The 110,806-nt window shown below is 65.3% G+C and carries 106 protein-coding genes, 3 tRNA genes, 1 other RNA gene, 1 pseudogene and 1 riboswitch (1 of these 112 running past the window's edge); of the genes and pseudogenes, 58 read left to right on the top strand and 53 right to left on the bottom strand.

The genetic code is table 11. From position 1 onward, the window contains the following. Positions 1–80: 80 nt before the first annotated feature. The gene (locus tag QOL62_RS01350; protein WP_283404891.1) at positions 81–869 is read left to right on the top strand and encodes a metallophosphoesterase; all 789 of its coding nucleotides are present in this window, start codon (positions 81–83) and stop codon (positions 867–869) included. Between the two features lie 11 nt (positions 870–880). Here QOL62_RS01350 and rnpB read toward each other — a convergent pair. The 4 genes from rnpB to QOL62_RS01330 all read right to left on the bottom strand — a co-directional run bounded on the left by rnpB (position 881) and on the right by QOL62_RS01330 (position 3,152). Next, an RNA gene (rnpB, locus tag QOL62_RS01345) (RNase P RNA component class A) lies at positions 881–1,336 on the bottom strand. Positions 1,337–1,345: 9 nt separating this feature from the next. Then, positions 1,346–2,050 carry an N-acetylmuramoyl-L-alanine amidase gene (locus QOL62_RS01340; RefSeq protein ID WP_283404890.1) on the bottom strand — a complete coding sequence of 235 codons (705 nt, stop codon included), beginning with the start codon at positions 2,048–2,050 and terminating at the stop codon, positions 1,346–1,348. A gap of 25 nt (positions 2,051–2,075) precedes the next feature. Further along, complete coding sequence (locus QOL62_RS01335; RefSeq protein WP_103728412.1) at positions 2,076–2,717, bottom strand: histidine phosphotransferase family protein; 642 nt, start codon at positions 2,715–2,717, stop codon at positions 2,076–2,078. Between the two features lie 42 nt (positions 2,718–2,759). Continuing rightward, on the bottom strand, positions 2,760–3,152 hold the full coding sequence (locus tag QOL62_RS01330; protein WP_103728411.1) for a M67 family metallopeptidase: 393 nt from the start codon (positions 3,150–3,152) through the stop codon (positions 2,760–2,762). 18 nt (positions 3,153–3,170) lie between these two features. Between QOL62_RS01330 and QOL62_RS01325 the strand changes: the two genes are divergently transcribed. From QOL62_RS01325 to mtgA, 3 genes are all read left to right on the top strand, one after another. Further along, positions 3,171–4,112, top strand: a complete 942-nt coding sequence (locus tag QOL62_RS01325) for an RluA family pseudouridine synthase (RefSeq protein ID WP_283404889.1) — start codon at positions 3,171–3,173, stop codon at positions 4,110–4,112. Between the two features lie 89 nt (positions 4,113–4,201). After that, entirely contained in the window at positions 4,202–5,113 is a 912-nt protein-coding gene (gene rpoH, locus QOL62_RS01320) for an RNA polymerase sigma factor RpoH (RefSeq protein WP_103728409.1), read from the top strand. Positions 5,114–5,306: 193 nt separating this feature from the next. Beyond that, a complete protein-coding gene (mtgA, locus tag QOL62_RS01315) occupies positions 5,307–5,972 on the top strand; it encodes a monofunctional biosynthetic peptidoglycan transglycosylase (RefSeq protein ID WP_103728408.1) in 666 nt (221 codons plus the stop codon). Between the two features lie 8 nt (positions 5,973–5,980). On the opposite strand, the gene QOL62_RS01310 is transcribed toward mtgA, so the two are convergent. Both QOL62_RS01310 and QOL62_RS01305 read right to left on the bottom strand, forming a co-directional pair. Next, positions 5,981–6,589 carry a carboxymuconolactone decarboxylase family protein gene (locus tag QOL62_RS01310; protein ID WP_283404888.1) on the bottom strand — a complete coding sequence of 203 codons (609 nt, stop codon included), beginning with the start codon at positions 6,587–6,589 and terminating at the stop codon, positions 5,981–5,983. 153 nt (positions 6,590–6,742) lie between these two features. Further along, entirely contained in the window at positions 6,743–9,280 is a 2,538-nt protein-coding gene (locus QOL62_RS01305) for a TonB-dependent receptor (RefSeq protein WP_283404887.1), read from the bottom strand. Between the two features lie 351 nt (positions 9,281–9,631). Here QOL62_RS01305 and QOL62_RS01300 point away from each other — a divergent pair, with 351 nt between their 5' ends. After that, positions 9,632–10,579: a cation diffusion facilitator family transporter gene (locus QOL62_RS01300; protein WP_283404886.1), complete on the top strand. Its 948-nt coding sequence runs from the start codon at positions 9,632–9,634 to the stop codon at positions 10,577–10,579. Here the strand turns inward: QOL62_RS01300 and QOL62_RS01295 are convergent. The 4 genes from QOL62_RS01295 to QOL62_RS01280 all read right to left on the bottom strand — a co-directional run bounded on the left by QOL62_RS01295 (position 10,576) and on the right by QOL62_RS01280 (position 14,221). Continuing rightward, positions 10,576–11,430 carry a VOC family protein gene (locus QOL62_RS01295; protein ID WP_103728404.1) on the bottom strand — a complete coding sequence of 285 codons (855 nt, stop codon included), beginning with the start codon at positions 11,428–11,430 and terminating at the stop codon, positions 10,576–10,578. The genes QOL62_RS01300 and QOL62_RS01295 overlap by 4 nt on opposite strands. A 171-nt stretch (positions 11,431–11,601) precedes the next feature. Then, a complete protein-coding gene (gene clpX, locus QOL62_RS01290) occupies positions 11,602–12,864 on the bottom strand; it encodes an ATP-dependent Clp protease ATP-binding subunit ClpX (RefSeq protein ID WP_283404885.1) in 1,263 nt (420 codons plus the stop codon). A gap of 121 nt (positions 12,865–12,985) precedes the next feature. Then, complete coding sequence (clpP, locus tag QOL62_RS01285; protein ID WP_103728402.1) at positions 12,986–13,651, bottom strand: ATP-dependent Clp endopeptidase proteolytic subunit ClpP; 666 nt, start codon at positions 13,649–13,651, stop codon at positions 12,986–12,988. 177 nt (positions 13,652–13,828) lie between these two features. After that, positions 13,829–14,221, bottom strand: a complete 393-nt coding sequence (locus QOL62_RS01280; protein ID WP_103728401.1) for a hypothetical protein — start codon at positions 14,219–14,221, stop codon at positions 13,829–13,831. Positions 14,222–14,339: 118 nt separating this feature from the next. On the opposite strand from QOL62_RS01280, the gene QOL62_RS01275 reads away from it, so the two are divergent. Together QOL62_RS01275 and QOL62_RS01270 are read left to right on the top strand one after the other, a co-directional pair. Further along, positions 14,340–14,993, top strand: a complete 654-nt coding sequence (locus tag QOL62_RS01275; RefSeq protein WP_283404884.1) for a 5'-methylthioadenosine/S-adenosylhomocysteine nucleosidase — start codon at positions 14,340–14,342, stop codon at positions 14,991–14,993. A 93-nt stretch (positions 14,994–15,086) separates the two neighbouring features. Beyond that, entirely contained in the window at positions 15,087–15,785 is a 699-nt protein-coding gene (locus QOL62_RS01270; RefSeq protein WP_233203793.1) for a hypothetical protein, read from the top strand. Positions 15,786–15,863: 78 nt separating this feature from the next. Here the strand turns inward: QOL62_RS01270 and tig are convergent, their stop codons facing one another. Both tig and QOL62_RS01260 read right to left on the bottom strand, forming a co-directional pair. Then, positions 15,864–17,414 carry a trigger factor gene (tig, locus tag QOL62_RS01265; RefSeq protein WP_283404883.1) on the bottom strand — a complete coding sequence of 517 codons (1,551 nt, stop codon included), beginning with the start codon at positions 17,412–17,414 and terminating at the stop codon, positions 15,864–15,866. Between the two features lie 75 nt (positions 17,415–17,489). Then, positions 17,490–17,574: transfer RNA gene (locus QOL62_RS01260), tRNA-Leu, on the bottom strand. A gap of 147 nt (positions 17,575–17,721) precedes the next feature. Between QOL62_RS01260 and QOL62_RS01255 the strand changes: the two genes are divergently transcribed. Further along, positions 17,722–17,886 (top strand): hypothetical protein, encoded by a 165-nt coding sequence (locus QOL62_RS01255; protein WP_199183773.1) that lies wholly within the window; start codon positions 17,722–17,724, stop codon positions 17,884–17,886. Between the two features lie 64 nt (positions 17,887–17,950). Here the strand turns inward: QOL62_RS01255 and sppA are convergent, their stop codons facing one another. Beyond that, positions 17,951–19,849 carry a signal peptide peptidase SppA gene (gene sppA, locus QOL62_RS01250; RefSeq protein ID WP_283404882.1) on the bottom strand — a complete coding sequence of 633 codons (1,899 nt, stop codon included), beginning with the start codon at positions 19,847–19,849 and terminating at the stop codon, positions 17,951–17,953. A 192-nt stretch (positions 19,850–20,041) separates the two neighbouring features. Between sppA and QOL62_RS01245 the strand changes: the two genes are divergently transcribed. Both QOL62_RS01245 and QOL62_RS01240 read left to right on the top strand, forming a co-directional pair. Beyond that, positions 20,042–21,022, top strand: coding sequence for an aspartate carbamoyltransferase catalytic subunit (locus QOL62_RS01245; protein ID WP_103728397.1), 981 nt, complete (start codon positions 20,042–20,044; stop codon positions 21,020–21,022). Beyond that, positions 21,019–22,269: a dihydroorotase gene (locus QOL62_RS01240; RefSeq protein WP_283404881.1), complete on the top strand. Its 1,251-nt coding sequence runs from the start codon at positions 21,019–21,021 to the stop codon at positions 22,267–22,269. Before QOL62_RS01245 ends, QOL62_RS01240 begins: the two co-directional genes overlap by 4 nt. 74 nt (positions 22,270–22,343) lie before the next feature. On the opposite strand, the gene QOL62_RS01235 is transcribed toward QOL62_RS01240, so the two are convergent. Both QOL62_RS01235 and QOL62_RS01230 read right to left on the bottom strand, forming a co-directional pair. Continuing rightward, entirely contained in the window at positions 22,344–23,696 is a 1,353-nt protein-coding gene (locus QOL62_RS01235; protein ID WP_283404880.1) for an SPOR domain-containing protein, read from the bottom strand. A gap of 28 nt (positions 23,697–23,724) precedes the next feature. Next, the gene (locus QOL62_RS01230) at positions 23,725–24,444 is read right to left on the bottom strand and encodes a ParA family protein (protein WP_283404879.1); all 720 of its coding nucleotides are present in this window, start codon (positions 24,442–24,444) and stop codon (positions 23,725–23,727) included. Between the two features lie 267 nt (positions 24,445–24,711). Between QOL62_RS01230 and QOL62_RS01225 the strand changes: the two genes are divergently transcribed. The 5 genes from QOL62_RS01225 to QOL62_RS01205 all read left to right on the top strand — a co-directional run bounded on the left by QOL62_RS01225 (position 24,712) and on the right by QOL62_RS01205 (position 29,001). Then, positions 24,712–25,689, top strand: a complete 978-nt coding sequence (locus QOL62_RS01225) for an SPOR domain-containing protein (protein ID WP_346770647.1) — start codon at positions 24,712–24,714, stop codon at positions 25,687–25,689. Continuing rightward, positions 25,638–26,954 carry a DUF418 domain-containing protein gene (locus QOL62_RS01220; protein WP_283404878.1) on the top strand — a complete coding sequence of 439 codons (1,317 nt, stop codon included), beginning with the start codon at positions 25,638–25,640 and terminating at the stop codon, positions 26,952–26,954. Before QOL62_RS01225 ends, QOL62_RS01220 begins: the two co-directional genes overlap by 52 nt. Before the next feature lie 64 nt (positions 26,955–27,018). Continuing rightward, entirely contained in the window at positions 27,019–27,213 is a 195-nt protein-coding gene (locus QOL62_RS01215; RefSeq protein WP_283404877.1) for a (2Fe-2S)-binding protein, read from the top strand. A gap of 72 nt (positions 27,214–27,285) precedes the next feature. After that, the gene (gene bfr, locus QOL62_RS01210; RefSeq protein ID WP_103728393.1) at positions 27,286–27,765 is read left to right on the top strand and encodes a bacterioferritin; all 480 of its coding nucleotides are present in this window, start codon (positions 27,286–27,288) and stop codon (positions 27,763–27,765) included. Positions 27,766–27,846: 81 nt separating this feature from the next. Further along, positions 27,847–29,001, top strand: a complete 1,155-nt coding sequence (locus QOL62_RS01205; RefSeq protein WP_103728392.1) for an AI-2E family transporter — start codon at positions 27,847–27,849, stop codon at positions 28,999–29,001. Between the two features lie 91 nt (positions 29,002–29,092). Here QOL62_RS01205 and der read toward each other — a convergent pair whose 3' ends face one another. Beyond that, complete coding sequence (gene der, locus QOL62_RS01200; RefSeq protein ID WP_103728619.1) at positions 29,093–30,472, bottom strand: ribosome biogenesis GTPase Der; 1,380 nt, start codon at positions 30,470–30,472, stop codon at positions 29,093–29,095. A gap of 193 nt (positions 30,473–30,665) precedes the next feature. On the opposite strand from der, the gene QOL62_RS01195 reads away from it, so the two are divergent. After that, positions 30,666–31,328: a CHAP domain-containing protein gene (locus QOL62_RS01195; protein WP_283404876.1), complete on the top strand. Its 663-nt coding sequence runs from the start codon at positions 30,666–30,668 to the stop codon at positions 31,326–31,328. Between the two features lie 61 nt (positions 31,329–31,389). Here the strand turns inward: QOL62_RS01195 and QOL62_RS01190 are convergent, their stop codons facing one another. Beyond that, positions 31,390–31,692 (bottom strand): DUF3297 family protein, encoded by a 303-nt coding sequence (locus tag QOL62_RS01190; protein WP_103728390.1) that lies wholly within the window; start codon positions 31,690–31,692, stop codon positions 31,390–31,392. Between the two features lie 77 nt (positions 31,693–31,769). On the opposite strand from QOL62_RS01190, the gene QOL62_RS01185 reads away from it, so the two are divergent. The 6 genes from QOL62_RS01185 (at position 31,770) to QOL62_RS01160 (ending at position 37,774) form a co-directional block, all read left to right on the top strand. Further along, a tRNA-Val gene (locus QOL62_RS01185) sits at positions 31,770–31,844 on the top strand. A gap of 194 nt (positions 31,845–32,038) precedes the next feature. Then, on the top strand, positions 32,039–33,469 hold the full coding sequence (locus QOL62_RS01180; RefSeq protein ID WP_283404875.1) for a hypothetical protein: 1,431 nt from the start codon (positions 32,039–32,041) through the stop codon (positions 33,467–33,469). A 65-nt stretch (positions 33,470–33,534) separates the two neighbouring features. Beyond that, entirely contained in the window at positions 33,535–34,815 is a 1,281-nt protein-coding gene (serS, locus tag QOL62_RS01175) for a serine--tRNA ligase (protein WP_283404874.1), read from the top strand. Positions 34,816–34,860: 45 nt separating this feature from the next. After that, the gene (gene surE / locus QOL62_RS01170) at positions 34,861–35,640 is read left to right on the top strand and encodes a 5'/3'-nucleotidase SurE (protein WP_103728388.1); all 780 of its coding nucleotides are present in this window, start codon (positions 34,861–34,863) and stop codon (positions 35,638–35,640) included. After that, the gene (locus tag QOL62_RS01165; RefSeq protein WP_283404873.1) at positions 35,637–36,731 is read left to right on the top strand and encodes a LysM peptidoglycan-binding domain-containing M23 family metallopeptidase; all 1,095 of its coding nucleotides are present in this window, start codon (positions 35,637–35,639) and stop codon (positions 36,729–36,731) included. Before surE ends, QOL62_RS01165 begins: the two co-directional genes overlap by 4 nt. A gap of 5 nt (positions 36,732–36,736) precedes the next feature. Further along, positions 36,737–37,774 (top strand): potassium channel family protein, encoded by a 1,038-nt coding sequence (locus QOL62_RS01160; RefSeq protein WP_283404872.1) that lies wholly within the window; start codon positions 36,737–36,739, stop codon positions 37,772–37,774. 3 nt (positions 37,775–37,777) lie between these two features. On the opposite strand, the gene QOL62_RS01155 is transcribed toward QOL62_RS01160, so the two are convergent. After that, a complete protein-coding gene (locus tag QOL62_RS01155) occupies positions 37,778–38,170 on the bottom strand; it encodes a DUF1761 domain-containing protein (RefSeq protein WP_103728385.1) in 393 nt (130 codons plus the stop codon). Between the two features lie 141 nt (positions 38,171–38,311). Between QOL62_RS01155 and rimO the strand changes: the two genes are divergently transcribed. The 3 genes from rimO (at position 38,312) to QOL62_RS01140 (ending at position 41,450) form a co-directional block, all read left to right on the top strand. After that, positions 38,312–39,691: a 30S ribosomal protein S12 methylthiotransferase RimO gene (gene rimO, locus QOL62_RS01150; RefSeq protein WP_283404871.1), complete on the top strand. Its 1,380-nt coding sequence runs from the start codon at positions 38,312–38,314 to the stop codon at positions 39,689–39,691. A 424-nt stretch (positions 39,692–40,115) separates the two neighbouring features. Continuing rightward, on the top strand, positions 40,116–40,877 hold the full coding sequence (locus QOL62_RS01145) for a competence/damage-inducible protein A (RefSeq protein WP_103728383.1): 762 nt from the start codon (positions 40,116–40,118) through the stop codon (positions 40,875–40,877). A 30-nt stretch (positions 40,878–40,907) separates the two neighbouring features. After that, positions 40,908–41,450 carry a hypothetical protein gene (locus QOL62_RS01140; protein WP_283404870.1) on the top strand — a complete coding sequence of 181 codons (543 nt, stop codon included), beginning with the start codon at positions 40,908–40,910 and terminating at the stop codon, positions 41,448–41,450. 1 nt (position 41,451) lies between these two features. Here QOL62_RS01140 and QOL62_RS01135 read toward each other — a convergent pair whose 3' ends face one another. The 7 genes from QOL62_RS01135 to QOL62_RS01105 all read right to left on the bottom strand — a co-directional run bounded on the left by QOL62_RS01135 (position 41,452) and on the right by QOL62_RS01105 (position 46,641). Next, positions 41,452–42,300: a TauD/TfdA dioxygenase family protein gene (locus tag QOL62_RS01135; protein ID WP_283404869.1), complete on the bottom strand. Its 849-nt coding sequence runs from the start codon at positions 42,298–42,300 to the stop codon at positions 41,452–41,454. 174 nt (positions 42,301–42,474) lie between these two features. Then, positions 42,475–43,176 (bottom strand): 50S ribosomal protein L1, encoded by a 702-nt coding sequence (gene rplA, locus QOL62_RS01130; RefSeq protein ID WP_103728380.1) that lies wholly within the window; start codon positions 43,174–43,176, stop codon positions 42,475–42,477. Positions 43,177–43,180: 4 nt separating this feature from the next. After that, positions 43,181–43,612, bottom strand: coding sequence for a 50S ribosomal protein L11 (gene rplK / locus QOL62_RS01125; protein WP_103728379.1), 432 nt, complete (start codon positions 43,610–43,612; stop codon positions 43,181–43,183). A 298-nt stretch (positions 43,613–43,910) separates the two neighbouring features. Next, positions 43,911–44,447 (bottom strand): transcription termination/antitermination protein NusG, encoded by a 537-nt coding sequence (gene nusG / locus QOL62_RS01120; protein WP_103728378.1) that lies wholly within the window; start codon positions 44,445–44,447, stop codon positions 43,911–43,913. Between the two features lie 28 nt (positions 44,448–44,475). Beyond that, a complete protein-coding gene (gene secE, locus QOL62_RS01115; RefSeq protein ID WP_103728377.1) occupies positions 44,476–44,670 on the bottom strand; it encodes a preprotein translocase subunit SecE in 195 nt (64 codons plus the stop codon). A 126-nt stretch (positions 44,671–44,796) separates the two neighbouring features. Next, positions 44,797–46,323 carry a hypothetical protein gene (locus tag QOL62_RS01110; RefSeq protein ID WP_283404868.1) on the bottom strand — a complete coding sequence of 509 codons (1,527 nt, stop codon included), beginning with the start codon at positions 46,321–46,323 and terminating at the stop codon, positions 44,797–44,799. A gap of 242 nt (positions 46,324–46,565) precedes the next feature. After that, positions 46,566–46,641 (bottom strand) — tRNA-Trp (locus QOL62_RS01105). A gap of 161 nt (positions 46,642–46,802) precedes the next feature. On the opposite strand from QOL62_RS01105, the gene aat reads away from it, so the two are divergent. Beyond that, on the top strand, positions 46,803–47,579 hold the full coding sequence (aat, locus tag QOL62_RS01100) for a leucyl/phenylalanyl-tRNA--protein transferase (protein ID WP_346770656.1): 777 nt from the start codon (positions 46,803–46,805) through the stop codon (positions 47,577–47,579). 35 nt (positions 47,580–47,614) lie between these two features. On the opposite strand, the pseudogene QOL62_RS01095 reads toward aat, so the two are convergent. From QOL62_RS01095 to QOL62_RS01080, 4 genes and pseudogenes are all read right to left on the bottom strand, one after another. Further along, a pseudogene (locus tag QOL62_RS01095) lies at positions 47,615–47,797 on the bottom strand (DUF2155 domain-containing protein); the annotation flags it as partial. Positions 47,798–48,039: 242 nt separating this feature from the next. After that, a complete protein-coding gene (locus tag QOL62_RS01090; protein WP_283404866.1) occupies positions 48,040–48,447 on the bottom strand; it encodes an NADH:ubiquinone oxidoreductase subunit NDUFA12 in 408 nt (135 codons plus the stop codon). A gap of 89 nt (positions 48,448–48,536) precedes the next feature. Further along, positions 48,537–49,028: a DUF192 domain-containing protein gene (locus QOL62_RS01085; RefSeq protein ID WP_103728374.1), complete on the bottom strand. Its 492-nt coding sequence runs from the start codon at positions 49,026–49,028 to the stop codon at positions 48,537–48,539. Then, on the bottom strand, positions 49,029–49,601 hold the full coding sequence (locus tag QOL62_RS01080) for a regulatory protein RecX (protein ID WP_283404865.1): 573 nt from the start codon (positions 49,599–49,601) through the stop codon (positions 49,029–49,031). It abuts the gene before it with no gap. Between the two features lie 150 nt (positions 49,602–49,751). On the opposite strand from QOL62_RS01080, the gene QOL62_RS01075 reads away from it, so the two are divergent. The 3 genes from QOL62_RS01075 to QOL62_RS01065 all read left to right on the top strand — a co-directional run bounded on the left by QOL62_RS01075 (position 49,752) and on the right by QOL62_RS01065 (position 52,651). Further along, positions 49,752–51,512, top strand: a complete 1,761-nt coding sequence (locus QOL62_RS01075; protein WP_283404864.1) for a fatty acyl-AMP ligase — start codon at positions 49,752–49,754, stop codon at positions 51,510–51,512. A gap of 82 nt (positions 51,513–51,594) precedes the next feature. Then, entirely contained in the window at positions 51,595–52,149 is a 555-nt protein-coding gene (locus QOL62_RS01070) for a hypothetical protein (RefSeq protein ID WP_283404863.1), read from the top strand. A gap of 13 nt (positions 52,150–52,162) precedes the next feature. After that, positions 52,163–52,651: a DUF421 domain-containing protein gene (locus QOL62_RS01065; RefSeq protein WP_283404862.1), complete on the top strand. Its 489-nt coding sequence runs from the start codon at positions 52,163–52,165 to the stop codon at positions 52,649–52,651. Here the strand turns inward: QOL62_RS01065 and QOL62_RS01060 are convergent. The 6 genes from QOL62_RS01060 to QOL62_RS01035 form a co-directional block, all read right to left on the bottom strand. Further along, a complete protein-coding gene (locus QOL62_RS01060) occupies positions 52,621–53,871 on the bottom strand; it encodes an MFS transporter (RefSeq protein ID WP_283404861.1) in 1,251 nt (416 codons plus the stop codon). The two genes, QOL62_RS01065 and QOL62_RS01060, sit on opposite strands and share 31 nt — an antisense overlap. A 79-nt stretch (positions 53,872–53,950) precedes the next feature. Continuing rightward, positions 53,951–54,403 (bottom strand): DUF2721 domain-containing protein, encoded by a 453-nt coding sequence (locus QOL62_RS01055; protein ID WP_233203787.1) that lies wholly within the window; start codon positions 54,401–54,403, stop codon positions 53,951–53,953. A 6-nt stretch (positions 54,404–54,409) separates the two neighbouring features. After that, positions 54,410–55,246, bottom strand: coding sequence for a class I mannose-6-phosphate isomerase (locus QOL62_RS01050; protein ID WP_283405109.1), 837 nt, complete (start codon positions 55,244–55,246; stop codon positions 54,410–54,412). Positions 55,247–55,257: 11 nt separating this feature from the next. Further along, a complete protein-coding gene (locus tag QOL62_RS01045) occupies positions 55,258–56,313 on the bottom strand; it encodes a mannose-1-phosphate guanylyltransferase (protein ID WP_283404860.1) in 1,056 nt (351 codons plus the stop codon). An 87-nt stretch (positions 56,314–56,400) separates the two neighbouring features. After that, positions 56,401–57,090: a TonB family protein gene (locus QOL62_RS01040; protein WP_283404859.1), complete on the bottom strand. Its 690-nt coding sequence runs from the start codon at positions 57,088–57,090 to the stop codon at positions 56,401–56,403. A 238-nt stretch (positions 57,091–57,328) separates the two neighbouring features. Further along, complete coding sequence (locus tag QOL62_RS01035) at positions 57,329–58,726, bottom strand: helix-turn-helix domain-containing protein (RefSeq protein ID WP_283404858.1); 1,398 nt, start codon at positions 58,724–58,726, stop codon at positions 57,329–57,331. Positions 58,727–58,896: 170 nt separating this feature from the next. On the opposite strand from QOL62_RS01035, the gene QOL62_RS01030 reads away from it, so the two are divergent. The 3 genes from QOL62_RS01030 (at position 58,897) to QOL62_RS01020 (ending at position 63,072) form a co-directional block, all read left to right on the top strand. After that, complete coding sequence (locus QOL62_RS01030; RefSeq protein ID WP_283404857.1) at positions 58,897–60,489, top strand: isocitrate lyase; 1,593 nt, start codon at positions 58,897–58,899, stop codon at positions 60,487–60,489. Between the two features lie 78 nt (positions 60,490–60,567). Next, positions 60,568–60,738, top strand: a complete 171-nt coding sequence (locus tag QOL62_RS01025; RefSeq protein WP_199183772.1) for a hypothetical protein — start codon at positions 60,568–60,570, stop codon at positions 60,736–60,738. 225 nt (positions 60,739–60,963) lie between these two features. Then, the gene (locus tag QOL62_RS01020; RefSeq protein ID WP_283404856.1) at positions 60,964–63,072 is read left to right on the top strand and encodes a putative bifunctional diguanylate cyclase/phosphodiesterase; all 2,109 of its coding nucleotides are present in this window, start codon (positions 60,964–60,966) and stop codon (positions 63,070–63,072) included. Positions 63,073–63,076: 4 nt separating this feature from the next. Here QOL62_RS01020 and QOL62_RS01015 read toward each other — a convergent pair whose 3' ends face one another. Next, positions 63,077–63,733 (bottom strand): TetR/AcrR family transcriptional regulator, encoded by a 657-nt coding sequence (locus QOL62_RS01015; RefSeq protein WP_283404855.1) that lies wholly within the window; start codon positions 63,731–63,733, stop codon positions 63,077–63,079. 145 nt (positions 63,734–63,878) lie between these two features. Here QOL62_RS01015 and QOL62_RS01010 point away from each other — a divergent pair, with 145 nt between their 5' ends. Together QOL62_RS01010 and QOL62_RS01005 are read left to right on the top strand one after the other, a co-directional pair. After that, positions 63,879–64,205 (top strand): 2Fe-2S iron-sulfur cluster-binding protein, encoded by a 327-nt coding sequence (locus QOL62_RS01010; RefSeq protein WP_103728362.1) that lies wholly within the window; start codon positions 63,879–63,881, stop codon positions 64,203–64,205. Between the two features lie 14 nt (positions 64,206–64,219). Beyond that, positions 64,220–65,479 (top strand): cytochrome P450, encoded by a 1,260-nt coding sequence (locus QOL62_RS01005; RefSeq protein WP_283404854.1) that lies wholly within the window; start codon positions 64,220–64,222, stop codon positions 65,477–65,479. Between the two features lie 189 nt (positions 65,480–65,668). Here QOL62_RS01005 and QOL62_RS01000 read toward each other — a convergent pair whose 3' ends face one another. Further along, a complete protein-coding gene (locus QOL62_RS01000; protein WP_283404853.1) occupies positions 65,669–66,034 on the bottom strand; it encodes a hypothetical protein in 366 nt (121 codons plus the stop codon). On the opposite strand from QOL62_RS01000, the gene QOL62_RS00995 reads away from it, so the two are divergent. After that, complete coding sequence (locus QOL62_RS00995) at positions 66,027–67,337, top strand: MATE family efflux transporter (RefSeq protein WP_283404852.1); 1,311 nt, start codon at positions 66,027–66,029, stop codon at positions 67,335–67,337. The two genes, QOL62_RS01000 and QOL62_RS00995, sit on opposite strands and share 8 nt — an antisense overlap. On the opposite strand, the gene QOL62_RS00990 is transcribed toward QOL62_RS00995, so the two are convergent. The 4 genes from QOL62_RS00990 to QOL62_RS00975 form a co-directional block, all read right to left on the bottom strand. Continuing rightward, on the bottom strand, positions 67,324–67,929 hold the full coding sequence (locus QOL62_RS00990) for a DUF938 domain-containing protein (protein WP_283404851.1): 606 nt from the start codon (positions 67,927–67,929) through the stop codon (positions 67,324–67,326). The genes QOL62_RS00995 and QOL62_RS00990 overlap by 14 nt on opposite strands. Positions 67,930–68,029: 100 nt before the next feature. Continuing rightward, complete coding sequence (locus QOL62_RS00985; protein ID WP_103728359.1) at positions 68,030–69,586, bottom strand: DHA2 family efflux MFS transporter permease subunit; 1,557 nt, start codon at positions 69,584–69,586, stop codon at positions 68,030–68,032. Then, the gene (locus QOL62_RS00980; protein WP_103728358.1) at positions 69,586–70,737 is read right to left on the bottom strand and encodes an HlyD family efflux transporter periplasmic adaptor subunit; all 1,152 of its coding nucleotides are present in this window, start codon (positions 70,735–70,737) and stop codon (positions 69,586–69,588) included. The genes QOL62_RS00985 and QOL62_RS00980 overlap by 1 nt, the downstream gene beginning before the upstream one ends. After that, the gene (locus QOL62_RS00975; protein ID WP_283404850.1) at positions 70,730–72,184 is read right to left on the bottom strand and encodes an efflux transporter outer membrane subunit; all 1,455 of its coding nucleotides are present in this window, start codon (positions 72,182–72,184) and stop codon (positions 70,730–70,732) included. Before QOL62_RS00975 ends, QOL62_RS00980 begins: the two co-directional genes overlap by 8 nt. 65 nt (positions 72,185–72,249) lie before the next feature. Between QOL62_RS00975 and QOL62_RS00970 the strand changes: the two genes are divergently transcribed. The 3 genes from QOL62_RS00970 to QOL62_RS00960 all read left to right on the top strand — a co-directional run bounded on the left by QOL62_RS00970 (position 72,250) and on the right by QOL62_RS00960 (position 74,682). Next, positions 72,250–72,867 (top strand): TetR/AcrR family transcriptional regulator, encoded by a 618-nt coding sequence (locus QOL62_RS00970; protein WP_283404849.1) that lies wholly within the window; start codon positions 72,250–72,252, stop codon positions 72,865–72,867. A gap of 99 nt (positions 72,868–72,966) precedes the next feature. After that, positions 72,967–73,482 carry a nitroreductase/quinone reductase family protein gene (locus tag QOL62_RS00965; protein WP_103728355.1) on the top strand — a complete coding sequence of 172 codons (516 nt, stop codon included), beginning with the start codon at positions 72,967–72,969 and terminating at the stop codon, positions 73,480–73,482. Between the two features lie 36 nt (positions 73,483–73,518). Beyond that, positions 73,519–74,682 carry an FAS1-like dehydratase domain-containing protein gene (locus QOL62_RS00960; RefSeq protein ID WP_283404848.1) on the top strand — a complete coding sequence of 388 codons (1,164 nt, stop codon included), beginning with the start codon at positions 73,519–73,521 and terminating at the stop codon, positions 74,680–74,682. On the opposite strand, the gene QOL62_RS00955 is transcribed toward QOL62_RS00960, so the two are convergent. After that, complete coding sequence (locus QOL62_RS00955; RefSeq protein WP_283405108.1) at positions 74,679–75,515, bottom strand: PhzF family phenazine biosynthesis protein; 837 nt, start codon at positions 75,513–75,515, stop codon at positions 74,679–74,681. The two genes, QOL62_RS00960 and QOL62_RS00955, sit on opposite strands and share 4 nt — an antisense overlap. Before the next feature lie 156 nt (positions 75,516–75,671). Between QOL62_RS00955 and QOL62_RS00950 the strand changes: the two genes are divergently transcribed. From QOL62_RS00950 to QOL62_RS00925, 6 genes are all read left to right on the top strand, one after another. Beyond that, positions 75,672–76,088: a glycine zipper 2TM domain-containing protein gene (locus tag QOL62_RS00950; protein WP_283404847.1), complete on the top strand. Its 417-nt coding sequence runs from the start codon at positions 75,672–75,674 to the stop codon at positions 76,086–76,088. 190 nt (positions 76,089–76,278) lie between these two features. After that, on the top strand, positions 76,279–76,605 hold the full coding sequence (locus tag QOL62_RS00945) for a glycine zipper 2TM domain-containing protein (RefSeq protein WP_103728352.1): 327 nt from the start codon (positions 76,279–76,281) through the stop codon (positions 76,603–76,605). 272 nt (positions 76,606–76,877) lie between these two features. After that, complete coding sequence (locus tag QOL62_RS00940) at positions 76,878–77,645, top strand: SDR family oxidoreductase (RefSeq protein WP_283404846.1); 768 nt, start codon at positions 76,878–76,880, stop codon at positions 77,643–77,645. Positions 77,646–77,723: 78 nt separating this feature from the next. Further along, positions 77,724–78,971: a class I SAM-dependent methyltransferase gene (locus tag QOL62_RS00935; protein WP_283404845.1), complete on the top strand. Its 1,248-nt coding sequence runs from the start codon at positions 77,724–77,726 to the stop codon at positions 78,969–78,971. A gap of 80 nt (positions 78,972–79,051) precedes the next feature. After that, positions 79,052–80,269 (top strand): argininosuccinate synthase, encoded by a 1,218-nt coding sequence (locus tag QOL62_RS00930; protein WP_103728351.1) that lies wholly within the window; start codon positions 79,052–79,054, stop codon positions 80,267–80,269. A 152-nt stretch (positions 80,270–80,421) separates the two neighbouring features. Then, positions 80,422–80,853, top strand: coding sequence for a septal ring lytic transglycosylase RlpA family protein (locus QOL62_RS00925; RefSeq protein ID WP_103728350.1), 432 nt, complete (start codon positions 80,422–80,424; stop codon positions 80,851–80,853). Between the two features lie 20 nt (positions 80,854–80,873). Here the strand turns inward: QOL62_RS00925 and QOL62_RS00920 are convergent, their stop codons facing one another. The 4 genes from QOL62_RS00920 to uvrA form a co-directional block, all read right to left on the bottom strand. Beyond that, positions 80,874–82,055 carry a hypothetical protein gene (locus QOL62_RS00920; RefSeq protein WP_283404844.1) on the bottom strand — a complete coding sequence of 394 codons (1,182 nt, stop codon included), beginning with the start codon at positions 82,053–82,055 and terminating at the stop codon, positions 80,874–80,876. Positions 82,056–82,394: 339 nt separating this feature from the next. Further along, positions 82,395–82,583 carry a hypothetical protein gene (locus tag QOL62_RS00915; RefSeq protein WP_283404843.1) on the bottom strand — a complete coding sequence of 63 codons (189 nt, stop codon included), beginning with the start codon at positions 82,581–82,583 and terminating at the stop codon, positions 82,395–82,397. After that, positions 82,558–83,130 (bottom strand): hypothetical protein, encoded by a 573-nt coding sequence (locus tag QOL62_RS00910; protein WP_283404842.1) that lies wholly within the window; start codon positions 83,128–83,130, stop codon positions 82,558–82,560. Before QOL62_RS00910 ends, QOL62_RS00915 begins: the two co-directional genes overlap by 26 nt. Continuing rightward, entirely contained in the window at positions 83,127–86,030 is a 2,904-nt protein-coding gene (gene uvrA / locus QOL62_RS00905) for an excinuclease ABC subunit UvrA (protein WP_103728346.1), read from the bottom strand. Before uvrA ends, QOL62_RS00910 begins: the two co-directional genes overlap by 4 nt. Positions 86,031–86,288: 258 nt before the next feature. Between uvrA and QOL62_RS00900 the strand changes: the two genes are divergently transcribed. Both QOL62_RS00900 and QOL62_RS00895 read left to right on the top strand, forming a co-directional pair. Next, positions 86,289–86,714, top strand: a complete 426-nt coding sequence (locus QOL62_RS00900; protein WP_283404841.1) for a hypothetical protein — start codon at positions 86,289–86,291, stop codon at positions 86,712–86,714. A gap of 180 nt (positions 86,715–86,894) precedes the next feature. Then, positions 86,895–87,224, top strand: coding sequence for a hypothetical protein (locus QOL62_RS00895; protein WP_283404840.1), 330 nt, complete (start codon positions 86,895–86,897; stop codon positions 87,222–87,224). 25 nt (positions 87,225–87,249) lie between these two features. On the opposite strand, the gene QOL62_RS00890 is transcribed toward QOL62_RS00895, so the two are convergent. After that, positions 87,250–88,797 carry an ABC1 kinase family protein gene (locus tag QOL62_RS00890; RefSeq protein ID WP_283405107.1) on the bottom strand — a complete coding sequence of 516 codons (1,548 nt, stop codon included), beginning with the start codon at positions 88,795–88,797 and terminating at the stop codon, positions 87,250–87,252. A gap of 127 nt (positions 88,798–88,924) precedes the next feature. Here QOL62_RS00890 and QOL62_RS00885 point away from each other — a divergent pair, with 127 nt between their 5' ends. Both QOL62_RS00885 and QOL62_RS00880 read left to right on the top strand, forming a co-directional pair. Next, positions 88,925–89,497, top strand: a complete 573-nt coding sequence (locus tag QOL62_RS00885; RefSeq protein WP_283404839.1) for a septal ring lytic transglycosylase RlpA family protein — start codon at positions 88,925–88,927, stop codon at positions 89,495–89,497. Between the two features lie 48 nt (positions 89,498–89,545). Next, complete coding sequence (locus tag QOL62_RS00880) at positions 89,546–89,704, top strand: hypothetical protein (protein WP_199183771.1); 159 nt, start codon at positions 89,546–89,548, stop codon at positions 89,702–89,704. Between the two features lie 3 nt (positions 89,705–89,707). Here QOL62_RS00880 and QOL62_RS00875 read toward each other — a convergent pair whose 3' ends face one another. Genes QOL62_RS00875 through QOL62_RS00860 form a run of 4 tightly spaced genes read right to left on the bottom strand, consistent with a single transcriptional unit; the run spans position 89,708 to position 94,153 of the window. Next, positions 89,708–90,454, bottom strand: a complete 747-nt coding sequence (locus QOL62_RS00875; protein WP_103728343.1) for an ABC transporter ATP-binding protein — start codon at positions 90,452–90,454, stop codon at positions 89,708–89,710. Next, positions 90,451–91,416: a FecCD family ABC transporter permease gene (locus QOL62_RS00870; protein ID WP_283404838.1), complete on the bottom strand. Its 966-nt coding sequence runs from the start codon at positions 91,414–91,416 to the stop codon at positions 90,451–90,453. The genes QOL62_RS00875 and QOL62_RS00870 overlap by 4 nt, the downstream gene beginning before the upstream one ends. Further along, the gene (locus tag QOL62_RS00865; RefSeq protein ID WP_283404837.1) at positions 91,413–92,318 is read right to left on the bottom strand and encodes an ABC transporter substrate-binding protein; all 906 of its coding nucleotides are present in this window, start codon (positions 92,316–92,318) and stop codon (positions 91,413–91,415) included. Before QOL62_RS00865 ends, QOL62_RS00870 begins: the two co-directional genes overlap by 4 nt. Next, the gene (locus QOL62_RS00860; RefSeq protein WP_283404836.1) at positions 92,318–94,153 is read right to left on the bottom strand and encodes a TonB-dependent receptor domain-containing protein; all 1,836 of its coding nucleotides are present in this window, start codon (positions 94,151–94,153) and stop codon (positions 92,318–92,320) included. The genes QOL62_RS00865 and QOL62_RS00860 overlap by 1 nt, the downstream gene beginning before the upstream one ends. Before the next feature lie 108 nt (positions 94,154–94,261). Beyond that, positions 94,262–94,439: riboswitch (cobalamin riboswitch) on the bottom strand. Between the two features lie 201 nt (positions 94,440–94,640). Here QOL62_RS00860 and QOL62_RS00855 point away from each other — a divergent pair. From QOL62_RS00855 to QOL62_RS00810, 10 genes are all read left to right on the top strand, one after another. After that, positions 94,641–95,852, top strand: coding sequence for a cell wall hydrolase (locus QOL62_RS00855; RefSeq protein WP_283404835.1), 1,212 nt, complete (start codon positions 94,641–94,643; stop codon positions 95,850–95,852). A gap of 942 nt (positions 95,853–96,794) precedes the next feature. After that, positions 96,795–97,136 carry a hypothetical protein gene (locus tag QOL62_RS00850; RefSeq protein WP_283404834.1) on the top strand — a complete coding sequence of 114 codons (342 nt, stop codon included), beginning with the start codon at positions 96,795–96,797 and terminating at the stop codon, positions 97,134–97,136. Between the two features lie 354 nt (positions 97,137–97,490). After that, on the top strand, positions 97,491–98,453 hold the full coding sequence (gene mdh, locus QOL62_RS00845) for a malate dehydrogenase (RefSeq protein ID WP_103728336.1): 963 nt from the start codon (positions 97,491–97,493) through the stop codon (positions 98,451–98,453). A gap of 127 nt (positions 98,454–98,580) precedes the next feature. Continuing rightward, positions 98,581–99,471, top strand: a complete 891-nt coding sequence (gene sucD, locus QOL62_RS00840) for a succinate--CoA ligase subunit alpha (RefSeq protein WP_103728335.1) — start codon at positions 98,581–98,583, stop codon at positions 99,469–99,471. Between the two features lie 188 nt (positions 99,472–99,659). Continuing rightward, positions 99,660–102,509, top strand: a complete 2,850-nt coding sequence (locus QOL62_RS00835) for a 2-oxoglutarate dehydrogenase E1 component (protein WP_283404833.1) — start codon at positions 99,660–99,662, stop codon at positions 102,507–102,509. A gap of 8 nt (positions 102,510–102,517) precedes the next feature. After that, complete coding sequence (gene odhB, locus QOL62_RS00830) at positions 102,518–103,744, top strand: 2-oxoglutarate dehydrogenase complex dihydrolipoyllysine-residue succinyltransferase (RefSeq protein ID WP_103728333.1); 1,227 nt, start codon at positions 102,518–102,520, stop codon at positions 103,742–103,744. 115 nt (positions 103,745–103,859) lie between these two features. Then, entirely contained in the window at positions 103,860–105,257 is a 1,398-nt protein-coding gene (gene lpdA / locus QOL62_RS00825; RefSeq protein ID WP_103728332.1) for a dihydrolipoyl dehydrogenase, read from the top strand. 154 nt (positions 105,258–105,411) lie between these two features. After that, positions 105,412–106,881, top strand: coding sequence for a DUF4403 family protein (locus QOL62_RS00820; protein WP_283404832.1), 1,470 nt, complete (start codon positions 105,412–105,414; stop codon positions 106,879–106,881). A 114-nt stretch (positions 106,882–106,995) separates the two neighbouring features. Further along, on the top strand, positions 106,996–107,421 hold the full coding sequence (locus tag QOL62_RS00815; protein WP_283404831.1) for a hypothetical protein: 426 nt from the start codon (positions 106,996–106,998) through the stop codon (positions 107,419–107,421). A 20-nt stretch (positions 107,422–107,441) separates the two neighbouring features. Further along, entirely contained in the window at positions 107,442–108,185 is a 744-nt protein-coding gene (locus tag QOL62_RS00810) for a TorF family putative porin (protein ID WP_283404830.1), read from the top strand. 71 nt (positions 108,186–108,256) lie between these two features. Here the strand turns inward: QOL62_RS00810 and QOL62_RS00805 are convergent, their stop codons facing one another. Together QOL62_RS00805 and QOL62_RS00800 are read right to left on the bottom strand one after the other, a co-directional pair. Beyond that, a complete protein-coding gene (locus tag QOL62_RS00805) occupies positions 108,257–109,972 on the bottom strand; it encodes a dipeptidyl-peptidase 3 family protein (protein ID WP_283404829.1) in 1,716 nt (571 codons plus the stop codon). 113 nt (positions 109,973–110,085) lie between these two features. Next, a protein-coding gene (locus QOL62_RS00800) for a cytochrome P450 (protein WP_283404828.1) crosses the window boundary here: on the bottom strand, positions 110,086–110,806 show its 3' portion. It continues 581 nt past the right edge of the window; 721 of the gene's 1,302 nt are visible here — the last part of the coding sequence; its start codon lies off the right edge, out of view; its stop codon occupies positions 110,086–110,088.

Genomic DNA, 110,806 nt, shown 5'->3' with positions numbered 1-110,806 from the left:
GGCCGCCCCGCGGCAGCGATCTCCGTATTCGCAACGGGTTGTGCCCGATTTCTGCGACGGCTATACTCCATGGCAATACAATGCTGAACACCATACGCAAGATTCTGGGCCGGGCTGATAATCGCCAAGTTCCTTCGACGCCCCCGGGCGAACGGGTTTACGCCGTCGGAGACATCCACGGCCGCGCCGATCTTTTCGAGCAGTTGATAACGGCTATCGAGCGGGACGATGCCGAGCGCGGCCCTGCGCAGACCACAGTCGTGCTTCTCGGGGACCTGATCGATCGCGGCCAAGACAGCGCTGCCGTCGTCCGCCGGGCAAGGAACTGGGGCGCCCGCCGCCGGGTCGAATACATCCAGGGCAACCACGAAGAGATGCTTCTCGTCTCCCGGGAGGACGTGGAGGCCCTGCGCAGCTTCCTCAAGTTTGGCGGCACGGAAACGATACTGTCCTATGGTGTCGACAAAGACGTGCTGCGCGAGGCGGACTGGGAGGAGGCGCAGCGGCTGATGAACGCCGCCATTCCGCAGGAAGACATCGATTTCCTCGCGGGTTTCAAGCAACTGGTCTGCATCGGAGACTATGTCTTCGTCCATGCTGGCGTACGGCCCGATACCCCGCTTGACCAGCAGCGTGGCCGGGACTGCCGCTGGATTCGCGAACCGTTCCTCAGCCATCGCGGAGACTTCGGCGGCTTCGTCGTGCATGGCCACACCATCACCCCGCAGCCGGACATCTGCAGCAACCGCATTGGCATCGATACCGGCGCCTTCCTGCACGGAACGCTGACCGCCATTGGCCTCGAAGGGACCGACCGCTGGTTCCTCACCGCGAGCGAAGTGGAAGAGGCCCGCAGCAAAGCGGCCTGAGCTTTCGTGATTGCGCCGGGGAGCCTGTAAGCCGGGTTCTGTACCTGGCGTGGTCTCCCCATGAAGGCCGAAGCCCGAGGGACCTTACGCCGCGGCGGCAGCCATTCCTCTAGGCGATGCATCGCTGCATCGCTCAAGCGACCAACCCGGGCTGCCTGGGTCCGAAACGAACCCGCCGATCCCCCGCTTTCGCGACGCCGGCGCGCAGCCCCTATTCGGTCTTGCTCCGAGTGGGGTTTGCCAAGCCGCTTTCCGTTACCGGAAGCGCGGTGCGCTCTTACCGCACCCTTTCACCCTTACCTGCTTCCCTGAGGAAGCATCGGCGGTCTGCTCTCTGTGGCACTTTCCCTAGGCTTCGGAAGGCCTGGAAGCCTTCCTCGCCCGGCGGGCGTTACCCGCCACCCTTGTTTCGTGGAGCCCGGACTTTCCTCGCGGTCTTGCGACCCCGCGGCTGCCCGGCTCCCCGACGCGGGCGGTCACCTAGCACGGCCGGTGTCGCGCTCCAACAGAAGTTCGAAGAGGATGCCGCCGATTTCCCCATCGATCTGCCCGTCGACGATCGCCGGCCGCCACCGCCGCTGGAACGCGGTGACCGCCGCACGGCCATCGGTGATGTCGTAGCCGAAGCGCTCCAGCGCGAGGTAGAAGGCGCCGGGGTTGTCATAGAACAGGTTCATCCGGGCCCTCGGCGTACCCAGCGCCAGCCGCAGTTCCGCAAGCCTGTCCCAGTCGAAGAGCTCACCCGGATCCTGCTTGCGGGAGGGCGCGATGTCCGAGTGGCCGACGACGTTCGCCCGGGGAATGTCGTGGCGCTTCATGATGCTTGCCAGCAAGGGCAGGAGCGCGGCCATCTGCGCCTCGGGAAAAGGCCGATAGCCCCAATCGTGCCCCGGATTGACAAGTTCGATCCCCACACTCGCCGAATTGATGTCGGTTTCGCCGCGCCAGTAGGAGCGCCCCGCATGCCAGGCCCGCTTGTCCTCGGGGACGAGCGCGGTGACGCAGCCCTCCTCATCGATCATGTAGTGGGCCGAGACTTCCGCGGCCGGGTCACACATGCGCGAAAGCGCTTCGTCGGCCGAGTTCATGCCGGTGTAGTGCAGCACCACCATGCTGACCGGCAGCTTGCGCTCGTTCCAGTTGGGAGACGCCACGGTCCGGTTGACCAGCCAGCGGTTCATCGCGCTCCTCTCCGCGGAAGTGTGTTCAGGCCCTTGGCAGCATGGCGCCCAGCACCAGCGCGTCTTCCGCAAGCACGTACTGCAACTGCCCCTTCAGCTCGCGCGCAAGCTGGCACAGCATCGCGGCAGGCGCCGTCCGGCTCGACAGCTCCCCTTCCGGCAAAGTCCCTTCAAGAGCACTGCCGATCGTGCGGTCGAAAGCGATACGTGGCCCGGCGGCACGCACCACAAGCTCACTGTGATCGTCGCGGTATTCGGCCGCGATTTCCAGCGTGCCGCCCCGGGGCAGCGCTTCAAGGCCGATCAGCGCGAAATTGAGAAGTGTCTTAATGGCCGCCTTGGGCATCGAATCGCTCGGCAGCGCCCAGGCCAGGGTCACGCGCGGGTTGTTTGCGACCAGCGCATCGACGAGGACCTTTGCCTCGCTCACCGCGACCATTTCGCCAAAGCCACCGGCGGCGCCGAAAGCAAGGCGGAAGAACCGCAGCTTGTCCGTGGAAATACGCGCGCTTTGATCGAGAAGCTCGAAGCAGCGCTGCCGCATCTCCGGGTCCTTCTCATCGGCGAGCAGTTCAAGACCATTGGTGAGCGCGCCGACCGGGCTAAGCATGTCGTGGCACAGGCGCGAACACAGGAGGCTGGCAAGTTCGATTGAACTCGTGGTCATGGGTTTCAGCTGCTTTCCGTACTACTTGGGCTATCGCCTCGCTTACTGCACGATGCGAAATGGCTGGGACGCGAATCCATTGGCGTTATCGCGCCAGAAAGCAACCTCGCTATCCGCGATGATCGCCCAGATGCGCGAATCCCCGGTGGAATGTTCCCTGTCCGTAGCGGAGGGCCTCGCATCGCCCGTCGGGTGGGAGTGGTAGTATCCGAGCACCTGCGCGCCCTCGCCGCGGGCGGCCTTGAACGCTGCGAACAGGGCTGCGGGGTCGATCTCGAAGCGGCGGCGCGGGTCGGGAGCGATGTTCGCCGCTTCCTGCGCCTGTTCTATTCGCCCGTGCCGCCCCAGCAGCAGTCCGCAGCATTCCTCAGGCGCGGCGCGAGACGCGTCTTCGCGCAGTTTCATGATGACGGCACTTGTCACTTCAAGGATCATCCCCAAATCCTATCGGCAATGGGGGTCATCGCAAACATCATAGAAGGCGAAGTCGCGACCGGCGGCCGCATCGACAAGGCTTTGGCGGAGGCCAGCGGCCTTTCCCGGGAGCGCGTGAAGGCCTTGATGGGCGAGGGACGGGTTACGCTTGCCGGAAAGCCCGTGAAGCAGGCGTCCCTCAAGATCGAGGCTGGCGTGCCTTTCGCCATCGCCGTGCCGGAGGCCCTGCCCGCCGAAGCGATCGCGCAGGACATCCCGCTGGCCATCGTGTTCGAGGATGACCATCTCGTCATCGTCGACAAGCCGGCCGGACTCGTCGTCCACCCGGCTGCGGGCAATCTCGACGGAACGCTCGTAAACGCACTGCTTCACCATTGCCGGGGCCAACTGTCGGGAATAGGCGGCGTCGCCCGGCCCGGCATCGTTCACCGCATCGACAAGGACACCTCCGGCCTGCTGGTCGTCGCGAAGACGGACAAGGCGCACGAGGGCCTTGCGGTGCAGTTCGCCGATCATTCCATCGAGCGGGCCTATCAGGCGATCGTCGGCGGACGTCCGGTGCCGGCAAGCGGCACGGTACGCGGATCGATCGCCCGGTCCGTCCACGATCGCAAGAAAATGGCTCTCGTAGACGACGGCCGCGGCAAGCATGCGGTGACACATTTCCGCACTCTCGAACCGCTCCGCCATTCCTCCTTGGTGGAGTGTCGGCTCGAAACCGGACGGACCCATCAGGTGCGCGTTCACATGGCGTCAATAGGCCATGCGCTATTAGGGGATCCTGTCTATGGACGAACGCCTTCCCCCCTTCGCTCGAGTCTCCAGAGGCTCGGTTTTTCGCGACAAGCCTTGCATGCTGCGGAACTGGGCTTCGTCCACCCCGTTTCTGGGGAAAGGGTCCACTTCGTCAGCCCCCTGCCCGACGATATGCGGACATTGATCGACGAACTGCGACACTGAAATCGCATTTATGTGCTATCGTGAACAGGTGGCCACAAGCTAAGACGCCTTCAAGGGTCTTTGACCGTGTGCCGACCTAGAAAGGACGGATGAACGTGAGCAACAACCAACGAAACTTGCCGAGCGTGCCGGCCCTGGGTGGTGAGCAGAGCCTCAACCGCTACCTGTCCGAAATCCGCAAGTTCCCGGTGCTGGCTCCTGAGCAGGAATACATGCTCGCCAAGCGCTATTCGGAACATCAGGATCCAGCGGCCGCAGCCCAGCTCGTGACCAGCCACCTGCGGCTCGTCGCGAAGATCGCGATGGGCTACCGTGGATACGGCCTGCCCGTGTCGGAGCTGATTTCCGAAGGGAACATCGGCCTGATGCAGGGCGTCAAGAAGTTCGAGCCCGAAAGGGGCTTCCGCCTCGCCACATATGCCATGTGGTGGATCAAGGCATCGATCCAGGAGTACATCCTGCGCTCGTGGAGCCTCGTGAAGATGGGCACGACGGCGGCGCAGAAGAAGCTGTTCTTCAACCTGCGCCGCATGAAGAAGAACCTCGATGCCTACGAGGATACGGATCTTCACCCGGAAGACGTCGCCAAGATCGCGACCACGCTGGGCGTGTCCGAGCAGGAAGTCGTCAATATGAACCGGCGCATGATGATGGGCGGCGATGCATCGCTGAACGTCTCCCTGCGCGAGGAAGGCGAGGGCCAGTGGATGGACATCCTTCAGGATGACCGCCCGCTCCAGGACGAAACCGTCGCCGACGCGGAGGAAGCTTCGGTTCGTCACGAAATGCTGGTCGAAGCCATGGGCTCGCTCAACGACCGTGAGCGAGACATCCTGACCGAGCGCCGCCTGACGGACGACCCCAAGACTCTTGAGGAGCTCAGCCAGGTTTACTCGGTCAGCCGTGAACGCGTTCGCCAGATCGAGGTCCGCGCCTTCGAAAAGCTGCAGAAGGCAATGAACCGCATTGCCGGTGACCGAAAGCTGCTGCCGGCGCTTTGATATAGGCACACCCCAGTCGAAAGCCGGGCCGTTCGCAAGGACGACCCGGCTTTTTCATTGCCCTCCAGCCCTCGCCCGAACGCCGCATCGTCGCATCGCCGCGCAACCAATGGCAGCGCGATGGGCTGGCGCCCGGCCGGGAACTTGGACTAGAGGGGGAGCCTTCTTTTCTCAGCCAGGGTTCCCGTCCTTCATGCGCCTTCTCGCCAAGATCATCGTCTGGTTCGTCGCGATCAGCGTGGGGCTTACGGTGCTCTATCGATTCGTGCCGCCGCCCGTCACGGTAACGATGCTGATCGACGGCAACGGCATCACCAAGGACTGGGTGCCGCTCAGCCGAATCGACCGGAACATGGTTGCCGCGGTGGTCGCCGCCGAAGACGGCAAGTTCTGCTCCCACAACGGCTTCGACACCGAGGCGATCGAAGCGGCCATGGAGCGCAACGCGAAAGGCGGCCGCATCCGTGGCGGCTCCACCATCAGTCAGCAAACAGCCAAGAACGTGTTCCTCTGGCAGGGCGAAGGCTGGACCCGCTACCTGCGCAAAGGGCTGGAGGTGTGGTTCACCTTCCTGATCGAAACCTTGTGGGACAAGCGTCGGATCATGGAAGTCTATCTCAACGTCGCAGAGACCGGCATCGGAACCTATGGCGTGGAAGCGGGCGCGCAGCGATACTTCGGCAAGTCCGCCGCCCAGCTCACGCCCACCCAGGCAGGTCGCATGGCGGCTGCCCTGCCCAGCCCGAAGACTCGCGCCGTGAAGAGCCCGGCGGGTTTCACGCGCCGCTACGGCAACACCATCGCCGCCCGTATCGCTACCGTCAAGCGCGACGGCTACGACGCCTGCGTGTACGAATAAGCGGACCGTCAGCGCGCCGACAGGCCGCGGCCATGAGCGGTCAGGGCGGTTCGCAGGCTGTTTTGAAGATAGGCGGTGGTCACATAGTGGCCGATGAGGATGAGGAGCTCCACCAGCTGCCTTTCCTCCAGATGCCCCGCAAGCACGGACCATGTCGCATCGCCGATCAGGGCATCGGCGTGCAGCTCTTCCACGGCTTGCAGGACCGCCCGTTCGAGATCGCCCCACGCCATCGAAAGCGAGCCCTCGATGATGGCGGCGATATCCTGCTCCGACAGCAGCCCGCCCTGCGTGGCATGAACATGCTCACCCCAGGCGTAGGGCGCGCCGGTTAACCACGCGGTGCGCAGGATCGCCAGCTCACGTAAGCGCCGCGGCAAGGCGCTGTGCATCGAGATGGTCACGCCCAGTTGGATGTACGCGGCGAAAAACTCCGGACTGTGCGCCAGGTTCGCGAAGAAGGACGCGAGCGGGACCGTTTCGGGGTGGCCGTACAACAACCGAAGTTGCTCCATCGCCTGGAAATGCCGCTCATCCAGAGCATCCGCTCCCACAGGAGAGAGCCGCTCCGCAGCTCCCAGGATCTGCCGTTCACGCGCCGTCGGGTCCCATGCCATGCTCGCTCTCCCGTCCCTGACCACAGGCTAGCGGCGCAAGGTCGACAGGCAACACGACGGCGTCCGATAGCGCCCGAGTGATGGGCGGCATGAAAAAAGGGGAGGAACCTCACGGTCCCTCCCCTTCCCTGTTCCGATAGCAAAGCGTTGGGATCAGAAGCCCATCACCAGCGTGGCGCTGATGGCGCGCGGCGAACCGAAGTTCACGAAGTCACCGCTGCCCGGCGAAGCAAGCGAACCGCTGAACGAGCCGACGTAGAACTTGTCGAACAAGTTCGTGACGTTCAGCTGCACTTCGGTTTTGTCGAGGCCGAGGCTCTCGAGCTTGTAGCGCAGGTTGAGGTCGACCACCGTGTAGCCCTTGAACTTCACCGAGTTGATGTCGTTCAGGTAGCGGTTGCCCGTGTACTTCGCCTGTGCGCCAGCCGAGAAGTCGCCGAGGTTCAGCTCGGCGCGACCACCGACCAGCCAGTCGGGAGCCTGACGCTCACGCTTGCCGCTGGTGCGCAGATACGAGTCGCCGCTCGCATCCACGTAGCACAGGTCGGCAGCGAGGAAGTCTGCCGTGCAGCTGCCCACGAACGCATCGTTCTGGATGTCCGAGTTGATGTACGAAGCGAAGGCGTAAAGCGACAGTTCCGGGATCGGAAGTACGCCGACGCTCGCGTCCACGCCATACTTCTTCACGACACCCAGGTTCGTATCCGTCGAGTTGCCGTCGATGTCCGTCGCGGTGACGATGCGGTTCTTGTACTTCGAGTACCAGCCGGTGATCGCAGCCTGGAGGACCGGGCTGGCGTAGCGCAAGCTGACATCGAAGCTGTCCGACGTTTCGGCCACGCGGCGCGCGAGCGGGTCGCTAGCCTCGTAGAAGAACGTACCGTAGAGCGCGTCGGTGCTCGGAGCCGAGATGTTCTTGGCGTAGCTGGCCGCAATGCTCAGGGCCGGCGTCAGCTTGAACACAGCGCCGAGGTTCGGCAGCACCTTATCGTACTTGATCGTGCGCGACGCCGGGCCAACGGCGCTCGGATTGGCTTCGAGGTAGTCACCCACGAGGCTGCTGCCGACGCAGTTGACGTTGCCGCTGGCGCTGGTGGTCACGCAGTACTGGTTCAGTTCACGCTCGAAGAACGGAGCGCGAAGACCCAGAAGGACCGTCAGCTGATCGTCGAAGAAGCGACCGCGATATTCACCGGAAATCTGATGCAGCGTCGCGTAGGACAGGCGGTCGCGCTTGTCGATACGGTTGCCGTACTCGTCGAGGATCGGATCATCTATCGGGAACACATCGAAGGGCTCGCCATTTGCCTTCAGGAAGCCACCCGGACCCGTCTGGCGATGACGCGCGCGGTCGAAGCTGTACGAGAGGCGCAGGCTGTTCGCGTCGTCGATCTCGTAGGCGAGGTTCGCAATGGCCACCCAGCGACGGGTGTTGGTCTGGCTCGGCGACAGGATACGGACGGCATCGCCCGAACCAGTCACACCGTCACCGTTAAGGTCGACGTTGCCGTAGTAGTAATAAGCCGCACCGCGCGCGGCGAGCGTCGGTTCGGTGCGGAAGAAGACACCCGTGAAGCCGCCCGGAGCATACCCTTCGATAGCAACAGACGTGCCGCCGCCGTTCGCCTTCACCGACTGGTAGGCGCCGTCGATCGACAGGGTCAGCTTATCGCTGAGGTGGAACAGCGAGTTCAGACGCAGGTTGCCGGTGTTCGAGGGGTTGTAGCGGCGCTCGAACTGCGAACCGCAGCTGTTGGGTGCATCCGGGAAGTCACCTGAACCCGTGGGGCCGGTGGTGCAAGGAATGCCGCCGGCAACGTCGTAGAAGCGGAGGTCCTTATCGAGACGGATCGCCTGCGCGCTCAACGGTGAGCCACCGAAGTTGTTACGGTTTACGTTGTAGTGACCGGCGAGCGAGATGAAGTCGCCGTCAACGCCAATCGGCTGGTAGATCTTGCCGTTGAACTGCTTCTTTTCAACCTTGCCGTAGTTGGCGAAGGTGGCGCCGTTACGCGAGTACGAGCCCGAGAACCACGCCTTGGTGCCGGCCGAGGTAAACTCGCCGGTTTCGACCTTGGCGAAGAAACGCTGGAACGAACGGTCTTCACCGCCCGAACCTTCTGCAGCGATGTCGCCGTAGGACATGCTGGTGATGATTCCGAACTTGTCGTCAGGAACCTTGGTGTTGATGTTAACGGTGCCGCCGACGGCTGCCGGGGTGGGGCTGTCCACGTCGGTGGAGCCGAGATTGACGTTTACGGTCTCGATCAGCTCGGCATCAACCTGCTGATTGGTGTAGACTGCGTAGTTCCCGGAGTCGTTCAGGGGAATGCCGTCCAGCGTCTGCGAGATGCGGTCCGAGCCGAAGCCGCGGATCGTAAATGAACCGCCCGACGAACCCCAAGGGTCGTTGTTGGTGAAGCTGACGCCCGGCACCAGGTTGATGATTTCGTTGACCGACTGCCCAGCACGCTGCGCGCTGATCAACTCCTGGCTGACCTCAACCTTTGCCTTCGGCGAGTCCGGGGTACGCACGCCCGCTACGCCTTCGTTGATACGACCGCCCGTGACGACGATCGTGTTTTCGAAGTCCGAAGATCCCGTCGACTGCGCGACTGCAGGGACAGCGAGGAATGCGGCGCCGACAGCAATCGTGCTGGTCGCCGTCGAAAGGAGTGAGGTGAATTTCATGCAATGCCCCTGAGCTTTACAGGTTAGAGTGGTCTCGAGTGCGACGAAATTTTTCCGGCCGCGTTTTGCTGCGGCTGCTAAGAGCAGCCCCATATGACAACTCTTTGACATTTTGGATTCAAATAGCTGCGCCATTAGGAAATTTCATGACCCCGTCTGGGAACCTTTTTACGCGGTGAGAATTAAGGGCGTGTTTTCAGATGCTTAGCGAAACAACCCTAAGGAATATCTGCGACATAAATGCCACAGATGCGGGTGGCCGTGGTTTGCCAAACTTCCGTGCCGCTACTCGGTCGGAGTTCTTGCTCAAGAACAGTTGAAGAACCGGGCGCCGCCTGTCAGTCAAAGATCATGGGCGCTGGACATCATCATCACAGTCACGGACATCATGCCGGACATCACCACGGGCACAGCCATGCACCGCCGGCCAATGCGGGGAAGGCTTTTGCCATCGCACTGACGCTCAACGTGACCTTCGTGATTGCGGAATTTGCGGCAGGGCTTTTCAGTGGTTCGATGGCCCTCGTGGCGGATGCCGGGCACAATCTGTCCGATGTGCTGTCTCTCGCACTCGCCTGGGCCGCATCCGTACTGTCGGCCAGACCTCCTTCGCAGCGCTTTACCTACGGGCTCAAGAGTTCGTCCATTCTTGCCGCAATTGCGAACGCCGCGCTTCTCTGGGTGGCGATCGGCGCCATTCTTGTCGAGACGCTTCGCCGTCTCCCCTCTCCCGAAGCGGTGGGCGGCACCACGATGGTCATCGTTGCCGGAATCGGCATCGCCGTGAACGGTTTGTCCGCGTTGCTCTTTGCGAAAGGCGCCCGCTCCGACATCAACCTGCGCGCCGCCTTCGTGCATCTTATGGCGGACGCGCTGGTTTCCGTCGGGGTAGTGATTGCCGGGCTGCTCATCCGCTGGACCGGCGAGGCGCTCATCGATCCCGTCACATCGCTCATCATCACTGCCGTGATCGCGTGGTCGAGCTGGGGCCTGCTGCGCGATTCGCTGCGTATGGGGATGCTCGGCGTCCCGGAAGGCATCGACGCGGCCAAGGTCCGCGCCCTGCTGGAAAGTCAGCCCGGCGTAATGCGGGTGCATGATCTTCACATCTGGCCGATGAGTACGACGGAAACCGCTCTCACCGCGCATCTCGTAATGCCGCAGGGGCAACCGGGTAACAGCTTCCTGCACAGGGTGGCAGAGCAGCTGGAGCACGACTTCGGCATCGCGCATTCCACCCTTCAGGTGGAATTCGATGACCATGGAGGCTGTCCTCTGGAGAACGAAGCGGCCGTCTAGGCGACGAATTCGTGCCGCGCCCCCATGAAGTCAGCCGGCTCGATGGCGAATCCCTGTGACACGCACCCCTCCTCCGTCAGGCGCAGGGACAACTTCTGCGCGAAGTGGCGGCGCGCCTGGTCCTCGTCCGCGATTCGCCACACGAGCGCGTAGATGCCATTCTGCTCCTTATGGAGAAAGGCCGCCAGCGCCCCCTCCCGGACCTCGTCCGGCTGCGTGAAAGCCACCCGGGTATCGCCGACCTGAAGAAGCACTCGGCGGCCAGCCTGCGGCAACGTCGTGCGCGCGTCCTCAAGCAGATGGCCGTCGATCACTTCCGTGAAGAAGCGGATCGCGGCGTCGATATCCTTCGTGACGCAGGCAATATGATCCAGCCCCTTCACCGTCGCGTGATGCCCGGCGCTGACCGCAGGGTTCCAGTTCCCGCGGTCCCAAGGGTCGTTCGGCATCGGCAGCTCGCAGACTTCAAGAAGAACCCCACCCGTGGACTCGGGCTTCACGAAGAAGAACACGCCATAGTCGCTGGCGACCGTGCAGCCCGCCTCACGGAAGGCAGCGCTCGCTTCCCTTCCGTTGGCCACCTTAAGCTCGAAGGAGTGGAAGGATTCGCCGATGCGCGCAAACTGCCGGGCGAAGGGTTTGCCCAGATCGTCGGGATGGCGGGCGGCCATGGGTTCGACCATGTGATCTGTCACGTAAAGCAAGGCTGCATCCCTGTCCTCCGCAGGGAAGTAGTTTTCAGCGAAAACGAGGCCCCCAAGCGCATCTTGGTAAAGGGCGCGGCAGGCGTGAATATCCGCGACGGCGTGGATGGTGTGGATCACCCGGGTCACCGCGATGCGTGCAGCCATATCTGTCCCTCCGTGTCTTTGCGCAGAGAGTGTGGCAGCGCCCCGGCTGTGCCAAGGTAGCCTTTGCATGCAGCACCGATATCGCGCGGGAGCGATCCCTCGGACGCGAGGGCCCGGTCAGCCGAACTGACCGGGCCCTCGCGTCTTATCAGGTCGCTTACGCCGGCGGCGTCAGGCGGCGGCCTCCGCCTTGTCGCCTTTGAGAACCCGGACCGGTTCCTTGCGGCCTTCGACCACTTCCTTGTCAACCACGACCTCGGCGATGTCACGCTCGGTCGGCAGGTCGAACATGGTGTCGAGCAGCAGCCCTTCGACGATCGAGCGCAGGCCGCGCGCACCGGTCTTGCGGTCGATCGCCTTCTGGGCGATCGCCTCGAGTGCCTCATCCGTGAAGGTGAGCTCCACGTCCTCAAGTTCGAACAGGCGGGCGTACTGCTTGATCAGCGCGTTCTTCGGTTCCTTGAGGATCTTGACCAGCGCCTCGATGTCGAGGTCGTTAAGGGTCGCGATCACCGGCAGACGGCCGACGAATTCGGGGATCAGACCGAACTTCAGAAGATCCTCGGGCTCCGCCTTCTGGAGCAGTTCGCCAACGCGGCGCTTGTCCGGGTCGGCGACATGGGCGCCGAAACCGATCGAACGCTTCTGCAGACGGTCCGCGATGATCTTTTCCAGACCTGCGAAAGCGCCGCCGCAGATGAACAGGATGTTCGTCGTGTCCACCTGCAGGAATTCCTGCTGCGGATGCTTGCGTCCACCCTGCGGGGGAACGGAGGCGGTGGTGCCTTCCATCAGCTTGAGCAGCGCCTGCTGCACGCCTTCGCCCGACACGTCGCGCGTGATCGACGGGTTTTCGGCCTTGCGGCTGATCTTGTCGATCTCGTCGATGTAGACGATGCCCTGCTGCGCCTTCTCGACGTTGTAGTCGGAAGCCTGGAGCAGCTTGAGGATGATGTTCTCCACGTCCTCACCCACGTAGCCCGCTTCGGTGAGGGTCGTGGCGTCCGCCATGGTGAAGGGCACGTCGAACGTCTTGGCCAAGGTCTGCGCGAGCAGAGTCTTGCCCGAGCCGGTCGGCCCGACCAGCAGGATGTTCGACTTCGAAAGTTCGACGTCGCCCTGCTTGCCGCTGTGCTTGAGGCGCTTGTAGTGGTTGTGGACAGCCACCGACAGGACGCGCTTCGCACGCTCCTGACCGATCACGTAGTCGTTCAGCGTCTCGCAGATTTCGCGGGGAGAGACGACTTCGCCGTCCTTGCGTCCCGCTATTCCGGCCTTCGTCTCTTCACGAATGATATCGTTGCAAAGCTCGACACACTCGTCGCAGATGAACACCGTTGGGCCCGCGATCAGCTTGCGCACTTCGTGCTGCGACTTGCCGCAGAAGCTGCAGTAAAGGGTGCTTTTCGCGTCAGATCCGCTCAATTTCGTCATTTTCCGTCTTAGGCCTCCATGCGAGGCGACTCGCTGACTCTACTCTGTGGGGAGCCGCTTTTGCAACTCTACCGCCATTTTGCTTGCGATAGCATGAAGAGCCGGCCCCACTTTCGAGCTGTTATCCGTCCGCCTTGTCGGCATCGGGCCGGGTTTCGAACACCTTGTCGACCAGACCGAAGGCCAGTGCTTCCTCGGCTTCGAGGAAAGTGTCACGGTCCATGGCCTTCTCGATCTCGTCGAGAGACTTGCCGGTGTACTTCACGTAGAGATCGTTCAGGCGCTTGCGCATCCGCAGGATTTCCCGCGCCTGGATCTCGATGTCGCTGGCCATGCCCTGCGCACCGCCCGAAGGCTGGTGAACCATGATGCGGGCGTTCGGCAGCGCGATGCGCATGCCCGGCTCGCCGGCGGCCAGCAGGAAGCTGCCCATCGACGCGGCCTGACCGATGCACACGGTCGAGACGCGCGGCTTGATGTACTGCATGGTGTCGTGGATCGCCATGCCGGCCGTCACCACGCCACCGGGCGAGTTGATGTACATCGAAATATCCTTCGAGGGATTTTCCGATTCGAGGAACAGCAGCTGAGCGACGATCAGCGAGGCCATGTGGTCCTCGACTTGTCCGGTCACGAATACGATGCGCTCGCGAAGCAGGCGCGAATAGATGTCGAAGGAGCGCTCGCCGCGGCTGGTCTGCTCGACGACCATCGGCACGAGAGCGCCGGTAACGGGATCGGTGGTGAACTTTCCTTGGGCACTGGAGGCGCCGAACAGGTCGAGCATGAGAGTCCTCTTTACGATTTGCCTCGCCTATGTCGCGTGGCTTGCCGCGATGTTCAAGGGGGTTAACCCATCGATCGGCAATGCGCTTGGGAGAACCGGGTCCGCAGCCATGCACGGCGATGCGTTTGCCCGGCCAACCTCCGTCACGGCGGTCCCGCGTGACCAGGCCCGGGATCCTTACCCGGCAGCGCGGTGGTAACCGCTGACCGCGTCCGGATCCTGGACGTCGTACGCGAACCATGCGTCGGCGCCGTGATCGTAGACCTGCACCAGTCCGTCCGCCACGCGCGCTGTGTAGAAGGTGGCCGATCCCCGGTCGTATCCCCTCACGCCCTGCCCGTCCTCCTCCAGCGAGATGAAGGCCTTGTCCACCGCGTCGAAGATCTCGGGCAATGTGCCCCCGAACTTCGCGCCGCGATCGCCGTCGATCCCCTGGAGACGGCCGTCACGGCATTCGGCGGCAATGCGCCGGTCGCCGCCCAGGGCGTGATCAAAGAGGCCGGCGACCTTGCGTCCGGTGACCACGGCGAAAGCCGACGCGGCGATGAGCGAGCGTGTGTGAGGTTGCATGGCGCAGACTTGGTACCGAAAGCGCCCCGGATCAACCCCGCGCCGGTTGCCGTGCCCCATGCCCCTGACGTAATGGCCGCTGCCACTTCGGCCGCGAGCGCCCTGCAGGAGCAAAGAGATGACCCCCACCCGCATTGCGGACAAGCGCGTGCTGTTCATCATGGCCACCGATCACGAGTACGGCGCCCACCTGCAGGCGCGCATGACGCCGCTGATCACCGGCGTCGGTCCCGTGGAAGCCGCAATCGGCACCACCGCCTGCCTCCAGCAGCTGCAGACAACGGGTGAACTCCCCGACCTCGTCGTCTCGTTGGGCTCGGCCGGGTCGCGGCGGTGCACGCTGGGCGACGTGTACCAGGTCGACAGCGTATCGTGGCGGGACATGGACGCATCGCGCCTGGGTTTCCCGAGAGGGGTCACGCCCTTCTCGGATATTCCGGCAGTACTCGCGATTCCCGCACTTCTGCCCGACGTCCCCCGCGCCTCGCTGTCGACGGGCGGCGACATCGTCGGCGGGGAGGACTACGCGCGGATCGACGCAGATCTGGTCGACATGGAGACGTTCGCGGTCTTGCGCGCATGCCAGCGTTTCGGCGTGCCGATGATCGGCCTGCGCGGCGTCTCCGACGGTCCGGGCGAGCTTGAGGCCCTGTCCGGCTGGACTCACCTTCTAGCGGCGCTCGACGAACGCCTCGCCATTGCCGTGGACGCCCTGGGCGCCGCGCTGTCCGGCGCGGATCCGAGGGAGAGCTCCGCCCCGGCTCCATGGTGACCGGCCAGCGGGAGCGAACGTACCGCCGATAACCGCTGGCGCTAGCCCTGGTGTTCGGTCATCCTGCCGCCGTCCAGCTTTGCGGGAGATCTTGTGTATCGTTCGCCTCTGCCAGCCTTCGCCGCACTTGTTGCTCCCATCGCCATCCTCACGCCTGCCGCGGCCCACGCGCAGACCCCGCGCGAACTGCTGACCACGGCCGCGTTCCAGACCGGGTCCAAGGCCCGTGCGCTCGACCTCGTGGGGCAGGCCATCCTCGTCTCGGAACGGACCCTTGCAAGCCGTCCCGAAGACCGGGAGGCTACACTGCAGCGTGCCATCGCCGTCGGCTATCGCGGCAAGCTCACCCGCAGCCGCTCGGACGTGCGCGCCTCGCGCGATGTGTTCCAGAAGCTGGCTGCGCAGAACCCGCGCGATCCCGAGATGCAGATGGCGATCGCCGGCTGGCATCTGGGCGCGGTGGACGAGCTGGGCGGCTTCCTTGCCCGCACTGCGCTGGGCGCACGGGCGAGCACCGGCAAGGCCGCGCTGGCGAAAGCGGTAGCGCTGGGCGGCAACCGCGCGTTCTTTCCCGGCCTGGCTGCCCTGCTGCAGATCCGCAACGATCCCGGCGACATCTCTCTTGCCCGGCAATGGGCCGAGGCGGCTTCCAAGGCATCAGCCAAGAGCCCCCTCGATGCACTGATGCAGCGCGCCGCTCTGGCCGTACTGCCGGCGCTGCGGGCCAATGATGGCAAGAAAGCCGCCGTGCTGGCGCGCAAGCTGGTTCCCTTCGGCCAGCTGAAGGACTGACGACCAGCGCTGGCGCCGAAACGAAAAAGCCCGGTGCATCGCTGCACCGGGCCTCTTTTCACGAACCGCGTAAGGGGATCAGTCCTCCTTGGCAGCGGCCTTCTTCTTGGCCGGAGCCTTCTTGGCAGGCTTGGCGTCGTCGCCCTCGGCGTCGTCAGCCTTCTTGGCGGCGGCCTTCTTGGCGGGAGCCTTCTTCGGCCTTTCCTCAGCCTCGGCTTCGTTGGCAGGAGCTTCCTCGGCGTCCTTCTTGGCAGCCTTCGTCGAAGCCTTCTTCGCCTTCTTCGGTTCTGCCGGCTTCTCGCCGTCCGCGTCAGCCTCGATCGCGGCCTGCAGTTCCTCGCGGGTCACTTCACGCTCGGTGACTTCGGCCTTCTCGATGAGGAAGTCCACGACCTTGTCTTCATAAAGCGGCGCGCGAAGCTGTGCGGCCATCATCGGGTCCTGGCGGACGTATTCGACGAAGCGCTGACGGTCTTCCGGACGGTACTGCGAAGCGGCCTGCGAGACCAGCATCGACATTTCCTGCGCGGTCACTTCCACGCCGTTGGTCTGGCCGATTTCCGAAAGCAGCAGACCGAGGCGCACGCGGCGCTCGGCGATCTTGCGGTAGTCGTCCTTCTCGGCTTCGATCTCTTCCAAAGCGGCGGCCGGATCTTCCTCGTTCTGGGCTTCCTGCACGAGCTGCTGCCAGATCTGCGAGAATTCGGCTTCGACCATCGTCGGCGGAACGTCGAAGTCATGGCCGGCGGCAAGCTGGTCGAGCAGCGAACGCTTCATGGCAGTGCGGGTCAGGCCGGCAGTTTCCTGCTCCAGCTGGCCGCGCAGCAGGCCCTGCAGCTGCTCCAGGCTCTCAAGACCCAGTTCCTTGGCGAAGTCGTCGTCGAGCTTCGATTCGGCCGGCGCCTTCACTTCGTGCACGACGATGTCGAAGGTGGTTTCCTTGCCGGCGAGGTTCTCGGCCGGGTAGTCCTCGGGGAAGGTGACGGTGATGGTGCGCTCTTCACCCGCCTTCGCGCCGGTCAGCTGCTCTTCGAAGCCGGGGATGAAGCGGCCCGCACCGATGACCAGCGGAGCCTTCTCGGCCTTGCCGCCTTCGAACTCGACGCCGTCGAGCTTGCCGGTGAAGTCGATGATGACCTGGTCGCCGTCAGCGGCTTCGCCGTCCTTCGTTTCGAAGCGCTGCTGCTGCGAAGCAATGCGCTCCACCGCCTCGGTCACAGCTTCGTCCGACACCGGCACGGTCAGCTTCTCGAGCTTCAGGCCTTCGAGCGACGGGGCTTCGATCTGCGGCAGCACTTCGAGGCTGACGGTCAGTTCGGCGTCCTTGCCTTCTTCGTAGCCTTCGGCGAGCGAGACGTCGGGATTCATCGCGGGACGCAGAGCGTTGTCGGCGACAAGCTTGTCCATCGCTTCGCGAATCGACGTGTTCAGCGCTTCCTGGTGGATCGCCGGGCCGTGCATCTTCTTGACGAGGTTGGCAGGCACCTTGCCGGGGCGGAAGCCGGGCATCTTCACCTGAGGCGCGATCTTCTTGACCTCGCCCTCGATCTTCGCCGTGATGGCGGCGGCGGGAATGGTGACCGTATAGGCGCGCTTCAGGCCTTCGTTGGTCGTTTCGACGATCTGCATTTCGATGCCTTCCTGTGCAATCCAAGTGGCCCATGGGCCAGCATTACGCGGCTTGCCCTCGCACAGGTGACGGATTGGTGCGGGCGAAGGGACTCGAACCCCCACATCTTTCGATACTGGTACCTAAAACCAGCGCGTCTACCAATTCCGCCACGCCCGCATGAGTGTAGCCTGAAACTCAAGGCACGGGCGCTTATAGCGTCGCGCGGCAAAGGGCAAGTGCGACGAGTCGCATCGCGGGGTTGCAGTTGGACCGGACGGTGCCCAAGTGGGTTAAGGGAGCGGGTGAAAACGGAGCAGGACGACCATGGCCACGCAGCCTCCAGCCGACAATCCGGGCGACACGCCCGCCGAATTCCCGACGCCCGGCAACGACCCCGGGGTTCCCGGCGGACCGGAAGAAGCTCCCGCCGAGGGGCCGGATTACGATCAGCCAGACAACGCCCCCACGGAACTTCCGCCGCCCGATTGACGGCGTCGGAGCGGCAATCTGCCGGTGACCGGCGGGAGGATGGCTCCTCCCGCCGTTTTCGTACCTATCGCAAGCCCACCAGCCGCGCGACGAGCATCATGGGCGAGTCCCCGCGCGGCGGCTTCGGGACGCTGCGGTCCCCCGGCGCGGCGCCGCAGCTGAGGCAGTAGGCCTGGATGCCTTGCGCGCCGAGAACGGACTCGAGGCCGGACACAGCCTGGACCATCTGCATTCGCTGGCGCGCGGCGAGCAGGCCGGGGACGTCGTAAGCCCCGGCCTGTTCGCGCGATGCGGGCATCAGGCTTTCCAACAGAGACGTGAACGGGTCCGCCGGCTCCATCAGGTACTCCGCGTACCATTTGCCGTTGCCGACCCCGGCAAGCTTCGCTGCATGGGCCAGCGCATCGTCGAGGCCGCCCATCTGATCGACAAGGCCGATGCGCTGGCCTTCGGCGCCCGGCCATACGCGCCCCTGAGCGATGGAATCGACCTCTTGCGCCGACTTGCCGCGCGACTGCCCGACCAATCCCACGAACCGACCGTAGATTCCTTCCACCGAGCCCTGAAGGATCGCTTCCACCTCCGGAGTGAGGCCGCCAAGGAGGTCGGGCTGCCCGGCCAGCGGGGTGGTGCGAACGCCGTCACTGGTGACGCCGAAATCCGCCAGCGTCTTCTCGAAGCTGGGCATGAAACCGAACACGCCGATCGAGCCGGTGAGTGTCGCCGGCTCCGCAAAGATGCGCTGGGCGGGTGTGGACACCCAGTACCCGCCGCTCGCCGCGACCGGCCCCATGGAGACGACCACGGGTATCTTCGCGTCGCGCCAGCGCTGGATGGCGCGGCGGATGCGCTCCGACGCCATGACCGATCCGCCGGGGGAATTGATGCGGACGACAAGCGCCTTCATCCCGGCGTCCCGGTTCTCGTCGAGCAGCCGCGCAATGCGATCACCCCCTGCGCGCCCCGGCCCTGCCTTGCCATCGACGATCTCGCCCGCGATGGTGACCACGGCGATGCCTGCCCCTTCGGCCTTCTCGGGATGTGCGGCAAGCCAGGTCTTCAGCGGCGTATGCGCGTAGCCCGGCGCATCGGTATCGTCGCGCGCCATGGTGCTGACGCCGACGAGCTTCTCGACCCGTTTTTCGAACTCGGTCTGATCGCCGATGCGGTCAACCAGGCCGGCCGCCCGGGCGGCCTTGGCCAGGTCGTTGCCCGAAGCCCTGGTCCAGCCGACCGGGTCCGAAACGACGCGGTCGATCTGTGCTTTGGGCCGGGCCCGGGCGATCTCCGCGCGCAGGGCGTTCCACTGCGCGTCGAGCACCATCTTGAAATCCTCCCGCGCTTCCGGCGAAAGGTCGCTGCGCAGGTATGGCTCGACCGCGCTCTTGTAGGTTCCGACGCGGAATACGTGAGCGGTGACGCCGTACTTGTCGAACAGGCCCTTGTAGAATTGCAGGTTGCCGCCCGGCCCGGTGACGATCGCGCCGCCCATGGGGTCGACCCAGGCTTCGCTTGCGTGAGCGGCAAGCTGCACTCCGTCGTCGGCATAGGCGTTCGCAAATGTCAGCACCGGCTTCCCGGCCTTGCGCACTGCGTCCATGGCCTCGCCGATGCCGTGCAGGTGGACGTAGCTGCCGCCGAGGAAGCGCGATAGATCCAGCACGACGGCCTTGATCCGCGTGTCCGTTGCCGCAAGCCGAAGCGAGCGTTCGACATCACGCGCCTGAAACTCGCCGATCTGCCCCCCCGAGGCCATGAGCAGCCCGAAGGGATCGGCAGCGCTCTTCTCTTCGACGATGGTGCCGTCGAGGCGGAGCAACAAGGCGCCCTCCTCGACCCGTCCGCCGACAGGACGTGCCATCAGGACGGCGTAGATCGCTCCGAAGAAGGCAAGCAGGAACAGCAGCGTCAGCGCGTCCTTCACGGCGACGAGCAGCTTCCAGACCTTGCGCGCGAATCTCATGTGACGAATACCTTTCCGGTGCAGCCTTACCTCCTGCAAGGCGCATTGGAAAAGGGGCGGCGCATCCGGCGGTTCCCCCGCCTCACGGCGTTCGGCCGGTCTTGTACCGGCGCAGGCGGTCCCCCTTGTGGGCATCGAAAGCCCGCAGGGGCTTGAGCAGGCGCCGGGGCGCGCCTACTAGCGTGGTCCTTGATGACACCCCCTGAATACACTTACCCGGAAGGCGCACTCGCTTTCCCCCATCGCGGCCTCGTCGGCATAGCGGGCCTTGCTCCGCACGAGATCTGGTTCCTGCTGGACGAAGCGGAACAATGGGTCGAGATGAACCGGGGCGCACAGAAGCGGCGGGAACTGCTGTCAGGCCTGACCATCATCAACGCGTTCTTCGAAAACTCGACCCGCACGCTGCTCAGCTTCGAGATCGCGGGCAAGCGCCTCGGGGCCGATGTGGTCAACATGGCCGTCGCGACATCGAGCGTGAAGAAGGGTGAGACGCTGATCGACACGGCGATGACGCTCAATTCCATGCGCGCGGATGCGATCGTCATCCGTCACGCCAGTTCCGGCGCGGTGCAGCTCATCGCGGACAAGGTCGACTGCCCGGTCCTCAATGCCGGGGACGGCCAGCACGAACACCCCACTCAGGCGCTGCTCGATGCACTGACCATCCGCCACGCCAAGCGCGCCTTCAACGGTTTGCGGGTGACGATCTGCGGCGACATCCTGCACAGCCGCGTCGCACGCTCGAACATCCTGTGCCTCAACTCGCTGGGCGCCGAAGTGCGGGTCTGCGCACCCCCCGCGCTCATGCCCGCTGATATCGAGCGGATGAACGTCACCGTGTTCCATGACTTCGACGAAGCCTTGAAGGGCGCGGACGTGGTGATGATGCTGCGCCTGCAGATGGAGCGCATGGAAGGCCAGTTCATCCCCTCCCCGCGCGAGTACCGGCACCTTTACGGCCTGACGCTGGACCGGCTGGCGCGGGCGGAGCCGGACGCGCTAGTCATGCACCCGGGCCCGATGAACCGAGGCGTCGAGATCGACAGCAACGTCGCCGACCACATCGAACGCTCGCTCATCACCCGCCAGGTGGAGATGGGCGTCGCCATCCGCATGGCCTGCCTTGACGTGCTGACCCGAAAAGGTCGCGGAATGGAGGGCTGGGCATGAGTATCCAGGCCTCCCTCACCATCACCGGCGGCCAGCTTCTGCTGCCGGACGGCACCGTCACTCCCGGCGCGGTGCGCTGCGAAGGCGGCTTCATCACCGCCGTCGGCGCGGGTGTCGTCCCTCAGAAGGGCGACACGGTTCACGATGCGGCGGGCCGGATCGTCGCGCCGGGCCTCGTCGACATCGGCGTTTTCGCGATCGACAAGCCCGCCTTCCACTTCGGCGGCATCACGCGGGCCGCGCTGATGCCGGACCAGAACCCCCCTCTGGACGTTCCGGCCCGGGTTCGCTTCGCGGCTCAGTCCGGCAAGCCCGACTTCTGGGTGCATCCCCTTGCCGCCGCCACGCAGGGGCTTGAGGGCACGTCTCTCGCGGAGATCGCGATGATGCGGGACGCAGGCGCCCGCGCAGTCGCCACGGGGCGCCGGTGGATCGGCGATTCGGGCACGATGCTGCGGCTGCTCCAGTACACCGGCATGCTCGGCATGATCGTCATCGCTCATGCGGAGGACGCCGGGATCGTCGGCAACGCCGTCGCCACCGCTGGTGAGATGGCGACCCGGCTCGGCCTCCCCAGCGCGCCCGCTCAGGCAGAGGCGCTGGCGATCGCCCGTGACATCACACTTGCCGAAATGGCAAGCGCCGCAATCCACTTCCGCAACGTGACGACAGCCGCCGGGCTTGACCTCGTGCGGGCCGCCAAGGCGCGCGGCCTGCACGTGACGGCGGGCATTAGCCCGGCGTACTTCATGCTGTCGGACCTCGCGATCGGCGCCTTCCGCACCTTCACGCACCTCTCCCCCGCCCTGCGCTGCGAAGAGGATCGCAAGGCGGTCGTCACCGCCATCAAGGACGGCACCATCGACGTCATCACATCGGGCCACGACCCGCGCGGACCGGAGGACAAGCGCCTGCCGTTCTCCGATTCGGCGCCCGGCATGGCGGGAGCGGAGACGCTGCTGCCGCTGACGCTGAACCTCGTTCGCGACGGGGTGATTGATATCGGGCGGGCCTTCGCGCTGCTGTCGACCAACCCGTCCCGCCTGCTCGGCGTCAACGCCGGCCGCCTCGCAGTCGGCGCCGAGGCGGACATCGCGGTGATCGATCCGGAACGTCCGTGGATCGTCAATTCGGACAAGATGGCGGCCGCTGCCGGCAACACGCCGTTCGACCGCCAGCCCGTCCAGGGTCGCGTCCTGGCGCTGTTCAAGGGTGGCATGGCGGTCCGGCGGTCGACCTCCGGCTAATCGGGGATCGGCCATGAAGAAGGCCTTCCGCCATCAGGCGAAAGGCCTTCTTCATGCCGTTGCAGCTCAGCCGGTCAGCGACGCGCCAGCAAAGGCTTCTCGCCGCGACCGGTGCCGGGCTGCGGGCGGTCGTCCGCGTAAGCCAGGCACTGCTGCCCGCTCTTGCGGACGGTCGAACACATTGCCTGCGCGGAATTTGCGCCGAAACCTTCGGCAGCGACCCTGAAATAGCGCTCTCCGCGAACATCGGCCTCGATGATGCGCAAGGTGCGGCCGCGCAGCGACGGGTTCTGCTTCTGCAGGATGCCCCATGCCCGCTTCGCGCCCTCCAGCGTACGGAACGACCCAAGCTGTACGAGATGCGTCCCACTGTGGACCTCAGGCTTGGGCCGGGCCGCAGGCGCAGCAGCCGCCTCCTTCGCTGCAGGGGCCATCATCTTGGCCGCAGGAGCGGTCATCCCCGCGAAAGCCCGCTCGACGGACGTGCGCGCGGGCTTCGGCCGAGCCCGGGCCTCGCCTGCGGGCCGAGGCTCCACGCGCGGCGGCGGCGCAGCCTCGGCCGCGACGGAGACACTCGCCTCGCCGTCGCTGAGGGCAGTCTGCACGATCCCTGCAAACGGTGTGACGGGAGCGGCGGCTTCCATCGGCGGCAGTTCGCCCGGCTCCGACGCAGCCGTCCGGATCTGCGGCGCAGGGACGCGGCCACCAAGCGCCAGCGCGGCGGGCTGGCCGGGATCGCTGCGCAGCGGCGCGCCGAGCAGGCTCGCCACCCGCTGACGGCCGAGCTCCGGGTGCGCCCGGCTGGCCCACTCCCGCAGACGGGTGTCAAGTTCGTCTCCGGTAAGGTCCTGCGACGCGATCAGCCGGGCCTCGCCCCAGCGCCCGTCCAACGCATAGGCATAGGCCAGGTTCTGCCGCATCTTGACCGAGTTGTCTCCGCCACGGATCGCCTCCGAAAGCACCGTGACGCCATAGGCGGGCTGTCCCGCCAGCGCGATCGCCAGCCCGTAATCGCTGACGGGGAGCTGAGTGCTCCATCGGCCGAGCACTTCAAGGGCATCGGCGTTGCGGGCCAAACCGATGTAGGCCAGCGCCAGGCCCAGGCCACTGCGGGGATTGCTGTCGCCTAGCGAAAGCGCATCCTCCAGCGCGGTGGCCGCCGAATCGAAACGACCGACGGCAAGATAGGCCTGCCCCAGCAGCCCGCGGGCGGACGCGTCGCGCGGGGCTTTCAAAACCCGCTTCTCGAGCTTCGCCAGCGCGGCCTCGCTCACGCCGGGCTGGTTCGCTGCAGCCACAACCTGTGTCCCGTTTGCACTGGCGAGGGAGGTCGGGCCACCGGCGCATCCCGCCAGCAGCGCGGCCACCATCGCCGAACACAAGGTGAAGCCTGCGGAGCGGGCGTGGCTGTTATGACGGTTCTTCATCTTCATGTCCCAAATCATGCCGGCCCGCTCACGCAGGCACCCGGCGGCCGAAGCTGCCGGCCGGACGCAGCACGCCCCCCGCCACGGACTGCCCGGCGGCAGGTGCGGCGAAAATCGTGCGACGAAAATTCTTTTCCAGGCGGTCGGCCACATAGGCCCAGAGCGCAGCGACCTCCGCAGCGGAGCGCCCGCGCGGGTCGACTTCCATGACGGTGCGCCCGTCGATCATCGAGGCGGCGAAATCCGTGCGCTGATGCACCGTGACCGGGGCCACCGTCCCGTGCTGGGAAAGTGCGATGACCGCTTCGGTCGTGATGCGCGCCTTGGGCGTCGCGCCGTTCACCACAAAGACCAGCGGTTTGCCGGACCGCTCGCACAGGGCCACGGTCGCACCCACGGCCCGCAGGTCGTGAGGACTCGGCCGAGTTGGAATGACGATGAGTTCGCTCGCGGCAATCACCGTCTGGATCGCCACCGTGATGGCCGGCGGGGTATCGATCACCGCCAGCTTGAAACCCTGTTCACGCAAGGTTTCCAGATCGCTCGCCAGCCGCGCGACGGTCGTTCGAGCAAAGGCGGGCGTCGGCGCCTCGCGCTCGTTCCACCAGTCGGTCAGCGAACCCTGCGGATCGATGTCGATAAGGACGACAGGGCCGGCACCTGCACGCTCGGCCTCCACGGCGAGTTGGCCCGACAGCGTGGTCTTCCCCGAACCGCCCTTCTGCGATGCCAGTGCAAGTACGCGCAAAACGATAGTCCCCCATTGCGGCGAGCGCGTCGCCAGTGGAGGGACTGCCCTAACGTTCCTAATTAACGGTTAATTGCCTCTGATTTCGACCAAACCCGCATTCCGAAGAAGAAACCGGCAGCTGAAACGTCCACACCGCGTTAACTCTTCGCGCCTAGTCAGAAGCCAGGGAATTCTGGCAGACTAACCGCCGTGGTTTTGGTGCCCGGCAGATGTCGGCAGGATACTTCAACGGACAGGGGTCGGCGGCAGCGGAATGGCAAGGCAGTGAAGACGATACATGCGATGACCGCACTGGTCCTGCTCACCCTCGCCGCGCCTGTGGCGCAGGCTGCGACGCACAGCGTCAAGGATGGGGTCGATGCCTGGTCGAACGGGGACTATGCAGCCGCCGTCCGAACGTGGGAGCCGCTTGCGCAGAAAGGCGATGCGGATGCGCTGTTCAACCTCGCGCAGGCCTACAAGTTGGGGCGCGGGGTTCCGCTCGATCTTTCCAGCGCTGAAAGGCTTTACGGACAGGCCGCTGAGAAGGGGCATGTGCAGGCGGCCGATGCCTATGGTCTGCTGCTTTTCCAGGAAGGCGAACGCGAACGCGCCCTCCCCTATCTCCAGGCTTCGGCCGCACGCGGCGATCCGCGCGCGATGTACATCCTGGGTGTCGCACACTTCAACGGCGACCTCGTCGCGAAGGACTGGGTGCGCGCCTACGCTCTTGCGAGCCTCGCTCGCCAGGCCGGCTTGCCGCAGGCGGCCGAGGCTCTGGCGCGGATGGACGAGCACGTTCCTCTGGCCGACCGGCAGAAGAGCGTCGTCGTCGCGGAGCAGATCTCCGCACAGGCGCAGGCCAACCGCGAGCGCCTGAACACCGCCGTCGAACTCGATACGCGGTTGGCGCAAGCGGAACCCGTGGCGCGGCCGCCGTCGCCGCCCCGCTCGCCGAAGCCTGCCCCGCAGATAACCGCTGCGGCGAAGCCGAAGGAGCCGCCTGCACCGCCGGTTGCGAAAAAAAAGGCGAGCGGTCCCTGGCGGGTCCAGCTCGGCGCCTTCGCCGTGGCCGGCAACGCCGAAACCCTCTGGAGCCGCCTCAAGGGCAGGCCGGAACTGGCAGGCCATCCGCGCGCCCTCGTCCGCGTGGGCAAACTGACCAAACTTCAGGCCACGGGCTTCGCGTCCCGCGCCGAGGCTTCGGCGGCGTGCGCCCGGCTCTCTGCGGGTGGCTTTACCTGCCTTCCGAGCCGCGACTGATACAGGCCGAGCAAAACCTCGAAGGTGCGGCGTCCTGCGCACGCCTGCCGACGCTTGACCTGATTCGCGGCGTGGCCGTCCTGGGTATTCTGGCGATCAACATCGCAGGGTTCGCCGGACCGATGGTAGGAACGCTGCGGCCGAGTGTGGCGCCGTTCGAAGGAACGTCCCCCGAACTCCTGGACAAGGTCGCCTGGTCTTTCGGGTTCCTGCTGTTCGAGGGGAAGATGCGCGCCCTCTTCACACTGCTGTTCGGCGCCGGACTCGTTCTCTTCTCGCAGCGCGCCGACGCGGCGGGCCGGGACGGCGACAGTCTGCAGCTGCGTCGGCTGGGCTGGTTGCTGATCTTCGGCATGGCACACTACCTGCTCCTGTGGTGGGGCGACATCCTGTTCCTCTACGCAGCATGCGGCATCGTTGCGCTGACGATGAGGTCCATCGGGGACCGCCCCCTTCTCTGGATGGCTCTTGCGCTCTACTGCGGCTACCATGCCTGGGGCTTCGTCAGCGCCATCCCGACGCTGCAAGCGGAAGAGGCAGCACGCACCGCATCCGCCAGTCCCGCGCAGGCTCGCCTGCTCGCCAGCCATGTCGAACCGATCCGGGCCTGGGCAGCGCTGGAACTGCGGGAGGCGCAGTTCGGGTTCCTTGAACTGGTCGGGACGAAGCTGATCGAACGGCCGTTCTGGCAGGTGCAGATGGTAGCCAGCTCTTACGCCGAAACGTTGCCCCTTATCCTGATAGGCATGGTCCTCTTTCGGCGCGGGTTCTTCGACGGACGCCTGCCGCGTGCGCGCCTTCGGGCACTGGCATGGGGCTGCACCCTTGCCGCGCTCCTGCTGACGGGGCTGTACCTCGCGTGGGCCTGGCCGAGGGGCTTCCCGCTCATGGCCATGCAGGCCGCAATCGCCTGGGGAATGGCGCTTCCGCACCTGTTGGGCGGGATCGGCTACGCAGCCGTCCTCGTCCTCGCCACGCCTGCGCTGGCGCGCTCCGGTCTGGGCCGGACCCTTGCAGCGGCGGGCCGCATGGCGTTCAGCAATTACATCCTCACCAGCCTTGTAATGACAACGCTGTTCTACGGCTGGGGGCTGGGCCTTCACGGGCGGGTATCGCCGGCGGAACAGTGGCTGTTCGTTGCCGGAGGGTGGGCGCTCATGCTTGTCTGGAGCTCTCTGTGGTTGCGGCATTTCCGCCGCGGACCGCTTGAATGGCTGTGGCGCTCGCTCGTGGAACGGCGCCCGCTGAACAATCGAACAGGCTGAGGCATTTTCGCTATTGCGATCCATTCGCACTCGCATATATTGGGCGCAACGAAAGGATTCGCTCATGTACGTGTGCATCTGCAATGCCATTCGAGAGACCGAACTTCGCTGCGCCGCCCGCCGCTGTCGCGGGAATGCCGAAGCGATCTACGGTGCTCTCGGCCGCGTTCCGCAATGCCGCCAGTGCCTTGACGAAGCCGATGACATCATCGCGGACGAACTTTCGTCCGACAGCATGGGAATAGCTGCCGCCGCCTGAAACTCTGTCCTGACTTGTCCTCATTGCCGAATTTCCGTATAGCCGCGGCTCCAGAACAGGAGTTTCCGCGCGATGAAGGGCGACCTCAAGGTTATCGAGTTTCTGAACAAGGCGCTGTTCAACGAGCTCACCGCAATCAACCAGTACTGGCTGCATTACCGCATGCTGGACAACTGGGGCATCAAGAAGCTCGCCGAGTACGAGCGCCACGAATCGATCGACGAGATGAAGCACGCCGACGTGCTTGCGGATCGCATTCTCTACCTCGGCGGGCTGCCGAACTTCCAGAACCTGGGCAAGCTGCGCGTCGGCGAATCAGTGGAGGAGATCCTCAAGGCCGATCTCGCGCTCGAGTACGATGCGATTCCCATGCTCAAGGAAGCCATCGCGCATTGCGAAACGGTCCGCGACTATGTCAGCCGCGAGATTTTCGCACGAATCCTCGAAAGCGAGGAAGAGCATGTTGATTTCCTCGAGAAGCAGTTCGACATGATCGAGCGAATGGGAATCCAGAACTACTGCCAGCTGCAAAGCAAACCGGCGGAAGACTGACCCCCATCAGCAGGCCAGGGAACACGGGCTCCTGCCGTCGATTATGGATGGCAGGAGCTCTGTGCGCTATTAGGGGGAACGATGGGTTCGCAAGAGAAGAGCGGCTTCGAGACGGAGGACATAGGCTTTACCGTCCTCGTCGTGCTGATTTCCCTGGCGGCGGCCTACCTTCTGGCTCCCTACTTCGGACCCGTCCTCTGGGGCGTGGTTGCCGCGATCATGTTCCAGCCGCTCACCGCCCGGCTTGCGACGCGGCTGGACGGCCGCAAGAACCTGGCCGCATCGATAGTCCTGTTCGGGCTGATCACGCTGCTCGTGGTGCCGACGATCCTCCTGGGCATCAGCCTCGTCAATGAAGCCACGATGCTGTATGAGAAGATCGCCAGCGGCCAGATCGACTTCGGCCGCATCTTCCAGCAGGTCATGAGCGCCTTGCCGCGTCGGGCGCGCGAACTCCTGTCCGAGTACGATCTGACGAACTTCGAGACCATCCGGCGGGAGTTCGGGTCCAGCATCACCAGCGGCCTGCAGACAATCGCCGGGCGCGTGCTGACGGTGGGCCAGGGAGCGCTGAGCTTCATCGCCGCGCTTGGTGTGATGCTCTACCTCAGCTACTTCCTGCTTCGGGACGGCGACCGTTATGGCGAGAAGTTCCGGACCTGCCTGCCACTGCGTCCCGCCACGCGCGACGCCCTGATCGAGAACTTCCTGCTGGTGGTGCGCGCGACAATGCGCGGCACCGTCGTCGTCGCCGTCGTGCAGGGCTTCCTCGGCGGCATCCTCTTCTCGTCGCTCGGGATCGAAGGCGCCCTCATCTGGGGCGTGCTGATGGGGTTCTTTTCCCTGCTGCCAGCCGTGGGGACGGCCATCATCTGGGGTCCCGTGGCCATCTACCTGTTCGCGGCGGGCGAACCCATGAAGGCGGGCATCGTCCTCTTCTGCGGCGTGTTCATCATCGGCATGGTCGATAACGTGCTGCGGCCGATCCTCGTCGGGCGCGACACCCGCCTGCCAGATTTCGTGGTCCTGATCGCCACGCTATCGGGACTTGAACTGTTCGGTCTCAACGGCTTCATCATCGGCCCCGTCATCGCCGCGCTGTTCATCGCGGTCTGGAACCATCATCGCGACAGCCGCCGCGCACGCGAGGAAGTGCTTACAGGATCCCCGGTGCCGGTGCAGACCGATGCCGTGGCAAGCAGGGCCGTCGAGGAATCCGTCGCTCACCCTTCCTGAGCGAGGCGCCGTTCCGGCGCATCGGTCCAGCCGCGCGTGCGGGTCGATGCGCCCATGCAGGGCATCAACCCGTACTTGCGTCGAACCCGCGTCAGTCCTTCTTGAAGGGGTTCTTCGGACTGCGCAGATTGAGCCGGATCGGCACCGATTCGAAGCCGAGTTCCCGCCGCATCCCATTCACCAGATACCGCTTGTAGCTCTCGGGCAAGAGATCGAGGCGGGTGCCGAAGATGACGAAGCCCGGCGGCCGGGTCTTTGCCTGGGTGATGTAGCGCAGCTTGATCCGCTTGCCGCCCGGCGCCGGCGGCGGATTGGCCGCAAGCGCATCGTCGAACCAGCGATTGAGCGCGGACGTCGGCACGCGCTTGCTCCAGGCTTCGCGGATGGAGAAGGCGGCCGCCAGCATATCGTCCAAGCCCTTGCCGGTGCGGGCCGAGACAGCGAGAAGCGGCAGCCCCTTCACCTGCGCCAGGCCATCATCGAGCGCGGCGCGGATGCCGTTGAACAGGCTCGATGCGTCCTCCGCCACGTCCCACTTGTTGATGGCGATCATCAGGGCGCGGCCTTCTTCGAGCACCTTGGAGGCGATCGTCAGGTCCTGGTGCTCCAGCCCGCGCGTTGCGTCGAGAAGGAGGACGACGACTTCGGCGAAGTCGATCGCGTGACGCGCGTCGGCCACGGCGAGTCGCTCCAGCTTCTCGGTCACGTTCGCGCGCTTGCGCATGCCGGCCGTGTCGATCAGCCGGACCTCGCGGGCTTCCTTGGTCTTGGGGTCGGTCCACGTCCAGTCGATGGCGATCGAATCGCGGGTAATGCCCGCCTCCGGCCCGGTCAGCAGCCGGTCTTCACCCAGCAGCCTGTTGATGAGCGTGGACTTGCCCGCATTGGGGCGGCCGACGATCGCCAGCTTCAGGGGCGCGCGAAGCAGCGCTTCCTCGTCCTCCTCCGCGGCAAACTCGTCCTCCACCGGCTGGAGCGGGTCGAGATGCGGAAGCAGGGCCTCGAACAGGTCTCCCATGCCTTCGCCGTGCTCCGCCGAGATGCCGACAGGATCGCCGAGACCCAGCGAATAGGCCTCCAGCAGGCCACCTTCTCCGGCGCGGCCTTCCGCCTTGTTGGCGAGCAGGATGACAGGCACGGTGGATGCCCGCAGCCAGTTCCCTATCTCTTCATCCAGAGGAGTAAGGCCGGCGCGGGCGTCGACCACGAACAGCGCGACATCTGCCGTCTGCAGCGCGGCTTCGGTCTGCTTGCGCATCCGACCCGGCAGGGTTTCCGCCTCGTCGTCTTCCCAGCCTGCGGTGTCGACGATCTGGAACTTGAGGCCCAGCAGTTCGGCATCACCGAATCGGCGGTCGCGCGTGACACCGGGCTGGTCGTCGACCAGCGCCAGTTTCTTGCCGACCAGCCGGTTGAACAGCGTGGACTTGCCGACGTTCGGTCGGCCTATGATGATGACTTGAGGAAGCATGATTCCCACCGCTTGGGGACTTCCGCCGGCTTTGGCAAGCGTTAGGCGGGTGCTGGCGGGCCAAAACGGCCGGTTCGCAGCCCGGGCGCAGCGCTTGGCGACAATTTTTGCCGCGACGGGGAACCTTTTCCTACTTCGCCGTTAACCAACCGTGGAAGATTCCCGATAATCTTCGTGGGGCACAGAGCGGGGCATGAGGGTACAGGGAAACGCGATCGTTCTGGGGCTAGCCGCCATGTGCGCAGCCGCATCCATCCCAACCGCATCCGCGCGCGCCGTGCCGGACACGGACGCGCGGGACGACAGCGCCGTGGGCGCGGGCTTCATCTCCAGCAAGCCGCCTGGCCATCCGGCCGGCGATCTGGAATGCGTGCCTTATGCCCGCACGACATCGGGCATCCAGCTTTACGGTGATGCGTGGACGTGGTGGACTCAGGCACAGGGTCGCTACGCGACCGGCACCAGCCCCCGCGTCGGCGCGGTCATGGCGATCAAACCCTTCAACAACTCGCGGCTCGGCCACGTGGCGACCGTCAGCCGGATCATCGATTCGCGCACAGTCTTGCTGAGCCATGCCAACTGGTCCGTCCCCGGCCAGGTCGAGCGCAACGTGACCGCGCTCGACGTGTCGCCCGCGAATGACTGGAGCCGGGTCCGCATCTGGTATGCCCCGGCCCGGGGTCTCGGCACCACGCACTGGCCTGTCGCGGGCTTCATTTACAACAGCAAGCCCGGCTCGCGCCCGGAGGCGCGGGAACGCGCAGAGACCGCGCGCCTTGCCACGGCGGCCAGAGCCTCCAATGGAAAGGGCCGCCGAAGCGACCCCATCGGCGCCATCATCGCCGGCGCTTACTGATCCGGCCGGGACCGGAGGATGCGCGCTCCCTCTCGGCGGCGCGCCTCCTCCGGCGAATGGCTCAATCCTTCTTTGCCACCGGGGCGCCTTCGCCCAGGTCCTCGTACCAGGCTTCGACCGGACCCGAGAGCTTGATCGTCAGCGGGTTTCCGTGGCGATCCATCGCCTTTCCGGCCTGCACGCGCACCCAACCCTCGGAAATGCAATATTCCTCGATGTTGGTGCGCACAGTGCCCTTGAAGCGGATACCGATGCCGCGCTGCAGCTTGTCCTGATCGAAGAACGGGCTGCGCGGGTTGATCGCGAGGTGATCCGGCGGCACGTCAGGGCCGGCGGTTTCGGGCGTGGTGGTCTCTTCAGTCATGCCCCTGCGATTTATATTGCATTCCCCGCTTGTCAATTCGATCCGGCCTGTCTAAAGGCGCGCTTCCGCAACGGAGCGGGCGCGTAGCTCAGCGGTAGAGCACACCCTTCACACGGGTGGGGTCACAGGTTCAATCCCTGTCGCGCCCACCATCCCACCGGGATGGTCCTTCGAAAAAACCTCAAGATCATTCTGGACTGATTTGCGTTCCGGGCGCCTGCCTGCGCGGTTAACGGGAAATTAGGTCCGTTTCGTACAGGAACGCCGCGACTTCTGGAGGCGGGACGGTTCTTCGATGCTTATGGAACGGGTAACACGGGACTCCCGCACCGGCGAAGCTCCAGGCGTGCGCCCCCTTCATCTGCTGCTCTTCCTCGTCACGGCAATCGCGCTTCGCATCGCCACGTTCGGCGACCCCAATCTCCATGTGGACGAGAGCTTCTATCAGACCGTCGGCATCGCCATGCACGAAGGAGCGATTCCCTATGTCGATGTATGGGATCGCAAGCCCTGGGGCCTGTTCTTCCTCTATTACCTGATCGCCTTCATCTCCTACAGCCCGATCGCCTACCAGGTGATCGCCACGATCTTCGCGGCTGCGACGGCCTGGGTCATCGCCCGGCTGGCAAGCGCTTGGAGCACCACCCGTGCCGGCCTCCTCGCCGGAATGGCGTACCTTCTGTGGCTCACCGAACTGCAAGGCTTCGGAGGGCAGACCCCGATCTTCTACAACCTGTTCATCGCGACGGCCGCGCTGCTCGTCTTCAGCGCCCGCGACCGCCTGCTTCGGGGGCAGGCCCCGCCCAGCGTCGCCGCGGCCATGGCGCTGGCCGGCGTCGCCATAACGATCAAACAGACAGCCGTGTTCGAGGCGAGCTTCCTCGGCCTCTACGCCTCGGCCCGCCTGCTTCGCTCACCCATGCCGCGGAGCCTCGTCTGGAGACCCGTTCTCCTGTGGGCGGCGATCGGCGCTGCCCCCACGCTGGCGATCGCGGGCTGGTATGCTGCGGAGGGGTACTGGGGGATCTACTGGCATGCGATGTATACGGCGAGCGCGAACAGGCCGATGTTCCTGTACCCGACGACGATGCGCTTTCTCATCACGTTCGTCATTCTTGCTCCTCTGCTGGTGGTGGCCACCCTTTCGCTGGCGGACTGGAAAGGCGAGAGCCGTCGCTTCGTCACGGGCTGGATCGCCGCAGCCGTCATCGGGCTGGTCTTCGTGCCGAACTTCTACATGCATTACTCGCTGCCTCTTCTCGTCCCTCTGAGCGCAGCCACTGCGGTGTTCCTTGCCCGCCCGGTCGTCGGCCAGATTGCGATGGCCGGTCTGGCGGCCTATTCGGTCTGCACGTTCGACCCCCTCGACGCTCGGCGAACGCAGCAATCGATCGATGCGTTTGCGGAACTGGCGGACGTGATCCGCGGGCACGACGACGGCAGCCCGCTCTTTGTGGTGGACGGTCCTCCGCAGCTCTACACGTTGACCGGGCACGCCTTCCCGACCCCGCTGGTATTCCCGCATCATCTGGGCGACGCGAACGAGAAGGATCTCAGCCATCTTTCCACACTGGGTGAGACACGCCGCGTACTGGCGCAACGGCCCGGCATCGTCGTCACGCCGGACAAACCGCGCGAGGGGCCTCCCAACATGGAGGTGCTCGACACCGTTTATGCCTATGTGCGGAAGAATTGCCGGCGGGTCGCAAACATCGAGACGCCCGACGCGCTCACCACGGCGCGCATGGATGTCTGGGCCGACTGCCGAAAGCGTTGATCTGCGGCGCAGATCGCATGTTCCCGTGCTTGCGCGGGTCAATGCGAAAAGGCATAGCCCGCGCCATGCACGACATCCGCCAGATCCGCGAAAATCCCGCAGCCTTCGACGCCGGCCTCGCCCGCCGGAGCGTTGCGCCCGTCTCCGCCAGCATCATCGCTCTTGATGAGCAGCGGCGTGCCGTCGCCACTCGCATGCAGGAGGGGCAGAACCGCCGCAACGAAGCCTCGAAGGCGATCGGTAAGGCCATGGGTCAGGGCGATACGGAGACCGCGGAAGCGCTGAAGGCGGAAGTCGCGCAGCTCAAGGGCAGCCTCCCCGCACTTGAGGCGGAGGAAAAGGATCTCACCGCCCGGCTGCAGGACGCGCTGGCGGGCCTGCCCAACATTCCGGTAGACGAGGTCCCCGACGGCGAGGACGAGGCGCAGAACGTGGAAGTGGCGCGCTGGGGCACACCGCGTGAGTTCGCCTTCACCCCCCGTGAACATGCCGACATCGGCCCTGCCCTTGGCCTCGACTTCGAAACGGGCGCCCTGCTTTCAGGCGCTCGCTTCACATTCCTCAAGGGCCAGATGGCGCGCCTGCACCGCGCTCTCGCGCAGTTCATGCTCGACACGCAGACCACGGCGAACGGCTTCATGGAATGCGCCGTGCCGCTGCTGGTAAAGGACGATGCGGTATTCGGAACGGGGCAACTTCCCAAGTTCTCGGAAGACCTGTTCCGCACCACTGACGGCCGCTGGCTGATTCCCACGGCGGAAGTGTCCCTGACCAACGCCGTGCGCGAGCAGATCCTTGCGCCGGAGGCGCTGCCGTTGCGCATGACCGCGCTCACCCCGTGCTTCCGTTCCGAAGCCGGTGCCGCAGGCCGCGATACGCGGGGATTCATTCGGCAGCACCAGTTCGAGAAGGTCGAACTCGTCACTGTCTGCAAGCCGGAAGAGAGCGAGGCCGAGCACGAGCGCATGGTGGCGGCAGCGGAGGGAATCCTGCAGGCGCTCCACCTGCCGTACCGCAAGGTGCTGCTCTGTGCCGGCGACATGGGGGCGACCGCGCGCAAGACTTTCGACCTTGAGGTCTGGCTGCCCGGCCAGGGCGCCTACCGCGAAATCAGTTCGATTTCCAACTGCGGTGACTATCAGGCACGCCGCATGAACGCGCGCTTCAAGCCCGAAGGTTCGAAGAAGACGGAGTTCGTGCACACGCTCAACGGTTCAGGGCTGGCCGTCGGCCGCACGCTCGTAGCGGTGCTCGAGAATTATCAGCAGGAAGATGGCTCCGTCCTTGTGCCGGAAGCCTTGAAGCCGTGGATGGGCGGCATCGACACGCTGGAAGTGCCCGCCTGACCGCCTCGGGTCATCGCAGGCAATTGGCAAGGAAAGACAGACACAGTGCGTATCCTCCTCACCAATGACGACGGCATCAACGCGCCCGGCCTCTACGTCCTGGAAAAGATCGCGGCGCAGCTTTCGGACGACATCTGGATCTGCGCGCCCAGCGAGGAACAGTCTGGTGCCGGGCATTCGCTGACCCTCAACCGACCGGTCCGTCTGCGCAAGCACGCCGAACGTCGCTTTTCCGTGACCGGCACGCCGACAGATGCGGTGACGATGGGCCTGCGCAAGGTTCTGCCCGAGCCGCCGGACCTCATCCTTTCCGGCGTCAATCGCGGCGCAAACCTCGGCGACGACGTGACGTATTCGGGCACCGTATCGGCGGCGCTGGAAGGTGCGCTGGCGGGTGTGCGCTCGATCGCGTTGAGCCAGGTCCCCGTGCGCGAGAGCATCGGCGACGGCGTGGACTTCTCCGCTGCCGAGGAATGGGGCGCACGGGTGCTGCGCCCGCTGCTGGACCAGCCGTTCGCGCCGCGCACGCTGGTCAACGTCAACTTCCCGCCCCTGCCGGCCAGCCAGGTCAAAGGCATCCGCGTGGTTCGTCAGGGCTTCCACGACTATGCCCGCGGCTCACTCGTCGAAGGGGTGGATCCGCGCGGTTTTCCCTACTTCTGGTTCGGTTTACAGGGTATCGAGCATACACCCGCTCACAACACGGACCTGGAAGCGATCGCCGAGGGACACATTTCAGTGACGCCACTTCATCTTGATCTCACGCACGACGCGTCGCTCAAGGCCATGGCCGAACGCTTCGCACAGGAACGCGCGACCTCGTGAGGCGGGCTGTCGTTCTGGCGGCAGCTCTTGCCGCTTCCCCCAGCCTTGCGGCGTCGCCCGAGAGCGAGACCACACACGTCGTCGTTTCCGGAGAGACCCTGAACGGCATCGCCAACCGTGCAGGGGTGTCCGCCAGCGCGATCAGCAAGGCGAACGGCCTCAGGGAACCCTACGTGGTGCGGGTGGGCCAAAGGCTGGCGATCCCACGCGCCGCCGCGCCGGCCCGGCCAAGCGCCGCGAAGCCCGCCGACGAAGCGCTACCCGCAGCCGCCCAGGCGGCGCGGACCGCTTCCCGCGTGATTGCCGCACGATTGGGTCCGACACGCAGCCCGGAAACGGCGACCGAACATCTGGTCCAGCCCGGCGAGACGCTTGGCGGCATCGCCGCCCGCGCCAAGGTGCCGCGCATCCTCATCGCAGAAGCGAACGGTTTGCAGCCGCCTTATGCCGTGCGCACAGGCCAGACACTGCGTATCCCCCGTACGCGACGCCACGCCGTCAAGGCCGGCGATACGAGCTTCAGCATTTCCATGGACTATGGCGTGCCGTGGGAACAGATCGCTCTGGCCAACAACCTGGAACCGGCGGCGGCGGTGAAAGTGGGGCAGACCCTCCTGATCCCCACCCTGCTCAACCCGCCGGCAAGCGGATCCACGCGATCGAGCCCCGTGACTGCATCCGACGATGTGCCCGCGCCCGCCGCACGAACGGCTTCGGCACGCTTCGCCTGGCCCCTGACCGGTCCCGTCCGGCGCGGCTATGCAAGCGGCAGCAATTTCCACGACGGCCTCGATATCACGGCGCCGGCGGGAACCATGGTGCGCGCAGCCGGCGCCGGTACGGTCGTCTTTGCGGGCGAGGAGAAAGGCCAGTTCGGCAATCTCGTCGTCATCGATCACGGCAACGGCTGGCACACGGCTTATGGCTTCCTGAGCCGCGTCACGGTGAAGGAAGGCGCCAGCGTGACGGCCGGTGAACGCGTCGGCCTCGTCGGCACGACCGGTCTCGCCAAGGGCAGCGAACTTCACTTCGAAGTGCGGCGAGACGGGAAGCCCGTCGATCCGCGCGGCGAACTTCCCAAGGCACCCTGACCCACATGGCCAGACGTCGCGCGCCTTTGCCTCTCTCGGTGCGAAAGCCCCTCAGACGCGCGATAGATCTGCCGGTCTGGGCCGATCTCGGGCTGCGGCTGGGCGGTGCTCTCGCGCTGGTGATGTTCGTCGTCCTCATCCACTGGGTGGACCGGGAGGGCCTGAAGGACACGCACGACGGCTACGTCAGTTTCCTCGACGTCTTCTACTTCACGATGATATCGATAACGACTACCGGCTTCGGCGACATCGCCCCGGTGAGCGACAAGTCGCGGCTGATCGAAGCCGTCATCGTCACCCCCATCCGCTTCGCCGTGATCTTCATCTTCGTGGGAACGGCGTACAACTACTTCATCAAGCATAGCTGGGAGAGCTGGCGCATGAAGCGCATCCAGGAGCGCCTTTCCGATCACGTGGTCGTGCTGGGCTATGGAGTGAGCGGCTCCGAAGCCGTGCGGGAACTGATCGAGCGTGGCACGGACCCGGCCTGCATTGTCGTTGTCGACCCGTCGCCCGCCCGCCTCCAGCAGGCCGAGCGGATAGGCTGCAACGTCCTTGAAGGCGACGCCACCCGGGACGAAACTCTCGCCTCAGTGCGCATCGAGCGCGCGCGCACGATTCTCGTCTCGGCGGGGCGGGACGATACAACGATCCTCATCCTCCTGACCGCTCGCCACCTCGCGCCCGGCGTTCCCATCACCGCCGTAATCCGGGCCGACGACAACGAAGTGCTTGCCGTCCAGGCCGGAGCCGACAACGTCATCAACCCCGTTCGCTTTACCGGGCTGCTGCTTGCCGGCTCCGCCCAGGGCAAGCATATCGCGGAGTACATGTCGGACCTGGCCTCGGTCAGCGGCCGGGTGCAACTGGTGGAACGCGAAGTGCTGCCTGAGGAAATCGGACATTCACTCGACGATATCCGCACCGGCAAGGGTGTACGGATCTACAGGGGACAGGCCGCCTACGGCTTCTGGGAACCGGAGACTCACGCACTGCAGCCGGGCGACGTGGTGGTCGAGGTCACCTCCACGCAGGAGCGTTGAGCCTCAGCCCAGCGCCCAGAAGACGATGCCCATCCCAAGATACGAGACGATCCAGAACAGGCAATCGATGACCCGGCGCAGCGGTTCGACGCGATTATGCACATGCGTGATCCAGACCGCCGGCACCACGAAGGCGAGCGCGACGCCGCCGCTTTGCATGAAATAGAGCCAGGGCTTCACCGCCAGGGTCTCGCTTCCGATCCGCGCGAAGCTGTGGCCAAGCATGGTCGCCCCGATGAGGAAGACGATGATCGCGGTCGCGTAGTTTCCCGCAAGCTCGGCTTTCCCGGGAACGATCTGGCGTCCTCCCTGAGAAGGCCGTCCGGTGCGGAGCGCCCCGATCAACACCCCTACTGCTGCTGCCAGAACCACGGCCAGCCAGTTTACGGCCCCCATGTCTCTCTCCCTTGGTGACAAGCTCTTGTAACGGCGCCTTACTTGCAGGCTCCGCAGACTTGTGCAAGTTTTGCGAATCATCCGCAAAGCTCGTTTTTCGTGACTCGCGGCCCCAATGCGAGTATCGGGCGCGGCAATCCCATGGCTATAGAACTCCCCTCCCCGCCGAAAGTCGGCATGGTCAGCCTCGGCTGCCCCAAGGCGCTCGTTGATTCCGAGCGTATTCTCACCCGCCTGCGTGCAGACGGCTACGACATGAGCCCCGATTATGCCGGGGCCGACGTCGTGCTCGTCAACACGTGCGGCTTCCTCGATTCCGCCAAGGAGGAAAGCCTCGCCGCGATCGGCGAAGCGATCTCCGAGAATGGCCGTGTGATCGTCACCGGTTGCATGGGCAACGAGGCAGAGGTCATCCGCGCGAAGTTCCCGCAAGTCCTCGCCGTCACCGGCGCGCACCAGTATGAAGCGGTTGTCGAAGCCGTCCATGATGCCGCCCCGCCCGAACTCTCGCCGTATCTGGACCTGATCCCGCAGGCCTATGACGAAGCCGGCGTGAAGCTGACGCCGCGTCACTACGGTTATCTGAAGATCTCAGAGGGCTGCAACCACGCCTGCTCGTTCTGCATCATCCCCAGCCTTCGCGGCAAGCTGGCGAGCCGCCGTATCGACGCGGTGCTGCGTGAGGCCGAAAAGCTGGTGCAGGCGGGCACGCGCGAACTGCTGGTGATCAGCCAGGACACGTCGGCCTATGGTGTCGACGTGCGACACGAAGAGCGCACCTGGAAGAATCACCCGGTACGCACGCACATGACCGATCTCGCCCGTGAACTGGGCCAGTTGAGCGATGCGCAAGGGCGCAAGCCTTGGGTGCGGCTGCACTACGTCTACCCGTACCCCCATGTGGACGCCGTGATCCCGCTCATGGCCGAAGGGCTGCTGACGCCTTACCTCGACATCCCGTTCCAGCATGCCGCGCCTTCGGTGCTGAAATCCATGAAGCGCCCCGCCAACGAGGCCAAGGTGCTGGACCGCATCCACAAGTGGCGCGAGATCTGCCCGGATATCGCCATCCGCTCCAGCTTCGTTGTCGGCTTCCCCGGCGAGACCGAGCAGGACTTCCAGTACCTGCTGGACTGGCTGGACGAAGCACAACTCGATCGCGTCGGCGCTTTTCGCTTCGAGCCGGTCGAGGGCGCTGCGGCGAACACCCTCCCCGATCCCGTGCCTGAAGAGGTGAAGGAAGAGCGTTACGCACGCATCATGGAAAAGACTGCCGCCATCAGCGCCGCAAAACTCCAGGCGAAGGTCGGCCGCGTGCTTCCTGTCATCATCGATGAAGTCGGCGAAGCGGATGAAGATGGTGATGTGGGCGCAACCGGGCGTTCACAGGCGGATGCTCCGGAAATCGATGGCAACGTCTTCCTGCGGGACGCTTCTGGCGTACAAGTCGGTGATATTGTTGACGTTTTCATCGAAGATGCGGATGAGCACGATCTGTATGGAGCAGTGCGCCGCGCGTAACGCTTTCACCACTTGCATGCCTTGCAACTTCGGTAAAGGTTTTCGCGTTTGCGGAAATCAGGGCTGAACTTCATATAGGGCGGGCCTTTCAGGCATCCTCTCCCAAAACTTCTACAGGGCTGGTCTTCGGACCGGCCCTTTTTTTTTGCCTATCGCGCATGGCTGCTGGGTCTTTCCCCGTTGCTACGCGCGGCACAACTCCCAGATGGCAAGTTGCAAGGCTTGCAACAAAGCTCAATCTTTTCGCATTTGCAGCATGTCGGTCCCCCGGGCATAAGGATCGGGCCTTTCAGGCATCCTCTCCCAAAACTTTTACAGGGCTGGTCCTCGGACCGGCCCTTTCTTTTTGCGTTTTGTCATGGGACCGTATGCCTGGCTGCCGAGGTGACTGGCAGTGGCGGCGTAATTGCCCTAGCGAAACCGAATGGCTTCTTCGCAGCGAATCTTCACCGCCGCCCTCGTCGTCATCGGAGACGAGATCCTGTCTGGCCGCACTCACGACAAGAACATCGCGCAGGTCGCCGCCTGGCTGCAGGTACAAGGCATTCGGCTGAAGGAGGTTCGCGTCGTGGCGGACGAGACCGCCGCGATTGTCGAAGCGGTCAACACGCTGCGTGTGCGCAACGATTATCTTTTTACCACCGGCGGCATCGGGCCCACTCACGACGACATCACGGTGGATGCCATCGCCGAGGCCCTGGGCGTGCCGGTCGTCGTGCACCCCGAAGCCCGCGCCATTCTTGAAGGCTACTATGAGACCCGGGGCGGCCTGACAGAGGCGCGTCTCCGGATGGCGCGCGCGCCGGAAGGATCCAGCCTCATCCCCAACCGCTACACGGGCGCTCCCGGAATCCGCTGCGGCAATATCTTCATCATGGCGGGCGTGCCCAGCATCACCGCCGGGATGCTCGACGCCTTGTCCGGCGAGCTGGAGGGCGGCGCACCGCTGCTGTCCGAAACCGTCGGTTGCTGGGTGGGCGAGAGCGAAGTGGCCGAACTCCTGCGCCAAACGGAGAAGGCCTTCGAAAGCTGCCAGATCGGCTCGTACCCGTTCTGGGGTGAAGGCCGGACCGGCGCCAATTTCGTCATCCGGTCTGTCAGCGCCGAAGACCTTGCGGCCTGCACACGCGCTCTCATCGACGGGTTATCCGCCATGGGTCGAACCGCAGTTCCCGGCGGTATCTGATCGGCCGCCGCTGCGCTGATGGTCACCCCCATGATTCCTGCAGCAATGCCTGCCGCCGCGCCTCCCTTCGCCCCGGCAACGCTGGAGGAGTTCGAAGCGGTCCTGCGCCGTCATGACAGCGCAACTCTGGCGCTGGAGGAATGGTGCGCCCGGCGCGGGCTGGGCCACCCGCCACGGATCACGGCAGAAACGCTCAGCCAGCAGGAGGGCGAGGTGGACCCGGAACTTCGGGCTCGGCTTGCCCTGAACGAAGGCGAAGGCGTGACACAGCGCAACGTGCATCTGCGCTGTGGCCCTCTTGTCCTTTCCGTCGCATGGAACTGGTACGTTTCGGAGCGTCTGACTGCGCCGATGAACGAGGCGCTCCGCTCGTCGGACGTGCCGTTCGGCAAAGTGGTGGCGGCGCTGGACTTCCGGCGCCGGCCGCTTTCGGTCACGGCCGGCCCAGCCCGCGGCTGCCCGGCGGGCACCATATCGACGCATCAGGCGATCCTGGTCCTGCCGGACGGGCGTCCGCTGGCGTACCTGGTGGAATGCTACACGGCGACGAACCTGCGCCCGCCGCCGCGCTGATTCACGCCGCGACCGCCTCGGTTCCCGCGATCGAGGTGCGGTGCATCATGCGGCCGGTCGACTTGTCATAAGGGATGGCCCGGTGCATCGCGCCGGTGTTGTCCCAGATCACAAAGTCACCCTTCGTCCACTTATGACGCAGGGAAAAGGCGGGTTGCGCGGCCCATTCCTGCAGGCGGATGAGCATAGCACGGCCGGCCGGCACCTCCATGCCCACGATGTGATCGGCGGTGGTTCCGATCACCATCGATTTGCGACCGGACTCGTGCGTCCAGACCAGCGGATGCTCCTTCACAAGCCCGATCCCGAGCACCTTTTCACGGTGCTTTTCCGGGATGGCGTCGGCGATGGGGGAAAGGCTGGCGCGGACCGAGTGGACGGCCGTGAGACCCTCCAGCGCCTGCTTTTCTTCCTCCGACAGCCCTTCGTAGGCGGCGTAGGTGCTGGCAAATTCCGTCTCCCCGCCCTTATCCGGCGCGATGCGGCAGGACAACAGGGTGGCAAACGGCGGCGGCATGTCCACGGTGATCCCGTCCATATGCCAGAAGAAGGTCCCGAGCACGTATTCGGGCTGCGGGTTGATCTTCTCGTCCAGCGTCACCTGATAGACGTCCTGATCGGTGCTCTGGACGTTGTTGCGCGCGGTCAGACGCACCTTCTCGCCCATGGCCTCCGTGATGGCGAGCTGCTCTTCGTCCGAGAGGTGAACTTCGGGGAAAACCAGAACTGTGCGCTCTTCCACTTTGGCGCGAATCGCTTGCGCCGCTTCGGGCGTGAAAAGTTCGGTGCGATCGCCCCAGATCACGCGTGACCCTATGTGCTCCTTGATGTCTTCGAAACGAATAGCCATGTGGCCGCCTCTCCCGGCAGGATACTGAACATGTGTACAGCATCGACCTACAGCCAATTGCGCGGGCAGTAAATGGGCTGGCGGGCCGAGACAAAGACACCGCCGGGGCGGACAAACGAAAAGGGCCGGGAGGTCTCCCTCCCGGCCCTTCAATCCGTTACGTCGGCGCTGAAATCAGGCGCCGGCGATCTCGGTCGTGTCGATCTTGAGGCCCGGGCCCATCGAGGACGAGAGCGAGATCTTGCGAACGTACTTGCCCTTGGCACCCGACGGCTTCGCCTTGACAATCGCGTCGACGAACGCCGTGAAGTTGGTCTTCAGGTCGGCATCCGAGAACGACATCTTGCCGATGCCGGCGTGGATGATGCCCTGCTTCTCGACGCGGAACTCGATCTGGCCGCCCTTGGCGTCCTTCACGGCCTGCGTCACGTTCGGGGTGACGGTGCCCAGCTTCGGGTTCGGCATCAGGCCCTTGGGGCCCAGCAGCTTGCCGAGACGGCCGACGACGCCCATCATGTCCGGGGTGGCGATGACGCGGTCGTAGTCGAGGTTGCCGGCCTGCATGTCTTCCATGAGGTCTTCGGCGCCAACCTTGTCCGCACCGGCTGCGAGAGCTTCGGCAGCCTTGTCGCCCTTGGCGAACACGGCGACGCGAACGGTCTTGCCGGTGCCGGCCGGAAGCGAAACCATGCCACGGACCATCTGGTCGGCGTGACGCGGGTCAACGCCCAGGTTCATCGCGACTTCGATGGTCTCGTCGAACTTGGTGGTCTTGACGTCGCGCAGCGTCTGCAGCGCTTCGTCGACACCGTAGAGCTTCATGTTGTCGCCCAGCTTCGCAGCACGGGCCTTCTGGTTCTTGGTCTGCTTGGCCATCTTATCAGCCCTCCACCACTTGGAGGCCCATCGCGCGCGCGGAGCCTTCGATGATCTTCGTCGCCGCTTCGATGTCGTTGGCGTTCAGATCGGGCATCTTGACCTGTGCGATCTCAGCAAGCTGCGAGCGCTTGATCGTTCCGGCCGAAACCTTGCCCGGCTCCTTCGAACCCGACTTCAGTCCGGCGGCCTTCTTGATGAGGAAGGTTGCGGGCGGGGTCTTGGTGACGAAGGTGAAGCTGCGATCCGCGTAGACCGTGATGATGGTCGGGATCGGCATGCCGTTCTCGAGTTCCTGCGTCGCGGCGTTGAACGCCTTGCAGAATTCCATGATGTTCACGCCGCGCTGACCCAGCGCCGGACCGATCGGCGGCGACGGGTTGGCCTTGCCGGCCGGAACCTGCAGCTTGATGTAGCCTGTAATCTTCTTGGCCATGTGGCCGCTCCTTTTCACACTGTCGCGTCGATGACGCCGACGCTCATGCCTAGCGGTGTCACGGGCCCTGAAGCCCTCCCGCAGGGAATCGTCACGGCCAAAGCCGCTCCGAAGGGGGCGCCCCTATACGAAAAGCCCGCTAAAGGGAAGCGCTGGTTTGCAGCCGCGCGCCCCCTTACCGCTTACCGGAGGGGAACCCTGCTGCGAACACGAAAACGCCCTGCACGGCGGCAGGGCGTTTCGACTGGCGCGGCACGCAAGTCCCGTCAGACGCCGAGACCGCGAAAGCGCTGCCGCCTTACTTGCTGAGTTCGACGTGCTCGAACTCCAGCTCGACCGGCGTGGCGCGGCCGAAGATCGACACCGCAACCTTGACGCGGTTCTTGTCGAAGTCGAGTTCTTCGACGATGCCGTTGAAGCTGGCGAACGGGCCGTCCAGCACCTTCACCGAATCGCCGATCTCGTAGTCGATGTTGACGGTCTTGCGCGGCGCGGCGGCGGCCGCTTCGGCCGCGCCGAAGTAACGCGAAGCCTCGCTCTCGCTGATGGCCTGCGGCTTGCCGTTGTTGCCAAGGAAGCCCGTCACCTTCGGCGTGTTCTTCACGAGATGGTAGACGTCATCGTTCAGCGTCAGCTTGGCGAGAACGTAGCCGGGCATGGTCTTCCGCTCGGTCTGGACCTTCTTGCCGCGCTTCACCTCGGTGATGGTTTCCGAGGGAACCTGGACGTCCTCGACAAGCTGCGAGAGGCCGATGCGCTCGGCCTCGGTGATGATGGCTTCCTTAACCTTGTTCTCGAAGCCGGAATAGGCGTGGATGATGTACCAGCGGGCCATGTTGTCTCTTCGTCCTAAGGTCTGGCGATTAAAGGGCCGACAGCAGCGCGCTGACGACCCAGCCGAACAGCGCGTCGATGCCCAGGAAGAACACAGCCAGAAGCACCGTCATCAGGCCCACGAAAATGGCCGTCGTCACCGTCTCCTGGCGAGACGGCCAGTGGACCTTGCGCGCTTCCGCCTGAACCTGGCGCATGAATTCGCCGGGGGTGATCTTGGCCATCTTACGTCGCTCTCTAATATGCCGCTCGGCGCGGAAATTTGCGTGTCTTCCGCCTAGGGGCCATCGCCGCCCCGGCCTTGGCCGGGAGGGGCTGATGAAGTCCGCCTGTCGGGAGGAACCGGGGATTTAGCTTCCGTTGCCCGGATTTGCAAGGTCCACCGAATCCGGGAGCCGGGCAAGAAAGGAGTTGGGCGTCGCATAGACGATCCGGGCGCCGTCCGGGATCGCGATCGGCGCCTTGGTGCCGATGAACCACAAGTAATCGGCGTGGCGCGCCGGCTTGAACTTGCGCAAGTCTATGCGCTGGTTTTCGCCATAGAGGATGCGCTGCGTCGGGTCGTTGAAGCGATAGCGCGTCTCGCGCATCGAGAGCATGTGCACGTCTGGAAGCGCGAAGTTGGAGTTCTCCATCGAACTGCGGCGCACGACGGCATAGCTGCCGAAATGCTCGAACGGGCCGAACAGCCACTGCTGCCGCGGAATTGCCACGGCCGTCGCCACCCGCGCACCTTCGGGCACATGGTCGAGAGCACCGATCAGTTGGCGCGAGGTCTGCGCGTCCTCGTACCAGACCACCGTGGTCACCGCGATGCGGGCGCTGAACAGGAGCCCCGCCAGCGCAAGGCCCCAGCGCGGCACGGGCCAGTCGATCGCAAGGCACGCAACCAGCAGCGCGGTCGTGCTCAGTCGATAATCCGCATAGTCCCCGCCGAAGATCTGACGCGGCACGAGCAGTGTCAGCACGAGCAGGATCAGCGCGGCCCAGCCGACCCGGCCATCAAAGCGCCGGATGATCAGTGCGGCCACGACCACCGCCATCACCAGGCACAGGCTGGTGATGTCGAAGACCTTGTCGTAGCTGCGCATCGCCTTGTAGAGGATCTGCCACTTGTATTCGAGCACGCCCCAGCGGCCGTAGGACACCTTCGTGTTCGCACCGACGCCAAGCAGCATCGGCAGCAGCGGGAAGATCAGCGGCCATGGCTTCAGGAACGGCCGCCAGTCCCTCCACCCGGAACGGCGCGACCATTCGTAGCCGAATACCAGGACGCCCATAACGCCCCACCCCGATACGTGGCAGAGCCAGACCACGAAGCCTGCAGGGATCATCACCGCCCACCGCCAGGGCCAGTTCCCCAGTCGCACCCAGGCGGCAAAGATGAACAGCGCCACGGCTATGGACAGCGAGTAATTGAGGAATCCCATGAGGAACGAGGGCGACCAGATCATCGCAAAAGCCAGGATCGCACCGACCCCGACCCGCTTCCGCAAGCTCCACTCGACTGCCATGATCGCCATGCCGGTGAGGAACGGAATGACCGCCACGATGAAGCGCCCGGCCGCTTCCAGGCCCAGGATCGGGGTGAGCGGCACCATCAGCAATTCGACGCCGAGGTTGCCGGTCCAGTGCCACTTGAACAGGAAGTAGCGCGTCAGGAACGGATCGTGCCCATGGTCGAGCATGATCTTGTATCCGGCCAGGTGCGACGGATAATCCGTCATCTGCGGCGTCCAGGCTACGATGGCCGGAAGCATGGCGAGGCAGGACAGGACAAAGCCCATCCACACTGCCTCGTGGCGTGTCCGCTTGTACGTCTCGCTGCTCCGGCCGGGACCGGCCTCGACTGTCTCAGGCTGCGCGCTGGCGTGCATGTGCGACTGGATCTTTCCCGCTTTGTCCGTTCGACAACTGTCCGAATCGGCGAACGGGCTCTCCTAGAGCAAGTTTGCCCGCAAATGAATCCCGCGCAGCACCCTCTTCCCGCGCGCGTGCGGCGAAGCGCGTTCCGCACCGCTGCCAAGCCCCGGGCGCGCGGCAGATCCGTCCGGTTGAGCAAGCGCCCGGCGGAGCAGGTGCCCCCGCTGGGGTAAGCGTCGATTTATCGGAAAAGTGCTGGCAGGAGTGCACGGACTCGAACCGTGGGCCCTCGGTTTTGGAGACCGATGCTCTACCAACTGAGCTACACTCCTGCGGGCTCGGCGGCCTCTAATGGGAGACCGCCAGGATGGCAAGCGGGGATTTTCCAGTCAAACGCAATAGTGCGCGGCTTAGTGCACTGGCGCTCACGTTCTGCTAGTATGATGCCGTGCACGCCCCCCGGTCAAACCCGATCATCGAACCCGAACTGCTGATGCTCGCTTACCGAAGCGGGATATTTCCGATGTCGGACAGCCGCGACGATCCGGAGATCTTCTGGATCGAGCCGCGCCTGCGCGCCATCCTTCCGCTGGACGGACTTCATCTGTCGCAGTCCCTTGCCCGCACCTTGAAGCGCGGGAAGTTCGACGTGACCTGCAACCGCGCCTTCGCTCAGGTGATGGATGCCTGCGCGGCGCCGCGCCGCGGCGACGCGGACCAGGAAGGCGGCAGCTGGATCAGCCATCGCATCCAGGCGAGTTACGAAAACCTCCACTTCCTAGGCCACGCTCACTCGATCGAGGTGTGGCGCGAAGGCGAACTGGTGGGCGGACTTTACGGTGTCGGCTTTGACCGGGTGTTCTGCGGCGAATCGATGTTCTCGACCGTTAGCGATTCATCGAAGATAGCACTGTGCTGGCTAGTGGCGGCGCTGCGCCGGGCGGGCGCGACACTGCTGGACTGCCAGTTCCTCACCCCGCACCTCGCCTCGCTCGGGGCTGTCGAGATTCCCCAGAAGCGTTATCTTGCGCTGCTGCAGGCGGCGCAGGCGCACCATTCGGCCGATCACTCCTCGACCGCTGGTTCCTCGACCGGCTCGGGCTCTTCGGGAGTGGGAGTCGGCGCGGGCACCGGCTCCGCCGTCGGCGCCGCCGCGGGCGTGCCACCGTTGCCGGACGCCTTCGCAGCCCTGCTGGACGAAGCCGCTTCCGCCGGGCTTTCCTCTTCGCCCGGGAAGCTCATCGCGCAGCTCTTGACCCAGACGTCATAGACGGGATGCTCGACCACGTTGGCGCCGGGATTGTTCCTAAACAGCCAGCCTGAGAACACCTTGTGCCACGCCAGCTTCTCAGCCGTGGTGCGTCGCTGCTCGACGAAGACCTGCACGAAAGCGCCCTCTTCCTGAGGCCGTTCCCAGGGAAGCGTCTTCTCGCACGTAGCGACCTTCACGACGAGATTGCCGATACGCCGCGATTCGCCCGGCTTCATCACCAGGTTCTGAGTGAGGTTGTTGCGCTTGTTGAGCACGCCCAGCGTGACCACACGGTCCTTGTTGGGCGTTCCGATCTGCTGGCCCTGCGCCGCCTGGGCAGGCGCGGCCTGCATCCCGGCGATGGCGTCCGGCACGCTGGTGTCCTGCACTTCCGGCGCAGGTTCGCTGCCGCAGGCCGCAAGGACCGACAGCAGCGAAAGCGCCGTCGCAATCCTCAAGCGAGTCACGAGGGGAACCCTCAGGCTTCCGGGGACCAGGCTTCGTAGTCGCCCGTCGCGGCGGCGCGGCGGCCACCCCGCTCAAGCGCGCCCTGCGGACGGTACGCCGTTGCCGTGCCAGTGGCGTTGGGGGTGTAATCCACCTCCCAGATGCGCGGCGGTGGCAGATGGCTTTCGGGAACGCCGTCGTACTGGTGGTGCAGCCAGCCATGCCATTCGGCCGGAACGTTGCTGGCATCGTTGGCGCCGGCGTAGATCACCCACCGGCGGTCCAGCCCTTCAGCCGTCTTCACCTTGTTGTTCTTGGAACGATAGTACTTGTTGCCCTGTGAGTCGGTGCCGACATGCTCGCCGTTGCGCGAGCTCCAGAGCGAGGTGCCGATGGTGGCGCCGTCCCACCAGGTGAAGATCTTGGACAGGATTCCCATGAGCCGCGCGTTAGCCCCGAACCCACCTCCAAGGCAAGGGTGAAGAGGGGCCGAAACGCGGCTTCATCCACGAAGCGGGCGGTTTCGCCTCACCAGCGCACCTTGTCGCCAGCCTTGAGGCCCAGCTGGGCGGCACGCCCGCCGTTCAGCTCCAGCACCGCGGCGGCCACGCCGTCGGAACGGAGCGGTGTTTCGTCGTAGGGCACCGCTTCAGGAATGATGTTGAGAATGCGATGGTCGGGACCGATGAAGATGAGGTCGAGCGAGATCACCGTGTTGTGCATCCAGAACGATGAGGGGCGCGGCGGCTTGTTGGGGAAGATCATGCCTTCGTTCTCGCCCATCTCGGTGCGGAACATCAGCCCCTTGGCCTGCTGCTCGGTCGTGGAGGCGACTTCCACCTGAAAGGTGTGCGTGCCGTTGGCCGAGGTTACCGTCAGCGGCACCACGGGCAGTCCGGATACGGGATGAACGGCCGGACGTGTGGCCGTCGGCTTCGCCGTCGCTTCATGCCCGGTCTGCGAACAGGCGGCGCAAGCCAGCAGGAGCGACAGAGCGGTGATGGAACGGGTCAGGCGCATTCAACAGTCTCCAAAGTCCGACTCGGCCCAGTCCTCGAGGGCGTCGGCGTCATCGCTCTCGACGATCCGGCGCGCGATGTCGAGCGGGTGACCGGCACGCAACATCGCGGCAAGCTGCCGATCGCGCGTTTTCGGGTCGGCCAGGTCACGGCTCGTGGCGAGCGCGAAGGGGCCGAACCGCCTCCGCCGCGCCAGCACGAGCGCCGCGCGGCGCTGGTCCGCGACGGCTGGCCGTGCCTCGATCCGAAGCGCCTCCTCAACACCCGCCTGCCCGAGCGCCTCGCCTACCCGCCGCGCGCCATAGCCGCGCCGCAGCAGGCTCCCGGCCTTCATCCGTGCCCAGGCGGCATCGTCGATGTAGCCGCGCTCGCAGTACCGGGCGATGAGGGCGTCGAGGGGCGGCGCGTCCTCCCCGTCCCAACCCCGTTCCCGCAGCTTGCGCTGCAGATAACCGCGCAACTTGGCTTGCGTCGTGGCGAAACGCGCGACATAGGCCAGCGCCAGTTCCTCGAGGCGGGTGGGATTCAAGGGTGGTGGCCCACTGCGGTGGGAATTGCGACGCTTGTCCGACATGCTGCCCTATTCGTGCCACACTCAGGCAGGATTGGGGAGGGTGCGCGAGACCGCAACGGGACGCAACCATAGCCAACTCCGGTTCACAATGCGCCGGGTAAAAGCGCCGTCTCGTGAGAGTAACGGTATAACTACAACGGGTTAGAACATATGGCCGACACCATCGACGTGGTGCCGAATCTGGGGCAGGCACTCATCCCCACCCCGAACGAAGATACGCAGACGCGCATCTTCGCCGACTTCGCCACATTTGGCGACGCCCTGGATTATGCCGCTGAGGGCAAACGCGGGTTCAACTTCCATGACCCGCGCGGTACGCTGATCCGCGTCTATCCGTTTTCGGAATTACGCACGGACGCGCTGAAGGTTGCGCACGCTCTCGTCGCCCGCGGCGTGAAGAAGGACGACCGGGTCGCGCTCATCGCCGAAACCGGGGTCGATTTCGCGGCGCTGTTCTGCGGCGCCGTCTACGCCGGTGCCTGGCCCGTTCCCCTGCCGCTGCCCACCAGTTTCGGCGGCAAGGACAACTACATCGAACAGCTGGCCGTCCAGCTTTCCAGCTCGGACCCGGTGCTGCTGGTCGGCCCGGACGAGATCGGCGCGATGACCGCCGCCGCCGCCGAACGCCAGGGCTGCGCCCACGCCACCTGGGCGGATTTCGCTGCGAAGGACGCGCCCGAGGTAGAGCTTCCCAAGGCCTCGCCGGACGACATCTGCTATCTGCAGTACTCGTCGGGCTCCACCCGCTTTCCCCATGGCGTCGCGGTCACGCACAGCCAGTTGCTGGCGAACCTTGCCGCCCACAGCCACGGCATGAAGCTTGAACCCGGCGACCGCTGCATATCGTGGCTGCCGTGGTATCACGACATGGGCCTCGTCGGCTGCTTCCTCTCGCTGATCGCCAACCAGGTCTCGGGCGACTACCTCAAGACTGAGGATTTTGCCCGCCGTCCGCTCGCGTGGCTGGACCTGATCACGCGCAACACGGGCACCTCTGTGTCCTACTCGCCGACCTTCGGCTACGATATCTGCGCCCGCCGCATCTCCAGCCAGAGCCCGGTGAGCGACCGCTTCGACCTGTCGCGCTGGCGCCTGGCCGGCAACGGCGCGGACATGATCCGGCCAGACGTCATGCAGAACTTCGTCAATGCCTTCGCCGACGCGGGCTTCAAGGCAAGCGCGTTCCTGCCCAGCTACGGCCTGGCCGAAGCGACCCTTGCCGTCACCATCATGCCGCCGGGCGAAGGCATCCGCGTCGAACTGGTCGAGGAAGAACGCTTGTCGGGCGCCCCGCGCGACCTCAGCCGCCCTGCCCGCTACCGCGCCATCGTCAACTGCGGAAAGCCGGTGCGCGACATGGAAGTCGTGATCCGGGGCGAGAGTGGCGACACCTTGAGCGATCACCAGATCGGCAAGGTCTGGTGCCGTGGCACCTCGGTCATGCACTCCTACTTCCGCGACCCGGAGGCGACGGCCGCCTGCATGGTCGACGGCTGGCTGGACACGGGTGACATGGGCTACATGGCCGGCGGGTACCTGTTCATCGTCGGCCGCGCCAAGGACATGATCATCATCAACGGCAAGAATCACTGGCCCCAGGACATCGAGTGGGCCGTGGAGCAGTTGCCCGGCTTCAACCATGGCGACATCGCCGCCTTCTCGGTGGAAATGGACAACGGCGAGGAAGCGCCGGCGGTGCTGGTTCACTGCCGCGTCTCCGATCCGGTCAAGCGCGTGGAACTGCGTGACCTGATCCGCGACAAGGTGCGCTCAATCACCGGCATGAACTGCGTGGTGGAACTGGTTCCACCAAAGAGCCTGCCGCGCACCAGTTCGGGCAAGCTCAGCCGTGCCAAGGCCAAGAAGCTCTACCTTTCCGGCGAGATCGAGCCGTTCAAGCTCGCGGCCTGACCGCTCGCCCAAAGCAAGCGTTCAAGGCGGGGTTCCGAAAGGAGCCCCGCCTTTTTCGTGCGCTGGAACAAAGAAGGAAGGCATGGCTTTCTTTCCTGCCATGTCGACCGACAGCACGTCCGTGAAGCCACCGTACGGCATCGACCCCGTACACTGCGAGGTTTCCCCCGCCTCCCGCTGGCGCACACCCTTGGCCGCGCTGGTCTTCCTGGCGGTACTCGGCAGCGCCCTGATGGGCTGGCTGGGCGGCGGTTCGCCCGAAGTGACGGAATACCGCGCGCGTGATGCCAGGGCGGTGATCGAATACGAACCGATCCTGCGCAGCGGCAACTGGTTTGAAACCGTTGTCACCGTGACGCCGGCGGTGGACGCCGGGGATCTTGTCGTCGCCGTCGACGATACGCTCTGGCGCGGGATGAGCATCGACACGCTGGTTCCCGACGCCGAGAGCGCCGAGGCGCTGGACGGTCGTTACGCCTATCACTTCGGGAAAGTGAAGGCCGGTGAAGCCTTCAGACTCAAGATCGACGGGCAAATACAACCACGCGCCCTTCGGACGCTATCCGGTAGCATGGAAATCAGGGACGGCGAACGCCCCCTGCTCGCCGTCCCGGTCAAGGTGACGGTGCTGCCCTGATGGAGCCATCCTGATGGAGATCGTGATCCGCGCCTCAGTGATGTTCGTAGTGGTCTATGTGCTGCTGCGGCTGATGGGCAAACGCGAACTGGGCCAGATGGCGCCATTCGAACTGCTGTCCCTGATCGTGACCGGCGATCTCATCCAGCAGGGCGTGACACACCAGGACTTCTCGCTAACAGGGGCGACGCTGGCGATCTTCACTTTCGCGGCCTGGAGCTTCGTCATGGGTATCGTCTCGCACCGGTTCCCCAAGGCGCGCCAGGGGCTGAAAAGCCGGCCCGTAGTGCTGGTCCGCGATGGGCGGCTGCTGAAGGGCAATCTCGATGAGGAGCGGATCGACGACGCCGAACTCGCCGTCGAGATGCGGCTTGCGGGGATATCCAGCCTGCGCCAGATCGCCTGGGCCATCCTTGAACCGGAAGGCAAGATCAGCTTCATTCGGAAGGACGATTCCGAACCGGACCAGCGCTATGCGGACGAAGAGACGCTCTCGGCCTGATCCCATCTCGGCATCGGCGGCAGGGCCAGGAGCAAGGCCCCGCCCACGACGCAGCCGATCGCGCCCGTCCAGAGAAATGGCTCATATCCGCCCGTCACGTCATAGACCTTTCCCGCCAGCCACGGCCCCAGTCCGGAAGCGAGAGCCACGAGGGCGGACATGACGCCGTAGATCATGCCGAAGTTGCGCAGACCCGCATAGCCTGCGGTGAGGAACGCGGTAATCTGTGTCTTCGATCCGGCCGCATAGCCGTTGATGATCAGCGCTATGATCAGCGCCGGCATCGAATGCAGAAACCAGATCAGCACCACGAAGGTGACGGCCGTGACGCCCATGGTCAGGCTGCCGGTCCAGTTCGGGCGGAAGCGGTCGAGCAAGGCGCCGGTTACGAGTTTTCCCACGATGCCCGCGATCCCGCCCAGCGAAAGGAGCCAGGCTGCTTCCGATCGCGCCACTCCCGCCTCGGTGAGGATGGGGAACAGATGGATGGCCAGCCCGATCGTCATCATCATGACGATGAAGGAAGATAGCGCCACCTGAAGGAGGGCACGGCTTCGCCACGCTTCATGCCTGTGAAGCCCCGGAAGGGCGCCGCCCCTTGACTTGTCACCGGCAGGCTGCCGATCGTGCGCATCGTGCAGGAACAGCCAGCACAGGAGCAGGGTAACGCCTCCCCAGCCAAGGCCGAACCATACGTAGGCGGCTCGCCAGCCGAAGCTTTCGATCAGCATGTTGCCGAGCGGCGGCACCAGGGTCTGGGCGATGGCTGGCCCGGTCACGGCCAGGCCAAGAGCAAGGCCACGCCCCTTGCTGAAGGTTCCGGCCACGGCCGTGGTCCAGATGGTCGACTTGATGGAGGTGAGGATCAGTCCGAAGACGATCCACATCACGATCCACTGCGTCGTCGAACCATTGGCGAAGGCAAACATGCAGGTCGCTGCCATCGTCGTCACGACACCGGGGATGCCGAGCCGCCGCGATCCGAAGCGGTCGATCAGCGCGCCGTAGAAGGGAGACAGAAGCGCGGTCACGGCCGTTGCGATGGCAGGCCCCATCGAGAGCGTGGCACGGTCCCACCCGAAGTCCCGCTCGAGCGGTTCGATGAACAGCCCGGTTGCTGAAATCACGACCGAAAAGAACGAGAAACCCGCCACTGCCGCCAGCACTACCGGCCAGCCGCGCTTCCACTCCTGCGATGCACCTGTCTCGCCTGTCGCCATCCGTCGTTCTCCCGAGGAGCGAACCTAGGCGAAACGGCGAAAAGTCCAATCGCCGCGACGATGGTGCAGCGGCGCGAAATCAGATCTGCCTGTGAAGCTCCAGATAATCGCTCGGAATACGAAGAGCTTCGGCTGCCACCTGCGTCTCGCGCAGGAACAGTACCAGGGCGAGCAGGAGCAGCACGATGGCCGCAAGAAACGTGATGGCAGCGGCGGTATGCCATTGCAGGCCGCTCAACCCGGAGAGGAAGAGAACGGCCACCGTGATCCCGATCGCGAGGGCCGAGAGCACCATGAGGCGCACGGCATGCGTGATCAGCGTCATGCGCCGGTCCACCAGCCGCAGTTCGCTGACGATCATGTCGTGCTCGATCCCGTGCGTACTGCCGTGCCGTTCCTGCAGGTTGCGCGCACGGTCCACCACCCGGCCGAGGCGGCTTGAGAGGATGTTCAGGATATTCCCTATGGCCACCAGAACAAAGACCGGTGTCAGGGCAAGTTGAATGGTCTGGACGATCATGCCGTCAGTCATGCAATCCTATGCGGCGATTGGACAGGCCCTCGCCAGAAGGCAGACGCCCTTATCCGCAAATCGCACGTCCGACAGCCCTGCCGCCAGTGCGCATCCGCCCGGCGCGACAGTGTCGCCGCCGATCTGCACGCTTCCTTGGCGCGGGATCACCAGAAGCGCGTCGGGGTAGCGAGCCGCCACCGCGTCCGAGGGGGCGCCTTCGATCTGGTCCAGCAGGAAGAGAGGACCGTCGACAAGAGTGAGAGATCCCTGTTCCGGAACATGCTTGTGCCAGGTATCCAGCGAGTACGGCTCCCCCCGCGCGACAGCGATGCCCTCCTCCAGATGCAACTCGCGGGGGCGGCCGTAGTCATAGAGCCGGTACGTGATGTCGCTGTTCTGCTGCACTTCGATCAGGCTGACGCCAGCTCCGATCGCATGAACGGTGTTCGCCGGAATGTAAAAGAAGTCACCCGGTGAAACATCGTGCCACGTCATCAGCTGTTCGATCGAGCCGTCGAGCGCTGCGGCGCGCATGGCGTCGCCGCCGATCTCCTGTTCAAAGCCGATCCCTAGCTTCGCCCCGGGCTCCGCGTCGACGATGAGCCAGCATTCCTCCTTGCCCTGAAGGCCCAGCCCCTTGGCGAGCGTCTGCGCATCCGATGGGTGAACCTGCACCGACAGCGCCTCGCTGGTGAAGATGTACTTGACCAGCAGGTTCGGCAGGGCGGCGGGCGGCTCGAACCAGATCTCCCCGATGCGCTTGCCTTGCGGTGCCGCGAACGGCGCAGGCAGGACATCCTTGCCCCAAGGCTTCTCGACCTGGCGAATGGGGAGCGACGCGGGAGGACCATCAACAGGCATCGGCAGGGTACTCACTGATTCTTGGCGCCGAATAGGTTTCCGACTTTCTGTACGCCTGCAACCGTGGTGATCATGATGTCGTTCCCGTCGACAACGACAATCACATCCTCAAGGCCGATGAGCGAGACGCGTGGCCCGTCGCTGTCGACCAGCACGTTGCGGCAGTCCACCATCTCCACCTCACCCGCGCCCCGAACGGAGTTGCCGTTCCCGTCGCGCTCCAGCGCATCGTGGAGCGCCTGCCAGTTGCCGATGTCGGACCACTCCATATCGGCCGGCACCATCGCGGCGCGATCCGTGTTCTCCATGACGGCGTAATCGACAGAGACGCTGGGCACCCTGCCGAAGACCTCTGCATCGGGATGGAAGCGCCGGCCGTCTTCCTGACCACGCGCGACCGCCTCCGCCACCCCGGCCGCGACCTCCGGCCGGTGCGCACCCAGCTCCTCAAGGAAGTCTTTGACGCGGAAGGCAAAGATGCCCCCGTTCCACGCATAGATCCCTTCAGCCAGGAAGGCTTTCGCCCGGTCGAGGTCCGGTTTCTCCACGAACTGCGCCGTGCGAAAGCCGCCTGCACCGCTGCCGACCGCGATGGACTCGCCGCGCTTGAGGTAGCCGAAGCCGGTTTCGGGAGCCGTCGCCTCGATCCCGAAGGACACGAGCCAGCCGTCCGCCGCAAGTTCAGCGGCCGAGCAGGCGGCTGCGGTGAAGGCGTCGGCATTGCCGATATGATGGTCGCTCGGGCAGACCAGCATTACCGCATCCTCCGGCAGGCGGCATGCGGCAAGGGCGATCGCCGCGGCCGTGTTGCGTGCCGAAGGCTCGACGATGACCTGCGCGCCTTCCACGTCCCCAAGCTGCGCTTCCACATGAGCCAGGTGCTTGTGCCCGGTCACCACCACCGGAGGCGCGAACCCGCCGGACGCGGGGCAGCGCGCCAGTGCCGCTTCGAACAGGGTCTTGTCCCCGACCAGCGGCAGGAATGGTTTGGGCATCGCGGCGCGGCTACGCGGCCAAAGACGCGTGCCGCTGCCACCACAGAGAATTACCGGTACGATCATGGGCATGAAGGAGGTGCTCGTCTGATGACGTTTCAGGGTTGTGCTTAATAGTCGCAGGTCGACCGGATGCAACGTTACAGCTTGTTCAAGGTTTCAGTAAAACCATCGCTGACGCCATCGAAAGACAGCTTCTACGGGGTTGCCCTCATTGTCTAGCGCGGGCCGGAAGCGGAACCGCTGGGTGGCAAGGGCGCAGGTTATGCGATCCGCCTCCGGATCGCCACTGGGCTGGACAACCCGGCACTCAGAAACCCGCCCATCCTTTCCGACCGAGATGTCGATGATGACCGACGAACCGATACGCCGGTCACGACCAGCTCGCGGGTAGTCCCTTGCCGAGTTTATGTCGCCCGCGATCTTGACGGTCGGGCTGGAACGGCCGCCACCGCCTTGTCCCGCACCGCGACGCCCGGCCCCCGTACCCAAGCCGCTTCCGGAAGCGCCCGTGCCCTCGCCCTGCGCAGCCGCACCGGCGGCGTTCTCACGCCCCTGCCCTGCTACCGGCGGCGCCTGCGTCGGACGGACGATCACTTTCGCTGGGGGAACAGCAGCCTCGCGGGGGTCGGCCCTGCGACCGGCAGCAGCGGCGACTCCTTCGTCCCGTGGCGCAGCGCTGCTGGGGGACTGCGTTGAAGGCGCAGGCGTGGGTGATGGAGGAAGCGGAGCGTCGATCGTGAAAGCCTGCGTTACGGATCGGCTGACCCGTGCCACGAAATCTGGCGTGAAAGCGCGTACCAGTCCCGCAACGACAAGGATGTGCATGAGCAGAACGACAGCCGCCACGCCCCACCGCGGCCGAGCCTTTGGCCTTCCCGCTCGAGGGCGGTCACGCATCACCCGCGGTGAAACGCAGGTCTGAGGCACCGGTCGGCACGGATCGGCCACGACATGTGCCCGCCTTGTCCCCTGCACGCGTCCTTTCGAGTGAATGGCACGGGCGCTGACCTCCACGAAGAGAACGGAACGGCGCTGACCAGCCGAATGTTCCCGGCGAAACGCCTGCGCTCTGGCCACACTTCGATCAGCTTTCGGCGAACGTGTAAGGCTGCGCCGCGCGGCGATAGTCATCCGCCAGCACATCGCGACCGATGGGCGGAACGGAGCGTGCGGTGCATTCGGCGCGTTGGCACAGCCGGCACGTCACGCCTATCGGCGTGCCGGGCACCGTGGCTTGCCCTGTGGCCTGCGCATAGACGAGCCTGCCCGCCTCTTCCGCCGCGCAGGCCAGCGCGACGGCCCGCATGACGCGTGTACCGCCGTAGGCGGCAGCGCCGCCTGTCACGGTCCGCGCGATCGAGAAGAACCGCTCGCCTCCCGGGAGCTCGAGCCACTGGGGAACGATTTCGCCCGGCCGGCGGAACACCTGATGGACGCTCCACAAGGGGCACCCGCCGCCGTGCGCTGCGAACGGGAAGCCGGCCCCGTCAAGCCGTTTGGACACGTTTCCCGCCTCGTCCACACGGATGAAGAAGAAGCCCACCCGCTCATCACCCGGGCGCTGCAGCGTCGTGAGGCGATGCGCCACCTGCTCGAAGCTGGCCCCGAAAAGTGCTGAGAGAGCGTCGATGTCGTAGCGCCGCTGTTCGACGGCGCGGGCGAAGCGGCCATAGGGCATCACGATGGCGGCCGCCGCGTAGCCCGCCAGGGCGCGCAGCAGCAGCGTAGCCGTCGTACGGCTGGAAAAGCTGTCCCCCCGGATCGTCTGCTTGATCTCGGAACGCAGCGCGGTGTGCGCGATGTGCGTTGCGATCTGAAAAGACCGGCTGGCGGCATCCAGCGTGTCAGCAATCAGCAATTGCTGGTTGTGGCGGTCGAAGCGCCGGAGCGAATCGACCAGCACCTCGGGCGGCAGGAAGCGCACCCGCACGGCCTTGCCCGCGAGCCATTCAATGGCCCCGCCGGCCTTTTCGATTTCGGACGCCAGTTCCTCGGCACGGGTGTCGAGATCATGGACGTAGTTGCGGTTGGCGGCCAGGAAGCGCTGCGCCTCGCGAACCGGTTCGTTCTCGTCCGCCAGTGGACCTGCAGCCCTCTGTTCGGCAAGCGCCTGCGCCTCGCGCGTGTACGCCTGATGCAGCCGAAGCAGCGCTTCCGAAACGCCCGGGAAGCTCATCGCAAGATCGGCCACTTCGAGCCGGGGCAGGTCTATGTCGGCGAACAGCGGATCGCGCAGCACGTCCGTCAGTCGACGGGCGTAATCCTCGCCGCCGTCGCCGGCTATGTCGGCCATGTCGAGCCGATAGGTCCGCGCCAGCCGCACCAGCATGTCCGCCGTTACCGGCCTTTGATTACGCTCCAGCAGGGCGACGTAGCTGGGGGATATCTGCAGATCGTCCGCCATGGCCTGCTGGGTCAGGCCCAGTTCCCGCCGCAGGCGCCGCAGTCTGGGGCCGAGATAAAGCGGGCGATTGTCTGCCAAAGTCCTGAGCTTTCCCGTCGTCTATACAGGGCCTTGTCACTACCACACAACTTTACAAGGAACATCTGTAAAGTTTGACAACAGCACCTTGGCAGCGGTTCCTTCGCTGCGTTGCGGCGCCTAACTCGAGGGCATCAGATGCAACCGCCTTCCGCAAAGGGAACCGAATCGTGACTTACCAGAGCAAGATCATCGAGGCCGACGCCACGATCGGCACAGAGCCGACCTGGAACGGGATCGAGGCGGAGTCGGTGGCGCGCATGCGCCTGCAGAACCGCTTCCGGACCGGCCTCGACATCGCCCGCTACACGGCTCGCATCATGCGCGAGGACATGGCCGCTTACGATCGCGATCCGGCCAGCTACACGCAGTCGCTGGGCTGCTGGCACGGTTTCATCGGCCAGCAGAAGATGATCTCCATCAAGAAGCACTTCGGCACGACCAAGGGTCGCTACCTCTATCTGTCCGGCTGGATGGTCGCCGCGCTGCGTAGCGAATTCGGCCCGCTGCCCGACCAGTCCATGCACGAGAAGACGAGCGTTCCGGCGCTGATCGAGGAACTCTACACTTTCCTGCGCCAAGCCGACGCCCGCGAACTGGGCATGATGTTCCGCGACCTCGACAAGGCCCGCGACGCCGGAGACGAGATCGAGGCCAAGCGCATCGAACATGCCATCGACGGCTACGAAACGCACGTCGTGCCGATCATAGCCGACATCGACGCGGGTTTCGGCAACGCCGAGGCGACCTACCTCCTCGCCAAGAAGTTCATCGAAGCCGGTGCCTGCTGCATCCAGATCGAGAACCAGGTCTCCGACGAGAAGCAGTGCGGCCACCAGGATGGCAAAGTCACGGTCCCGCACGAGGACTTCATCGCGAAGATCCGCGCGGTCCGCTACGCCTTCATGGAACTGGGCGTCGACGAGGGGGTGATCGTGGCGCGCACCGATTCTCTGGGCGCGGGCCTGACCAAGCAGATCGCTTTCACCCGGGAGGCGGGCGACATCGGCGACCGGTATAACAGCTTCCTCGACTGCGAAGAGGTCGATCCCTCGGGCGTCGGCCACGGCGCTGTCCTCATCAGCCGCGACGGCAAGCTGATGAAGCCGAAGCGCCTGCCGAGCAACCTCTACCAGTTCCGCCCGGGAACCGGCGAGGACCGCTGCGTACTCGACTGCATCCAGTCGCTGCAGAACGGGGCGGACCTGCTCTGGATCGAAACCGAGAAGCCGCACATCGGCCAGATCGGCGGCATGGTCAGCCGCATCCGCGAGGTGATCCCCAACGCCAAGCTGGTCTACAACAATTCGCCCAGCTTCAACTGGACGCTGAACTTCCGCCAGCAGGTGTTCGACGCCTGGGAAGCGGCCGGAAAGGACGTGTCGTCCTACGATCGCACGAAGCTGATGAGCGTGGACTACGACGGTACGGCGTTGGCGGACGAAGCCGACGAGCGCATCCGCACCTTCCAGAAGGACTCGGCGCGCGAGGCGGGCATCTTCCATCACCTTATCACCCTGCCGACGTACCACACCGCCGCGCTGTCGACCGATAACCTGGCGAAGGAATACTTCGGCGAGGCAGGCATGCTCGGCTACGTCAAGGGCGTGCAGCGCCAGGAAATCCGCCAGGGTATTGCCTGCGTGAAGCACCAGAACATGGCCGGCTCCGACATCGGGGACGACCACAAGGAGTACTTTGCCGGTGAAGCCGCCCTCAAGGCAGGCGGCGCACACAACACGATGAATCAGTTCGCCGCCTGAGGCGCACCGATCCGGAGGAAGCCGGGGGCCACCCCCCGGTCAGGGGAAGCAACCCGCACAGCAAGGAAAGGATACAGCATGACGACCATGACCGCCGAACCGAGCCGCGCGCGCGCGGTGCTCTCGAACGAGGACTTCAAGCTTCTTCAGGAAGCCGTCCTGTTCTACCTCAAGGCGCATGAGGACGACCCGATTTCGTCCAAGTACTCCAATCTCTACCATCGCCTCGGCAGCGCCGGCCGCCGCTGAGACCGTTCTTGAAGTTTTCCTGGGGAGGAAAGCTTGGCCCGTCGCACCTGTGTGCGGCGGGCCATTTGCATGCGCGGACCCTCGTTCGACGAGGGTTGTGCGATGAACAAACTTTAATCGGCTAAGATATTGGAAAAGGCCGGGCACCTTCTCCTCCAGCAGGACTTGATAGAGCAAAAATTAACCTTTTCGCTTCTAGCCTGCTTCAAACATATGGGGATCTGCGTGTACTTGGGGCTATCTGACGAGACAGCGGGCAATCAACACCCGGACGGACCCGCGCATGGCGACGGACTACTGGCGCTGGATACCGCCCTGGAAGCGGCATCGCTCGCTGAAACCCGCTTGCGCGAGGCCATCGAGGCGATACCGCAGGGCATTGTCTTCCTCGACGAACATGATCGCTACATTCTCTGGAACGAAAAGTACGCGCAGATCTACGAGCGGTCGGCCGACCTGCTTCAGCGCGGCGCCAAGCTGAGCGACACGCTGCGGATCGGCATCGCCCGGGGCGACTACCCGGAAGCGATCGGCCGTGAAGAAGAGTGGCTGGAAGACCGCATCGCCCGCCTGCGCGATCCCGGCCGACGGCATGAGCAGTGGCTGTCGAGCGGACGCTGCATCATGATCGAGGAGCGCCGGCTGGCGAGCGGCGGGACCATTGGCGTGCGGGTGGACATCACCGACCTCAAGCAGAAGGAAGCGGCCTTTCGCCTGCTGTTCGAGCGCAATCCCCTCGCGATGTTCGTCTACGACCACGAAACGGGATGCATCCGCTCTGCGAACGATTCGGCCTGCACCCTATTCGGATATGACAGCACGGAAATGACCGGCCTGCCTGCGCAGAGGCTCTTCCCCGAGGACCTGTGGCACGCGGCGGACGACCTGCTTTCTTCGGACCGCAGCGATACGGCCGACTGCTGGAGCATGCTGCGTCGGGATGGCAGTTCCATCGACGCGGTCATCTCGACCCGGACTTCCGATCAGCCGGATTTCTCCGGCACGATCGTCTCGATCTTCGATGCGACGGAGCGCCGCCGGATCGAGCAGCGCATGGCGCACATGGCTCGCCATGACGAGCTCACGGGACTCGCCAATCGCTCCTACTGCCGTCAGTATCTGAGCGAGCTGCTGGAGAACGCCGGGCCGATGGAACGGGTCACGGTGGCGTTCGTGGATCTCGACCACTTCAAACCCGTGAACGACACCTACGGGCACCACTTCGGTGACATTCTCCTCACCGAGGCGGCCCGGCGCATGGGCGACCTGATCCCGCCCGGCTCGCTTCTGTGCCGCATCGGCGGAGACGAGTTCGCGGTGATCTTCCATCGCTGCAGCCAGACTCAGGCGGAACTCGTGGCCAAGTCCATCGTGACCACCTTGTCCGAGCCCTTCTTCGTTCAGGGCCACATCATCCACATCGGTGCAACGATCGGTTTCGCGGCCGCCCCGCAGGACAGCCGCGACACCGAGACGCTGCTTCGCTACGCCGATCTCGCGCTCTACGCCGCAAAGGGTGAGCGGCGCGGAACCTGCCGCAGCTTCGAGGCGGCCATGGATGCCGCCGCGCAGGAGAAGAACCGGCTTGAGAAGGACCTGCGGAGGGCCGTTAGCGAGAACCTGCTCGAGGTGCATTATCAGCCGATCGTCGATCTCGAGAGCGGCGCCGTCGAATGCTACGAAGCCCTGCTGCGCTGGCACCATCCGGAACGCGGTGCGGTGGCGCCGGACATCTTCGTTCCCCTGGCCGAGGAGATCGGCCTCATCGACCAGATCGGCCGCTTCGTACTGACCAGCGCCTGCAGCGCGGCGATGGCCTGGCCCTCGCACATCAAGGTTTCCGTCAACGTCTCCCCGCTCCAGTTCCGCAACGGCAACCTTCTGAGCACCGTCATCAGCGCCCTGTCTACGACCGGACTGGCCGCCGAGCGGCTCGAACTGGAGATCACCGAGGCCGTGCTCATGGAGAAAGGGCCGCGCCCGGCCGCGATAATCCGGAACCTGCGCGCATTCGGCATCGGCATTTCGCTGGACGACTTCGGCACCGGCTATTCGTCGTTGAGCTATCTGCTCAACTACCCCTTCACCAAGATCAAGATCGACAAGTCCTTCATCCTCAACCTCAATCACGAAGCGAGCTCGCGCGCGGTCATCCGCGCGGTCATCGGGCTCGGCCGCAGCCTTGGCCTGACCGTCACGGCCGAGGGGATCGAGCGCGAGATCGAGCGGGACTACCTGCGCGAAGAAGGCTGCACGCAGGGGCAAGGCTACCTGTTCGGCAAGGCCGCCCCGCCCCCGGTCTCGTCCTCGATGGCGTCCCGGTCGGCGGCCTGAACCCTCAGGCCACGATCGCGCGGCGGCAGAACTCCCAGAGCTCGCCGGCCAGTCCCTCGCGCTCGCTGCGATCGGCAACCGTGCCTTGCTCCTCGGCCAGGAGGACGGTGTGGATGGTTGTGGAGATCAGGTTGTAGATCAGCCGCGCCTGAAGCTGCGCATCGGCCTTGCGAAACACGCCCTCCGCCATGCCCCGGCTGACGTGCCCGGCCATGACGTCGAGCAAGGGTTCCAGCGCGGAGTTCAGTTCGGCCGGGCGTGTCTGTGCCAGCCGAAGGTGCTCGCGGCTGAGCGCCGCCCCGCGCCGGTTCGCTCCGGCCTGTCCCCGGCCCAGCTGGCCCATGACGATGCCGGTCACGATGGCCCGAAGTGCTTCCACCGGTTCCGGTATCTGCGCAGTGACCGTGCGAAAGTACAACGCCGCCGCGCGCAGCGAATTGTCGAAGACGGCAAGCACCAGATCGTCCTTGCCCTGGAAGCGTTCGTAAAAGGCGCGGCGCGCGAGACCCGCCCTCGCCAGAACCGCGCGGATCGTCAGCCCCTCCAGCCCGCCTTCGTCAAGCAGGTCATAAGCAGCGCGGATGAGCGCGTTCGTGCGTTCGCAGTCACCGTCGGGGTATCCCGACGCCGGCAGCAGAAGAGGAGGAGCGGCATATGGCATCGCCTTTGTCCGCTACGCGTCGTAGCGGCGCCGGTCCAGTCCCCCGACCGGGCCGAAGAGCATCGGCCGGGCGATTGACTTGCCCCACTGTGAAAGGCTAAAAGCCGAGAACAGCGTTCTCGCGAAAAACGATAAGAGAGGGATCATGCCGCAGGTCACTTACGTCGATCACGACGGTCACGAAACACGCGTCGACATACCTGTTGGCGAAAACGTCATGCGCGGGGCGCTCTACAACGGGATCGAGGGGATCGTCGGCGAATGTGGCGGTGGTCTCTCCTGCGCCACCTGCCACTGCTACATCGACGAGGACTGGACCGACACGGTGGGCGGCCCCTCGTCCGAGGCCGAAGCCGAACTTCTGGAATCCGCGTCCGGAGAAATCCGCCCGACCAGCCGCCTCTCCTGTCAGGTGGAGATCACGCCGGCTCTCGACGGGCTCGTGGTCCATCTCCCCGAAACGCAGTTCTGAGAAAGGCCGAGCCGATGCCGATCGATGCCGCAAATCCGGTTCCGCCCAGCTTCCCCCGCCATGTCGGCATGGATCAGGTGCCCGACCATGTCCCACCGGAACTGATCCGCCAGTCCGGTCTCACCGTGGGCCCGGACTTCCTCGCCAATCCGCACGACTTCATGGCCGCGCTCCACGAAAAGCAGCCGCCGATCTATTACGACGTCAGCCCGATGGGGAACATGTGGCACCTCATCAAGCATGAGGATGCGCTGTTCGGCCTGCGCCATCCGGAGATCTTCTCCAACGAAGGCGCCACTCCGTTTCCGCGGGATCCGAACGACTACTTCTATTTCATTCCGATCGAGATCGACCCTCCGCACCACCGCAAGTACCGCAACATCGTCGATCCGGTGTTCTCGCCGCAGGGCGTACTCAAGCTGGAAGGGCAGATCCGCCAACGCGCGAACGACCTGATCGACGCGATTGAGGCGAAGGTCGCAGCCGGCGGCACCTGCGAGTTCACGGAGGACTACGGCCGCCCTCTTCCGGTCTCCGTCTTCCTCGACATCATGGGCCTTCCGCAGAACATGCGCGACGAGTTCGTGGACTGGGCGGTCAAGCTCCTGCACTCCAACGATCGCGCCATTATGGCGGACTCGATGCAGAAGATCACCGCGTATCTCAAGCAGGCAATCGAGGAGAAGAAGGCAAACCCGGACGACGGCGTCGTCAGCCGCATCGCCCATGCCACTCCGGACGGGCAGCCGCTTTCCGACAAGGAGATCTTCGGCTTCGTCTGCTTCCTGTTCATCGGCGGGCTGGACACCGTCTTCGCGACGCTGAACAACATCTGGCTCTATCTTGCGCAGAACCCGGACAAGCTGGCCGAAATACATGCACGCCCGCAGGATATCGACAAGATCGTCGAGGAACTGCTGCGCCGCTGGTCGGTGACCTTCTCAGGCCGCGTCCTCGACAAGGACTTCGAAATGCGTGGCATCCAGATGAAGAAGGGGGATCGCGTCACCTTCGTCCTGCCGGCCTGCAACTTCGATCCGGAGGTCTTCCCCGATCCGAAGGAGGTTGACTTTGACCGGCCGCGCAAGACGATCCTGGCTTTCACGGTCGGCGTGCACAGCTGCATGGGCGCGCATCTCGCCCGTCTCGAAGTGAAGATCGCGCTTCAGGAATGGCTGAAGCGCATTCCAAGCTTCTCAGTCAAGCCCGGCACGCAGATCGAATACCGGCCTGGCGGCGTGATCGGGCCGGAGCACCTGCCGCTCGTCTGGTAACGCTGTGTTGATCTCCCGCCGGGCAGTACCGGCGGGAAGTTGCTGCGCGAGCCTGAACAGAACAGGTTTTCGGCAGAAGTGATAGCAAGCGGCACAATTCCGCTTTCCCAAACACTCATTCTTGTGCAAGGTGGCCGGGAAAGGTTCTTCGGACCTTACCGGTGTTGGGAGAGAGCGCGCCGGGGATGACTAGTTCACTCCGGCGCGCCGATTTCTTCTCGCAACTGCAGCATCATCTAAAATCCGCGTCCTCGCCCTGAATAGTCGCACGTTTCGGGACTGATGCAAGCGTTCTTTTCCGCCGTTCATCCGCTTGGGCCCGCTTCGCTTTTCGCGCTGCACCATCAACGCGGCAGCAAACGGCAGCCCGCCTGAGAGCAGGAAGCGATTCGAATCGGTCAGAACTGAACACGGGCGAGCCGCCGCGGCACCTTGCGTGCTGTCCTTGCCCTGGATAGAGCCGGTCGCCGTTATGCCGCCGGGATCGCCCTGTCCTTTCCCGGCGTATCCTTCGCCCCACCGGCGGCGCTGATTGAGCCCTTCTTCCATGAACATGTCCCGCCAGCTCTGGTCTCTCGCCCTGCCCGCAATGTTGACGAACGTGGCGACGGCTCTCTTCGGGCTGGCGGACATGTGGGCGATCGGCCGGCTTGGCGATGCTCCGGCTCAGGGCGCGGTCGAGCTGGGGGCCAAGTTCATGCTCGGCCTGCTCAACGTGTTCAACTTCCTGCGCACCAGCACCGTGGCGCTCACCGCGCAGGGAAGCGGCCGCGGCGATACGCAGGCAGGCGCAACGCTTGTCCGCGCGGCCGGTGTCTCGCTGGCGATCGGGCTGGTCCTGCTGGTCGCGATGCCCCTGACCATCCCCCTGGGCCTCGACCTGCTGGGAGCGGAAGGCGCGGTCCGCACAGCGGCAAGCCGCTACATAGAGGTGCGATACTGGGCCGGGCCGGTGTGGCTGCTGAACTGCGTCCTCGTGGGCTGGATGATCGGGCGGCGCAAGGTCCGCCAGGTCCTCGCCGTCGAGATCATCGCTAACGTCGTTCACATCGCGCTGGACGTCCTCCTCGTCCTTGTTGCCGGGTGGGGCGTCACCGGCGTGGCGGTCGCGACGCTGGCCTCGGAACTCCTCAAGTTTGCGCTGCTGGCCGTCCTGATGACGCGCGAGGGGGCAGTGCCTGCGTGCGCCGCAGCCATCCGGCGCAGGAGCACCTGGGCGCGGCAGGAGCTGGCGCCCCTGTTCGCCCTCAACCGCGACCTGTTCGTGCGCACGCTGCTGCTCACCGGCTCGATCCTCCTGTTCGCACGGACCGGTGCCGAGGGCGGTCCCGTGACATTGGCGGCCAACGGCGTGCTGTTCCAGCTGTTCATGCTTTCCACCCTGCTGCTGGACGGCTTCGAGAGCGGTGCGCAAGTCCTGTGCGGGGAAGCGAGCGGCGCGGGCTCACGGCGGCGCTTCACCGATGCCTTGAAAGCTGCCCTAGTCTCGGGCGGCGCGATGGGGCTGGTGGTGGCGATCGTTTATGCGCTGGCGGGCCCGGCGCTGGCCGGAGCGTTCAGCACCGACCCGCAGGTAATCGCGGCGACCGCGCGTTACGCTCCCTGGATCGCGCTTCTGCCCCTCCTCGGCGTCTGTTCGTTCGTGTTCGACGGGGCTTTCGTAGGGGCGGGATGGACGCGAGCGATGCTGGGGACGATGGCCGTAGCCATTGCCGCTTACCTCGTGGCCCTCGCAGCGCTGCGGCCTTTGGGCAACCACGGGCTCTGGGCTGCCTTTGCCGTGCTTTTCGCCGGTCGCGCGCTCGCGCAGGCGGCTGTCCTGCCCGGCCTGGTCCGCCGCAGCTTCAGCGCTTCCTGAACACCAGCATCAGGTTGTTAGCCGGCATCTCGACGCATCGGTCCAAATCGAGCCTCTGCTCCTGCGCCCAGTGGCTGACCGCCTCGACCGTGCGCAGTCCCCAGGCTGGATTGCGCCGCCGCAGCTCGTCGTAGAAGGCCTGATTGCTCGGCTCCAGCGCACGACCTTCCCGCCGGTAGGCCCCGTATAGGACAAGCGGGCTGCCGCTGCGCAGGAGCCGCCCCGCTCCCGCCATCAAGCCCTCGGTAGCTGCCCATGGGCTGATGTGGACCATGTTGATGCACACGATCGCCTGCGCCTCCTCGACGGGCCAGGCCGAGGCGGATGCGTCCAGGGCAATAGGCGCGAGCAGGTTGGGCAGGGCCGCCTGCTCACGCCAGGCGGCAATGGATGCCCGCGCCTCCGCATCCGGATCGCTCGATTGCCATGTCAGTTGCGGCAGGGCGGCGGCGAAGTGGATGGCGTGCTCCCCCGTCCCGCTCGCGATTTCAAGGACTCGGCCGGACGCCGGCAGCGCCTCGCGAAGGACTGCGAGGATCGCGTCGCGATTGCGCGCTGTGGCCGGGGCCTGGCGACGGGCATCGATGGTCATGCCCCCGCCATGACCGGGACGGACGCACCGTGCAAGGGCTCACACATCGCGCACGGTGCGTCGGGCACTTTCGCGTTGGGCCGCCGTCCGGGCCACAGGGTCAATGGCCGTCGGCAGGCTTCACGTTCTTGGGCGGCCTCGGAGCAAGCCAGATCGTCGTCGCCGCCAGGAAAAGAGCGATCGCGCTGACCACGAACAGTTCACCGGTGGCGACCGCCGTCCCCTGGCTCTCCACCATCTGCGCAATCGCCACCCGCGCCTGTTCGACAGTGAAACCTTGCTGCTGCAGCATCTCGGACGTGGCCTGCGACCCATTCAGCGTGCCGGACAGCTCGTCGCTGCGCGCCCGCGACATGTCGCTCCACACGGTCGTCATAATCGCCGTCGCGACGGCACCCGCCAGCGTGCGCCCGAAATTGGCGATGCCTGCGGCCGAGGCGGTCTCCTGCGGCAGGACCGAGCTGAGGCCGATGGTCGTCAGCGGCACGATCATCAGCGCCACTCCTGCGCCCTGCAGAAGCTGCGGGACGGCGATGGTCCAGAACGTGATGTCCGTAGACCAGGTCATGCGCATCAGCGAGCAGATACCGATCCAGGTCACGCCGATGAAAACGAGCAGTCGCGGATCGAAACGCTTCATCAAGGAAGGCACGAAGGGCGAGAACACGACGGCGAGGACGCCGCTGAAGGCTGTCGCCTTGCCCGCCTCCGTCGCGGTGTAACCCATCGAGGTTTGCAGCCACTGTGGGATGATGACGATGGCCGAGAAGTACGTACCAAAGGCGATCGTCAACGACAGGGTCGAGGCGGCGAAGCCCCTGTGCCGGAACACGCTGATGTTGACGATCGGGTGCTCCTCCGTCAGCTCCCAGATGAGAAAGGCGACGAAGCCGACGGCGGCGATGCAGGCCAGTGCAACGATCTTGGTAGACGAGAACCAGTCTTCCTCACGCCCAAGGTCAAGCATCATCTGGAACGCGCCGACGAAGACGACCAGCAGCAGAAGGCCGATCTTGTCGATCGGCTGCTTCTGGCGCGGCGTCTCCTGCCCGCGCAGCAGCACCGCGACGCCGAAGAAGATCAGCGCGACGATCGGCACGTTGATGAAGAAGATCCATTCCCACGACCAGTTGTCGGAGATGTATCCGCCCAGAATCGGCCCGGCGATAGGAGCGGTGACCACCGTCATCGCCCACATAGCCATGGCCTTGTTCTGCATCTCCTTGGGGAAGATGCGCATAAGCAGGGTCTGCGTCAGCGGCATCAGCGGGCCGCCGCAGAACCCCTGCCCGAGCCGGAAGACGATAAGCGCCGATAGTGTGCCGGAGAGGCCGCACAGGGTCGAGAAGATGCCGAACCCGACGAGCGAGAACATGAAGGTGCGCAACGCGCCGAAGCGGTTTGCGAGCCAGCCCGTCAGCGGCACGCAGATGGCCTCGGCCACCGCGTAGGAGGTGATGACCCAGGTCCCGCTCGACACCGACACCGCCAGGCCGCCCGAAATGTGCGGCACGGACACGTTCGCGATCGTCGTGTCGAGAACGACGATGAAGTTCGCCAGGGCAAGCACGAGGCCCGCCAGGACCAGCCGGGCTCCCGTTAGCGGCGCGGGCGCATCGCTCCCGGCACGGGGCCCGGCGGCTGCTGCAGCCGCCATCAGTCGTTGTCCGTCAGGTCGATCTCGGCTTCCATGGACAGGCCGATGCGCAGCGGGTGCTCCTTCAGCTCCTTGGGATCGAGCTGGATGCGCACCGGCAGGCGCTGGACCACCTTGATCCAGTTACCGGTCGCGTTCTGCGCGGGGATCAGCGAGAACGCCGCGCCCGTGCCGCCCGCAAAGCCCACGACCTTGCCGTGATACACCACGTCACCGCCGTAGAAGTCGGAGGTCAGCCGCGCCTTCTGACCAGATCGCACCTTGCCGAGCTGGTCTTCCTTGAAGTTTGCGTCGACGTAGAGCTGGTCGACCGGCACCACCGTCATGGCGGCCTGTCCGCTCTGGATCCGCTGTCCCACCTGGATAGCGCGCTTGGCGATGACGCCGCTGATCGGCGCGCGCACCACGGTGCGCTCTAAATCGAGCCGCGCCTTGTCCACCTGCGCCTGCGCCTCGAGGATTTCAGGGGCGGTTTGCTCGTTCGTGCCCTTGGTGAGGGCTACGGCCGCCTCTTCCTGCCGCCGGGCGCTGCGGGCGTTTTCCTGAGCCTGCGCGACGCCGGCCTGCGCTTCCTGGTAAGCGGCGCGCGCGGAATCCAGCGCCTGCCGCGCGGTGGTCAGCTCTTCGGACGATACCGCACCGCTGCCCGAAAGCGCCGCGCGGCGGCGGTAGTCTTCCTGCGCCCGGGTCAGCGAAGCCTGCGCCGAGGCAAGCGCCGCGCGCGCGGTGTTGATCTGCGCTTCGTTGGCGCTTGCCGCCGCCCCCAGAGCCGCGTTGCTGGCAAGCGACTGGCCATAGCGGCGCTGCACCTGGGCGAGGTTCGCTTCGGCCTGCTGCAGCGCGATCTTCTGGTCCGCGTCTTCCAGACGGAACAGCAGCTGGCCCTTGCGGACCGGTTGCGTGTCCGTGACGAGAACCTCGACGACGCGCCCGGAGGTGAGCGGCGTGACCTGCGCGTTCTCACCGGCGACGTAGGCGTTCTCCGTCGAGACGGAGCCGCTCGCGATGAACTCCTCATAAATGAACCAGAGCCCGCCGATCACCAGAACCGCGCCCCCCAGCCCCAGCAGAAGGCTCTTGCGCTTGCTCTTGTCGACCACGCTGCTCGAGCCGGACTGGCTGTCTGCGCTTGCGGTGGTGTCGTCACTCATCGATCGGGGCTTTCTTGCTGGATTCGTCTGCATAACCGCCGCCCAGGGCGCGCTTGAGCGCGACTTCGCTGGCGAGCGTGGCGAAATGGGCGTCGACGGCGGCAAGCCGCGCGTCGAGGGCTGTGGTCTCGACGTCAAGCGCGTCGATGTAGGTGTTCAGGCCGGCTTCGTAGCGTTGGACGGCAAGATCGTAGGCGGCGTTCGCCTCCGTCCGCGCCACAAGGGCGTGCCGCTCCTGCTCGGCGGCGGATGCACGGGTGGACAAGGCGTCGGCCACGTCCTGCAGCGCGCCGATGACCGCCTTGTTGTAGCTGGCGACCGTGCTGTCGTACCCGGCGCGGGCGGAGCGGTACTGACCGGACAGCTTGCCGCCCTGGAAGATCGGGAGACTGATCGCGGCGCCTGCGTTGCCGAAATCCGAACCATCGTCGAACAGGTTGGAGATGCCGAGCGAGCTGAGCCCGATCAGGCCGCTAAGGGAAATGTCCGGCAGGAACGACTTGCGGGCGTACTCGACGCCCTTGTCCGAGGCTTCGACCAGCCTGCGCGCCATCACGATATCGGGGCGGCGTCCGGCCAGCGATATGGCGGCATCGGCCGGAACCGGCGTGGCCGCTATGTCCGCGATGGGCGGCGGCGTGAGCGTCAGCGTACGGTCGGGCCCCGCACCAAGCAGCGCGGCCAGCGCGTGGCGGCGCAGTTCGATCTGCTCGCGGTTGGCGGCCACATCGACGCGGGCTCGCGCGGCAAGTGCGTTGGACTGCCGCACAGTAGCCTGGTTCTCGATGCCCTGCGCCACGCGACGCCCGACCAGCCCGGCGGACGTTTCGCGCGCGGCGAGCGAGGATTCCAGCACCTTCTGCCGCTCGATCAGCCGCGCGAGGTCGAAGTAGGACGCCACGACCTGCGAGGCGAGCGCCAGCTCCGTCTGGCGGGCGTCGGCGATGGCTGCCTCGGTCACTGAGGTGGCCGCTGCCAGCAGGGCGCGATTCTTGCCCCAGATGTCGAGGTTGAGATCGGCGGAGAGCGCAAGAAGACCGTAGTCATTCCAGCCGCGGGGCAGCGCCTGGGGCGGGGACCCGTTGTTGTAGCTCTGCTTCTCGACCGAAGCGCTGCCGCGCGCGCCTACTTGCGGCAGCAGCGACGAGCGCGAACTTTCAAGGATGCCCTGCGCCTGCCGGATGCGGGCAAGCGCGGTCGCCAGGTCAGGCGACGCGGCAACGGCCTCATCGACAAGGGCGTCGAGCTGGGGATCGCCGTAGGCGGTCCACCAGCGCTGCCGGGGCCACTCGGCGGACGTGCCGCTGATCGAACCGGCGCTCTCGAGGCTGGAGGGCGGACGCAGCTGCGGACGCGGCCCGAGATCGGGCGCGCCGCATGCGGCAAGCGAAGTGGTCAGCGTCAGCAGCACAAGGGCTGCGACTCGGGGAGAAGCAATCGTACTCATCGGTACGGCTTTAATTGTTACAAGCCTTGCGGCTGTCAATCGAAAAGCGTACTGCCTAGTACACCATGATCGACACCACGCGTCCCTCCAAGCGCGAGCTCAACAAGGCAAGGAAGCGCGCCGATATCGTGCGGATTGCGTCCCGCATGTTCCTCAAACAGGGCTACGCCGCGACGACCATGTCCGCCATCGCCGACGCGTTGGGTGGATCCAAGGCCACATTGTGGGCCCACTTCGCCTCGCGGGAGGATCTTTTCGCCGCGGTGGTCGACCTGCACGTGGGAACCTTCGCGCACGATGTGGAGGAAGTGCTGACCGGGCAGAGCTTCTCGCTGCCGGCGCTGCGCCGCGCATGCCTGCGCCTGATCGACTGCCTGCTGCGCGAAAACTCCGTTCTCCTCTACAAGCTGGTGGTCAGCGAGGGGGACCGGCATCCCGAAATCAAGGACACCTTTTACACGCGCGGCCCCGTCACCCTGCGCTGCGCGATCACGGACTTTTTCGCGACGCGCTTTGAGTGGGAGGAGGCCGTCCGCCTGACTCAGATCACTGCCGCCGCCGTCACGGGATATCGCACCGATGTCCTGCTGCGGCCAGAGCCCGTCGGCCAGCCGGAACACGAGGCCTTCGTGGACAACCTCATCGCCCATCTAGTCTGGCCGGACGAGGGCGAGACAGGCTAACCGCCCCCGCGATCACTGGCCGCCGGGCGCAATCGGTGTTGGACGCGCCCGCGCCACCTCGGCCATCGTTCCTCCCGTTCGCAAGGAGAGGAACCGCCCATGAGCGACGACACATCGGCCGAAATCCGCGACACGCGCAAGGACTGGGTTGTCGAGCACCGCGAAATGTACCTCTCCTCGGGCGGGGCGGAGGGGCACATCATGGACGTGACGGCCGTGGGCGGCCGATCCTTCGCCACGCACTGCCTGGTCAAGTACGTCGGTCGCAAGAGCGGCAAGGTTTTCATCACGCCGCTTTGCTACGCTGATATCGGCGGGGAGGTGGTGATCTGCGCATCGAAGGGCGGCGCGGACCATCATCCCGCCTGGTATCTCAACATCCGCGAAGCCAAGACGGTCGACTTTCAGATCGCCACCCAGGCCTTCCGCGCCACCTGGCGCGAGCCCGAGGGTGAGGAACGCGACAGGATCTGGGCCTTCATGGTCGCCTGCCATCCCTTCTACGCCGATTACCAGAAATCGACCGACCGCCTGATCCCGCTGGTCATGCTCAAGGCGGTCGAACCGCGCCCCGTGTTCACGCCGGACGAGGCGACCGGGACCCGGCAGTTCTAACTCGGCCGCCCCGGCGCGCCAGCTTCGAGAGACCTGATGAGCACTGACTTCGACTGTTCCGACATTGACAATCACCTCGGCAAGACGATGGACTTCTCGCCCCTGCGCGAGGCCATCGCCCCCAACGACATCCGCCGCTGGGTCCATGCCATGCATTACGCGAACCTCGCCCATTTCGATCCGGAGCATATCACGGCCAGCGTGTGGGGCCGGCACGTCGCGCCGCAGAGCTTCGCGATTGCGACGGACGACGGGCACGGCGCCGCGCCGGCCTGCGTCGGCCGGATCGAGAATTCACACCTTCTGTTCGGCGGTGACGAATGGTGGTTCTACGGCCCCCGGATCGAGCCGGGCGACGTGATCACCAACACCCGCATCCCCTTCGACTACAAGGTCAAGGAAACGGGCTTCGGGCCGACCTGCTTCCAGCGCGGCGACAACAACTACGCGAACCAGAAGGGCGAGAAGATCGCCCGCCAGCGCTCCACCTCCATCCGCTACCGGGCCGAGGCGGGCGGCAACACCGTAAACACCGAAGAGTTCGAAGAGCCGGAATGGACCGACGCCCAGCTTGAGGAGATGGAGGAGCGCCGGTTCGCCTGGGTAAAGATGCTCGCGAATCTCGGCAACAAGGAACGCTGGTGGGACGACATCGCCGTCGGGGACCAGCTTCCGGAGCGCGTGTTCGGCCCGCATTCGATCGCCAGCTTCGCTACCGAGTGGCGCGCGTTCATTGTCAACACCTGGGGGGCGCTGGACCTGCGCAAGCAGGATCTCGAAGGGCTGGGCTTCACCCGCGAGATGGCCGGGTACGAAAACGATCCGGACATGATGAAGGTCAACCCCTTCCTTACGGACGGCGCATATTATGGCCCTTCGCGCGGCCACCTCTTCCCAAGGTTCGCGCGCAGGATCGGCATGCCGCGCGGATACGGCTACGGCGCATCCATGGGCTCGTGGGTCACCGACTTCCTCTCGGGATGGGCCGGCCAGCACGGCATGGTGGTGCATTCGGTCGCGAACTACCGTGGCCCCGCCCTCACAGGCGACGTCACGATCCAGACCGCCGAGGTAATCGACAGGTCGGTGGACGAGGAAGGCCGTCACCTCGTCCATGTGAAACACCTGATGAAGAATCAGAAGGGAACGACCATGTGCACCGGCACAGCCGAGATCGCCCTTCCAAAGAAGCCTGCCTAGGAAAGCGAGCCGCCGGTGGAGACCGTCTCCACCCGGCCGGCAACCCACACGGCGCCGGTGTCGTCCTGCGAACAGCAGACCCGGCCATCGGCCCCGACCTTGCGCCCCTGCGCCGCGACATAGGCATCCTGCGCCAATCCGCTTGCGAACAGATACTGCGCCACGGCCGCGTTCAGACTGCCGGTCACCGGATCTTCCACCATCTTCCCGGCCGCATCGGCGAAGAACGCCCGAACTTCGAACTGCACGTCGCCTCCCGCCGGATAGGCGCCCAGCAGGGCGACATCCGTCCCTACCGGCGCGCGCGATGCCGGTTCCGCAGCAAGAACAGCCTCTGCGCAAGCCAGATGCAACAGCTTCCAGCCCGGCCCGTTTTCGGCATGAACAGCCGCAAGGATCTCGCTGTCCTTTGCTCCCGTGAGCCGGACAACGTCGGCCCTGTCCGCATCATCCAGGGGACCGGAACGGATCAGCGGAGGCGCCCGGAAGGCGAGCGCATCTCCTTCCCGCCGCACGTCGACAAGGCCGACGCCGCATTCCTGAACCACGCGACCGGCTGACTTTGGGACTCCGCCGGCCGCAAGCCAGGCATGCGCCGTGCCCAGGGTCGGATGTCCGGCGAAGGGCAACTCCCCCGCAGGATAAAAGATTCGGACCCGGTAATCGGCCGCAGGATCCGTAGGCGGCAGCAGGAATGTCGTCTCCGAATAGCCGAGCCAACGGGTCAACCGCAGCATCTGCGCGTCGCTCAACCCTTCTCCGCCACGCACCACCGCCAGGGGATTACCGGTCAGGGAGCCTGAGCCGAAGACATCGACGAGATCGAGAAGCATCATTTTCCTGCCTGGAGCCTTTCGTACTTTCAGTGCTTTAGAGGAAGGTACGGCCTTGTCCCTGTGCCGCCGATCCACGGGACGGTTCATCGCCCGATCCGGCCTGCCGGTCCAGCCGCAAAGGTCACACACCGAAATTCCGCAGGAGTTCAAGACATGAAGAAGTCCCTCCTGGCGATGGCCACCTTCGCCGCAACCCTCACCGCACTACCCACCGCGCCCGTTTCCGCCGATCCCCCTTCCTGGGCGCGAGCCGAAGGCCGCCGAGACCGCGATCGGTACGAGCGACGGGACGATGGGCGGGACCGCAATGACATCTACGATTCCCGTGGGCGGTACCGTGAGCCTCGCCGCATCACGCGCGACTCGCGTGTCTGGCGCGGGAATGATGGGCGCTACTATTGCAAGCGCGACAACGGCACGACCGGGCTGCTCATTGGTGCCGGTGTCGGCGCTCTCGCCGGCAACCAGATCGCTGGCAGCGGCGATCGTGCGATTGGAACGATCCTCGGCGGTGTCCTTGGCGGCGTGGTTGGCCGCGAGATCGACAAGGGAGACGTGCAGTGCCGCTGACACGCGCGTGGCGGACCATGGGCACTCGCGCTTCGTTTTCCTGCCCCTGTCGACACTTATCGTTTTGTCGCTGCTTTCGCCCGGTTCGTCAGGCATTCGCAAGGGACTGATTTCGTTCATCTGCCGTTGTGGATCAATGAACCAAAAGCGGCGTTACCGGACATTCAAAACGCAATTGAGGGCATGATATATGCGTAAAGCCATTCTCGCCGCCACCATGATGGCACTCACCGTTCCCGCCACCGTCGCTTTCTCAGCCCCCGCTGAAGCACGCGACCGCCGCTATAGCCGCACCGACAACGGTATCCGCTACTGGCGGGGCAATGACGGCCGTTACCGCTGCAAAAAGTCGAACGGCACGACGGGCCTGCTGATCGGTGGCGTCGCAGGCGCTCTTGCAGGCCGGGCGATCGACACGCGCGGCGATCGCGCCACCGGCACCATCCTGGGCGCTGCGGGCGGCGCCCTCCTCGGCCGTGAAATCGACCGCAGCAACTCGCGTCCGCGCTGCCGCTGATCGCACCCCAAACTCTTCCGGAAGGCGCGTCGTTCATGCAACGGCGCGCCTTCTGCTTTTTTCAGGTTCCTGCCGTCCGCACGATGATCTGCATGAAGCCTTTCCTACTTGGGGGCGCTGTGCTCCAATGGCCCCATGTTTCAGCGCTTTACCACGATCTTCAGCCGCTCTGGCGTCACTCCTTCGTCCTTGAGGGTGGCCGGCTCCAACTCCCCTGGACCGTGTAAACCGTGTAAACCTGTGCCACGCGTGGCGAAGGAACGAGCGAGGCCATGAGCCTGCGTTCCGCCCCTCGTCCCACCATGCTGGTAACCGGCGGCGCCAAGCGAATCGGTGCAGCGATAGCCCAAGCCTTCGGCGCCGCAGGCTGGCATGTCGTCATTCACTATGGCCGATCCAGACTCCAGGCTGAAGCGTTGGCCGCTCGCCTGCCCAGCGCGGAGACCGTTTCCTGCGACCTCCACGACTGGAACGAAGGTCCGGCCATGGTGGAAGCGCTTGCGGGCAGGTTCCACGATTGGCGGGTCCTGATCAACTGCGCCGGCGTCTTCGATCTCGACACCGCACAAGGGCTCGATCCTGCCACCTTTGACAAGGCCCTGCGCGTCAACGCCGGCACCCCCGCCCGGCTCGGCCAGGCTTACCTCGCTCACGCCCGCTCGGCCTCGGGACGTCGCCTGATCCATGTCACCGATCAAAAGCTCCTCAATCCGAACCCGGACTTTTTTTCCTACACCATGAGCAAGCATGCGTTGGCCGCAACCATTCCCATGCTCTCCATGGCGCGCACTGATGATCGCGATCGCGTCTACGGCATCGCGCCCGGCGCCATCCTCGCCAGTCACGACCAGACCGACGCCGAGGCGGATGTATCCCACCGCATGAACCTGCTGAACCGCCGTGCCACACCCGAAGATGTGGCCGGCGCAGCGCTGTTTCTCGCGGGTGGTTGGCTGATGAGCGGGGAAACCGTGTACGTGGATTCAGGCCAGCATCTCCTCACTCAGACGCGGGACGTGCTGTTCCTGGCGCGTCAATGACGCACGTCGTGCGCGGTTTGTGTGTTTTTCAGCACACTGCCCCTTGCGCAGGAAGGCTCCGCACCGCACAACCCGCGCATGGCACTCGGCATCCTAGACCGCTTCCTTGAACGCGGCGTCCGAAAGGGCGTGCTTGAACTGGTTCGCGCGGACGGCAGTATCCGCCGCTTCGGCACCCCCGTCGAAGGATACCCCGAAGTCCGCATCCGCTTGATGGGCAAGGCAACTGAACGGCGGATCCTGCGTGATCCCCGGCTCGGGGCTGCCGAAGCCTTCATGGACGGCCATCTGCTGGTCGAGCGCGGGCACATCATGGAGCTGGTCTACCTGCTTCGCGCCAACGCCCGCTGGGATCGTGGCGGCGAACTCCACGAAAGCTCTCGCCTGAAGAGCGCGATCGGCAAGGTCATCACTCTCATCGACGGCATCAATCGCGCCGCCAGCGCCAAGCGCAACATCGCTCACCATTACGATGTGGGTAATGATCTTTACCGCCTTTTCCTCGACAGCGAGCACATGCAGTATTCCTGTGCCTACTGGCCGCGCGAAGGCATGACACTGGAAGAGGCGCAGACCGCCAAGCTCGCCCACATCGCCGCGAAGTTGGCGATCGAACCGGGCAACACCGTGCTCGACATCGGCTGCGGCTGGGGCGGCATGGCGATCTATCTGGCTCAGAACTTCAACGTTGCGGTGAAAGGCATCACCCTCAGCGAGGAGCAACTCGCCCTCGCCCGCCGCCGCGCTGCAGACGCCGGCGTCGGAGACCGTGTCGACTTCGAACTGGTCGATTATCGCGACCTCGCCGACAGGGGTGAGAAGTTCGACCGCATCGTCTCGGTCGGCATGTTCGAGCATGTCGGCCAGGCACAGTTCGACCGCTTCTTCCGCGACTGTGCAAGACTGATGGCCGACGAAGGCGCCATGCTCCTCCACACGATCGGACGGATGGGGAGGCCCGGCTCGACGGACGCGTTCACGCGCAAGTACATCTTCCCCGGCGGCTACATCCCCGCACTGAGCGAAACCCTCGCGGCGAGCGAGAAGGTGCGCCTGATCGCCACCGACGTCGAGAACCTGCGCCTTCACTACGCAAAGACACTGCGCGAATGGTACAAGCGCTGCGTCGCGAACAAGGAAGCCATCGTCCGGCTTTACGACGAGCGGTTCTACCGCATGTGGATCTTCTATCTTTCCGGCGCGACGGCGGCCTTCGAGAGCGGCGGCATGTGCAACTATCAGGTACAGTACGCGCGCAGCCGCCACGCGCTGCCCATCACCCGCACGTATATGGTGGAGAGCGAGAAGGCGCTGCCTGGCGGCTGAACCATTGCGAAGCCGGGGCGCACCTGTTAGGCGCGCGCGCAATTCATCCAAACGCCCTTTTCTCCGCGAAAGCCCTGCCCATGTCCGACATCAAGAAGGTCGTCCTCGCCTACTCCGGCGGCCTCGACACCAGCGTCATCCTCAAGTGGCTCCAGGTCACGTACAACTGTGAAGTCGTGACCTTCACCGCCGACCTCGGTCAGGGCGAGGAACTCGAGCCCGCTCGCGCCAAAGCGAAGCTGATGGGGCTGCCGGACGAGAACATCTACATCGACGACCTTCGTGAGGAGTTCGTCCGTGATTTCGTGTTCCCGATGATGCGCGCCAACGCCCGCTACGAAGGCGACTACCTTCTCGGCACTTCCATCGCGCGCCCGCTCATCTCCAAGCGCCTGATCGAAATCGCGCACGAAACCGGCGCCGATGCCGTGGCGCATGGCGCGACCGGCAAGGGCAACGACCAGGTCCGCTTCGAACTTTCGGCTTACGCGCTCGACCCGAACATCAAGGTCATCGCCCCCTGGCGCGAATGGGATCTCACCAGCCGCACCGCGCTCATCGCCTGGGCCGAGGCACACCAGATCCCGGTACCGAAGGACAAGCGCGGCGAAAGCCCCTTCTCCACCGACGCGAATTTGCTGCACACCTCGTCCGAAGGCAAGGTGCTCGAAAATCCCTGGGACGAGACGCCAGACTACGTCTATTCGCGTACCGTCAATCCGGAAGACGCGCCGAACGAGCCGGAATACATCACCATCGACTTTGAAAAGGGCGACGGTGTCGCGCTCAATGGCGTCGCAATGAGCCCCGCCACGCTGCTGACCCAGCTCAACGAACTCGGCCGCAAGCACGGCATCGGCCGCCTCGACCTCGTCGAGAACCGCTTCGTCGGCATGAAGTCGCGCGGCATGTACGAGACGCCGGGCGGCGAGATCTATGCCCGCGCTCACCGCGGCATCGAACAGATCACGCTGGACCGGGGTGCCGCGCACCTCAAGGACGAGCTGATGCCGAAGTACGCCGAGCTCATCTACAACGGCTTCTGGTTCGCACCGGAACGCGAGATGCTGCAGGCCGCGATCGACCACTCGCAGGCACGCGTCAACGGCACCGTTCGCCTCAAGCTCTACAAGGGCCTGGCTTCCGTCGTGGGCCGCAAGAGCGCGGATTCGCTCTACTCCGAACGCCACGTCACGTTCGAGGATGACGCAGGCGCCTACGACCAGAAGGACGCCGCCGGCTTCATCCGCCTCAACGCACTTCGACTCCGTCTGCTGGCGCAGCGCGACTCCCGCTGAACCTTAACGACATCCTGCACACATCAGGCGGCCCGTTGCCAAAGCGCGACGGGCCGCTTTCACATGGGTGGCCTTGGAAAGGCCGCACCGTTAGGACTCCTCGCACCGTCAACGACGAAGCGGGGTAGGTTTTGCAAGTACGATCGACCGGAATGCTGGCGCTGTGCGCCGCCGTGATCCTGCCGTTTGCAGGACCCGCCCAGGCAGAAGCCCCGGTCGTTCCTATCGTTGGCGTCAACGCCATCGTGGCTGCAGAAGTTCCCCAAATTGCCAAAAAGCCTGAGTTCGAGCCTATCGCAGGCGGCGTCGCCAGCTATTATGGCCGCCATCTGAAGGGCGCCCGCACCGCCAGCGGCGCACGCTACGCGCCGGATGCCCTCACCGCCGCGCACCGCACGCTGCCCTTCGGCACCCGGGTCCAGGTGACCAACCCACGCAGCGGCGAGTCCGTCGTCGTCACCATAAACGATCGCGGCCCCTTCCACGGCAACCGCGTGATCGACCTTTCGGACGCCGCGGCCGAGGAGATCGGCATCGCCCGCGCCGGCAGTGGCCGCGTGGAACTCGCCGTCCTGGCCGACTGAGCCAGCGCGCCAGCGTACCGTCACACCCCCCGTGAGGCTTCGTCCAAGATCCTGATTTTCGGGAGAAAGGGTCGGCCGGCGCAGCTGGGAGGGGGTGGGGGAAGCGCCGCGCCGGCCTTCACATCGAATAACAGCGAGACGGCGGGAGCGTTCCCGGCCCCCGCCTCATTTTGCCGGTCCGTGCCGCGCTGTCGACCAACGGACAAGTTTACACGGTTTACACGGTCCTGAGGCAACCCCTCGAGCGACTTGTACTCGATCTCCCCCGCAAGTTCCGCATCGACCCGGCTCACGGCGCGGGCCTGCCAGCCATCCCACCGCGTCGCCCGCGCCGAACGATGAACGGAACGGCTGGGCTGAGGCGGGTAGACCGGCTCCGGCACGTCCGGACGGCGATCATGATCCTCGCTCGCCGGCTCGAAGCCATGCTCCGCCTCGAAAGCGCCGTCGATCGCCTCTACCTCGTCGAGCCACGCCTCGTTCGCCGCGACGAAAGCGCGATCCCCCTCCGCCACATACGCCGAGCGCCCGAGCGGCATGGCACCCGCCCGCTCGCCGCCAGCCGCTCCATCGTCATCGTCATCCAGAGCCGCCCGCTCCCCCGCCACCAACGCCAGCGCCTCGTCGAACCGGCCCGCGTGATCCGCCGTCTCCTCGGCCACGCGGTCCAGCCGTGCAAGATGCGCAAGAAGAAGCCGCGTGTCGTAGCGCCGGCGGCTGCCGACCAACTCGCCCCGGAACCACACCGCCTCCTCCACACCATCCAGAGCGCGCGTCGCCAGCACTTCCTCGACATGGCGCCGGGCCAGCACCAGAGCCGCCTCCCACCCCGCCGCAAACGCCGCATCCCGCCGGCGCAGGAGATAAGCCGACGTCCGGCTCATCCCCACTCGCGCGCAAGCCGCGCTGACATCCCCCTTTTCGGACAGGTGGTGCAGGAACCGCACCTTGCGGGAGGCGTCCCAGGCGGTGTGAGGGACGTGGGGATCACCGGATTTCGAAAAGGAAGAGGAAATGCGAGGGCCATCGCCCTCGCGCTCCCAGGGCTTTTCCGTAGTGCTTGAGGCGGTGTCCGCACTCGCCGGATCGCCCGGGATGCCGATGTCGCGAGCTTCGGGAATCCAGCCGCGGCCGAAGCGGGGGGCCGCAGGCGCCTTCCCGGCCTCACCGTCAGCCCCGAAGTCTGAAGAAAAGTCTGTCATCGTCCACCTCGCGCAAGAGGAATGCCACGAATGGCCACGACGCAGCCCGAACGGCTGCGTCGAGGTGAACGGTTCAGTTATCGCATCTCGGGGGCTGTAGGAAAGTAATTGGGAGCTTAACGGCTCGCGGGGCGCAGAATCACGTCAGGGTACACTTTGACGCAAATCTTCCGCGTCACGAAAGCACTCCATTGCGAGCTTTAGCACGGGTGTAGATGGATCCGGGAGCGCGAGGGCAATGGCCCTCGCCTTTCTACTTTCGTCCTGCCTCTTCCGTTAAGCTGGCCGGACACCCTGGATTTCAACTTCCTCCGTCTTCCCGCGAAGAACAGGAATAGATTACCACTTTGCACCGAGTTTCGCGATCTCGTCCAGCAGGGCCTGCTTCGAGGGCGTACGGTCCTTCCCCGCGTTGCGCGGGAGGTGGGGGATGTCCGCGATCTTGCGGCGCGCGGCGAGGCGCGTGCCGAGCTCAGCCATGTCGATGACGGTTTCTGCGGATTCAGCCGGTGATGTCTTCGACGCCATAATCGCCCATGCTTTCTTCCCGGGTGCGGCGTTCAAGATAATCCAGGTCTGCGTCCGGGTGAAGGGATAACAGCATGCGGGCCTGATCAATGCGGTCCGGTGCGCTGCGGGAAGCGTACTGGCCCATACGGTCGGCGATGAGGTCTTCCACACAGATCACGCGGAACAGGGCAGACTCGCCGACGGGGCGAATCAGACGAAGGCGCGCGGGTTCGATGTTGCCGTCCATCGGCACTTCGGCGACAATCTCGAAGCCGAGGCGCAGGCCGGGGTGGACCCAGCCCTTGAGCATGGCGCCTGCGCCGCTCGGGCGGACGAAGCCGACTTGCTGCATTTCCTCTTCGAGTTCTGGCTGGCGGGTCGTGCAGATGTCGAAGTCGCCCGTGGTGACGGCGCTATGCGACCAGAATTCCGCCGCAGCGCCGCCGACGAGGATGGGCCTTTGCAGGCCGCGTACGTGCATGGCCTCGCTGACGCGCGCGAAAAGCTGGAGGGCGGCGACGAACTCGGGCCGGTAGCCGGAGTTGGCGTCCCCCTCCCCGTTCATTTCGCCCAGCTTCCCAACAGCGGCTTCAGGTATTGACCCGTGAAGCTGCGCGGTTCCTTCACCACATCCTCCGGCGTGCCTTCGGCGACGATCTCGCCGCCGCGGACGCCGCCTTCGGGGCCCATGTCGATGATCCAGTCGGCGGTCTTGATGACGTCGAGGTTGTGTTCGATCACGACCACCGAGTTGCCCTGGTCGACCAGGCGGTGGAGCACTTCGAGGAGCTTGCGCACGTCTTCGAAGTGGAGGCCGGTGGTGGGTTCGTCGAGGATGTAGAGCGTCTGACCGGTGGAGCGGCGAGCGAGTTCCTTCGCGAGTTTGACGCGCTGCGCCTCGCCGCCCGAGAGGGTCGTCGCCTGCTGGCCGACCTTGACGTAGCCGAGGCCCACCTCGTTCAGCATGTGCATACGATCGCGGATCGGGGGGACGGCCTTGAAGAACTCTTCGGCGTCCTCGATCGTCATGTCGAGCACGTCGGCGATGGACATGCCCTTGAACTTCACTTCCAGCGTTTCGCGGTTGTAGCGTTTGCCGTGGCATTCCTCGCAGGTCACGTAGACGTCGGGAAGGAAATGCATCTCGATCTTGATGAGGCCGTCGCCCTGGCACGCTTCGCAGCGGCCGCCCTTGACGTTGAAGCTGAAGCGGCCGGGCTTGTACCCGCGCGCCTGGGATTCCGGCAGGCCGGCGAACCAGTCGCGGATCTGGGTGAAGGCGCCGGTGTACGTGGCCGGGTTGGAGCGCGGCGTCCGGCCGATGGGCGACTGGTCGATCTCGATGACCTTGTCGCACTTTTCCAGCCCGGTGATCCGGTCGTGTGCGCCGGCGATCACCCGTGCGCCGTTCAGCTGCCGCGAGGCGCCCGCCTGCAGCGTGTCGATGGTGAGCGAGGACTTGCCAGAGCCCGAAACCCCCGTCACGCAGCAGAAGGTGCCGAGCGGGAACTTCGCGGTCACGCCGGTCAGGTTGTTGGCGCGCGCGTTCTCTACGCAAACGAAGTGGCCGTTGCCCTTGCGGCGTTCGGTGGGCACCTCGATCCGGCGAGTACCGTTGAGGTACTGTGCGGTAAGGCTGTTCTTGCTCTTGAGCACCTGCTTGAGCGTGCCTTCGGCAACGACCTCGCCGCCGTGGACGCCCGCGCCGGGGCCGAGATCTACGAGGTAGTCGGCGGTGCGGATCGCATCCTCGTCATGCTCCACCACGATGACCGTGTTGCCGAGGTCGCGCAGCCGCTTGAGGGTTTCGAGCAGCATGTCGTTGTCGCGCTGGTGAAGGCCGATGCTTGGCTCGTCGAGCACGTAGAGCACGCCCGAGAGGCCGGAGCCGATCTGGCTGGCGAGGCGGATGCGCTGGCTCTCACCGCCGGAGAGGGTGCCGCTGGTCCGGTCGAGGTTGAGGTAGTCCAGGCCGACGTTGTTGAGAAAGCCCAGCCGTTCGTTGATCTCCTTGAGGATGGCGTGCGCGATCTGTCGCTGCTGGTTGGTGAGCCTGTCTTCCAGCCCGCCGAACCACGCGAAGGCGTCCGCCACGGAGAGGCGCGCGGCGTCCGCGATGTCGCTGCCCGCCACCTTGACCGAAAGCGCCTCCGGCTTGAGGCGCTTGCCGTGGCAGGTCTCGCACGGCTGCGCGGTCTGGTACTTGGCCAGTTCCTCGCGCATGAAGGCGCTGTCGGTCTGGATCATGCGGCGGTTGAGATTGCCGATTACGCCTTCGAACGGCTTGTTGACGGTGTATTCCTTGCGCCCGTCCTTGAAGGTGAGCGGCACCGCCTTGCCGCCGGTGCCGTAGAGGATCACCAGCTTGACCTCGCCGGGCAGTTCGTCCCACGGCGTCGTCAGCGCGAAGCCGAAGTGTGCGGCAAGGCTGGAGAGCACCTGCATATAGTAGGGGCTGGGCGGGTTGGACTTGGCCCAGGGGACGACCGCCCCCTGCTTGAGCGTCAGATGCTCGTTGGGAACGACCAACTGGGGATCGAACAGCAGCTTCTCGCCAAGGCCGTCGCAGGCCGGACAGGCGCCTTGCGGCGCGTTGAACGAGAACAGGCGCGGCTCGATCTCTTCGATGGTGAAGCCGCTGACAGGGCAGGCGAACTTCTCGGAGAAGACGATGCGGTTGGCGGGCAGGCCCGCGCCCTTGAGGTTGGTGCCCTCCCCGCCTTCTTCCCGGCCCGGCACGATGCCATCGGCCAGGTCGACGTAGGCCAAGCCGTCCGCCAGCTTGAGCGCCTGCTCGAAGCTGTCGGCCAGGCGGGTCTGGATACCGTCTTTCACCGCGATGCGATCCACCACGACCTCGATGTCGTGCTTGAACTTCTTGTCGAGCGCGGGGGCATCCTCGATCGCGTAGAACTCGCCGTCGATGCGCACGCGGGTGTAGCCCGCCTTCTGCCACTCGGCCAGTTCCTTGCGATATTCCCCCTTGCGGCCGCGCACCACGGGGGCGAGCAGGTAGAGGCGCGTGCCTTCCGGCAGGGCCATCACCCGGTCGACCATGTTCGACACCGTCTGCGCCTCGATCGGGAGGCCTGTGGCCGGGGAATAGGGCACGCCCACGCGCGCCCAGAGCAGGCGCATGTAATCCCAGATCTCGGTCACGGTGGCGACGGTGGAGCGCGGGTTGCGGCTCGTCGTCTTCTGCTCGATCGAGATCGCGGGCGAGAGGCCGTCGATATGCTCGACATCGGGCTTCTGCATCATCTCGAGGAACTGGCGCGCATAGGCGCTCAAGGATTCCACGTAGCGGCGCTGCCCTTCGGCGTAGATCGTGTCGAAGGCGAGGCTGGACTTGCCCGAACCCGAAAGCCCGGTGATGACGATCAGCTTCTCACGCGGGAGCGCGATGTCGAAGCCCTTGAGGTTATGCTCGCGCGCACCGCGCACCGTGATGTGGGAGAGACTCATGGGAAGGCTGTGTTCCAGATTTGTTCGCGGCCATCAAGGGCGCTTCGCGGGTTTTCGCTTAGATGGGATCTACGCAGGTCAAGGCAAGGGACGGCGGGGAAATGGAAATTTGGCGGCGGCGGTATTGCGGGGGGCACGCGGCGCCTCGTCGTTCGTCAGCAACGGCTGAGAGGGTGAAGCGGTTGCCCAGCGGATACCGGCCGGCTCCCGGGCGTTCGTCCCGCTACGAACCCTTGGCCAACGACACAGGAGAAAGCCATGCGCCCGATCCCCAGCCTCGCTGCCACTCTTGCAGCCCTCGCCCTGACCGTGCCCGCCACGGCGCAGGAGCCGACCGCGCGAACAACCGCTCAGACGGTAGACGCACCCGCATCAAGCCGGCCCGAACCGGGCAACCCCGAAGAGAAACGGCGTATCCTGAACGCGCAGCAGGCCGAAGCGGCACAGCGGCAGGTCGCAGCAAATTCCGCAAGCGAGGCGCAGCACGAAGCCGCGCTTGCCCTTAACGAGATGAAGATCCGCCGCGACACACAGGCTTACGCGAACACGCTGCACGCGCACGATGAGGCAGTCGGAGCCTACCGCGCCAGCCGCGACCAGTGGGAGGTGCGCACCAAGGCCTGCTGGGACGGCGATGCGGTAAAGTGCCCCCCCGAACCCGCCGTACCCGGCACCACCCGCTGAGGCCCGTCGCCCGGCTCCGGGCCTCGAATCGCGAGGCCCGCCTGCTTCTGCGATGAACCGCTCGTCGCATCCGCTTTGCAACCGCCACCCCAAAGAGGCAAACGCAACTCGTCAGGTTGATGAGGGTGGCGGTTCATGCGGGTTGCGCGTTCGGTTCTGGCTCTGGCCCTTGTCACGTGCATGAGTATTCCGGCGCCGCTGTTCGCGGATGATCCCCGCGATGCGGCGATGACCCCGGAAGCGATCGCCAAGGACGCCGCCACGATCCGCCGCCTCAACCGGGAGCAACTGGATTACGTGCGCCGTCGCGATGCCGGCTATGCGCAAGCGTGGCGCGATCACGAGGCGGCCCGGGATAGCGGCAGCCGCTACGCACGGGACAGGCGCGCGTACGAGGAGGGCCAGGCGGACTATGCGGCGCAGCGCCGCCAGTACGAGCGCGACATGCGCGCCTGGCGCAAGGACGTCGCCGCCTGCAACGCCGGTAACTACAACCGCTGCGCCCGTTAAGCGCGGCCCGCCGCCGGCAAGCTCTCTACATCAAAGCCACGAGCAGCGACGCGACCGCGTGCAGCACGATGGCAGCCCCTACGAACGTCCCCGCATGACGGATGGCACGCGCCGTCCCTTCGCTCTGTGTCGGCGGATCACGCTGTTCCAGCCGCGCGGTGGCGGCCCGCATGAGCCGCGGTGCATCGGCTGACAGCCGCGACACTTCGAGGAACAGCGCCTCCAGGCGCTCCGGCTCGGCCAGCCGTGTCAGCCGTGCGGAGACGAGCCGGCCACGCAGCGCCGTCAGCGCCTTGGAGAGGTCGAAGTCAGGCGCGATGGCGGACAGGACGCCGTCCATCGTCACCATGGCCTTGAAGATGAGCACGAGATCGGGCGGGAGGATCAGGCCTTCCTTGCGCAGCAACGGGAAGAAATCCGCCACCATCGCGTTCAGCACCAGAGCGCCGCTGCCGTGCCGCGCGACGAGGCGCTCCGACGCCGTCAGCAACCGCTCGCGCGGGACTTCCCCGGCCTGGGACCAGAGCGCCAGCATGTCCGCCACGCCAGCAGGGTCGTTGTTGCGCAGCGAGAGGATGAAAGTGAGGAACTCATGCTGGCGACGCGGGCTGACGAACCCGACCGAACCGAGGTCCAGCAGCGCCAGCCGTTCGCCCGCGCCTGCCCCGGCGGATTCTCCCGTCCCACGCTGGCCGGGCGGCAGGCACAGCATGTTGCCGGGGTGAGGATCGGCATGGAAGCGCCCGTTGACCAGTACCATTTCCAGCACCATGCGCGCACCGATATCGGCGATGACCGAAGGATCGATGCCCCTGTCGCGCAACGCGACCGGATCGCGTGGGGGTACGCCGACGATGTAATCCATCACCAGAACCGCGTCGCTGGTGTGCTGCCAATGAATGCGCGGCACCACCGCTTCCGGCATGGTGGCAAGGTCGGCGCGCAGCATGTCGGCGTTGCGGCCTTCATTCGTGAAGTTCAGTTCGTCGAGGATCTCGCGTCCCAACTGCTCGATCATGGCAGACGGCATCATACGCCGCGCCATTGCGCTGCGTTCCTCCACGAGCACCGCGAGATGGCGCAGCAGCCGAAGGTCCGCTTCCATCGCCTTGCGAATACCGGGGCGGCGGATCTTCACTACAACCTCCGTGCCGTCGTGCAGGATTGCCCGGTGGACCTGCGCGATGGAGGCCGCAGCCAAGGGTTCGACGTCGAAGCGAGCGAAGGCCGCTTCCGGCGGCTCGCCCAGCGCGGCTTCCACGACCGGTCGCAGCTGGTCGAACGGCAGACGGGGCGCGTTGCTCTGCAGGTGCTCGAAGGCAGTGATCCACTCATCCGTCAGCAGATCGCGCCGGGTGGCAAGGATCTGGCCGAGCTTCACGTATGTCGGCCCCAGCGCTTCAAGGGCCCGGCGGGTGCGGGTGGGGAGATCGGCATCCTCGCGCGCCTCGCCGCCAAGCCCCAGCCGCGCGAGAAGCGAATCCAGACCGAAGCGCCCGATGATGGTGCTGACTTCCGCCATGCGCGCCCGATCGCGCGCGGCAACCGTCATGGTCTCGAGGATAGTGGGCATCGTGGCTCCGTACTTGCAGGTCCGGTAGGGCAGAACCGGCTGCACGCGATGCGGGTTCCGCGCACCCTTGTGGAAAGTGGCCAAAGGCGCGTTGGAACCGCCTCGCCCGGGCGCTAGGCTGGCAGCCATGCCCGGTCCATTCCGAAGCGCCCTCGTCCTCGCACTCGCTGCCCTCCTCGCCGCCTGCGGCGGCGGAACGCGCTACCGCCCGGTGAGCGACGTGCCGGTGCGGATCGGCCCGCCCTATAAAGTGCGCGGCACCACGTACACGCCTGCCGCCCAGCCCGCTTACGACATGCTGGGCTATGCCACATGGTACGGCTCCGAGAGCGGCAACCAGGTGGCCAATGGCGAGCGCTTTCGTCCCTCGTGGATTACGGGCGCGCACAAAACCCTTCCTCTTCCCACCTACGTGGAAGTCACCGCACTCGACACCGGCCGGCGCATCGTCGTGCGTGTGAACGATCGTGGGCCTTTCGGAGAGAGCGCCCGCATCATCGACCTTTCGCGCGGCGCGGCGGAACTGCTCGGCGTGCGACATCGCGGCAAGGCGGCTGTGCGGGTGCGCGTGGTCGAGCCGGATGAAAAGGACCGCGCCGCGCTGCGCAAGGGAAAGCCGGCACGTGCTCTCCCTCCGATAGCGCCCCGCACGCTCGCCAATCTGCAGGCGCAGTTCGAGCGGGGCGTGGGCACGCGCTAGGGAACCCCGGGGGGCCGTGCGTCGTTGCCTCTCCAGAGGAGAGTGACAATGACCATCGGAGCCGAAATCCCCTTCCGTCGCAGCCGCTTTGCACGCGGAACCGGATCGTTGATCCTCGACCGCCAGCGCGAAGAGCACCAGCGCCAGACCGACCACCGCGAAAATCCGATGCGGGTCTGGTCAAAAGGACGCTTCGTTCCCTCCTGACCGCTAACTTACCGAGAGCGCCCGGGTTCCGGGCTCGCCCAGCCATCGCGCCTCGCATCCCCAGACTGCGCCGATGATGTCGGCGGCAAGTGACTGGTCCGGCTCGCCATCCGTGGCGAGCCGTCCGTCTTTCAGCACGATCACGCGGTCGGCGTGGTTCATCGCCGTCGCCAGGTCGTGCAGGACCAGGACCACCCCGCGCCCGGCGTCCGCCTGCTCCCTCAGCCGCTTCATCAGGGCCAGCGCTTGGCCAACATCGAGACTGGCGAGCGGTTCGTCCGCCAGCAGCCAGCGGGGCTGCGTGGCGAGCACCCGGGCCATGAGCGCCCTTGCCCGCTCGCCCCCCGAGAGGCGCGAGACGGGCCTCGTCCGCAGCGGCTGAAGGTCCATCGTCGCGATCGCCGCTTCCACTGCGGCCTGCCCCTGCGGCGAGGACGCGTCCTGCCAAGGCAGACGCCCCAACGCCACGAGCACGTCCACGGTGACATCCCAGGCAACCTCGGGCCCCTGCGGCAGGTAGCCGATCGCCTGTGCGCGCCTGCGCGCCGGGAGCGCGGACAGCGCCTCACCCTCCAGCGTGACGGCTCCGGCATCGGACACGGTCAGCCCCGCCAGGCAGGACAGCAACGTCGACTTGCCCGCCCCGTTCGGTCCGCAGATCGCCGTGACCTCTCCGGACCGCAACGCCACTGTCACGCCCTTGAGCCGGGTGCCGAGGCTGAGATCGGTTGCCCGCAGGTCCGCGCTCATGCGAGCCCCCGGCGCATGCGCAGCAGCAGCCCGAGGAAGAACGGCGCTCCCAACAGGCTGAGCGCTATGCCGAGCCGCAGTTCTCCTCCCGCCAGCGGGAGGATGCGGCACCCGGCGTCAGCCACGAGCAGCAGCAGCGCGCCTGCCAGCGCGCTCGGCACCAGGACCGAGGACGGCCTGCGATCCGTCAGCGGCCGTACGAGATGCGGCACAATAAGGCCGACAAAACCGATGATCCCCGCCACCGCCACGCCCGCGCCGACCGTCAGCCCGACGCCGGCGATCATCAGCGCCTGCTGCCTGCGCGGCTCCACGCCCAGCGAGCGGGCAGCCGCCTCGCCCAGCGTTAGCGCGTCAAGCCCGCGCCCGGCGGTCAGCAGGAGCGCCATCCCGGCGGCGGTCAGCGGCGCGGCGATCAGGACCTCGCGCCAGGACCGATCTGTCAACGCCCCCATCAGCCAGGTGACGATCTCGCTCATGGCGAAGGGCGTGGGCGAGAGGCTGATGGCAAGACTGGTCAGCGCGCCCGCCAGGCTGGAGATCATCAGCCCGGCCATTGCGAAAAGCGCGACCCCCGCCTGCCGCCCCGCGACGAGCGCCAGCAGTGCCATGGCCCCGGCTGCGCCCGCAAGCGCGAACACCGGCAGGAGCCAGACCGACGCGGCATAGCCCGTCCAGAAGCTCAGAACCGCGCCGAGAGCGGCGCCCGGCGCTATGCCGAAGAGGCCAGGGTCGGCAAGCGGATTGCGCAGGTATCCCTGCATCGCGGCACCCGAGATGCCCAGCCCCGCGCCGACGACCAGCGCCAGCACCGCGCGCGGCAGCCGCAGCTCCATGAGGATGAGCGCTGCATTGCCCGTCACTGGGGAGAAAGGGTCAATCCAGACCCGCCCTGCCAGCAGCGAAATCGGAACCGCGAAAGCGAGCGCGAGGGAAAGGGCGAGGATCAGACGCCGGTTCATGGCCGACCCTCCGCTCGCGGCGATTCTTGTTTCATAGCCCGGCGTATTTCGGCGAACCGCGCCAAAGCCCGCGGTATCGTAGGCCCGCCGCACCAGGCCAGCCCCGGATCGATCGGCACGCGTACGAGCCCTTTCACCCGCGCCAGTGCGGGATGATCGAGCAGGCGGTTTTCCTCCCCGCCTTCCGTCTCGGCGGTCAGCACCAGTTCCGGCGGATCCGCGATCACACGCTCGAGCGGCAGATAGTCGGCCTGGGAGAGCCCGCGGGCCGCCGCTGCGTTGGCAAGCCCCGCGTGGCGCATCAGGTCGGCGATAAGCGTGGTGTCTCCCGCGACGATCCCGCCCGACTGCCACAGCAGCGCGCGGACGGGCCGCGATCCCGCAGGGGGAGCGGCCGCTGCAAGGGCCGCGTCGATCCGGGTGACGAGCGCTTTCCCCCCTGCCGGGTTGCCGGCGAGGCTCGCCAGCCTTCGGACCTGCTCGCGCGCGGCGGCGAGGTCGGTGGGGAGCGGTTCCAGATGCACGGCTATCCCCATGTCCCGCAGCGCCTGCGCGGTGGCAGGCGCAAGGAAGCTGCTGGCGACGACCACGTCCGGGCGAAGGGCCAGGATGTCCTCGACCGCATCGGACACTTTTCCGAAGGTGGCAGCCCGTGCCACACCCATCGAAGTCGACGCGGGATCGTGGCTGTAGTGCGAGACGGCAAGCAGTTGCCCCGGCGCCGCCACGTCCGCCAGCACGGCGTCCGTGCAAGGATTGAGCGAGACGATGCGCGGATGCGAGGGCGGCGTCCCGTCAGGTCCGGCGGCCCTGGGCTGACACCCCGCCAGCACCGCGCATGCCGCCAGCAGCGACAGGCGGCGGCTCCAGCGCCCGTGGGACGAAAGAGCCGCCCGCTGCATCAGATCGTCACCCGGATGCCGGCGTAAGCGGACCGTCCCGGAGTGCCGTAGTTGCGAACCACTTCATAGTGTTCATCGAGAAGATTCTCGATCCGCCCGTAGACCTCCACCATATCCGTCAGCGGATAAGCCGCGCGAATACCGACCACGGCATGCCCCGTCACATAGAGCGTGTTCGCCGTGTCATCATAGCGCCCACCGCCGACGCGCAGGTCCGCGCCCAGCTTCAGCCCCATTTCCCAGGTCTTGTCGATGCTGGCGTAGACGTTGTTCTGCGGGCGACGAGCCAGCTGTGTCCCGGTGATCGCGTTGGTGGCATCCAGGTAGGTATAGGCGAGGTTGACGTCGAAGCCCTCCCAATCCGTCACCTGCATTCCCAGTTCAAGCCCCTTCGCGCGGGCCCGACCGACGTTGTAGTAATTCCAGTTCGCCAGGTCGTAGTCGATCAGATTGCGCGTCCTGCGGTCGAAATAGGTCAGCGTGAAGCGGCCCGTTCCTTGCGCGAAGGGCTGCTCCAGCCCCACGTCCCAGCTGGTCGAGGTCTCGGGATCAAGATTGCGGAAGCCGGCGTTTGTGTAGAGCTGGTACAGCGACGGCGCCTTGAAGGCTTCGCCGTAGCTCGCACGCAGGACCGCTGCTTCCTCGCCCTCGCCCAGCACCCAGGCGCCGTTGGCGGCGAAGGTGGTGCGGTCCCCGAAATCGGAACTGTCGTCGTAACGCAGCCCGCCATTCAGCGTCAGGCCGGAAAGCGGACGCAGAGTCAGGTTGCCGAAGATGCTGTTGATACGGGTGGAATCGCCCGCGCCGTAGTTGTCGTCAAACGTCTGCTTTTCGGTTTCCCCGCCGACGAGGAGGCTGGCCATCTCCAACGGCGTGAAGCTGGCCTGCGCTTCCAGCCGCTCGGTCCGGCCGTTGGTCTCGTACGGGCCGAAGACCGCATCGTCCGAAACCCGGCGGGTGTCGTTGAGGCCGTAGCCGAAGCGCGCGCTGAGGCGACCGGCGGCATCGGCATAACGCAGGTTCGCGTAGCCCAGGGTATCCCGCTTCAGGCCGACGTGCAGCGCGTCGGCGCCGGACGCGTCGTAATCGTAATTCGCCTTGGTGTAGAACCCGCCCGCATCCGCCGAAAGCCCGGGAGCCAGTTCCAGCGAGAGGCGCGCATTGGCGTTCCGGCTCTCGAAGCCGTCCTTCTCCGTCCCGCCGCGCCGCTCGTTGAACGCGGAGAAGCCGTCGCCCTTCATCCAGTTGGCACCGAGAACCACCCCGACGGGGCCGACAAGCCCGGAGGCCGACACGTTCGCCTGCCTGCGATCGCGCCAGCCGTACTCGGCCTGCCCACGCGCGCTCCATTCCTCCGTCGGCTCGGCCGTGATAAGGTTGATGACCCCTCCCACCGCGCGGCTCCCCCACAGCACGCCGGATGCGCCGCGCACCACCTCGACACGATCGAACTGCGCGATCGGTAAGGCTCCGAAATCGAACCCGCCCCCCACGTCGCCCGGATCGTTGATGCGCACGCCATCGATGAGCACGAGCGACTGCGCGTTCTCGGCACCGCGTATGAAGACGCTCGACGGCTGGCCAAAGCCGCCGGACTGCACCACCGAACTGCCCGGAAGGCGGGAGAGGACGTCCGTGGCCGAAATCGCCTGAACGCGCTCGATCTCGTCGCGGGTGACGACGCTCACCGACTGGCCCACCTGGGTCAGCGGCGTTGGCTCACGCGTGGCGGTCACGACGATATCGGAGCGCCCACCATCAGCGGGCGCCATCTCTTCCGCTTGGGCAACAGGCGCCATCGTGAGCGCTGTGGCAAGCATAAACAGGTACTTCATGTGGCCTCCCGACCTTGAACGTGCTCTTGCCGTTCATGGCGGAGGCGTGCGAGCCGGACCTTTCGGCGCGACACGCTCGCTGCAACCGGTACACCCCGTCCGATTGCGGAACGACCGTCAGCGGGCAGGTCTCCTGGCTTCCGGATCGCCGGTGCGCCCTCACCTTCCCGGCCTGCGGCCAGTGGCTTGTTGAAGGCCCCTCCCCGGTCACAGTTGCGGGGGCAGCGCCGGCAATTGCAGCCGGCTTCCCTCTTAGGCCCTTGCAGGCACCCATGACGTGAGCGCGCGGATAGTCGTGCGCCGCCCACTTGGCAAGCCGCTCCGGCGGTGCCGCATTCCCGCCGCGCAAAGAGGCGGCCGCTTTGGAGCAAATCGTAAACCTTTGCTGATAGGAGCCACCCTGTACCGCAACGGGACGGCTCCGAAACGGCAGGATGCGCCATCCGGCCACTTGCAGTAGGCGACGCTCGAGATTGAAAGGAAACGCGTGCCTGCTCCCCCCGCCTCCACCGAACGAGACGCCGCAGAGGCGCATCGGATGGAGCGCGAGCAGCTCGTGGTCCAGAGGCCCCGTGACTTCGCCGCACGGTATCCGCGCCGCGCCCGGCCGGTCGGACGGCGTCCACGCGGGCGTGAGCGACATTGGATCTACGTCATGACGGCGGCCATGACGGTCGCGCTGCCCGCCTTCGCGGCGCCCGATGAGTGGGGCGATGACTGGGGGCGCTTCGCCGTCGCTGACGCCGCGCTTTCCGAATCGGACCCGCAGCCGATGCCTTTCGAGCAGGCCGGTGCAAGTTTTCCGGGCTCCGCCTTCTACTATCTTGAAGCGGAGACGCGCCCTCTGCAGATCGGCGAGGGCATCCATTCGGACGCGGACGATCGGGCAAGCGGCCCGCTGCCTTTCGCCCGCCCCCTCTTTATCGACAGGTCCGGCGTCGATCGCACCCGCGCGCTCCAGTGCCTCACGGCGGCGATCTACTATGAAGCGGCGAGTGAGCCCGACGCAGGCCAGCGCGCGGTCGCGCAGGTCGTGCTCAACCGGGTGGCTCATCCCGCCTATCCCGGCACGGTGTGCGGCGTCGTCTACCAGGGGTCGGAGCGATCGACCGGGTGCCAGTTCTCCTTCACGTGCGACGGGTCGCTGGCGCGCCGGCCGCAGCCGATGTTCTGGGAGCGGGCCCGGGCCGTCGCGCGTGCTGCGCTGGCGGGCTATGTCTATGCGCCGGCGGGGCTCGCCACGCATTACCACACTGTACAGGTCCGGCCGTACTGGGCGCCAAGCCTGCACCCCCTGGGCACCATCGGCGCGCACCGCTTCTACGCCTTCCGGGGCGCCGCCGGAAAACCCGCGACGTTTCGCTTCGCCTACCTGGGCGGGGAACCTGTCGCCGCGCCGCACCGCCGGGACGACAGCGCCGCCAGCGCCGCTGTCAGCGCCGCGCTCGATCCTCTGGCGGTGCAGCAGGCGTTCGCGACCGGCCTTCCCGCTTCCGGGGCGGCGGTGCAGGACATGGCCGCCGAAGCGAAGGCCCCGGCAGCACCCGCGCCTGCCTATTCAAGCCAGGTGCGCGAGCGGGGCGGCGAGGCTCTCTACACGGCGCGCAACCTGCCGGGCACGCAGGGCGTCCGCCCTGAGTACGCAAATTCCGGGCGATGGATTGCAACGCCAAACGGCGCATCCGCGGGTACTCGCTAGACCGTGTGGACAGATTCGACAGCGGCGTGAAAGACTGACACGGGTCGTTAGCTGCCGGGCAACGTCCTGGCATCATTCCTTGACGCGCAGCGCCGGCAATAGGAACACGATCAGGAGCTGCGCAGTATTGGCAAGCGCGGCGATCAGCGCCGTTATCTGCAAACCGCCTGAACGACGGGTTTCAGCAAAAGAACGTCAACAGAGTCGTCAGCGGACTAGAATAGTTAATAGGGATCATCAGGCGCATCCCGTAATTGGGACAAGCAAATGGCCGCCGGGTGCCCCCAGAACAGTAGGGAGAGCGGCAGACCCTTCGTGCAGTTACGGCAGTGAACCATAGACGATCTTTTCCCTTTTTGGATCCGGGCGCGAGAGGGTGGAACGGCGGCGTCATTTAAGATGTTGGCAAGACCTGTCTTGTAAAAGCGTTTTTATTGCCAAAACTGGAACCTGCCTTGAAACTGCGAAATCGCCCATGGAAAATGCTCGGATTGCTGATCTTTGGTACGGTTGCCATGGTGGTTTTTGGGATTGATCTTCTAGATGGGACGATTGAAACTCGCCGTTTGGGCGAGACGAGTATCCTTGAAACACCAATCAAATTTCATGCTTTAGTCATCGGGTATGTAATCTGTTGGCCAATTCTCATTTTCTCCTGGGTTATACTGTGGCATGAGTGGGGCCAAAACTACCTACCCCCGCTCAAGCCCCCAATTGACGATCCAGAGAAACGCCGCCCTATGTGAAGCAGCAATGTCCGCAAAGGGCCGCTAGCTGACGTTCGCATTTGTCCACGCGGCGTTGGAAGAAGCGGCGGGCCGTGGCTTTCACGGCCCGAGATGCCCGTGGCAGGATTTCGTAAACCATACTTTCTCACGATAGCTTAGCCCTGCCGCGTGACAATGTGCACACAACGTCGCAGCCACAGAGGGGCACCTTCTCATGACCATCCGCTTTGCCGCCGCCCTTAACGGAACGGTGCCGGCCGTCTGCGGTGTCATCTGCAAGGACGCGCCGCTCGGCGCTGCCAACGACAATGCGGTGCTCTCGCCGCGCATCCTGCGCACGCTTGCCTGCGAAGACACCTCGGGAGAGGACGCGCGCCTTGCCGAAGCGCTCATGCACTTCGCCCGCCATGGCCTTTCCGCAGCACGGCGTGCGGCGGAAGAGGCCAAGGTTGCCGGCGCTTCCCGGCAGCCGAGAGAGCGGGCGCGGTGGCTGGACATCTGCGGCCGCTTCGACCCCCGCCTCGCCGCCGCGACCGGCGCCCGTCTCGTCATCTGAAGCCCGCTGCGGATCGATCGCTTTACCTGCATCAGGATATCCCGGGTCAGCCCCTTGCCGAGTCGCGGGTGGAATGTTCGATAGGGGCCATCGCAGCGGGTCGAACCGTTGCCGCGCGTTGCTGAAACATGAACAAACACGGCCTTTTTCGCCGCATTCGCACGCCTAATGCAATTGCGAACTATTATCACACAAAAGTTCCGGGCTCATCGGAGAAAGAGGCCTTTGGCGGTTGCAATGCCCTGCCAAGGGGCGTAGGGCCGCCTTCGCAACCCGGCACCTGCCGTTCGCGGGATTAAGAGCAGGCCGCCTTGAAGTCCGGAAATCCCGCCTTGGGAAGGACACTGACGGATCATGGCTCGTAAGAAGATTGCCCTTATCGGCGCCGGCAACATCGGCGGCACGCTGGCGCACCTCGCGGCGCAGAAGGAACTGGGCGATATCGTCCTGTTCGACATCGCCGAGGGCGTTCCCCAGGGCAAGGCTCTTGACCTGTCGCAGTGCGGCCCGGTCGAAGGCTTCGACGCCAGCATCACCGGCACCAACGACTACGCTGACATCGCGGGCGCCGATGTGGTCATCGTCACCGCCGGTGTTCCCCGCAAGCCGGGCATGAGCCGCGACGATCTCCTGGGCATCAACCTCAAGGTCATGAAGGCCGTCGGCGAAGGCCTCAAGCAGTATGCTCCGGACGCCTTCGTGATCTGCATCACCAACCCGCTCGACGCGATGGTCTGGGCGCTGCGCGAATTCTCGGGCCTGCCGCACAACAAGGTCGTCGGCATGGCCGGCGTGCTGGACTCGGCTCGCTTCTCGACTTTCCTGGCCTGGGAATTCGGCGTCTCGGTCCGCGACGTGAACACCTTCGTGCTCGGCGGCCACGGCGACACCATGGTGCCGGTCGTGCAGTACTCGACCGTCAACGGCATCCCAGTTCCGGACCTCATCAAGATGGGCCTCTCCACCCAGGAGAAGATCGACGCCATCGTGCAGCGCACCCGTTCGGGCGGCGGCGAGATCGTCGGCCTGCTCAAGACCGGCTCGGCGTTCTACGCTCCGGCAGCCTCGGCGATCGCCATGGCCGAAGCCTATCTCAACGACCAGAAGCGCATCCTGCCCGTCGCGGCTTATGTCGACGGCCAGTACGGCGTTGACGGCCTCTATGTCGGCGTCCCCGCCATGATCGGCGCCGAGGGCATCGAGAAGGTCATCGAGATCGAACTCGACGCAGAAGCCAAGGCCAACCTCCAGGTCTCGGTCGACGCGGTCAAGGAACTGCTGGTCGCCTGCAAGGGCATCGACAACACGCTGGCCTGAGGCCACAGACACACACTGCCCTCGCGCCGCCGGCCCCGCACCCGGGCCGGCAGCGCGAGGGCCTCACAGTTTCTTGGAACCTCCCCGGCCTCACCGGCTGCTTCCATGATCAGGAACAGGAAAACCGATGTCGATCCTCGTTAACAAGAACACCAAGGTCATCACTCAGGGCATGACCGGCGCCACGGGCAGCTTCCACACCCAGGCCGCCCTCGACTACGGCACGCAGATGGTCGCGGGCGTGACCCCGGGCAAGGGCGGCACCGAGCACCTCGGCCTGCCGCAGTTCAACTCGGTCCACGAAGCCAAGGCCGCCACCGGCGCCACCGCATCGTGCGTCTACGTGCCGCCGTTCGGCGCCGCCGACGCCATCCTCGAAGCGATCGACGCCGAGATGGAACTCATCATCTGCATCACCGAGGGCATTCCCGTTCTCGACATGGTGCCGGTGAAGCGCGCGCTCGTCGGCTCCAAGTCGCGCCTGATCGGCCCCAACTGCCCCGGCGTGCTGACCCCCAACGAATGCAAGATCGGCATCATGCCGGGCAACATTTTCTCCAAGGGTTCGGTCGGCGTCGTGTCGCGCTCGGGCACGCTCACCTATGAAGCCGTGTTCCAGACCACCGCGGCAGGCCTCGGTCAGACCACCGCGGTCGGCATCGGCGGCGACCCCGTCAACGGCACCAACTTCATCGACGTCCTCGAACTGTTCCTCGCTGACGAGGAAACCAAGTCGATCATCATGATCGGTGAAATCGGCGGTTCAGCGGAAGAAGAAGCGGCCCAGTTCCTCAAGGACGAAGCCAAGCGCGGCCGTCGCAAGCCGATGGCGGGCTTCATCGCCGGCCGTACGGCGCCTCCGGGCCGCCGCATGGGCCATGCGGGCGCGATCGTTTCGGGCGGCCAGGGCGGCGCCGAGGACAAGATCGCAGCGATGGAAGAGGCCGGCATCAAGGTGTCGTCCAGCCCCTCGCTGCTGGGCGAGACGCTGGTGGAAGCCATCAAGGCTTACGCCTGATTTAAGGCGCAACCGGGCGGTACGGCAGGAACCCTGCCGCCCGGGAGCGCTTACCAAGACGCGCACGGGGCATTCGGTCCCGGCGTGAGTACCCGAGCGGACTAACGGCTCTCCTGCTGGACCCGTCAGCCGCCAAACCGAGACGCCGGACGATTTTTGCTGTCCGGGCGTGGCGATAGGTGTTTCCTATGGGCGACGAGAGTTTTGATTTCACCCCCGACATGGGACTCGACGAGCCCCAGGCCGGACCGAGCTGGCAGCGCGGCAGCTGGCCGCTCGTCGGCGGCGAGGCCGAGGACGACTGGACCCAGGGCCTCGATCCCACTGTCCTGAAGGCCGAGATCAAGAAGGCGGCGGACAAGGGCGGCGTCAAGGTCGACCAGGCCCGCATAGACGAAGCGGCGGCCGATGCAATCCGGGCGATGATGCTGATCCGCACCTATCGTGTGCGCGGTCATCTCGCGGCGGACCTCGACCCGCTCGGCCTGAACCAGCGCAAGCTGCCCGCCGATCTCACGCCCGATTACCACGGCTTCGTCGGAGCGGCCCAGGACCGCAAGGTCTACGTCGGCGGTGCCCTCGGCCTGGAATGGACCACCGTCCGCGAACTCGTGCAGATCCTGCGCGCGAACTACTGCGGCAAGGTCGGCCTCGAGTACATGCACATCGCCGACACGGAGGAGCGCCGTTTCCTCCAGGAGCGCATGGAAGGCGCCGACAAGGAGATCGAGTTCACGCCGGAAGGCAAGAAAGCGATCCTGCAGGCCGTCGTGCGCGGTGAGCAGTACGAAAAGTTCCTCGGCAAGAAGTACGTCGGCACGAAGCGCTTCGGCCTGGATGGCGGCGAATCGATGATTCCGGCGCTTGAAGCCGTCATCAAATACGGCGGCCAGCTCGGCGTGAAGGAAATCGTTTACGGCATGGCCCACCGCGGCCGCCTGAACGTCCTCGCGAACGTGATGGCGAAGCCGTACAAGGTCATTTTCCACGAATTCTCGGGCGGCACCGCCAACCCGGAGGACGTTGGCGGGTCGGGTGACGTGAAGTACCACCTCGGCACCTCGACCGACCGCGACTTCGACGGCACGAAGGTTCACATGAGCCTGATGCCGAACCCGTCGCACCTCGAAACGGTCGACCCGGTCGTTCTCGGCAAGGTGCGCGCCTACCAGACCATCGCGGACGATATCGGCGACGACATCGGCCCCGGCGCCAAGCACAAGCAGGTGCTGCCGGTCCTCATCCACGGTGACGCGGCCTTCGCGGGCCAGGGCATCATCTGGGAGTGCTTCGGCCTCTCGGGCGTGAAGGGCTACAACACCGGCGGCTGCGTCCACTTCATCATCAACAACCAGATCGGCTTCACGACGAGTCCGCAGTTCGCGCGCAACTCGCCGTATCCCTCAGACGTCGCCAAGGGCGTCCAGGCGCCGATCCTCCACGTCAACGGCGATGATCCGGCGGCGGTGACCTTCGCCTGCAAGCTGGCGATCGACTACCGCCAGACCTTCGGCCGCGACATCGTGATCGACATGTGGTGCTACCGCCGCTTCGGCCACAACGAAGGCGACGAGCCAGGCTTCACCCAGCCGTTGATGTACCAGAAGATCCGCCAGCACCCGCCGGTCAGCAAGATCTACGGCGAGCGTCTCCTCAGGGAAGGCGTCATCGACGCGAACTTCCTGCCGGAAACCGAGGCGGCCTTCACGGCGCACCTCGAGGAGCAGTTCGAGGCGGCCAAGACCTACAAGTCGAACCAGGCCGACTGGTTCGGTGGCCAGTGGAGCGGCTTCCACAAGCCGGCCGATCCGGAAACCGCGCGTCGCAACGTCGACACGCGGGTCGAGCCCAAGCTGTTCGAAAGCCTGGGTCGCACCCTGACGACCGTTCCCGAGGGCTTCACCGTCCACAAGACGCTCGCCCGCGTGCTCGCCGCCAAGGAAGAGATGTTCAAGAGCGGCGAAGGCTTCGACTGGGCGACGGCGGAAGCCCTCGCCTTCGGCAGCCTTGTCACCGAAGGCTATGGCGTTCGTCTCTCCGGCCAGGACTGCGGTCGCGGCACGTTTTCGCAGCGCCATGCGGTGTGGACGGACCAGACGAACGAGAACAAGTACGTCGCGCTTTCGACGCTGCCGCACGGCCGCTTTGAAGTGCTGGATTCGACACTGTCGGAATACGGCGTGCTCGGCTTCGAGTACGGCTTCGCCAGCGCCGATCCCAAAACGCTCGTCCTCTGGGAAGCGCAGTTCGGTGACTTCGCCAACGGCGCGCAGATCATCATCGACCAGTACGTCGCCTCGGCCGAATCCAAGTGGCTGCGCGCGAACGGCCTCGTCATGCTGCTGCCGCACGGGTACGAAGGCCAGGGGCCGGAGCATTCGTCGGCGCGCCTGGAGCGTTACCTGCAGCTCTGCGCGCAGGACAACATCCAGGTCTGCAACATCACCAGCCCCGCGAACTACTTCCACGTTCTGCGCCGCCAGATGCGCCGTCCGTTCCGCAAGCCGCTGATCATCATGACTCCCAAGTCGCTGCTCCGCCACCCGCTGGCGAAGTCGAGCGCGAAGGAGTTCCTGGAAGGCGACTTCAAGCGCATCCTCTCCGACCCGAACGGCTCGGCGGACGAAGCGACGAAGAAGGTCATCCTGTGCTCGGGTAAGGTCTTCTATGATCTTCTCGAAGCGCGCGATGCCGCCGAGATCACCGACACCCAGATCATCCGTCTCGAACAGCTCTATCCCTTCCCGGGCGAACCGCTGACCGAGCGTCTCTCGAAGATGCCCAATCTGGAGGAGATCGTCTGGTGCCAGGAAGAGCCGAAGAACAACGGTTCATGGTTCTTCGTTGACCCGCTGATCGAGGAAGCCGCCAAGGCGGCAGGGGTTTCCGCCCCGCGTCCCCGCTACGCCGGTCGCGCCGCGTCGGCTTCGCCGGCCACCGGCCTCGCCAAGCGCCACACCGCCGAACAGGCGGCGCTGGTTGCCGATGCGCTGCATCTTTCCGTTCGTTCCGAACTCCGTCGCAAGCAGAAGGCTTGAGATACATCATGTCCACCGAAGTCAAGGTCCCCACGCTCGGCGAATCCGTCTCCGAAGCCACCATCGGCCAGTGGCTGAAGCAGCCGGGCGAAGCCGTCGCCGCTGACGAGCCCATTGCCAGCCTCGAAACCGACAAGGTCGCGATCGACGTCATGGCGCCTCACGCAGGCGTGATGGGCCAGCACATCGCCAAGGAAGGCGACACCGTCACCGTTGGCGCGCTCATCGCCACGATCGAGGAAGGCGCAGGCGCACCGGCTGCGAAGCCTGCCGCAGCCCCCGCCGCCACCCCGGCGCCCGCTGCGGCCGTAGCCCCTGCCGCCGCTCCGGCCGCCGATGAGGCTTCGGCCGGTTCGTCGGTCCTGTCGCCGGCCGTGCGCCGCGCGATCCTTGAGCACGGCATCGATCCGGCGACCATCAAGGGCACTGGCAAGGACGGCCGCATCACCAAGGACGACGTCCTCGAAGCGGCCAAGAACAAGCCGGCGTCCGCGCCCGCCACGTCGGCACCGGCGGCGGCCGCCGCTCCGGCTGCCCGCAACGAGGAACGCGTCAAGATGACGCGCCTGCGCCAGACGATCGCCAAGCGCCTCAAGTCCGCGCAGGACAACGCGGCGCTTCTCACCACCTTCAACGACGTCGACATGTCGGCGGTCATCGAGGCGCGCGAGAAGTACAAGGACGTGTTCCAGAAGAAGCACGGCATCAAGCTGGGCTTCATGTCCTTCTTCGCCAAGGCGTCGGTCCTCGCGCTCAAGGACATCCCGGCGGTCAACGCGCAGATCGACGGCGACGAGATCGTCTACCACGATTACGTCGACATCTCGATCGCCGTCTCGGCGCCGAACGGCCTTGTCGTTCCCGTCGTGAAGGACTGCGACAAGCTCGGCTTCGCGGGCATCGAGAAGGCGATCGCGGGCTTCGGCAAGAAGGCCAAGGAAGGCACGCTCACCATGGAAGACATGAAGGGCGGCACCTTCACGATCTCCAACGGCGGCGTGTTCGGCGGCCTGATGTCGACCCCGATCATCAACCCGCCGCAGTCGGCCGTGCTGGGCCTCCACCGCATCGAGGACCGCCCGGTCGTCCGCAACGGCGAGATCGTCATCCGCCCGATGATGTACATCGCCCTGTCCTACGACCACCGCATCATCGACGGTCGCGAGGCGGTCACTGCCCTCAAGACCATCAAGGAAGCGATCGAGGATCCCACGCGTCTCCTGATCGACCTCTGAGATGAACGCCCCGCCCGCCTCGAATTCAGGTCGGGCGGGGTTTTCACTTGTGCTGAAACGCTTAACTACCGCTCGTACCAGTTTGTGAAATCCACGAGCGTGAGGAGGCCAAGAAATGGCTGATTACGACTACGACGTCCTTGTCATCGGTGGCGGCCCCGGCGGCTATGTCGCGGCGATCCGCGCGGCACAGCTGGGCCTGAAGACGGCCTGCGCCGAAGGGCGTGAGACGCTGGGCGGAACCTGCCTCAATGTCGGGTGCATCCCCTCGAAGGCGCTGCTGCACGCTTCGGAATACTTCGAAGCGGCCAAGGGCGGCGCAATGGCCGCGATGGGCATCAAGGTCACTCCCGAACTTGACCTGCCCACCATGCAGGGCCAGCGCCTTGACGCGATCAAGGGCCTTACCGGCGGCATCGAGTTCCTGTTCAAGAAGAACAAGGTCGATTGGCTGAAGGGTTACGCCCAGTTCAAGGACGCGCACAGCGTCGAAGTCGCGGGCAAGACCGTGACGGCCAAGAACATCGTCATCGCCACCGGCTCGTCGGTCACGCCCCTGCCCGGCGTTGAGATCGACAACGAAGGCGGTGTCGTCGTGGACTCGACCGGCGCGCTGGAACTGGCTTCGGTGCCGAAGAAGATGGTCGTCATCGGCGGCGGTGTGATCGGGCTGGAACTCGGTTCGGTGTGGCGTCGCCTCGGCGCGGAAGTCACCATCGTCGAATTCCTCGACCAGCTGCTTCCGGGCATGGACATGGACGTTCGCAAGGAAGCGTCCAAGATCTTCAAGAAGCAGGGCATGACCCTCAAGCTCGGCACCAAGGTCACCGGCGTGACCGTTGAAGGCAAGAGCGCGAAGGTCACCGTCGAGCCGGCCAAGGGCGGCGAAGCGGAAGTGATCGAGGCGGACGTGGTCCTCGTTTCCATTGGCCGCCGTCCCAATACCGAGGGTCTCGGCCTCGCCAACATCGGCCTTGAACTGAACCAGCGCGGCCAGATCGAAACAGACCACGACTTCGCCACCAAGGTGGACGGCGTCTGGGCCATCGGCGACGTGATCCCCGGCCCGATGCTCGCCCACAAGGCCGAGGACGAAGGTATCGCCGTGGCCGAGAACATCGCAGGGCTGACCGGCATCGTGAACCACGACGTCATCCCGGGCGTGGTCTACACCCAGCCCGAGATCGCGGGCGTCGGCCTGACCGAGGAAGCCGCCAAGGAACGCGGCGCGGTGAAGGTCGGCAAGTTCCCGATGCTGGCGAACTCTCGCGCGAAGACCAACCACGAGCCTGACGGCTTCGTTAAGGTGATCGCCGATGCCGAGACCGACCGCGTGCTGGGCGTGTGGTGCATTGCATCGGTTGCCGGCACGATGATCGCGCAGGCGGCGCAGGCTATGGAATTCGGCGCGACCAGTGAAGACATCGCCTACACCTGCCACGCGCACCCGACGCACTCGGAAGCGATCAAGGAAGCGGCAATGGCTGTCACCGGCAAGCCGATCCACATGTGATCGGATCTCGGATCTGACTTCGAGAGGCCGGTGCGAAAGCGCCGGCCTTTTCGTTTATGCGCGGATCCTGCAGCGCTGCCTGGCCAGAGGAGCAGGAACCACAAACCCCCTCGCGGATTTCATCGCGACACGGTTTGGGGCACTTTTTCCGCAAATGAACTATCCGCGCATCGGTCTGATCGCCCTCGCCGGCACGCTTGCGCTGGCTGCCTGCAACCGCCACCGGAACGAGCCGCCCCCCCGCGCCCACGACGCAATCACGGTGGATTCACAGGCTTCCCTTATCACCGTTCCCGTGACGGCGGACCTCGGCAGCCTTGCCGCCGCCCTCGAACGCCAGATCCCGCGCACCTTGTGGACCATCGACAAGCCTGGGCAGACGTGCGTACCATCGAAGCGCGTGGACATTGGCATAGCCACGCTCAAGACCCCAAAGCTGAAGTGCCGGATCGTGGGCGAAGTCACGCGCGGCGCGCTGACTTTCGCGGGCAAAGGCAAGGAAATTCGCGTCGCCATGCCTTTGCACGCGGTGGTGCGCGCTGAAGACATTGGCGGCGTCCTGAAGCGCGAGACGGCAACAGCGGACGCCATGGCCCATGCCGTGATCCGTATCCGCCTCGCGCAGGACTGGGCGCCGCAGGGAACGGTGGACATCCGCTATGACTGGACCAACGCACCGCACCTCACGTTTCTGGGACAGCGTATCGACCTGCGCGAACAGGCCGAAAGCCAGCTTGCCCCCGTCATTGCGCGCCTGGAACGCGAACTGCCCGGCGAACTGGGCAAGCTCCAAGTGCGCCGCCAGGTGGAGAACGCCTGGCAGTCCGCCTTCACGACGCTGTCGCTGAACCGCCGAAACCCGCCGGTATGGCTGCGGGTGAAGCCGACGGAGTTGCAGTACGGCGGCTACGAACTCGACGGCACGCGCATGCGGCTGCGCCTCGGCCTGAAAGCCGTTACCGAAACCTTCGTAGGGCATCGACCGAAGGACCCTGCCCCCACTCCGCTGCCGGCCATGACGCCCCTCGAGGCAGAGGCGGGGAGGCTGGCGTTCTTCATCCCCGTCATTGCCGATTACTGCGAGCTTGAGCCGGTGCTGATGAAAGCCTTGCACAAGCGCTCGGCGCGCCCCTTCGCTGTACCCGGCGTCGGGCCTGTTCGTGCAAAGTTCCACAAGGCAACGATCTACGGGACCGAGGGCGGGCGCATCGCCGTGGGCGTAACCTTCACGGCTCGCGATGATGCCGGGCGGATCGGACCCACGACGGGAACGGTGTGGATGACAGGCAAGCCGGTCAATGCGGACAATTCGCGCCGCGTCCGGTTTGAGGAATTCGAAGTGAGCGGCACGACGGACATGAGAGGCGGCGACCTTATCCTGCGCCTTGCCAACACGCCGGTGCTCGACGCGACGATTGCCGATGCTCTCGCGCAGAACTTCGAAAAGGACTACGCCGAACTGCTGGGCAAGATCGACCGGGCCATAGAGGCCAAGCGCGAAGGCACGATCCTCATCCACGCCGAGATCACCCGCACACGCACGGGGCGCATCAAGGCTGCGGGGCAAGGCCTCTATCTTCCGGTCTGGGCGGACGGCGAAGCATCCATCACCGTCGCACCGTGAAGTCAAATATCCTCACGCCTGCGCAACAAGCGGGAAGCAATTGGCGCCTACCTCCCCATTGCACAAGAAATGTGCACAGCTGCTTAGTTTTTAGGCATCCTAGTGGGAGACATCATGAGCCTTCTCGTTCTTGCGGCCATGTCGGCAGCCGCAGCCGCCGCACCGGTCCATACTGTCAATCTCGAACACCGGGGCAGCACGTACACCGTCGATTACCGGTCCAGGGTCGAAACCTCCACCCGCAGCATCGGCATCTCGCCGCCCACCCGGCCAAGCTCGCAGCGCTGCGTCATGACCGCGACCGTATCGGTCGAGCGTGCAATCACCGATGGTGGCCATGAACTCACGGCCAAGCTCCCGGGCAAGGAAACCTACACCCGCCAGCTGCCCGGCAGCTGCAGCGGCCGCGACGCGCAGCTTGCAAAGCTGGTCGAGGACAAGAGCGATGCTATCAACGCGCATCTCGCGCAGCTTGCGGCGAAGGACCGGTCGCATGCAATCGCCGCCATCGATGCCGCTCATCACTTTGCATCCAACTGACAAGGCGCTAGACGCCTGGGATGCGATACATCTGTTGTCTGGCCGCTGCCTTGTGCGGCGGCCTCATCACGGCTGACGCCCGAGCCCAGTCGGCCCCGGCCTCCGCTTCCATCGAGTTCGAAACCGATCACCGCGAGCGTGGGCTGAGCTGGAGCGACGGCAAGGCCGCCTTCGGCCTCGAGGCGTCACTTCCCGTCACGTACGATCTCGCGCTTGATCTCGACGCAGTGACCCTCCGCGACAGCGCGCGCCATGGCGGCGCCGACGTGGGCCTCACCATCGCCCCGCGTTACACCCTGCGCACGGGGGGGTGGGACATGTCGGCGGGTGTCCGTGGCAACGTCTTCATCGGCCGGTCCGGGACCAGCTACGTCGAGTTGACCGGCGACGTCGCGCGCACGCTCGGCCCCGCACAGTTCGTCGTCGGTGCGGCCTTCGCACCCGCGCAGGACGCTATCGGCGGCAGCAACCTCTATATCGACGCGCAGCTCTCCGCGAGCTTGCCGGGAACGCCGGTCACCCTCTACGGCGGCATCGGCCACACCAGCGGCTCATCACGCAATGACCCTCGCGTGGCGCGCCTGCGTCCGGGCGGAGACTACCTCGACCATCACCTGGGTGCCGAGTATACCGCCGCCAACCTCGCTGCGGGCGTACGCTATTCGGGCACTTCCATCGGCGCCGACGAGGTCGATAGCCTGTCGCCCTGGACGGATCGCCACACGGGCTCCCGCGTCATGGCCTACCTGCGCTTCACCCCCTGACGCAAAAGCCCTTCTTCACCGGCTGAAGAAGGGCTTTCTCTTTCGCGCAGGCGGCGATGGGCCGGTGGCGCTCAGATGGCGTCGGGGTAGACGGGCCGGATATCCACCGGCAGGCTGGCCATGGCAGCGATCGCCGCTTCGGCCTCACCATCGAGCTTCGCCCAGCGCGCCATGAAGGCCTTGGTCCCCTCGTAGTCGCCGGTGGCTTGCAGCATGAGGATGTCGTGCAGCAGGGCCTTCAGCCCCGCTTCCATCCTGGCGTCGTCGATGACGTATCGGCGTGCGGCCACATCATAGGTAAAAGCGCCCTTGTCCCGCAGGTAAGCATATTGCAGCGCCGCGCCCTTGCCATGGGCTTCCACGGCACCGAACCGGACGGCGCGGAAGATGCCCGTAAAGTAGGTTGCGAAGAGCTGCGGACGCTGGGCGATCGGCAGTTCGCCCTTGTTCATCATCAGCAGGATGTTCCAGACCCCGGCGACGTCGGCCTTCGCCTCTTCGAGGGCGGAGTTCTGCTCTTTCAGCGCCTTGTCCACCGTGGTCTTCTCACCGTTGACGGTGATCGAACCCGGCCCGAGGCTGTGAGAAAGCTCATGGAACAGCGTCTCGTACTGCATGTAATCCTTGACCACGAGCCGGGCCTGATCGGGCTTCAGGACAAGCGCGGCCATCGGCTGCAGGATACGGTCGAACTTCGCCCCCAGCACATTGGAGAGGATCACCTTCTTGGCGCCCTTGGCCTCGCGCACACGTTCGTCGTTCGGCAGGTTGAACGCGATCGTCTGCGAACCGGGCACGTTGTCCCCGCCGCCACGGACCTGCTCGGCCACGGCAATCGGGCTCTCGAAGCCGCGCTGGAAGTTCTTGTAGGCGTCCGCGATCGGAAGGTTCGCTTCCATGTCCCGCAGGTAGTTCTTGTACTTGGCGAGAGCGGCCGACTCCTGCGGGTCCTTCAGGGTGACGAAGCTCTCGAAAGCGGTCTTGGCCCCCATCAGCCGATCGGTGTAGACCTCGTAAGGTCCAATCGCGACTTCGATCGGCGTGCCGGACAGGTCCATCCAGGCCAGTTCGCTTTCATAGTAATCGTCCGTGAGGAAGGCCTTCGCTCGCAGGATGAGGAAGCGCTTCAGGCTCGGATTGCTCGTACGCGCCGCAGCCTGTTCGAGCAGCCTGGCGGCGGGCTCCAGCCACTGCCGGTACGCCACCGAATACGGCACAGCCACGAGCTTTGCGCCATCCCGGCGAACCACCGTGTAAGGGTTCAGCAGTGCCGCCTTCTGGTGCGGGTTCGCGGCGATGTAGGCGTCCAGTTCCTGCCGCGTCATGTCTTCGGGATAGAAGCCCGCGCCTTCCGGCATCGGCATCGTTCCCCAGAACGGATGCAGGTCCGCCATTTCGTCCCACGGCCCGAAGTTACGGGCGAACATCTCCACCAGAAGGTCCCGATCGGAACGCCGGTTCATCGATACGGCGCGCTGGACCTGCGGATTGCGTTCGTAGCGCTGGCGAAGGTAGATCTCGCTCATCAGGTCCGATGCCTTGATCAGCAGATTCACGACCTCCCGCTCCTCTGCGTTCAGGAAGGTGGTGTCGACCTCCATGGGGATGGTGGCGAGCTTTTCCTTCTGCGCGGCAAGATCGTAATCGACTCCAGCGGTCACAGGCAGGCTCTGCGCCAGGGGCGGCGTCGGTGAAGGGCCGGATGCCACGTCTGCGGAAGAGGTGGCGGTACAGCCGGCGCTCGCCAGCAACAGAGCGGCAGGGGAAAGGCGCTTTAGGATGAGCATCAAGGACGTCCGTTGTGTTCTGCTATGCCTCCAGCCTAGTGCGACGAGCGCCCCGTGCAAGCGCGCCGGGTGCAACCTTCCCCGGACACGGCTCAAACGCCGGCGTCAAACCTTCAAACCGGATCGAATTCGAGGTGGAGCGCCTTGAGCGCCCGCAGCACGTAGGTCGGTTCATACTCGAACCTGTGCGCGCCTTCCGGGCCGTGATGCGCCTCCGACAGACGAATGTTGTCCATGCGTGCGAGCAGCCGCTCGATGCTGACCGCAACCTCCCGCCGTGCCAGCGGCGCCCCTATGCAGGTATGGGCGCCGCGGCCGAAAGCCAGATGCTCCTTGATGCGTGGCCGGTCCATGTCGAAGCGGCCCGGCTCGGGAAAACGCGCGGGGTCGCGATTCGCGGCCATGTGACTCATGAGGATCGGCGTACCCGCCTTGATCTCCACGCCGCCCAGCGTCGTTGTCTTGCGGCAGATCCGCCCGCCGCTCTTGACCGAGCCATCGTAGCGCAGCAATTCTTCGATGAAGTCGGGGATGCGTGAAGCGTCACGCCGCAGCGTCTCCTGAATATCGCGGCGGGTCGCGATCACCTTGAAGCCGTTCGCCAGCAGCCGGTTGGTCGTGTCCTGCCCGGCGCCGAAGAGGAACGCCGCCAATCCGGTAACATCGACCAGCGAAGGCCGCGACCCGTCCGGATAAGTCGCTCTGGCAAGGTCGTTGAGGATATCCTCCTGAGCGAGCAAGCGACGAAGCGGCCGCATCAGCGGGTGGCTGGCCAGACGCCGGCGCGCGATGAGGCCGAAGAGATCCTTACCCACCGGCACGAGGGGGTTCTTC

The organism is Novosphingobium panipatense (assembly GCF_900182875.1).
Taxonomy (GTDB): Bacteria; Pseudomonadota; Alphaproteobacteria; order Sphingomonadales; family Sphingomonadaceae; genus Novosphingobium; species Novosphingobium panipatense.
The sequence above is the reverse complement of the archived record's forward strand: the minus strand, read 5'-3'. Positions and strand labels throughout refer to the sequence as shown.

Excerpts from the sequence above, each read along its gene's own strand:
- QOL62_RS01350 (WP_283404891.1), top strand. The coding sequence starts at position 81 with ATGCTGAACACCATACGCAAGATTCTGGGCCGGGCTGATAATCGCCAA.
- QOL62_RS01340 (WP_283404890.1), bottom strand. The coding sequence starts at position 2,050 with ATGAACCGCTGGCTGGTCAACCGGACCGTGGCGTCTCCCAACTGGAAC.
- QOL62_RS01335 (WP_103728412.1), bottom strand. The coding sequence starts at position 2,717 with ATGACCACGAGTTCAATCGAACTTGCCAGCCTCCTGTGTTCGCGCCTG.
- QOL62_RS01330 (WP_103728411.1), bottom strand. The coding sequence starts at position 3,152 with ATGATCCTTGAAGTGACAAGTGCCGTCATCATGAAACTGCGCGAAGAC.
- QOL62_RS01325 (WP_283404889.1), top strand. The coding sequence starts at position 3,171 with ATGGGGGTCATCGCAAACATCATAGAAGGCGAAGTCGCGACCGGCGGC.
- rpoH (WP_103728409.1), top strand. The coding sequence starts at position 4,202 with ATGAACGTGAGCAACAACCAACGAAACTTGCCGAGCGTGCCGGCCCTG.
- mtgA (WP_103728408.1), top strand. The coding sequence starts at position 5,307 with ATGCGCCTTCTCGCCAAGATCATCGTCTGGTTCGTCGCGATCAGCGTG.
- QOL62_RS01310 (WP_283404888.1), bottom strand. The coding sequence starts at position 6,589 with ATGGCATGGGACCCGACGGCGCGTGAACGGCAGATCCTGGGAGCTGCG.
- QOL62_RS01305 (WP_283404887.1), bottom strand. The coding sequence starts at position 9,280 with ATGAAATTCACCTCACTCCTTTCGACGGCGACCAGCACGATTGCTGTC.
- QOL62_RS01300 (WP_283404886.1), top strand. The coding sequence starts at position 9,632 with ATGGGCGCTGGACATCATCATCACAGTCACGGACATCATGCCGGACAT.
- QOL62_RS01295 (WP_103728404.1), bottom strand. The coding sequence starts at position 11,430 with ATGGCTGCACGCATCGCGGTGACCCGGGTGATCCACACCATCCACGCC.
- clpX (WP_283404885.1), bottom strand. The coding sequence starts at position 12,864 with ATGACGAAATTGAGCGGATCTGACGCGAAAAGCACCCTTTACTGCAGC.
- clpP (WP_103728402.1), bottom strand. The coding sequence starts at position 13,651 with ATGCTCGACCTGTTCGGCGCCTCCAGTGCCCAAGGAAAGTTCACCACC.
- QOL62_RS01280 (WP_103728401.1), bottom strand. The coding sequence starts at position 14,221 with ATGCAACCTCACACACGCTCGCTCATCGCCGCGTCGGCTTTCGCCGTG.
- QOL62_RS01275 (WP_283404884.1), top strand. The coding sequence starts at position 14,340 with ATGACCCCCACCCGCATTGCGGACAAGCGCGTGCTGTTCATCATGGCC.
- tig (WP_283404883.1), bottom strand. The coding sequence starts at position 17,414 with ATGCAGATCGTCGAAACGACCAACGAAGGCCTGAAGCGCGCCTATACG.
- QOL62_RS01255 (WP_199183773.1), top strand. The coding sequence starts at position 17,722 with ATGGCCACGCAGCCTCCAGCCGACAATCCGGGCGACACGCCCGCCGAA.
- sppA (WP_283404882.1), bottom strand. The coding sequence starts at position 19,849 with ATGAGATTCGCGCGCAAGGTCTGGAAGCTGCTCGTCGCCGTGAAGGAC.
- QOL62_RS01245 (WP_103728397.1), top strand. The coding sequence starts at position 20,042 with ATGACACCCCCTGAATACACTTACCCGGAAGGCGCACTCGCTTTCCCC.
- QOL62_RS01240 (WP_283404881.1), top strand. The coding sequence starts at position 21,019 with ATGAGTATCCAGGCCTCCCTCACCATCACCGGCGGCCAGCTTCTGCTG.
- QOL62_RS01235 (WP_283404880.1), bottom strand. The coding sequence starts at position 23,696 with ATGAAGAACCGTCATAACAGCCACGCCCGCTCCGCAGGCTTCACCTTG.
- QOL62_RS01215 (WP_283404877.1), top strand. The coding sequence starts at position 27,019 with ATGTACGTGTGCATCTGCAATGCCATTCGAGAGACCGAACTTCGCTGC.
- bfr (WP_103728393.1), top strand. The coding sequence starts at position 27,286 with ATGAAGGGCGACCTCAAGGTTATCGAGTTTCTGAACAAGGCGCTGTTC.
- QOL62_RS01205 (WP_103728392.1), top strand. The coding sequence starts at position 27,847 with ATGGGTTCGCAAGAGAAGAGCGGCTTCGAGACGGAGGACATAGGCTTT.
- der (WP_103728619.1), bottom strand. The coding sequence starts at position 30,472 with ATGCTTCCTCAAGTCATCATCATAGGCCGACCGAACGTCGGCAAGTCC.
- QOL62_RS01195 (WP_283404876.1), top strand. The coding sequence starts at position 30,666 with ATGAGGGTACAGGGAAACGCGATCGTTCTGGGGCTAGCCGCCATGTGC.
- QOL62_RS01190 (WP_103728390.1), bottom strand. The coding sequence starts at position 31,692 with ATGACTGAAGAGACCACCACGCCCGAAACCGCCGGCCCTGACGTGCCG.
- serS (WP_283404874.1), top strand. The coding sequence starts at position 33,535 with ATGCACGACATCCGCCAGATCCGCGAAAATCCCGCAGCCTTCGACGCC.
- QOL62_RS01160 (WP_283404872.1), top strand. The coding sequence starts at position 36,737 with ATGGCCAGACGTCGCGCGCCTTTGCCTCTCTCGGTGCGAAAGCCCCTC.
- QOL62_RS01155 (WP_103728385.1), bottom strand. The coding sequence starts at position 38,170 with ATGGGGGCCGTAAACTGGCTGGCCGTGGTTCTGGCAGCAGCAGTAGGG.
- rimO (WP_283404871.1), top strand. The coding sequence starts at position 38,312 with ATGGCTATAGAACTCCCCTCCCCGCCGAAAGTCGGCATGGTCAGCCTC.
- QOL62_RS01145 (WP_103728383.1), top strand. The coding sequence starts at position 40,116 with ATGGCTTCTTCGCAGCGAATCTTCACCGCCGCCCTCGTCGTCATCGGA.
- QOL62_RS01140 (WP_283404870.1), top strand. The coding sequence starts at position 40,908 with ATGATTCCTGCAGCAATGCCTGCCGCCGCGCCTCCCTTCGCCCCGGCA.
- QOL62_RS01135 (WP_283404869.1), bottom strand. The coding sequence starts at position 42,300 with ATGGCTATTCGTTTCGAAGACATCAAGGAGCACATAGGGTCACGCGTG.
- rplA (WP_103728380.1), bottom strand. The coding sequence starts at position 43,176 with ATGGCCAAGCAGACCAAGAACCAGAAGGCCCGTGCTGCGAAGCTGGGC.
- rplK (WP_103728379.1), bottom strand. The coding sequence starts at position 43,612 with ATGGCCAAGAAGATTACAGGCTACATCAAGCTGCAGGTTCCGGCCGGC.
- nusG (WP_103728378.1), bottom strand. The coding sequence starts at position 44,447 with ATGGCCCGCTGGTACATCATCCACGCCTATTCCGGCTTCGAGAACAAG.
- secE (WP_103728377.1), bottom strand. The coding sequence starts at position 44,670 with ATGGCCAAGATCACCCCCGGCGAATTCATGCGCCAGGTTCAGGCGGAA.
- QOL62_RS01110 (WP_283404868.1), bottom strand. The coding sequence starts at position 46,323 with ATGCACGCCAGCGCGCAGCCTGAGACAGTCGAGGCCGGTCCCGGCCGG.
- aat (WP_346770656.1), top strand. The coding sequence starts at position 46,803 with ATGCTCGCTTACCGAAGCGGGATATTTCCGATGTCGGACAGCCGCGAC.
- QOL62_RS01090 (WP_283404866.1), bottom strand. The coding sequence starts at position 48,447 with ATGGGAATCCTGTCCAAGATCTTCACCTGGTGGGACGGCGCCACCATC.
- QOL62_RS01085 (WP_103728374.1), bottom strand. The coding sequence starts at position 49,028 with ATGCGCCTGACCCGTTCCATCACCGCTCTGTCGCTCCTGCTGGCTTGC.
- QOL62_RS01080 (WP_283404865.1), bottom strand. The coding sequence starts at position 49,601 with ATGTCGGACAAGCGTCGCAATTCCCACCGCAGTGGGCCACCACCCTTG.
- QOL62_RS01075 (WP_283404864.1), top strand. The coding sequence starts at position 49,752 with ATGGCCGACACCATCGACGTGGTGCCGAATCTGGGGCAGGCACTCATC.
- QOL62_RS01070 (WP_283404863.1), top strand. The coding sequence starts at position 51,595 with ATGGCTTTCTTTCCTGCCATGTCGACCGACAGCACGTCCGTGAAGCCA.
- QOL62_RS01065 (WP_283404862.1), top strand. The coding sequence starts at position 52,163 with ATGGAGATCGTGATCCGCGCCTCAGTGATGTTCGTAGTGGTCTATGTG.
- QOL62_RS01060 (WP_283404861.1), bottom strand. The coding sequence starts at position 53,871 with ATGGCGACAGGCGAGACAGGTGCATCGCAGGAGTGGAAGCGCGGCTGG.
- QOL62_RS01055 (WP_233203787.1), bottom strand. The coding sequence starts at position 54,403 with ATGACTGACGGCATGATCGTCCAGACCATTCAACTTGCCCTGACACCG.
- QOL62_RS01050 (WP_283405109.1), bottom strand. The coding sequence starts at position 55,246 with ATGCCTGTTGATGGTCCTCCCGCGTCGCTCCCCATTCGCCAGGTCGAG.
- QOL62_RS01045 (WP_283404860.1), bottom strand. The coding sequence starts at position 56,313 with ATGCCCATGATCGTACCGGTAATTCTCTGTGGTGGCAGCGGCACGCGT.
- QOL62_RS01025 (WP_199183772.1), top strand. The coding sequence starts at position 60,568 with ATGACGACCATGACCGCCGAACCGAGCCGCGCGCGCGCGGTGCTCTCG.
- QOL62_RS01015 (WP_283404855.1), bottom strand. The coding sequence starts at position 63,733 with ATGCCATATGCCGCTCCTCCTCTTCTGCTGCCGGCGTCGGGATACCCC.
- QOL62_RS01010 (WP_103728362.1), top strand. The coding sequence starts at position 63,879 with ATGCCGCAGGTCACTTACGTCGATCACGACGGTCACGAAACACGCGTC.
- QOL62_RS01005 (WP_283404854.1), top strand. The coding sequence starts at position 64,220 with ATGCCGATCGATGCCGCAAATCCGGTTCCGCCCAGCTTCCCCCGCCAT.
- QOL62_RS00995 (WP_283404852.1), top strand. The coding sequence starts at position 66,027 with ATGAACATGTCCCGCCAGCTCTGGTCTCTCGCCCTGCCCGCAATGTTG.
- QOL62_RS01000 (WP_283404853.1), bottom strand. The coding sequence starts at position 66,034 with ATGTTCATGGAAGAAGGGCTCAATCAGCGCCGCCGGTGGGGCGAAGGA.
- QOL62_RS00990 (WP_283404851.1), bottom strand. The coding sequence starts at position 67,929 with ATGACCATCGATGCCCGTCGCCAGGCCCCGGCCACAGCGCGCAATCGC.
- QOL62_RS00985 (WP_103728359.1), bottom strand. The coding sequence starts at position 69,586 with ATGGCGGCTGCAGCAGCCGCCGGGCCCCGTGCCGGGAGCGATGCGCCC.
- QOL62_RS00980 (WP_103728358.1), bottom strand. The coding sequence starts at position 70,737 with ATGAGTGACGACACCACCGCAAGCGCAGACAGCCAGTCCGGCTCGAGC.
- QOL62_RS00975 (WP_283404850.1), bottom strand. The coding sequence starts at position 72,184 with ATGAGTACGATTGCTTCTCCCCGAGTCGCAGCCCTTGTGCTGCTGACG.
- QOL62_RS00970 (WP_283404849.1), top strand. The coding sequence starts at position 72,250 with ATGATCGACACCACGCGTCCCTCCAAGCGCGAGCTCAACAAGGCAAGG.
- QOL62_RS00965 (WP_103728355.1), top strand. The coding sequence starts at position 72,967 with ATGAGCGACGACACATCGGCCGAAATCCGCGACACGCGCAAGGACTGG.
- QOL62_RS00960 (WP_283404848.1), top strand. The coding sequence starts at position 73,519 with ATGAGCACTGACTTCGACTGTTCCGACATTGACAATCACCTCGGCAAG.
- QOL62_RS00955 (WP_283405108.1), bottom strand. The coding sequence starts at position 75,515 with ATGCTTCTCGATCTCGTCGATGTCTTCGGCTCAGGCTCCCTGACCGGT.
- QOL62_RS00950 (WP_283404847.1), top strand. The coding sequence starts at position 75,672 with ATGAAGAAGTCCCTCCTGGCGATGGCCACCTTCGCCGCAACCCTCACC.
- QOL62_RS00945 (WP_103728352.1), top strand. The coding sequence starts at position 76,279 with ATGCGTAAAGCCATTCTCGCCGCCACCATGATGGCACTCACCGTTCCC.
- QOL62_RS00940 (WP_283404846.1), top strand. The coding sequence starts at position 76,878 with ATGAGCCTGCGTTCCGCCCCTCGTCCCACCATGCTGGTAACCGGCGGC.
- QOL62_RS00935 (WP_283404845.1), top strand. The coding sequence starts at position 77,724 with ATGGCACTCGGCATCCTAGACCGCTTCCTTGAACGCGGCGTCCGAAAG.
- QOL62_RS00930 (WP_103728351.1), top strand. The coding sequence starts at position 79,052 with ATGTCCGACATCAAGAAGGTCGTCCTCGCCTACTCCGGCGGCCTCGAC.
- QOL62_RS00925 (WP_103728350.1), top strand. The coding sequence starts at position 80,422 with ATGCTGGCGCTGTGCGCCGCCGTGATCCTGCCGTTTGCAGGACCCGCC.
- QOL62_RS00920 (WP_283404844.1), bottom strand. The coding sequence starts at position 82,055 with ATGACAGACTTTTCTTCAGACTTCGGGGCTGACGGTGAGGCCGGGAAG.
- QOL62_RS00915 (WP_283404843.1), bottom strand. The coding sequence starts at position 82,583 with ATGGCGTCGAAGACATCACCGGCTGAATCCGCAGAAACCGTCATCGAC.
- QOL62_RS00910 (WP_283404842.1), bottom strand. The coding sequence starts at position 83,130 with ATGAACGGGGAGGGGGACGCCAACTCCGGCTACCGGCCCGAGTTCGTC.
- uvrA (WP_103728346.1), bottom strand. The coding sequence starts at position 86,030 with ATGAGTCTCTCCCACATCACGGTGCGCGGTGCGCGCGAGCATAACCTC.
- QOL62_RS00900 (WP_283404841.1), top strand. The coding sequence starts at position 86,289 with ATGCGCCCGATCCCCAGCCTCGCTGCCACTCTTGCAGCCCTCGCCCTG.
- QOL62_RS00895 (WP_283404840.1), top strand. The coding sequence starts at position 86,895 with ATGAGTATTCCGGCGCCGCTGTTCGCGGATGATCCCCGCGATGCGGCG.
- QOL62_RS00890 (WP_283405107.1), bottom strand. The coding sequence starts at position 88,797 with ATGCCCACTATCCTCGAGACCATGACGGTTGCCGCGCGCGATCGGGCG.
- QOL62_RS00885 (WP_283404839.1), top strand. The coding sequence starts at position 88,925 with ATGCCCGGTCCATTCCGAAGCGCCCTCGTCCTCGCACTCGCTGCCCTC.
- QOL62_RS00880 (WP_199183771.1), top strand. The coding sequence starts at position 89,546 with ATGACCATCGGAGCCGAAATCCCCTTCCGTCGCAGCCGCTTTGCACGC.
- QOL62_RS00875 (WP_103728343.1), bottom strand. The coding sequence starts at position 90,454 with ATGAGCGCGGACCTGCGGGCAACCGATCTCAGCCTCGGCACCCGGCTC.
- QOL62_RS00870 (WP_283404838.1), bottom strand. The coding sequence starts at position 91,416 with ATGAACCGGCGTCTGATCCTCGCCCTTTCCCTCGCGCTCGCTTTCGCG.
- QOL62_RS00865 (WP_283404837.1), bottom strand. The coding sequence starts at position 92,318 with ATGCAGCGGGCGGCTCTTTCGTCCCACGGGCGCTGGAGCCGCCGCCTG.
- QOL62_RS00860 (WP_283404836.1), bottom strand. The coding sequence starts at position 94,153 with ATGAAGTACCTGTTTATGCTTGCCACAGCGCTCACGATGGCGCCTGTT.
- QOL62_RS00850 (WP_283404834.1), top strand. The coding sequence starts at position 96,795 with ATGACCATCCGCTTTGCCGCCGCCCTTAACGGAACGGTGCCGGCCGTC.
- mdh (WP_103728336.1), top strand. The coding sequence starts at position 97,491 with ATGGCTCGTAAGAAGATTGCCCTTATCGGCGCCGGCAACATCGGCGGC.
- sucD (WP_103728335.1), top strand. The coding sequence starts at position 98,581 with ATGTCGATCCTCGTTAACAAGAACACCAAGGTCATCACTCAGGGCATG.
- QOL62_RS00835 (WP_283404833.1), top strand. The coding sequence starts at position 99,660 with ATGGGCGACGAGAGTTTTGATTTCACCCCCGACATGGGACTCGACGAG.
- odhB (WP_103728333.1), top strand. The coding sequence starts at position 102,518 with ATGTCCACCGAAGTCAAGGTCCCCACGCTCGGCGAATCCGTCTCCGAA.
- lpdA (WP_103728332.1), top strand. The coding sequence starts at position 103,860 with ATGGCTGATTACGACTACGACGTCCTTGTCATCGGTGGCGGCCCCGGC.
- QOL62_RS00820 (WP_283404832.1), top strand. The coding sequence starts at position 105,412 with ATGAACTATCCGCGCATCGGTCTGATCGCCCTCGCCGGCACGCTTGCG.
- QOL62_RS00815 (WP_283404831.1), top strand. The coding sequence starts at position 106,996 with ATGAGCCTTCTCGTTCTTGCGGCCATGTCGGCAGCCGCAGCCGCCGCA.
- QOL62_RS00810 (WP_283404830.1), top strand. The coding sequence starts at position 107,442 with ATGCGATACATCTGTTGTCTGGCCGCTGCCTTGTGCGGCGGCCTCATC.
- QOL62_RS00805 (WP_283404829.1), bottom strand. The coding sequence starts at position 109,972 with ATGCTCATCCTAAAGCGCCTTTCCCCTGCCGCTCTGTTGCTGGCGAGC.